Source organism: Rhodococcus baikonurensis, assembly GCF_040489275.1.
Classification (GTDB): Bacteria; Actinomycetota; Actinomycetes; order Mycobacteriales; family Mycobacteriaceae; genus Rhodococcus_F; species Rhodococcus_F baikonurensis.
Genome location: NZ_JBEUOQ010000018.1, coordinates 1 through 115,343, shown reverse-complemented (window position 1 = coordinate 115,343; position 115,343 = coordinate 1). Strand labels below are relative to the sequence as shown.

103 protein-coding genes (1 of these 103 running past the window's edge) are annotated in these 115,343 nt (G+C 62.8%); 49 read left to right on the top strand and 54 right to left on the bottom strand.

The window, feature by feature from the left end; all coding sequences use genetic code 11:
* The 10 genes from ABWI03_RS29045 to ABWI03_RS29000 all read right to left on the bottom strand — a co-directional run.
* On the bottom strand, positions 1-1,482 hold the 5' portion of the coding sequence (locus ABWI03_RS29045; protein ID WP_298775664.1) for an ABC transporter substrate-binding protein/permease. The gene continues 336 nt to the left of window position 1, outside the view; 1,482 of the gene's 1,818 nt are visible here — the first part of the coding sequence; it begins with the start codon at positions 1,480-1,482; its stop codon lies off the left edge, out of view.
* A 151-nt stretch (positions 1,483-1,633) separates the two neighbouring features.
* Entirely contained in the window at positions 1,634-2,548 is a 915-nt protein-coding gene (locus tag ABWI03_RS29040; RefSeq protein ID WP_298775662.1) for an SMP-30/gluconolactonase/LRE family protein, read from the bottom strand.
* A 31-nt stretch (positions 2,549-2,579) separates the two neighbouring features.
* On the bottom strand, positions 2,580-3,779 hold the full coding sequence (locus ABWI03_RS29035) for a GTP-binding protein (RefSeq protein ID WP_298775660.1): 1,200 nt from the start codon (positions 3,777-3,779) through the stop codon (positions 2,580-2,582).
* Between the two features lie 98 nt (positions 3,780-3,877).
* Positions 3,878-4,516: a nitrile hydratase subunit beta gene (gene nthB / locus ABWI03_RS29030; protein WP_298775658.1), complete on the bottom strand. Its 639-nt coding sequence runs from the start codon at positions 4,514-4,516 to the stop codon at positions 3,878-3,880.
* A gap of 26 nt (positions 4,517-4,542) precedes the next feature.
* Positions 4,543-5,166 carry a nitrile hydratase subunit alpha gene (gene nthA, locus ABWI03_RS29025; RefSeq protein WP_298775656.1) on the bottom strand — a complete coding sequence of 208 codons (624 nt, stop codon included), beginning with the start codon at positions 5,164-5,166 and terminating at the stop codon, positions 4,543-4,545.
* A gap of 73 nt (positions 5,167-5,239) precedes the next feature.
* Positions 5,240-6,805 carry an amidase gene (locus tag ABWI03_RS29020; protein ID WP_298775653.1) on the bottom strand — a complete coding sequence of 522 codons (1,566 nt, stop codon included), beginning with the start codon at positions 6,803-6,805 and terminating at the stop codon, positions 5,240-5,242.
* Positions 6,806-6,919: 114 nt separating this feature from the next.
* Positions 6,920-8,326, bottom strand: a complete 1,407-nt coding sequence (locus ABWI03_RS29015) for a substrate-binding protein (RefSeq protein ID WP_298775651.1) — start codon at positions 8,324-8,326, stop codon at positions 6,920-6,922.
* A gap of 45 nt (positions 8,327-8,371) precedes the next feature.
* The gene (locus tag ABWI03_RS29010) at positions 8,372-8,740 is read right to left on the bottom strand and encodes an ArsR/SmtB family transcription factor (protein ID WP_095973572.1); all 369 of its coding nucleotides are present in this window, start codon (positions 8,738-8,740) and stop codon (positions 8,372-8,374) included.
* A gap of 115 nt (positions 8,741-8,855) precedes the next feature.
* Positions 8,856-9,917: an aliphatic aldoxime dehydratase gene (gene oxdA / locus ABWI03_RS29005; RefSeq protein ID WP_166813389.1), complete on the bottom strand. Its 1,062-nt coding sequence runs from the start codon at positions 9,915-9,917 to the stop codon at positions 8,856-8,858.
* 204 nt (positions 9,918-10,121) lie between these two features.
* Positions 10,122-11,099, bottom strand: coding sequence for a helix-turn-helix domain-containing protein (locus tag ABWI03_RS29000; protein WP_298775648.1), 978 nt, complete (start codon positions 11,097-11,099; stop codon positions 10,122-10,124).
* 176 nt (positions 11,100-11,275) lie between these two features.
* On the opposite strand from ABWI03_RS29000, the gene ABWI03_RS28995 reads away from it, so the two are divergent.
* The 3 genes from ABWI03_RS28995 to ABWI03_RS28985 are packed head-to-tail and all read left to right on the top strand — an operon-like array spanning position 11,276 to position 15,170.
* A complete protein-coding gene (locus ABWI03_RS28995) occupies positions 11,276-11,911 on the top strand; it encodes a TetR/AcrR family transcriptional regulator C-terminal domain-containing protein (RefSeq protein WP_298775646.1) in 636 nt (211 codons plus the stop codon).
* Between the two features lie 36 nt (positions 11,912-11,947).
* Positions 11,948-13,453, top strand: coding sequence for a class I adenylate-forming enzyme family protein (locus ABWI03_RS28990; RefSeq protein WP_298775643.1), 1,506 nt, complete (start codon positions 11,948-11,950; stop codon positions 13,451-13,453).
* A gap of 10 nt (positions 13,454-13,463) precedes the next feature.
* The gene (locus tag ABWI03_RS28985; RefSeq protein ID WP_298775641.1) at positions 13,464-15,170 is read left to right on the top strand and encodes an acyl-CoA dehydrogenase family protein; all 1,707 of its coding nucleotides are present in this window, start codon (positions 13,464-13,466) and stop codon (positions 15,168-15,170) included.
* Here the strand turns inward: ABWI03_RS28985 and ABWI03_RS28980 are convergent.
* Positions 15,167-16,045: a LysR family transcriptional regulator gene (locus ABWI03_RS28980; protein ID WP_200313079.1), complete on the bottom strand. Its 879-nt coding sequence runs from the start codon at positions 16,043-16,045 to the stop codon at positions 15,167-15,169. The two genes, ABWI03_RS28985 and ABWI03_RS28980, sit on opposite strands and share 4 nt — an antisense overlap.
* A gap of 145 nt (positions 16,046-16,190) precedes the next feature.
* Here ABWI03_RS28980 and ABWI03_RS28975 point away from each other — a divergent pair, with 145 nt between their 5' ends.
* The 3 genes from ABWI03_RS28975 to ABWI03_RS28965 are packed head-to-tail and all read left to right on the top strand — an operon-like array spanning position 16,191 to position 20,502.
* Positions 16,191-17,561, top strand: a complete 1,371-nt coding sequence (locus ABWI03_RS28975) for an MFS transporter (RefSeq protein ID WP_095973566.1) — start codon at positions 16,191-16,193, stop codon at positions 17,559-17,561.
* On the top strand, positions 17,561-19,276 hold the full coding sequence (locus ABWI03_RS28970; protein ID WP_298775637.1) for an acyl-CoA dehydrogenase family protein: 1,716 nt from the start codon (positions 17,561-17,563) through the stop codon (positions 19,274-19,276). The genes ABWI03_RS28975 and ABWI03_RS28970 overlap by 1 nt, the downstream gene beginning before the upstream one ends.
* Positions 19,273-20,502 carry a CaiB/BaiF CoA transferase family protein gene (locus ABWI03_RS28965; RefSeq protein ID WP_298775635.1) on the top strand — a complete coding sequence of 410 codons (1,230 nt, stop codon included), beginning with the start codon at positions 19,273-19,275 and terminating at the stop codon, positions 20,500-20,502. Before ABWI03_RS28970 ends, ABWI03_RS28965 begins: the two co-directional genes overlap by 4 nt.
* Here ABWI03_RS28965 and ABWI03_RS28960 read toward each other — a convergent pair.
* On the bottom strand, positions 20,424-21,218 hold the full coding sequence (locus ABWI03_RS28960) for an LLM class F420-dependent oxidoreductase (protein WP_095973563.1): 795 nt from the start codon (positions 21,216-21,218) through the stop codon (positions 20,424-20,426). The two genes, ABWI03_RS28965 and ABWI03_RS28960, sit on opposite strands and share 79 nt — an antisense overlap.
* 311 nt (positions 21,219-21,529) lie before the next feature.
* Between ABWI03_RS28960 and ABWI03_RS28955 the strand changes: the two genes are divergently transcribed.
* A complete protein-coding gene (locus ABWI03_RS28955; protein WP_054187251.1) occupies positions 21,530-22,138 on the top strand; it encodes a ClpP family protease in 609 nt (202 codons plus the stop codon).
* Between the two features lie 4 nt (positions 22,139-22,142).
* Positions 22,143-22,730 carry an ATP-dependent Clp protease proteolytic subunit gene (locus ABWI03_RS28950; protein ID WP_003945993.1) on the top strand — a complete coding sequence of 196 codons (588 nt, stop codon included), beginning with the start codon at positions 22,143-22,145 and terminating at the stop codon, positions 22,728-22,730.
* On the opposite strand, the gene ABWI03_RS28945 is transcribed toward ABWI03_RS28950, so the two are convergent.
* The 3 genes from ABWI03_RS28945 to ABWI03_RS28935 form a co-directional block, all read right to left on the bottom strand.
* A complete protein-coding gene (locus tag ABWI03_RS28945) occupies positions 22,731-23,099 on the bottom strand; it encodes a helix-turn-helix domain-containing protein (RefSeq protein ID WP_054187250.1) in 369 nt (122 codons plus the stop codon).
* Positions 23,100-23,160: 61 nt separating this feature from the next.
* Positions 23,161-23,658, bottom strand: a complete 498-nt coding sequence (locus ABWI03_RS28940) for a TIGR04338 family metallohydrolase (protein WP_124568466.1) — start codon at positions 23,656-23,658, stop codon at positions 23,161-23,163.
* Positions 23,655-24,479 (bottom strand): DUF2786 domain-containing protein, encoded by an 825-nt coding sequence (locus ABWI03_RS28935; protein ID WP_095971623.1) that lies wholly within the window; start codon positions 24,477-24,479, stop codon positions 23,655-23,657. Before ABWI03_RS28935 ends, ABWI03_RS28940 begins: the two co-directional genes overlap by 4 nt.
* Before the next feature lie 114 nt (positions 24,480-24,593).
* Between ABWI03_RS28935 and ABWI03_RS28930 the strand changes: the two genes are divergently transcribed.
* From ABWI03_RS28930 to ABWI03_RS28905, 6 genes are all read left to right on the top strand, one after another.
* A complete protein-coding gene (locus tag ABWI03_RS28930) occupies positions 24,594-25,667 on the top strand; it encodes an ABC transporter ATP-binding protein (protein ID WP_298775629.1) in 1,074 nt (357 codons plus the stop codon).
* A 170-nt stretch (positions 25,668-25,837) separates the two neighbouring features.
* Positions 25,838-27,127 carry an ABC transporter substrate-binding protein gene (locus tag ABWI03_RS28925; protein ID WP_003946022.1) on the top strand — a complete coding sequence of 430 codons (1,290 nt, stop codon included), beginning with the start codon at positions 25,838-25,840 and terminating at the stop codon, positions 27,125-27,127.
* 20 nt (positions 27,128-27,147) lie between these two features.
* Positions 27,148-28,323 carry a carbohydrate ABC transporter permease gene (locus tag ABWI03_RS28920; protein WP_185564744.1) on the top strand — a complete coding sequence of 392 codons (1,176 nt, stop codon included), beginning with the start codon at positions 27,148-27,150 and terminating at the stop codon, positions 28,321-28,323.
* Entirely contained in the window at positions 28,320-29,156 is an 837-nt protein-coding gene (locus ABWI03_RS28915) for a carbohydrate ABC transporter permease (RefSeq protein WP_003946046.1), read from the top strand. Before ABWI03_RS28920 ends, ABWI03_RS28915 begins: the two co-directional genes overlap by 4 nt.
* A gap of 19 nt (positions 29,157-29,175) precedes the next feature.
* Positions 29,176-29,385 carry a hypothetical protein gene (locus ABWI03_RS28910; RefSeq protein WP_019746112.1) on the top strand — a complete coding sequence of 70 codons (210 nt, stop codon included), beginning with the start codon at positions 29,176-29,178 and terminating at the stop codon, positions 29,383-29,385.
* A gap of 112 nt (positions 29,386-29,497) precedes the next feature.
* Entirely contained in the window at positions 29,498-31,687 is a 2,190-nt protein-coding gene (locus tag ABWI03_RS28905; protein WP_353799010.1) for a transglycosylase domain-containing protein, read from the top strand.
* Between the two features lie 14 nt (positions 31,688-31,701).
* Here the strand turns inward: ABWI03_RS28905 and ABWI03_RS28900 are convergent, their stop codons facing one another.
* Together ABWI03_RS28900 and ABWI03_RS28895 are read right to left on the bottom strand one after the other, a co-directional pair.
* Positions 31,702-33,000 (bottom strand): T3SS (YopN, CesT) and YbjN peptide-binding chaperone 1, encoded by a 1,299-nt coding sequence (locus ABWI03_RS28900; protein WP_200313073.1) that lies wholly within the window; start codon positions 32,998-33,000, stop codon positions 31,702-31,704.
* 141 nt (positions 33,001-33,141) lie between these two features.
* On the bottom strand, positions 33,142-34,200 hold the full coding sequence (locus tag ABWI03_RS28895; protein ID WP_296555169.1) for an SDR family oxidoreductase: 1,059 nt from the start codon (positions 34,198-34,200) through the stop codon (positions 33,142-33,144).
* Positions 34,201-34,291: 91 nt separating this feature from the next.
* On the opposite strand from ABWI03_RS28895, the gene ABWI03_RS28890 reads away from it, so the two are divergent.
* Together ABWI03_RS28890 and ABWI03_RS28885 are read left to right on the top strand one after the other, a co-directional pair.
* Positions 34,292-34,603, top strand: coding sequence for an ArsR/SmtB family transcription factor (locus ABWI03_RS28890; protein ID WP_214889273.1), 312 nt, complete (start codon positions 34,292-34,294; stop codon positions 34,601-34,603).
* Between the two features lie 150 nt (positions 34,604-34,753).
* A complete protein-coding gene (locus tag ABWI03_RS28885; protein ID WP_298775617.1) occupies positions 34,754-36,145 on the top strand; it encodes an amidase in 1,392 nt (463 codons plus the stop codon).
* Here the strand turns inward: ABWI03_RS28885 and ABWI03_RS28880 are convergent.
* Positions 36,137-36,868: an oxygen-binding di-iron domain-containing protein gene (locus tag ABWI03_RS28880; RefSeq protein WP_095971628.1), complete on the bottom strand. Its 732-nt coding sequence runs from the start codon at positions 36,866-36,868 to the stop codon at positions 36,137-36,139. The genes ABWI03_RS28885 and ABWI03_RS28880 overlap by 9 nt on opposite strands.
* 114 nt (positions 36,869-36,982) lie before the next feature.
* On the opposite strand from ABWI03_RS28880, the gene ABWI03_RS28875 reads away from it, so the two are divergent.
* The gene (locus tag ABWI03_RS28875) at positions 36,983-37,528 is read left to right on the top strand and encodes an AAA family ATPase (RefSeq protein WP_298775615.1); all 546 of its coding nucleotides are present in this window, start codon (positions 36,983-36,985) and stop codon (positions 37,526-37,528) included.
* On the opposite strand, the gene ABWI03_RS28870 is transcribed toward ABWI03_RS28875, so the two are convergent.
* The 3 genes from ABWI03_RS28870 to ABWI03_RS28860 are packed head-to-tail and all read right to left on the bottom strand — an operon-like array spanning position 37,496 to position 40,042.
* Positions 37,496-38,155: an enoyl-CoA hydratase-related protein gene (locus ABWI03_RS28870; protein WP_298775611.1), complete on the bottom strand. Its 660-nt coding sequence runs from the start codon at positions 38,153-38,155 to the stop codon at positions 37,496-37,498. The genes ABWI03_RS28875 and ABWI03_RS28870 overlap by 33 nt on opposite strands.
* Positions 38,152-38,811, bottom strand: coding sequence for a helix-turn-helix domain-containing protein (locus ABWI03_RS28865; protein ID WP_296555176.1), 660 nt, complete (start codon positions 38,809-38,811; stop codon positions 38,152-38,154). The genes ABWI03_RS28870 and ABWI03_RS28865 overlap by 4 nt, the downstream gene beginning before the upstream one ends.
* A gap of 43 nt (positions 38,812-38,854) precedes the next feature.
* Positions 38,855-40,042, bottom strand: a complete 1,188-nt coding sequence (locus tag ABWI03_RS28860) for a CaiB/BaiF CoA transferase family protein (protein ID WP_095971632.1) — start codon at positions 40,040-40,042, stop codon at positions 38,855-38,857.
* A 282-nt stretch (positions 40,043-40,324) separates the two neighbouring features.
* On the opposite strand from ABWI03_RS28860, the gene ABWI03_RS28855 reads away from it, so the two are divergent.
* From ABWI03_RS28855 to ABWI03_RS28845, 3 genes are all read left to right on the top strand, one after another.
* On the top strand, positions 40,325-41,440 hold the full coding sequence (locus ABWI03_RS28855) for an XdhC family protein (protein ID WP_298775608.1): 1,116 nt from the start codon (positions 40,325-40,327) through the stop codon (positions 41,438-41,440).
* Positions 41,441-41,542: 102 nt separating this feature from the next.
* Entirely contained in the window at positions 41,543-43,186 is a 1,644-nt protein-coding gene (locus ABWI03_RS28850; protein WP_124568448.1) for a PucR family transcriptional regulator, read from the top strand.
* A 148-nt stretch (positions 43,187-43,334) separates the two neighbouring features.
* Positions 43,335-44,768, top strand: a complete 1,434-nt coding sequence (locus tag ABWI03_RS28845) for a uracil-xanthine permease family protein (RefSeq protein ID WP_095971634.1) — start codon at positions 43,335-43,337, stop codon at positions 44,766-44,768.
* Positions 44,769-44,860: 92 nt separating this feature from the next.
* Here ABWI03_RS28845 and ABWI03_RS28840 read toward each other — a convergent pair whose 3' ends face one another.
* The 4 genes from ABWI03_RS28840 to upp form a co-directional block, all read right to left on the bottom strand.
* Positions 44,861-46,372 (bottom strand): carboxyl transferase domain-containing protein, encoded by a 1,512-nt coding sequence (locus ABWI03_RS28840; RefSeq protein WP_298775605.1) that lies wholly within the window; start codon positions 46,370-46,372, stop codon positions 44,861-44,863.
* Positions 46,369-47,595: a CaiB/BaiF CoA transferase family protein gene (locus ABWI03_RS28835; RefSeq protein ID WP_200313055.1), complete on the bottom strand. Its 1,227-nt coding sequence runs from the start codon at positions 47,593-47,595 to the stop codon at positions 46,369-46,371. Before ABWI03_RS28835 ends, ABWI03_RS28840 begins: the two co-directional genes overlap by 4 nt.
* Positions 47,596-47,884: 289 nt before the next feature.
* The gene (locus ABWI03_RS28830; RefSeq protein WP_353799009.1) at positions 47,885-49,582 is read right to left on the bottom strand and encodes a PucR family transcriptional regulator; all 1,698 of its coding nucleotides are present in this window, start codon (positions 49,580-49,582) and stop codon (positions 47,885-47,887) included.
* 92 nt (positions 49,583-49,674) lie between these two features.
* Positions 49,675-50,298 (bottom strand): uracil phosphoribosyltransferase, encoded by a 624-nt coding sequence (upp, locus tag ABWI03_RS28825; RefSeq protein WP_095971638.1) that lies wholly within the window; start codon positions 50,296-50,298, stop codon positions 49,675-49,677.
* A gap of 223 nt (positions 50,299-50,521) precedes the next feature.
* On the opposite strand from upp, the gene bar reads away from it, so the two are divergent.
* The 11 genes from bar (at position 50,522) to ABWI03_RS28770 (ending at position 66,226) form a co-directional block, all read left to right on the top strand.
* Complete coding sequence (gene bar, locus ABWI03_RS28820) at positions 50,522-51,631, top strand: barbiturase (protein ID WP_095971639.1); 1,110 nt, start codon at positions 50,522-50,524, stop codon at positions 51,629-51,631.
* A gap of 125 nt (positions 51,632-51,756) precedes the next feature.
* Positions 51,757-53,235, top strand: coding sequence for an amidase (locus tag ABWI03_RS28815; RefSeq protein ID WP_298775597.1), 1,479 nt, complete (start codon positions 51,757-51,759; stop codon positions 53,233-53,235).
* 40 nt (positions 53,236-53,275) lie between these two features.
* Entirely contained in the window at positions 53,276-54,499 is a 1,224-nt protein-coding gene (locus ABWI03_RS28810) for an aminotransferase family protein (protein WP_353799008.1), read from the top strand.
* A gap of 292 nt (positions 54,500-54,791) precedes the next feature.
* Positions 54,792-56,231, top strand: coding sequence for a uracil-xanthine permease family protein (locus ABWI03_RS28805; RefSeq protein WP_298772582.1), 1,440 nt, complete (start codon positions 54,792-54,794; stop codon positions 56,229-56,231).
* Between the two features lie 89 nt (positions 56,232-56,320).
* Positions 56,321-57,223, top strand: coding sequence for an FAD binding domain-containing protein (locus tag ABWI03_RS28800; RefSeq protein ID WP_095971642.1), 903 nt, complete (start codon positions 56,321-56,323; stop codon positions 57,221-57,223).
* A 2-nt stretch (positions 57,224-57,225) separates the two neighbouring features.
* Positions 57,226-57,870: a (2Fe-2S)-binding protein gene (locus ABWI03_RS28795; protein ID WP_029256750.1), complete on the top strand. Its 645-nt coding sequence runs from the start codon at positions 57,226-57,228 to the stop codon at positions 57,868-57,870.
* The gene (cutA, locus tag ABWI03_RS28790) at positions 57,867-60,389 is read left to right on the top strand and encodes an aerobic carbon-monoxide dehydrogenase large subunit (protein ID WP_298772586.1); all 2,523 of its coding nucleotides are present in this window, start codon (positions 57,867-57,869) and stop codon (positions 60,387-60,389) included. Before ABWI03_RS28795 ends, cutA begins: the two co-directional genes overlap by 4 nt.
* A complete protein-coding gene (locus ABWI03_RS28785; RefSeq protein WP_166810048.1) occupies positions 60,386-61,057 on the top strand; it encodes an SRPBCC family protein in 672 nt (223 codons plus the stop codon). Before cutA ends, ABWI03_RS28785 begins: the two co-directional genes overlap by 4 nt.
* 281 nt (positions 61,058-61,338) lie before the next feature.
* Positions 61,339-63,438, top strand: a complete 2,100-nt coding sequence (locus tag ABWI03_RS28780) for a hydantoinase/oxoprolinase family protein (RefSeq protein WP_166810047.1) — start codon at positions 61,339-61,341, stop codon at positions 63,436-63,438.
* Entirely contained in the window at positions 63,438-65,378 is a 1,941-nt protein-coding gene (locus ABWI03_RS28775) for a hydantoinase B/oxoprolinase family protein (RefSeq protein ID WP_124567290.1), read from the top strand. The genes ABWI03_RS28780 and ABWI03_RS28775 overlap by 1 nt, the downstream gene beginning before the upstream one ends.
* Positions 65,379-65,392: 14 nt before the next feature.
* Positions 65,393-66,226 (top strand): NmrA family NAD(P)-binding protein, encoded by an 834-nt coding sequence (locus tag ABWI03_RS28770; protein ID WP_298772592.1) that lies wholly within the window; start codon positions 65,393-65,395, stop codon positions 66,224-66,226.
* 6 nt (positions 66,227-66,232) lie between these two features.
* On the opposite strand, the gene ABWI03_RS28765 is transcribed toward ABWI03_RS28770, so the two are convergent.
* The 5 genes from ABWI03_RS28765 to ABWI03_RS28745 are packed head-to-tail and all read right to left on the bottom strand — an operon-like array spanning position 66,233 to position 70,657.
* Positions 66,233-67,243 (bottom strand): YdcF family protein, encoded by a 1,011-nt coding sequence (locus ABWI03_RS28765; protein WP_095971648.1) that lies wholly within the window; start codon positions 67,241-67,243, stop codon positions 66,233-66,235.
* Positions 67,244-67,268: 25 nt separating this feature from the next.
* The gene (locus ABWI03_RS28760) at positions 67,269-68,075 is read right to left on the bottom strand and encodes an ABC transporter ATP-binding protein (RefSeq protein ID WP_298772594.1); all 807 of its coding nucleotides are present in this window, start codon (positions 68,073-68,075) and stop codon (positions 67,269-67,271) included.
* A complete protein-coding gene (locus ABWI03_RS28755) occupies positions 68,075-68,857 on the bottom strand; it encodes an ABC transporter permease (RefSeq protein ID WP_260395442.1) in 783 nt (260 codons plus the stop codon). The genes ABWI03_RS28760 and ABWI03_RS28755 overlap by 1 nt, the downstream gene beginning before the upstream one ends.
* Positions 68,858-68,859: 2 nt before the next feature.
* Positions 68,860-69,642: an ABC transporter permease gene (locus tag ABWI03_RS28750; RefSeq protein ID WP_200313044.1), complete on the bottom strand. Its 783-nt coding sequence runs from the start codon at positions 69,640-69,642 to the stop codon at positions 68,860-68,862.
* 10 nt (positions 69,643-69,652) lie between these two features.
* Positions 69,653-70,657 (bottom strand): ABC transporter substrate-binding protein, encoded by a 1,005-nt coding sequence (locus ABWI03_RS28745; RefSeq protein ID WP_298772603.1) that lies wholly within the window; start codon positions 70,655-70,657, stop codon positions 69,653-69,655.
* A 195-nt stretch (positions 70,658-70,852) separates the two neighbouring features.
* Between ABWI03_RS28745 and ABWI03_RS28740 the strand changes: the two genes are divergently transcribed.
* From ABWI03_RS28740 to ABWI03_RS28730, 3 genes are read left to right on the top strand one after another with little or no spacing between them, the layout of a single operon-like run.
* Positions 70,853-71,635 (top strand): IclR family transcriptional regulator, encoded by a 783-nt coding sequence (locus ABWI03_RS28740; protein ID WP_095971653.1) that lies wholly within the window; start codon positions 70,853-70,855, stop codon positions 71,633-71,635.
* Positions 71,632-72,444, top strand: coding sequence for an alpha/beta fold hydrolase (locus ABWI03_RS28735; RefSeq protein ID WP_095971654.1), 813 nt, complete (start codon positions 71,632-71,634; stop codon positions 72,442-72,444). Before ABWI03_RS28740 ends, ABWI03_RS28735 begins: the two co-directional genes overlap by 4 nt.
* A 41-nt stretch (positions 72,445-72,485) precedes the next feature.
* Positions 72,486-72,872 carry a RidA family protein gene (locus ABWI03_RS28730; protein ID WP_296555205.1) on the top strand — a complete coding sequence of 129 codons (387 nt, stop codon included), beginning with the start codon at positions 72,486-72,488 and terminating at the stop codon, positions 72,870-72,872.
* Between the two features lie 13 nt (positions 72,873-72,885).
* Here ABWI03_RS28730 and ABWI03_RS28725 read toward each other — a convergent pair whose 3' ends face one another.
* The 9 genes from ABWI03_RS28725 to ABWI03_RS28685 form a co-directional block, all read right to left on the bottom strand.
* Positions 72,886-74,136, bottom strand: coding sequence for a reverse transcriptase family protein (locus ABWI03_RS28725; protein ID WP_298772608.1), 1,251 nt, complete (start codon positions 74,134-74,136; stop codon positions 72,886-72,888).
* A gap of 240 nt (positions 74,137-74,376) precedes the next feature.
* On the bottom strand, positions 74,377-75,318 hold the full coding sequence (locus tag ABWI03_RS28720) for an ABC transporter substrate-binding protein (protein ID WP_124567282.1): 942 nt from the start codon (positions 75,316-75,318) through the stop codon (positions 74,377-74,379).
* Between the two features lie 41 nt (positions 75,319-75,359).
* Entirely contained in the window at positions 75,360-76,067 is a 708-nt protein-coding gene (locus ABWI03_RS28715; RefSeq protein ID WP_095971657.1) for a class II aldolase/adducin family protein, read from the bottom strand.
* Positions 76,064-77,218 (bottom strand): LLM class flavin-dependent oxidoreductase, encoded by a 1,155-nt coding sequence (locus ABWI03_RS28710; RefSeq protein ID WP_003946051.1) that lies wholly within the window; start codon positions 77,216-77,218, stop codon positions 76,064-76,066. The genes ABWI03_RS28715 and ABWI03_RS28710 overlap by 4 nt, the downstream gene beginning before the upstream one ends.
* The gene (locus ABWI03_RS28705; protein WP_298772624.1) at positions 77,215-78,324 is read right to left on the bottom strand and encodes an LLM class flavin-dependent oxidoreductase; all 1,110 of its coding nucleotides are present in this window, start codon (positions 78,322-78,324) and stop codon (positions 77,215-77,217) included. The genes ABWI03_RS28710 and ABWI03_RS28705 overlap by 4 nt, the downstream gene beginning before the upstream one ends.
* Positions 78,321-79,364, bottom strand: coding sequence for an ABC transporter substrate-binding protein (locus ABWI03_RS28700; RefSeq protein ID WP_298772625.1), 1,044 nt, complete (start codon positions 79,362-79,364; stop codon positions 78,321-78,323). The genes ABWI03_RS28705 and ABWI03_RS28700 overlap by 4 nt, the downstream gene beginning before the upstream one ends.
* Positions 79,348-80,190, bottom strand: a complete 843-nt coding sequence (locus ABWI03_RS28695; RefSeq protein ID WP_095971774.1) for an ABC transporter ATP-binding protein — start codon at positions 80,188-80,190, stop codon at positions 79,348-79,350. The genes ABWI03_RS28700 and ABWI03_RS28695 overlap by 17 nt, the downstream gene beginning before the upstream one ends.
* On the bottom strand, positions 80,187-81,044 hold the full coding sequence (locus ABWI03_RS28690; protein ID WP_095971660.1) for an ABC transporter permease: 858 nt from the start codon (positions 81,042-81,044) through the stop codon (positions 80,187-80,189). Before ABWI03_RS28690 ends, ABWI03_RS28695 begins: the two co-directional genes overlap by 4 nt.
* Before the next feature lie 4 nt (positions 81,045-81,048).
* Entirely contained in the window at positions 81,049-82,101 is a 1,053-nt protein-coding gene (locus tag ABWI03_RS28685; RefSeq protein WP_298772628.1) for an NrtA/SsuA/CpmA family ABC transporter substrate-binding protein, read from the bottom strand.
* Positions 82,102-82,348: 247 nt separating this feature from the next.
* On the opposite strand from ABWI03_RS28685, the gene ABWI03_RS28680 reads away from it, so the two are divergent.
* The 4 genes from ABWI03_RS28680 to ABWI03_RS28665 all read left to right on the top strand — a co-directional run bounded on the left by ABWI03_RS28680 (position 82,349) and on the right by ABWI03_RS28665 (position 85,796).
* The gene (locus ABWI03_RS28680; protein ID WP_298772630.1) at positions 82,349-83,098 is read left to right on the top strand and encodes an IclR family transcriptional regulator; all 750 of its coding nucleotides are present in this window, start codon (positions 82,349-82,351) and stop codon (positions 83,096-83,098) included.
* A 117-nt stretch (positions 83,099-83,215) separates the two neighbouring features.
* The gene (locus ABWI03_RS28675) at positions 83,216-83,686 is read left to right on the top strand and encodes an NfeD family protein (protein ID WP_124567276.1); all 471 of its coding nucleotides are present in this window, start codon (positions 83,216-83,218) and stop codon (positions 83,684-83,686) included.
* Complete coding sequence (locus ABWI03_RS28670) at positions 83,683-84,498, top strand: slipin family protein (protein ID WP_298772632.1); 816 nt, start codon at positions 83,683-83,685, stop codon at positions 84,496-84,498. The genes ABWI03_RS28675 and ABWI03_RS28670 overlap by 4 nt, the downstream gene beginning before the upstream one ends.
* Before the next feature lie 59 nt (positions 84,499-84,557).
* Positions 84,558-85,796: an HNH endonuclease signature motif containing protein gene (locus ABWI03_RS28665; protein ID WP_298772634.1), complete on the top strand. Its 1,239-nt coding sequence runs from the start codon at positions 84,558-84,560 to the stop codon at positions 85,794-85,796.
* A 110-nt stretch (positions 85,797-85,906) separates the two neighbouring features.
* On the opposite strand, the gene ABWI03_RS28660 is transcribed toward ABWI03_RS28665, so the two are convergent.
* Positions 85,907-86,614, bottom strand: coding sequence for a pyridoxamine 5'-phosphate oxidase family protein (locus tag ABWI03_RS28660; protein WP_298772636.1), 708 nt, complete (start codon positions 86,612-86,614; stop codon positions 85,907-85,909).
* A 97-nt stretch (positions 86,615-86,711) separates the two neighbouring features.
* On the opposite strand from ABWI03_RS28660, the gene pdxR reads away from it, so the two are divergent.
* Positions 86,712-88,097: a MocR-like pyridoxine biosynthesis transcription factor PdxR gene (gene pdxR / locus ABWI03_RS28655; protein WP_298772638.1), complete on the top strand. Its 1,386-nt coding sequence runs from the start codon at positions 86,712-86,714 to the stop codon at positions 88,095-88,097.
* Positions 88,098-88,156: 59 nt separating this feature from the next.
* The gene (locus tag ABWI03_RS28650; RefSeq protein WP_298772640.1) at positions 88,157-90,274 is read left to right on the top strand and encodes an oxidoreductase; all 2,118 of its coding nucleotides are present in this window, start codon (positions 88,157-88,159) and stop codon (positions 90,272-90,274) included.
* A gap of 7 nt (positions 90,275-90,281) precedes the next feature.
* Here ABWI03_RS28650 and ABWI03_RS28645 read toward each other — a convergent pair whose 3' ends face one another.
* The 6 genes from ABWI03_RS28645 to ABWI03_RS28620 all read right to left on the bottom strand — a co-directional run bounded on the left by ABWI03_RS28645 (position 90,282) and on the right by ABWI03_RS28620 (position 95,736).
* Positions 90,282-91,340, bottom strand: a complete 1,059-nt coding sequence (locus ABWI03_RS28645; RefSeq protein ID WP_298772642.1) for an isopenicillin N synthase family dioxygenase — start codon at positions 91,338-91,340, stop codon at positions 90,282-90,284.
* A gap of 169 nt (positions 91,341-91,509) precedes the next feature.
* A complete protein-coding gene (locus ABWI03_RS28640; RefSeq protein WP_003945979.1) occupies positions 91,510-92,613 on the bottom strand; it encodes an inositol-3-phosphate synthase in 1,104 nt (367 codons plus the stop codon).
* Complete coding sequence (locus ABWI03_RS28635; RefSeq protein WP_003946014.1) at positions 92,606-93,169, bottom strand: PadR family transcriptional regulator; 564 nt, start codon at positions 93,167-93,169, stop codon at positions 92,606-92,608. Before ABWI03_RS28635 ends, ABWI03_RS28640 begins: the two co-directional genes overlap by 8 nt.
* A 116-nt stretch (positions 93,170-93,285) precedes the next feature.
* Complete coding sequence (locus tag ABWI03_RS28630; protein WP_166810029.1) at positions 93,286-94,056, bottom strand: DUF1707 SHOCT-like domain-containing protein; 771 nt, start codon at positions 94,054-94,056, stop codon at positions 93,286-93,288.
* Positions 94,057-94,065: 9 nt separating this feature from the next.
* The gene (locus ABWI03_RS28625) at positions 94,066-94,887 is read right to left on the bottom strand and encodes a DUF1707 SHOCT-like domain-containing protein (protein ID WP_166810028.1); all 822 of its coding nucleotides are present in this window, start codon (positions 94,885-94,887) and stop codon (positions 94,066-94,068) included.
* Between the two features lie 9 nt (positions 94,888-94,896).
* A complete protein-coding gene (locus ABWI03_RS28620) occupies positions 94,897-95,736 on the bottom strand; it encodes a DUF1707 SHOCT-like domain-containing protein (protein ID WP_095971669.1) in 840 nt (279 codons plus the stop codon).
* A gap of 128 nt (positions 95,737-95,864) precedes the next feature.
* Between ABWI03_RS28620 and ABWI03_RS28615 the strand changes: the two genes are divergently transcribed.
* The 3 genes from ABWI03_RS28615 to ABWI03_RS28605 all read left to right on the top strand — a co-directional run bounded on the left by ABWI03_RS28615 (position 95,865) and on the right by ABWI03_RS28605 (position 100,611).
* A complete protein-coding gene (locus ABWI03_RS28615) occupies positions 95,865-96,284 on the top strand; it encodes a DUF5318 family protein (protein ID WP_042448217.1) in 420 nt (139 codons plus the stop codon).
* A 562-nt stretch (positions 96,285-96,846) separates the two neighbouring features.
* Entirely contained in the window at positions 96,847-98,994 is a 2,148-nt protein-coding gene (locus ABWI03_RS28610; RefSeq protein ID WP_298772905.1) for a transglycosylase domain-containing protein, read from the top strand.
* Positions 98,995-99,033: 39 nt separating this feature from the next.
* Positions 99,034-100,611 (top strand): glycosyltransferase family 87 protein, encoded by a 1,578-nt coding sequence (locus tag ABWI03_RS28605; protein ID WP_200313027.1) that lies wholly within the window; start codon positions 99,034-99,036, stop codon positions 100,609-100,611.
* 2 nt (positions 100,612-100,613) lie between these two features.
* Here ABWI03_RS28605 and ABWI03_RS28600 read toward each other — a convergent pair whose 3' ends face one another.
* Complete coding sequence (locus tag ABWI03_RS28600; protein WP_047888681.1) at positions 100,614-100,913, bottom strand: helix-turn-helix transcriptional regulator; 300 nt, start codon at positions 100,911-100,913, stop codon at positions 100,614-100,616.
* A gap of 187 nt (positions 100,914-101,100) precedes the next feature.
* On the opposite strand from ABWI03_RS28600, the gene ABWI03_RS28595 reads away from it, so the two are divergent.
* Positions 101,101-104,943 carry an nSTAND1 domain-containing NTPase gene (locus ABWI03_RS28595; protein WP_298772648.1) on the top strand — a complete coding sequence of 1,281 codons (3,843 nt, stop codon included), beginning with the start codon at positions 101,101-101,103 and terminating at the stop codon, positions 104,941-104,943.
* 6 nt (positions 104,944-104,949) lie between these two features.
* On the opposite strand, the gene ABWI03_RS28590 is transcribed toward ABWI03_RS28595, so the two are convergent.
* The 3 genes from ABWI03_RS28590 to ABWI03_RS28580 are packed head-to-tail and all read right to left on the bottom strand — an operon-like array spanning position 104,950 to position 107,714.
* Positions 104,950-105,729, bottom strand: coding sequence for a DUF4190 domain-containing protein (locus tag ABWI03_RS28590; RefSeq protein ID WP_298772651.1), 780 nt, complete (start codon positions 105,727-105,729; stop codon positions 104,950-104,952).
* A 45-nt stretch (positions 105,730-105,774) separates the two neighbouring features.
* Positions 105,775-106,359: a GNAT family N-acetyltransferase gene (locus ABWI03_RS28585; protein WP_298772653.1), complete on the bottom strand. Its 585-nt coding sequence runs from the start codon at positions 106,357-106,359 to the stop codon at positions 105,775-105,777.
* Entirely contained in the window at positions 106,359-107,714 is a 1,356-nt protein-coding gene (locus ABWI03_RS28580) for a glycosyltransferase family 87 protein (RefSeq protein WP_095971675.1), read from the bottom strand. Before ABWI03_RS28580 ends, ABWI03_RS28585 begins: the two co-directional genes overlap by 1 nt.
* A gap of 210 nt (positions 107,715-107,924) precedes the next feature.
* Between ABWI03_RS28580 and rpsF the strand changes: the two genes are divergently transcribed.
* The 5 genes from rpsF to dnaB all read left to right on the top strand — a co-directional run bounded on the left by rpsF (position 107,925) and on the right by dnaB (position 112,303).
* The gene (gene rpsF / locus ABWI03_RS28575; RefSeq protein ID WP_003941237.1) at positions 107,925-108,212 is read left to right on the top strand and encodes a 30S ribosomal protein S6; all 288 of its coding nucleotides are present in this window, start codon (positions 107,925-107,927) and stop codon (positions 108,210-108,212) included.
* Positions 108,213-108,276: 64 nt separating this feature from the next.
* A complete protein-coding gene (locus ABWI03_RS28570; RefSeq protein ID WP_003941248.1) occupies positions 108,277-108,801 on the top strand; it encodes a single-stranded DNA-binding protein in 525 nt (174 codons plus the stop codon).
* A gap of 39 nt (positions 108,802-108,840) precedes the next feature.
* Positions 108,841-109,083 (top strand): 30S ribosomal protein S18, encoded by a 243-nt coding sequence (rpsR, locus tag ABWI03_RS28565; RefSeq protein ID WP_003941245.1) that lies wholly within the window; start codon positions 108,841-108,843, stop codon positions 109,081-109,083.
* An 18-nt stretch (positions 109,084-109,101) separates the two neighbouring features.
* The gene (gene rplI, locus ABWI03_RS28560) at positions 109,102-109,557 is read left to right on the top strand and encodes a 50S ribosomal protein L9 (RefSeq protein ID WP_007735531.1); all 456 of its coding nucleotides are present in this window, start codon (positions 109,102-109,104) and stop codon (positions 109,555-109,557) included.
* 508 nt (positions 109,558-110,065) lie between these two features.
* The gene (dnaB, locus tag ABWI03_RS28555) at positions 110,066-112,303 is read left to right on the top strand and encodes a replicative DNA helicase (RefSeq protein ID WP_037137090.1); all 2,238 of its coding nucleotides are present in this window, start codon (positions 110,066-110,068) and stop codon (positions 112,301-112,303) included.
* Positions 112,304-112,401: 98 nt separating this feature from the next.
* Here the strand turns inward: dnaB and ABWI03_RS28550 are convergent, their stop codons facing one another.
* The 4 genes from ABWI03_RS28550 to ABWI03_RS28535 all read right to left on the bottom strand — a co-directional run.
* Positions 112,402-112,752: a hypothetical protein gene (locus ABWI03_RS28550; protein WP_095971677.1), complete on the bottom strand. Its 351-nt coding sequence runs from the start codon at positions 112,750-112,752 to the stop codon at positions 112,402-112,404.
* 179 nt (positions 112,753-112,931) lie between these two features.
* Positions 112,932-113,393 (bottom strand): Hsp20/alpha crystallin family protein, encoded by a 462-nt coding sequence (locus ABWI03_RS28545; RefSeq protein ID WP_095971678.1) that lies wholly within the window; start codon positions 113,391-113,393, stop codon positions 112,932-112,934.
* Positions 113,394-114,463: 1,070 nt separating this feature from the next.
* On the bottom strand, positions 114,464-114,904 hold the full coding sequence (locus tag ABWI03_RS28540) for a DUF1931 family protein (protein WP_024487875.1): 441 nt from the start codon (positions 114,902-114,904) through the stop codon (positions 114,464-114,466).
* A 13-nt stretch (positions 114,905-114,917) separates the two neighbouring features.
* Positions 114,918-115,343: NAD(P)/FAD-dependent oxidoreductase (locus ABWI03_RS28535; protein ID WP_353799007.1), on the bottom strand; the 426-nt coding region annotated here is incomplete at its 5' end.

Here is a 115,343-nt window from a genome sequence, read left to right as displayed (position 1 = left end):
GTAGCTGAAGCCGAGGGCACGGGAAGCCTCGAGCTGCCCGGGCTCGACGCTCTGGATACCGGATCTGAAGATCTCACCGATGTACGCCGACGCGAGCAGTGACAGCGCCGCGACACCGAGCCAGTACGGATTGCTGCCGGTGATTCCCTTGACGATCGGGCCGACGCCGAGCCCGATGATCAAGATGATGACGACTGCGGGCAGTCCGCGGAAGATATCGGTGTAGACGCGGGCCGGCCAGCGCAGCCAACGGGTGCGTGAGATACCGGCGACAGCGAGCAGCATGCCGAGGATCGTGCCGATGATGCCCGACGCGAGCGCAAGGATAAGTGTGTTAGGAAGACCGGTCTTGAGGAGATCGGGGAATGCCTTCTTGTACAGATCCCAGTCGAAGAACGTGTCCTTGAGCTGTTCGAGCGTCGACTTCGGCTGGTACGACGCGGTATCTCCACCGTCGCCGTTTGCTGCGTTTTCTGCCGCGATGGCTGCGAAGTCGGGCAGTTCCGGAGTGGCCGCTGCCTTGGATCCGGGCTTCCAGCCTTCAGGGAGTTGGCGCGGTACCCAATCGGAGTACAGCTGAGACCAGGTTCCGTCGTCGATGACTGCGTCGAGGCCGGAGTTGAGGGCGTCGATCAGCGGCTGGTTTTCCTTGTTCACCGCCCAGCCGACGAAGTTGTTGACCGAGAAGGTGTTCTGGATGATCGAGGTCGGATCGCCGGGAGCGATGGCGCCTTCGGCCTGCTGAGACGGAGCTACCCAGGCGTCGATCTGTCCGGACTTGAGGTTCGCGTACGCCGTGGCGTAGTCGGGAAACTTCACGGGATCGAGCTTGAGCGTGTTCACGACGTAGTCGTCCTGCACGGTTCCCTGCACGACGCCGATGCGCTTGGAGGCATCCAGGTCACCGAAGCCGGTGATGGCGCTGCCGTTGGGTACGACGAGGGAGAAGTATCCGAAGTCGTAGCCGTTGGTGAAGCCGACGGTGTTGCGACGGTCGTCGGTGGTGGTGATGGACGACGAGCCGACGTCGAAGCGTCGGCCGGCAACCTGGGCGAGGAGACCGGCGAACTCGGTGCCGACGAACTCGACCTTCAGGCCCAGCTTGTCCGCGACTGCCTTCAGCAGTTCGTTGTCGTATCCGGTGTACTGATTCTCGGAGTTGACGCAGATGCTCGGGGGCGCGTCACCGAGCGTGCCGACCGTGATGACCCCGGGTTTGATCAAGTTCAGCTTCGAGGTGTCGATCTGATCGACCGGGGTGACGGTGGCCGTGGTGTAGCGGTCTTCGGCGCCCGCACCCGCTGCCGCGTCCAGATTGGTGGGTGCCGCGGTTGCGGCTCCCACTCCAGGAGGTGCACACAGGTCTGTGGGGGCTGCCGACGAATCCGAGCCACTCGAGCACGATGACAGAGTCAGCGCCAGGAGGGCAGTGAGGAGCAGTGCCACCACCAGGCGGATCTTCGCTGCGACGGAAGAAAACATGCGTGCAGCGTAAACCTAAGGGTAGCCATTTCTCCGTGTAGAACTGTTGACAGTTTCCGGACAAGCGGCCGTTGCGCTGCGGGCATGCCTTCAAATCAGCGTGATTTTAAATATCGCCAGGTCGGGGAATCTCGTGCCGAAGGGATCGGCGTCAGCGGACGGGTGCGAGTTCGACGCCCGGCGGAGGTACCAGGCGACGCAGCGTCCCGTCGAAGCCGGTGACGTAGAGCGCCGAGCCGTCGCCGTCCTGTCCTATACGCACTGAACTCGGCCCGGTCCACCCATTCGAAAGACCCGAAGCGACGACGCAGGACGCGCCGGTTTCAGGGTTTACGCGATAGATAGAGCCTTCGACGTGAGCTGCGGCATAGAGCATTCCATCCTGCGACATTGTCAGATCGTCGAGGCCGGGGATCAGGCTCGGGACCGTCGTTGCAACGGTCCACGTGTCAGGGGAATCCAAGGGCACTCGAATGATCTGACCGGTGAACAGGTCATCGGTGTACACGGCTCGATGATCCGGACTGAGCGCGAGTCCCTCCGAACGCGGCACTGTCGACCAATTGGGTACGACGGCTCCGGAGTCGTTCAGATAGCGCGACACGCCCTTCGACTGGCCGCCTTCTGTTCCGACCCACGTGGTCAGTAGATCGCCGTCGGGTAGGCGGAGCAGGCCGTTGCCCGCGAAATCGACGGGTGCGGACAGCTGATCCGTCGTGGTGTCCAGGTGCCACAGCTTGCCGTCCTGTCTGGTGAGGAAGGACAGCCTCGAACCGTCGAGTTGCAAACCGCCAGGGGCACCCATGCCGTCGAGGACTGTTCGTACCTGTCCTGCGGCGTCGACGTGATAGACCTTCGACTTGCCGGAGAGGTAGAACCCGCCGTTGTCATCGGGCTCGAGGTTCTCGAGCTGCTCCAACCCCCGCGCTACGGTCTCGACCTGCCAATCGCCGCACATCGGCGCGGCTGTCCAGGTTGCCGCCGCCGGCGTCGCCGCAGCAACGGTCCCGGCTGCGATTGCCGCGACGATCAACAGCGCCCGAGTTCGGTTGCGTGATACCCCCATTGCGCACAACTTACGGCAAACCGGAACAATATCAAACGGTCTGGTCGGTATACCCGGCACCCAGGGGGTCGCTCCAGGTGGTCCACACGTCTGGCCCGAGTTCGATCTCGGCTGTGGTGAGTAGACACGCGTCGAGTTCTCGGTGCAGTAGAGACGGGTCGATGGCTTGGCCGATGAAGACGAGTTCCTGTCGGCAGTCTCCGACAGGTTCTTCCCACTTGTCGAGGATTCCGTCGCGGCGGTAATCGTCGGCCGGCCACTCGTCACGGGGTAGAAACTTCCACCAACGGCCGACGTATCCGTGGCGAATGAGATGACCGGCCTGGGAAATACTCCCGATCTCGGTGAACCGGCCGGCATTCCAGTAGTAGCCCTTGGCCCGGAGTAACTTTCCGTTGGTCCACTCGCTGCTGAGGAAGTCATGCAGACGTTGGGGGTGGAAGGGTGCGCGCTCGCGGTACACCACCGAACTGATTCCGTACTCTTCGGTTTCGGGAGTGTGTTCACCTTGTAGTTCTTGTAACCAACCGGGGGCCTGTGCGGCTTTCTCGAGCGAGAACAAACCTGTGTCGAGAATCGTGTCGAGTGGGATGCGACCGAGCATCATCGGAACAATCGCAGCGGTTGCGTTCAAAGATCGCAGGACCGCGGTCAATTCGACCAGGTGCTGGTGCGAGATCAGATCGGCCTTGCTCACCAGGATGACGTCGGCAAACTCGATCTGGTCGACAAGTAGATCCGCGATGTCTCGTTCATCTTCCGGAGCATCGGCTTCGACGCGACCTCCAGCCGTGTAGTCGCGCAGAAAACTGTTGCCGTCGACCACGGTGACCATGGTGTCGAGTCGGGCGACGTCGGCCAGAGCGTGGCCGTCGGTATCGATGAAGGTGAACGTCTCCGCGACGGGCAGCGGTTCGGAGATGCCCGAAGATTCGATGAGAAGGTAGTCGAATCGGCCAGCAGCGGCCAGGGCGCTGATCTCGGAAAGAAGATCCTCTCGCAGAGTGCAGCAGATGCAGCCGTTGGTCATCTCGACCAGTTTCTCCTCGGAGCGACTGAGCGAGATCTCACGCTCGACTTCTGCACTGTCGATGTTGATTTCGCTCATGTCGTTGACGATCACCGCAACCCGACGGCCCTCCCGATTGCGCAGGATCTCGTTGAGTAGCGTCGTCTTCCCGGCGCCCAGGAAACCTGACAGCACCGTGACCGGAAGTCGTGTGTCGACCATGATTTCCAGTGTCCTTCCGAATGAGTGAATCGTGGTGATCAGGCGGCGGTCGCACGAACCGCTGTGATCGCGTGACCGCCGCCTGGAATGCTGGAAGATCAGGCCGCAGGCTCGAGGTAACCCTCGAAGAGGTCGACAACGACGCTTCCACCGTCGGTGTCGCTACCGAACAATTCCTCGGCGGCGAACTGCACGTGGTAGGTGGGCTCTTCGCCGGCGTCGTTGCGACCGTGACCGATTGCGTCGGGGAACGGCCACTTCTCGGTGGTCCGGTGAGCGATGGTCCCCACGCGTCCTCGGCAGTACGCAGGCATTCGAATATGCCCCGGAACGTACTCGTCGCGCACACGTACTCGCTGCCCGACCTCGAAGGTGGTCGTCTCGACGGGTGCCGGCCGCCCTTCGGATTCGCTGGGCCGTGACAGTGGGAACGGTCCCCCCGCAAGGCTTTCGAGTTCGTCCTGCGTCAGGATTCCCTTTTCGACCATCAGTGTCGCGACGCCGATGACGTACCTCTCGTAGTACGGGGTCATCATGTAGTGGCGCGGCTCCATCCTCTCGACGACGTATCGCACTTCGTCGACGCTGAAGGCCCCGAGTTCGGCGACTCCGGCGAACATCAGGCTGTAGGGCAGGTGTTCCCATTCGGAGTGAAAGGTGGGGCCGATGTCGGCGTTGACGGTATGCGGGACTTTGCCGAAGCCTTGAACTCCGGCAAGATCGTGTACTCCATCCATGGTGTGCTTCCTTCTTGTCGGGGTGATCAGACGGTGGGAACCTGCGGGATTGCAACCCCGATCAGGCAGTCCTTGGTGACGATTTCCTGCAGTTGTTCCTGGCTCCAGCCTTCGGTGCCGGCGGGACGCTGCGGGAGGACCATGTAGCGAGTTTCGGCGGTGGTGTCGTAGACGCGAATCTCGATATCCGACGCGATCTCGGTTCCCATCTCGGAGAGAACCTTCCGTGGTTCGCGGACCACGCGCGCACGGTATTCGAAGCTCTTGTACCAGGTAGGTGGCAGACCGAGGATGGGCCACGCGGTGCATGAACACAGCGAGCACACGATCACGTTCTTGAGTGTCGGTGTGTCTTCGACTGCCACGATGTATTCGCCCTGGGGGCCCAGGTATCCGTACTGGGCAACTGCGGCGGTACCGTCGGTGAGAAGCAACTGCCGGAACTCGGGGTCGGTCCATGCGCGCGCTACCAATTCCGCTCCGCGCCTTGGACTGAAGTCCTCCTCGAAGGTTTTCTTCCATCCCTCGACGTAACCGTCGGGTATTAATCCCTTACCGTCGAGTGCGCGGAACAGTGCCCACGCCCGGTCGGAGACCGGCGCCTGGGCCGGTGCGGCGTTTTCCGTTGTGTGGTCGATCGTTACTGACATCTGGTTCACCTTTTCTTATGTGGGCAGATCATGTGTGAATCGGTGGAATTTGTTGTCTGACAGTGCGTCAGGACTAGGCGGGGCTGAGTTGTGGTGCAGAGTCGGAGGCGCGTTCGGCCGGCGTCGGAAACGCGCCGCGAAGCTTTTCGAGTGCGCGTCCGACACGAAGGACTGTCGCATCGTCGAAGTGTCTGCCGGTGATCATCATTCCGACCGGAAGCCCATTCACCAGGCCGGCCGGAACGGACAGGGACGGATGTCCGGTCACGTCGAATGGTGCCGTGTTGGCGATCATCCCGAGAGCCTTCGTGATGAAGGTTGCACGATCCACGTCCTTCGCCGGCAATTCGGATGCGACGTAGGGCAGCGTTGGCATCACCAGGACGTCGAATTGTCTCAAGGCAGTGTCGTAGGCGGCGCGGGCAAGCGGTACGAGGTTCCGGGCTTTGCCGTAGCTCGCGCCGCCGAGGGTGGTGATGCCGTGGTGGCCGGTCAGGGCCACCAGTTTGACGGTTTCGGACAGAGCGTCGGCGTGCTGAATGCGTCGAGAAGCAAAGTGTGCCATCAGTTCCGGATCGTACAAACCTTCGGCGTTCATGCCGTATCCGTTGCCGTCCAACATCTGGTAGGCACCACCGTCCGTGGCGATCACGTTCCAGATGTGGAAAGCATGCAGATGCCACGGGATGTTTACTTCCTCTACCGTGCAACCGATTTCGGTCAGACTGTGTGCCGCTGCGCGGACTGCGTCGTCGACCTCGGGCTGTGAGACCGCGTGCCCGAATCCCTCTCGAACGATTCCGATTCGCAGGCCGTCCACATCGGAGTCGAGGGTGGACAGATAGTCACCTGCTTCGACGCTGTCGGCTTGGCGTGGGTCGTTACCGTCGCGGCCGGCGATGACCGAGAGCATCAGTGCTGCATCGTGGACCGTGCGTGTGATCGGGCCGAGATGGTCGATTGTTCGCTCGATGGGAAATGCACCGGTATACGGGACGAGCCCGAACGTCGGCTTGTGCCCGACGACGCCGCAGAATGCCGCCGGGATCCGGATCGATCCGCCTTGATCCCCGCCGATGGCAAAATCGACGTCACCGTTTGCGACGAGTGCTGCACTGCCGCCGGATGATCCACCTGCTTCGCGCTGCCGGTCCCATGGATTGCGGACCGGTCCGCTTGCCGGTGTGAAGCTCGAACCGGAGAAACACAGGTCCTCACACACAGCTTTGCCCGCGACGGTTGCACCGGCCGCCAGTAGTCGAGTGACCACAGTCGCGTCGCGTGACGGAGTGAATCCCTCTACCGTCCGAGATCCGTTCATCATCGGAACTCCGGCCACGGTCACGTTGTCCTTGATCGCCACGCGTCGGCCGGTCAGGACGCCGACCGACGTCGGCGGGATGCTGGTGGTCACATACCAAGCGCTCAAAGGGTTTTCGCTCGCAGTTGGCACCGCGTGCTCGCGTGACGTGGTCGGCGGGGTTGCCTCGTCGGCGTACAACTGGTCGACGACGTCGTAGGAGCCCAGTGCTCCGTCGATCAGTGCCGTCCACTCGAGCCGGGCTGTTTGGTCGAGAGTGATGCCGTAATGCCTTGCGGCGGCGTCTATTGCTTGGTCGTCAGGTCGGATTGTCGCCATGAGAAGTGTGCTCCTGATGTGATCGGCTTCACTTGTCTTTCAGACTAGGGCCGGATCCATAATTGCGTCAATAGGTATCGACATATTGACTCGTTAAGTTCGGGTTACGCGCGCTCAGAGAGAGCGGGGGTACAGTCGCCCACGGCGTGATTCAGCGATCAGAATCGGCCGATTCAGTGGAAAACCGGTGTTCGTAGAGCTTTTCGGCGTCGTGGCAAGCTGCCGAAGTACTGTTTCCGGATCGCCCGCCGACGTTCGTTCGACTGCGCGTGCGTAAGCGACGATCGCTTCGTACGTTGTCTCGGACAGGGAACTGAGCGGAGGCAGGAGTTCGTTCGAGCTTGCGCTGTATCGCTTTTCGAGGTCGTGGTCACCGGCCGCGGATTGGAAGTAGCCGAATGCCGCCCAGACTCCGTCGGCATCGGAATTGCCGATGAGCTGCTGAGTGGCCTCGTCGAGGACCAATGCAAACGTCCGCGTGGTGGCCCGCAGTCCGTGCTGGGCGCATTGTCGTTCGAAGAAGACCTCGTCATGGCCCACCAGAGTGGAAAGAATCAGTTCGGCCCCGGAGTCGACTATCGACTCGATGATGCGCGAGAAGTCGGTTGTCCCCAACGGTACGTAGACTTCGCCGGCCACCGAACCTGTGGATTCGGCGATCACACGTCGGGCCGCCCAATGCGCTCCGAACGACCACGAATACTGCTGACCGACCAGGAACCAAGTGCGAGAACCGGTCTCGGACATCATTGCGGGTATGCCCGCTCGTGTCTGGTCGAGTGGCCGCTCACCCAATCGAAGGACTCCCGGACGCGATCGACCTCCTTCGTTGAGAACTGTGTGCACCAACAGCACACCGGTGTTCTGCAACGCAGATGCAGCGGCATTGAAGGTCGAGGACGTCACGCACGCGAAAATGGCGCGGCACCCGCTTTTCACCAATCGCAGCGCGGTCGCCGCTCCGGCCGCCGAGTCGGAAGCGTCATCGCCGATCACCAAGTCGACGAGAACGCCGCCGACACCGCCGTCGGCATTGATCTCTTCCACGGCCAGGGCAGCGAGTGTTTCTGTCGCCTGGGCGAATACAGCTGCCGGGCCGGATTTGCTGACCAGCAATCCGATCCGATGTCGGTCGGAACGCGGAGGCTCGGGTGGCGCGAATCCGCGCTTGTTGGCAAGCCAGGAAATTCCGTCCTGATCGAGGCTGGACTCGAGAACGATCCGGGTTCCGGTGCCGTCGGGAAAGAACCGGATCGTCAGGCGGCCGCGCCACGGTTGGTGGTGCACGATCACTACCGATCGGCCCCGCTTCACGCCGGCGACGTAACCCAACAGCGTGATCGGCATTCCGGCTGGATCCGCACGTACGCCGTCGCCGACGGGAAGGGAGATGGCGACAGCGGCCCCGACCGTCAGTTGCTCACATTCGAGTTCGAGCAGTTGCCCCGTTTCGAGGCGCTCGAAGGCTGACCCTGGTGGGTCGGTCGTCACGATCTGTGCCGTTACGGAGAGACCTGGCACGTTCTACTTCCTGCCTGAAATAGATGCTGGGGCTCAAACAGGGCCTCACGCCCGGCGACGCACCGAAGCCGGTTCGGAATCCTCAGTCGCCGTGGTCGGCGACTCGGACGTGTTCGAACCTGCTTCCAGCGCTCGCCCGAGGACGTCGCGCAGGAACTGGAGTGCATCGTTGGCCGGCCCCGACGGATCGATCGAAAACAGGCGATGACGTCCCTGACGCCGTTCGACGATCACTCCGGACAACCGCAGCGCCTTGAGATGTGTGGATACCGTGGTGCGACCGACCGTCGAAATTTGATCGCTGATGAAACCCGCATTGCACTCGCCGTGGGTAGCCAGAGTGTCGAGAATCTGTCGACGTACCTGGTCGGCCAGCACAGCAAACGCCAACTCTTCGTTTCGTTGAGTAGTCACTGTCTGCTGTCCGCGCTTCCTCGATGGCCTCTACTGCGATATGTCGACACTCGTCAACATATCTCGAGTTGCCTCCGAGGGAAAGAACGTCGCCGAAGATTCCCGGCGGCTTCGGTCAGTGCTCGGCGATGGTCACTGCATCGCGCAGCATGCCGGTGCCGGGATGGCAATTGATGTACTCGTACAGCTGATCGGCGGCATCGAATACCGAGACCTCGTGGTAGAGACGCAATTTCGACAGACCCGCGGCCACCCGGAAAAACGTCGTGAAGATCCGCAGATGGGTGGGGTGGGATTCCGACCACCGTTCGAGTTGGTCGAGTGAGGCCCAGTGACCGATGTTGTAGCTCAGGTCGAGGAAGTTTCCGTCGATGTCGATGTTGCGCACGAATCGGTTGCTGTAGCACCCGACGGCCGGGCCGTTGTCGCGGAGGAAATCCATGCCTGATTGGAGGGTGGGCAGGATTTCGTCCAGGTAGAGGCTGCGCTCGTCTGCTTCCGCGTCGGCCCAGTCCTGTCCGGATCTGATCAGTGCGATGTTGTCGTGCCCCCGCACTACTACGCGTCCACCTACGGCTGGGTCACCGGCGATGACCCGCAGTTCGCCCGAGGCCTGCATCCAGTCGGTTTGGGAGATCGGAAACCGCTCGCGCATCGAACCCCAGTAGCCGTGTTCGTTGATCTCGCCACTGATGCCGTCCATGACCGCTCCGACCCCGGGAAGGTCGTCTTGGAACGCGTAGAGCGTTTCGAACTGTTCGGCTCTCGGTGCCACGATCTCGCGGAAGAACCCCAACCCGTCCGACAGGCGCTCTTCGGACTCCCACCAGGAAGCTATTGGAGTCGATGTGCTCCAACGATGTTGGGAGGAAACATCTTTCCAGTATCCGACCACGATCAGGTTCTCGTAGCCCTGGTTGTCGATGTGATGGGTGAGATCGTGGTGTGCCGGCCCGTCCGGCAAGTCGAAGCCGGCGACGATATCCCGCATCGCCTGCAGTGCAGCCGGGCGCTGATCTTCGTCGCGGAACTGCACGCCGAGATAGCCCATCACGACCTGTTGCAATGCGTCGTCTGCGCGCCCGACCCACATGGGAAATGGTGGCGTATAGGTATCCGGAACGCGCCTGGTCAACGTGCGCGGGCATTGAAGGTGTTCACCGATTGCAGATTCCATGAGTGCTCCCTGTGGTGTGGGTAGTCGAATCGGGTGCCTGGCACTTGGCAACGCCGTGCCGAAAATCTACGCCCGCGAGGCCGATCAAACTTGGCCGTCAACGCCCGATATTTGGCCTACCGCGCCAAGAATTGTGGATAGGCGTCGGCGTCAGAACGTTTTGGACACCATGTTGAATGGGCAAGTGGCTGAAGATGTTACAGATCAGCGGGGATTGCTTGGGGTCGCTGCTTGCGACCGGTACCGCCGCGGGCTGATTCCGAACTCCGCCTTGAATGCGCGACTGAAGGCGGCCAGGTCGGTGAATCCCCAGCGGTGAGAAATCTGGGTCAGCGACCGGTCTGCTGCGTGGCATTGCACGATCTCGCGACGGCAACCGTCGAGTCGACGGCTGCGAATCGAGCGTGACACCGTCGTGCCGTGTTCGGCGAAGGCTCGGTGCAACTGGCGAATGGAGACTTTGACCGATCCCGCGATGTCCACCGGAGACAGGGTCGGGTCAGCGATGCGGGCGTCTATGACCGACAGGGCGGATTCGTAGAGGCTGGTTCGCCGAGAGGTGATCGGACGTGCCGTTGCGTGAAGAACGGACTTGACCAGGCCGCCGATCTCGTTGACGACTTCCTCTTCGTCTCCGCTCGCGTCGGACGTCATGCGGACGGAGGCAAGATCGTGAAGAAAGCGACCCAGCAGGCCACTCAGGCCCGCGTGTCCGTCAAAAGCGATGGCGGTCAGGCTCGTGACCTCCGCGTCGCTGAGCGACAGGTACGACCGTGGCCAGGTGAACACCTCGAGTCCCCAGATGCCGTCGTGTGCGTGTCCCTCGATCTGCCAATCGAAGGGGCGCGTGGTGTCGTACAGGACGTAGTCGCCACGTCGCAGGACGCATTCGCGGTCGTCTTGGCGCACTACCGCGCTACCGCGGCGGATCATGCCGATTTGCAGGTAGTCCGCACCGTCGCTCTTGATCAGGCTGCTGCTACGGACTATTCGTTGTTCCATCGATTGAACTGCGGACACCCGAACGTGAGCGAGTTGGGCCGAGTGCACGGCCCCGCTGAATCCGTCCCCGTCTTCGATGTCGGATACGTCGAGCGCGACAAAATGCTCACGCAACAAATCTGCCCAGTCGCCCGTGAGATTCGTGCGTGTGGGCAGGGAGAAGCCGGATCGCGTGAGCATTGCAGGGCGCCTCCTCGCAGAAAATCCGAAGTTCTCGGGTGCTCGATGTTCAGAGAGTAATCCCGCACATCAGACATGTCGATAGGAGTCGACATGTCATCACGCCGGGAAGAAATTGTTTGTCATACAAACAACGTCGAGTTATTGTTTGTCATACAAACAAGTAGGAGTTCGTGATGGTCACCGAGGCAGTTCCCGCAGCGCGCGCCACGCGTGAGTCGGGCAAGCAGACGCGTATGGCGCTGTTCAATGCCGCAACCGACCTGTTTCTCGAACACGGCGACAGCGTGTCCATCGCGCAGATCTGCACCGCCGCCGGCGCTCATCCCAACCAGGTGACCTACTACTACGGATCCAAAGAGAAGCTCTTCGTCGAGGTGGCGTGTGCGGCCGTTCTGCGCGCGGGCAAGCGCGCCGAGGTCGATGCAGCCGACGCCGACACTGTCGGTGACTACACCGAGAAATTGGTCGGATCCCTCCTGGGCTCGGGCGCTCCCAGCGTCGAACTGTTCGTCGAAGCGATGATGATGACGGGTCGTCGTGGTGAACTCCGTGACCTGATCTCCGAAACGCTTCGCACTCTGCATTCCTCGGGTGAAACTGCCCTCCTTCGCACTTTGGTCCGCACCGGCTGGCAGCTACGCGCGGGCATCGACGTCGAATCCAAGGCCTTCTGGTCTGCGATCTTCGGCCTCGTCATCCAGAAGACTGCCACCGGCGAGAGCTTCGGCTACTCCCTCGAGGAGGCGGTCGCCGTCATCTTCGCCACTCTCCAGATACCCGACGCCGTACTCAACAGCTCGATGGAATGAACTCTCTTCGAGCGTGATTCTCCGACAAGGACTTCGATGGACATCGTTCGCGTATTCGACAGCAACGTCACCAAGACCCCGGACAAACCCTTCCTGATATTCGACGGTCACGATCACACGTACTCCCAGGTTCAGGACGGAAGTCGGCGCGCCGCAGGATATTTACAGTCGCTGGGCGTGCAGCCAGGTGACCGTGTGGCGCTGATGTGTTACAACACTCCAGGATTCGTGTACGCGATGCTCGGTGCCTGGCGCTTGGGTGCCGTCGTGGTTCCCGTCAATCACAAGATGCAGACTCCGGAAGTTGCCTACGTGCTGGGGCACGCGAAGGTGTCGGTGTGCGTCTTCGACGGTGAGTTGGCGCCGGTCGTCGATCGATTGGAGACCACAGCCAAGCTGATCAGCACGGACTCTGTCGCAGACGGTTTCGACTTCTTCGACGACGCCATCACTCGCCAGGAGGGTGTTGACGGTATCGACATCGACGAGAACGATCCTGCCGAGATCCTCTACACCTCGGGGACTACCGGCTCGCCCAAGGGTTGCGTCCACAGCCATCGCAACGTCGTCGGCGTAGCCGTCACCGCGGCCCTTGCCGTGTCGACGACTCGAGACGAGCGACTGCTCATGGCCGTCCCGATCTGGCACGCTTCCCCACTGAACAACTGGTTCATGTCCACGCTCTACATGGGCGGAACCGTCGTGCTGCTGCGCGAGTATCACCCCGTCAAGTTCCTGGAAACAGTTCAGGAACAGCGTATTACCCTCTGCTTCGGGCCACCGGTCATCTACACCACCGCACTCAACCTGGTGCCGAACTTCGCCGACTACAACCTCGGCAGCGTTCGTGCGTGGCTGTACGGCGGCGGACCGATCGGTGCGGATGTTGCTCGGCGACTGGTGGAGTCGTACGGCACCACCGAATTCCGGCAGGTCTACGGCATGACCGAGACCGGGCCCGTCGGGACTGTGCTGTACCCCGAAGAGCAATTGAGCAAAGCGGGCTCGATCGGCCGCGTCGCGCTGGCCGGCGTCGACCTGCGACTGGTTGCCGATGACGGCACCGACGCGGAGCCCGATCAGATCGGTGAGATCTGGCTGCGCGCCGACACCGTCATGCAGGGGTACCTCGACGACCCCGCTGCCACGAAGGCTGCATTTGCCGACGGAGGTTGGTATCGCACCGGCGATCTGGCGCGTAAGGATGCGGACGGCTACCTCTTCATCGTCGATCGCGCGAAGGACATGATCATCACGGGCGGCGAGAACGTCTACTCCAAGGAGGTCGAGGACGTGATCTCCGGCCACCCGGACGTCGTCGACGTCGCCGTTGTCGGAAAACCCAACGAAGAATGGGGCGAGACCGTCGTCGCACACGTCGTCTGGCGTGAACCGGATGTCATCAGCGCCGACGACATCAAGGATTACCTCTCGGACAAGTTGGCGCGCTACAAGATTCCGCGTGAAGTGGTGTTCGCGACCATCCTTCCGCGCACGCCGACCGGCAAGATCCAGAAGCACCTCATCCGCGCCGCGAGCTGAAAGGCCTGTCATGACTGATATTTCCGAGAAGACTGTCTCCGAGAACACCGTCACCCACCCGGCGCCGCATCGCACCCATGCAGTGCTCAACCAGTCGGTACCGCGCACGGACGTCAACGAGTTCCTGCTCGATACGGTCCTGGTCGAAGGCGTCGCGCGCCACGACGCCGATTGGGCCACCAGTGAACTCACCGACATCGGTGAACTGGTCGGCAGTGCCGGGTTCCAGCACGACGCGGAGCTGGCCAACACGGTGATCCCCGAACTGAAGACCTTCGATCGCTGGGGAAACCGCATCGACGAGGTCGAATACCATCCGTCATATCACCGGATCATCTCTGCCGCCGTTGCGCACGGTGCTCACACCTCTGCCTGGGCTGACCCGAAGCCGGGTGCCAACGTGGCTCGGGCCGCGGCATTCATGCTTTTCTCCCAGGTCGAACCGGGTCACGCATGCCCGATCTCCATGACGCACGCCGTGATCCCCTCGCTCGAGCTGCAGCCGGATGTAGCCGCCCTCTGGAACCCGCGCGCCCTTTCTCGGAGCTACACCCCCGAGTTGGACGCTCCCGGAAAGGCATCCGCGATCTTCGGAATGTCGATGACGGAGAAGCAGGGCGGCTCCGACGTGCGAGCCAACACGACCATCGCCAAGCCGGCCGGACGTGGCGGCCCGGGTGCGGACTACCTGCTCACCGGACACAAGTGGTTCTGCTCGGCGCCGATGTCCGACGCCTTCCTGGTTCTCGCCCAGGCCGAAGGTACTGCCGGCGAGGGACTTTCCTGCTTCCTTCTGCCCCGCATCCTGCCTGACGGCACACGCAACGTTTTCCGTATCCAACGTCTGAAGAACAAGCTGGGCAACAAGTCCAACGCATCGTCCGAGATCGAACTCGACGGCACCGTCGGCACCATGATCGGCGAACCGGGCCGTGGTGTGCGGACCATCATCGAAATGGTGTCCCAGACGCGACTCGACTGCATTCTCGGCAGCACTGCGGGTATGCGTCAGTCGGTGGCCGAAGCGGTGTGGCATGCGCGGCACCGCAGCGCTTTCGGTGCCGTCCTGGCAGATCAGCCGGCAATGACGTCGGTACTTGCCGATCTGGCTCTCGAATCCGAAGCCGCGACCATCACCGCACTGCGATTGGCTCGCGCCCAGGACGAGGACGCGGACGAGCAGGAGAAGGCTTTCCGCCGACTCGCGACAGCCGTTGCGAAGTACTGGATCTGCAAGCGCGGTCCGCACCACTCCTACGAAGCCCTCGAATGCCTGGGCGGCAACGGTTACACCGAGGACTTCCCGCTTGCCCGTCGCTACCGTGAGCAGCCCGTCATGGCCGTGTGGGAGGGGTCAGGCAACGTCATCGCGCTCGATGTCCTGCGCGCGATGACCCGTGAACCCGATTCCGTTGCGGCCTTCGACCACGAGATCAACCTCGCTCGCGGGAACAACCCGGACCTCGATCAGCACCTCGATCGGGTGCGACGCCAACTCGGTGAGCTCGCCACGATGGCACCCGCCGACGCCCAGCTCCGCGCTCGGACCGTCGTCGAGGCTATGGCATTGGCACTGCAGGCCTCGCTCATGGTGCGCCACTCCCCGGCCGCTTCGTCCGATGCCTTCATTGCCGCTCGCCTCGGCGCCGACCGCGGTCACGAGTACGGAACTCTTCCTGTAGGAACGGATTTCGCGGGGATTCTCGCGAGAGCCTAAGGCTGCTCCTTCAGCACCCTGGTGACGGTGTGTACTGCCGGCGTCGGATTGTTCGGTCGCCATGCCATCGCGATTTTCAGCGTGGGCGTGGCCCCGGCGATCGGCAGGTACACGACCCCGTCCATGGACAGATGCGCCGTCGACTCCACGACGACGGCGATCCCGACCCCCGCTCCGACCATGGCCAACAGGCTGTACGGATCGGGGGCTTCGTGCGCGACGGTGGGCGTGAAACCTGCTGTGGCGCACACGGACAACGTCGCATCGCGCACCACCGAGCCGTGCTCGGCGGGATACATCACGAATCGTTCGGTTGCCAGGTCTTCCGGTGACACGGAGTCGTGGGTACTGAGGTGATGCCTGGCCGGAACTGCGACCATCAAGGTTTCCTCGCGCACCGTGTGAGTCTCGAATCCGCGCGGAATGGGCAGGCCGACTATGCCCATGTCGAGTGTTCCGCGTCGGAGAGCGTCGAGCACCTCACCCGAGTACATCTGCGGCCGTAGTTCCAGTTCGATTCCCGGATGGGAGTCGGCCAAGGACCGTGTGAGAGCCGACAGCACCGTGTAGCCGCCGGTTCCGCCGAAACCCACCGTGACACGGCCTGTTTCCCCGGTCGAGGCAGCCGATGCGATATCTCTGACGAGGGCAATCTGCGCTTCGATGATCCGTGCAGGCGTGACCAAGGCTTCACCGGCGGCGGTCAACTGCACTGACCTGGTAGTCCGGACGAACAGGTCGGTGCCGAGTTCGCGCTCGAGCGCCCGAATGGTTTGGCTGAGCGGGGATTGCCCGATGTGGAGTCGCTCGGCGGCCCGGCCGAAATGAAGTTCGTCGGCGACTGCGAGAAACGCGCGCAGCTGACGCAGTTCCATGTCGCTCCTTCCGGTTTCATTATGTGGTTGTCCCACATAAATGAGTCGAACTAAGTCTTGGACTCTACATGGATTTCGGACGATAGTGATTCACGCCTCACATTGCATCCCTTGGTGATGCCCGACGCGAGAATCAGGGAGAACCGTGGATCAAAACCCAGGTCACGACACCAGTCCACCCGAATACAGCACCAAACAGGCGCGCAAGGCCGGAATCACGGCGTTTGTCGGAACGACCATCGAATGGTTCGACTTCTACATCTACGGAACCGCATCAGCCTTGGTCCTTGGCCCACTGTTCTTCCCAGATGCGTCGCCGGCCGTGGGAACACTCGCAGCCTTCGCGACCTTTGCCGTGGGATTCGTGGCTCGGCCGGTCGGCGGAGTGGTGTTCGGGCACTTCGGAGACAAATTCGGCCGCAAGAACGCCGTGATCATCACTCTCGCTCTGATGGGGTTGGGAACGGTCGGTGTCGGCCTCCTCCCTACGTACGCACAGATCGGGATCTGGGCGCCGATACTGCTTGTGGCACTTCGTGTTCTCCAGGGCATTGCCATGGGCGGCGAATGGGGTGGCGCCGTATTGATCGCCACCGAGTTCGCTCCCCCGAAGAAGAAGGTGCTCTACGGGGCGTTTGCGCAGCAGGGTTCGCCGGTCGGAAATCTGCTCGCGACACTCGCGTTCCTCGGCCTGACCTTGATGTCGGATTCGGTGTTCGAGTCGTGGGGTTGGCGTCTGCCGTTCCTCGGATCCGCAGCGTTGGTGATCGTCGCTCTCTACATCAGGCTGCACATCTCCGAGACACCCGAAATGAAGAAGGCTGTTGCGGCACAGGAACGTACACGGATGCCGCTGGTTGAAGTGTTGCGTTCGCATCCCGTCGAACTTGCTCTCGGCGTCGGCGCTGTGGTTGCCGGTGTTGCCATCACGTACGTCAAGACCACCTTTGCGCTCTCATGGGCGACAACGGATCTCGGCTTCGAGCGCAGCGACTTTCTTCTTGTCATCACCGTGGCACTGGTAGCCCAGGCGCTCGTACAGCCTTTCGGCGCTGTGCTGGCCACGCGGATCGATCCGTCGAAAGCGGTCCGTTGGATGCTGCTGCCGGAGATCGTGCTCCTGCCACTGATGTTCGTGCTGGTTCAGACGGGCTCCGTGCCCCTGGCGATTTTGGGTATGGTGCTCGCAACGGCCCCTCATGCAATGTATTACGCCGCCTTGGCCGGCATTCTGGCGCAGGTATTCCCCACCAACGTTCGGTACACGGGCATCTCTCTGTCGTACCAACTCTCGACCGCCGTTTTTGCCGGAACGGCCCCGATGGTCAGCCAGTATCTGCTGACACGCACCAACTCGATCTGGCCGGTCGTAGCTCTCGGGCTCGTGTATGTCGTTCTCTCCCTCGTCTGTATGACTGCTTTGTTGCGCAGGAGTGCGCTGCGCGCGCAAGGGTCGGAGTCGACGAGCTCTTCGAACGTGACCGATGTTTCCACCCTGAAAGGCGTTGACCACTGATGAACTTCGCACACACCGACCCCGCTCTGAAAGCGGTAGTGGACAGATGGACCACCGGGGCGGACCGGAAGACGATGAACGGCTTGCTCGACCGACTGGGTCGAGATGCCGCCGGCCGTTTGTCCGAGCTCGCCGACATCGCCGACAGGAATCCACCGGTGTTGCAGCAGTTCGACAAGGCTGGTGATCGCGTCGACCGGATTTCCTATCACCCGGCCTACCTGGAACTGTGCCGGGCGGCGTACAACGAGTACGGCCTGTCCGCCATGTCGCACCGAAAAGGGTTGCACGGATGGGGCTCCGTACCTCCGCCACTCGCGAAGTACCTCGCGTCGTACGTCTTCGTTCAGGCAGAGTTCGGGCTGGCCTGCCCGGTGTCGATGACAGATGCTGCTGCGCGGACGCTGCGTATGTTCGGTGATCCGGCCGTGTTCTCGCCCTGGATCGACGCGTTGACGTCGACCGATCCCGAGCATGCGAAGACGGGTGCGATGTTCATGACCGAGATTCAGGCAGGCACCGATATCGCCTGCACTGAAACGCGTGCCGAGCGCGACGGTGACGGATGGGTCCTGACGGGCAAGAAGTGGTTCGCCTCCAACCCCGATGCCGACGTGATCATCACCCTTGCAAGATTTCCGGGCGGACAGGATGGTTCGACGCGTGGAGTCGGAATGTTCATGGTGCCCAAGACTTTGGATTCCGGCGAGCGCAACAACCTCACGATCGATCGGCTCAAGGACAAGCTGGGTACACGTTCCATGCCGAGTGGCGAGGTGACGCTGGACCGCGCACACGCACTCCAGGTCGGCGAACTCGAACGAGGTTTCCGGCAGATGGCGGAAATGGTCAACACGTCGCGGTTGTCCAACGCGATGCGTTCGAGCGCTCTCATGCGCCGAGCGGTCCGCGAAGCCGTCGAACATTCGAAGAGCCGAGTCGTGTTCGGTAAGAGGCTCTTCGATCAGCCGCTGATGCGGGCGACTCTTCTTCCCCTCGCGCTCGATGTCGAGGCTTCGCTCGCGCTGGTGGCGTACAGCGCGCAGTGTCTTCAGGCTGCAGACGGTGGTGACGATCAAGCGCGAGCACGGATCAGGGTGCTGACGCCGATCGCCAAACACTTCGTGTGCAAACGTGCGCGTGTGGTCACCGGTGAGGCAATGGAGGTGCGCGGCGGAAACGGGTACATCGAGGAATGGGTCGATCCGCGACTCGTGCGGGACGCTCACCTCGGCTCCATCTGGGAGGGCTCGAGCAATGTCATTGCGCTGGACGTACTTCGGTGCCTACGCAAGTTCGATTCGCACCGCACGGTCGCGGGAGCGATGACGGACATCCTGTCCGCCGTCGGACCGGACTGCGAAGCCGGGGCCGGAGTTCTGTTGCGGCGCTGGGAGGAACTGGTCGATGAAGGAGATCGTCTGATCGCCGGAACCGACGATGCCGCGCAGGCTGCGAGTGCAAGGTACTCCGACGAGTTGGCTCGTACCGTCATGGCGACCCTGCTCTTCGACCTTGCGGATCACGGCATCCGAGAAGGTCGCGGGTACCGGTCACTGCTGGTGGCGAACTCCTACCTGGCCGGTCTAGCCGGGAAGGTGCCGTCGGCCGCGCTCGGCAAACTCGACGTGATAACCGACGGCGGCGACGTCGAGCTGGATGATGCACGTGACGTCGTAGCCGAGTTCCTTTCTGTAGCAGGAGGTCACCGGTGAATACTCCAACAGGCCCCGCACCCCTGGCCGGTGTCCGCGTCCTCGATCTGTCGAAGATCCTTGCCGGGCCGTACGCAACCATGTCACTTGCCGATCTCGGAGCCGACGTCACCAAGATCGAACACCCCGAGGGCGGTGACCCCACGCGTTCATGGGGACCTCCCTTCGTCGGGGTAGATGCCGCCTACTACCTCGCGATCAACCGCGGTAAGAAGTCGGTGACGATCGACCTCAAGTCCACCGAAGGGCAGGAGATCATCCACCGCATGCTCGAAGAGACCGATGTGGTGGTGGAGAACTTCAAGCCGGGCAGCGGATTACAGAAGATCTTCGACTACCAGGCACTGTCCGAGCGGTATCCCCACCTGATCACCCTGCACATCTCGGCGTTCGGTGAAGAAGGCCCACTGCGCGACGAGCCGGGTTACGACATGATCGCGCAAGCCGCTGGAGGGCTCATGTCGCTCACCGGTGAACCCGGCGGCGCCCCGATGAAGTCCGGGTTTGCGTTGGGAGATCTGGGCGCGGCGCTGTTCGGACTGGTCGGGGTGCTGGCCGCATTGGTCGAGCGAGGTCGCACCGGACGCGGACAGTACGTGACCACGTCGCTGTACGAGTGCCAACTCGCCATGCACGTGAACTGGGCGACCAGCTACTTCGCCACCGGTGAGCGTCCGACGGCGCTGGGCTCCGGTCACCCGAATCTTGCCCCCTACCAAGCATTTCCTGCCAGCAACGGGTACTTCGTCATCGCCGTCGGCAACGACGCGATGTGGGCGTCGCTGTGCGAGGCCATCGGTCGAGACGAACTGGCCACCGATCCTCGTTTCGTCCACAACCGTGAGCGGGTGGAGAACCGCGAGAGTCTGGAACGGGAACTCACCATCGCCTTCGCGTCGGACACCGTCGAACACTGGTGCACTCTTCTCGCCGAACGAGCGGTCCCGGTTTCACCGATCCGCCACCTCGACGAGATCTACTCCGATCCCCACACCGCCGCACTCGGCATGGTCGGAACCGTCGACCATCCGACGCTCGGTCCGCTCAAGCAAGTGGCCTTTCCGGTCAACTTCTCCGGCCGGAGGCCACGTCTGACGTCGGCGCCGCCCGTTCTCGGCGCCGACAACGACGAGGTGTTGGGGACCACTCAGGCGAGTCCGCTCAATGCCGGTGCCGTGTTGTCATCCCGCCAGCCGATGGCCTCGACGAGCGTTGTCAGGTCGTAGTCAGGTCCGCTGACGCCGACGGTGAAGAGCGAGACACCGTCGGCGACCAGGTCAGCAGCATTCTCGAGCCCAGGCCACGGAACCGAGTGCTCCACTTCGGTCGGGTTCCGGCCCACGTCGGCGCAATGGTCGGAGAGGATGTCCGACTTGCGCAGGTGTGTCTCGCGGTCACCGAAGCTGTGCCAGACGTCGGCGTACTCGGCGACGAGGCGCAGGGTCTTCTTCTCGCCGCCACCCCCGATGAGAACCGGGATATTGCGCGTCGGAGGCGGGTTGCCCTTGGCCAGGCGGCCCGTGATGCGGGGGAGGTATTCGCCCAGCAGTTTCAGCCGTGAACCGGGAGTGCCGAAGTCGTATCCGAACTGGTCGTAGTCCTTCTCGAACCAGCCGGCACCGATGCCGAGGATCAGACGTCCGCCGCTGATGTGGTCGACGGTTCGCGCCATGTCGGCCAGCAGATCCGGATTGCGGTAACCGCCGCCGGTGACCAGCGCGCCGATCTCGACGCGTTCGGTCTGCTCGGCCCAGGCGCCGAGCATGGTCCAGCATTCGAAGTGGGCGCCGTCGGGATCGCCGGTCAACGGGTAGAAGTGGTCCCAGTTGAAGACGATGTCCACCCCGGCGTCCTCGGACCGCAAGACGGCGTCGCGAATCAACCCGTAATCGGGTGCGTGCTGAGGTTGGAGTTGAACACCGATGCGTACCGGACGAGTCATGCCACGCTCCTGACGAGAGGAATGGTTGTCTTCTCCCATCATGGCCGGGTGTGCGCGGTACCGCTACCGCGGTCGGTGACGGGTATGCCCGCTTCTCATTTTCACCCCTTTTCGAGCGAACGGCACGTTCGGCGCCTTAGATCGACTGAACGTGCCGTTCGCTCAAAAAGGGGGCAGGCAGAAAGGGGGGCAGGCACAAAGGGGGGGCAGGCACAAAGGGGGGCAGGCAAAGGCGGCGGGCAAAACAGGGGCGATCTGCCCACAGCAGACAGGCGGGGCCCCGGCATCGCTGCGCCGGTAGGAATGGATTCATGACTACCGAAGCGCCCACAGATACCGGCTACCGTGACCTGTTGACAGACAGGCTCTTCCGACAGCGAACCATTCTGCTCACCGGCGAGGTCAACGACGCCATGGCCGAACGTGTGTGTTCGGAACTGGTACTACTCGCCACCACCGACCCCAAGCGCGACATCGTGCTCTACATCAATTCACCCGGCGGATCGGTGTTTGCCGGTCTGGCCATCTACGACACGATGAAGCTCATCCCCAACGACGTCGTGACGGTCGCGATGGGCTTCGCCGCCAGCATGGGCCAGGTGCTTCTCTGCTCCGGTACCCACGGCAAGCGAATCAGCCTGGCGCACAGCCGCATCATGATGCACCAACCTTCGGCAGGTATCGGTGGCACTGCGGTGGACATTGCGATCCAGGCCGAGAGCCTCGAGCTGATGAAGCGTCAATCGCAGGAAATCCTCGCCACCGAAACGGGCCGGACCGTCGAGGAGATCGAGACCGACAGTGATCGGGATCGTTGGTTCACCGCCGAACAGGCGCGCGAGTACGGGATCGTCGACCGCGTCGTGACGTCCTTCGCCGAGATCGCACCGCAAGCCACCTTCCCCAAGATCGGATTGTGACGTCATGTCCCAGTACACGATTCCCAGTGTCATCGAGCGAACACCAACGGGTGAGCGGTCTTTCGACATCTTCAGCAGGCTGCTCAACGAACGCATCGTTTTTCTCGGCACGGAGATCGATGACGGCGTCGCCAACGTCGTGATGGCTCAGATGCTGCATCTGCAAGCCGACAACCCGGATCGCGAAATCGGTTTGTACATCAACTCTCCCGGCGGTTCCACCACGGCGATGCTCGCGATCTACGACACCATGCAGTTCTTGAAACCGACGATTTCGACGTACTGCATGGGTCAAGCGGCTTCGGCTGCTGCAGTGCTTCTCGCCGCCGGCACTCCGGGCCATCGGCATGTTCTCGCCCATTCGCGGGTGCTGCTGCACCAACCGTCGACGCAAGGTAGCGGCACCATCTCGGACCTCGCGCTTCAAGCAGCCGAGATCCTGAGAATCCGGGAGCAGACCGAGGCGATTCTTAGCAAGCACACCGGTCAGAGCGTCGAGCGGCTCCGTAAGGACACCGATCGCGACAGGATCTTCACTGCCGACGACGCTATCTCCTACGGGCTGGCTGACACCCTCATCGAAGGGAACTGACTACGCTGCCATCAGGACGGGACCGGAGATCGGTGCGGGAGAATGTCCGAAGGTGAGGGAGTTGAGCGCAACGATCCTGTTGCCTGCTCGGAACAGCAGGTGTTCGAGCGGCATCCCGAGCGCTTCGCAGATGGCGCGCAGAATTTCCGACGACGGTTCCTTCTTGCCTCGTTCGATCTCGGAGAGGTACTGCTTCGACATCCCGACCTTTGCGGCTACGTCGTCGAGAGTTCGATCCTGATCGCGTCGGACCTCCCTCAACACTCGTCCGTAGGCTTCACGAATCAGTGGGGGTTTGCGGACGGCGACAGCCGGATCGGGGAGTTCCGACTCACCCTTGACCAGGACTAATCTCCGCGATGCCTCCATAGGCCGAGTATTCCAGCCGACCGGTTCGCGCACCACCCGGTTCACCGAGGGCTGATAACCCTCAACTTGTCTGGACACCGCCGGCAAGGAACATCGCTCGAAGAACGAAGGCCGCCTCGGGCCCGATGATCTCGCCGACCAGGCTCGTGTAGCGGTCGACGAACTCGGGTCCGTGGGAAGCCTCGTCGGAGGCTGGGTCGCCCAGGTGGTGCGCGAGTTCGTGCAGGACGACGAATTCTCGCAGTGCCCACCGGCCGTCACGGTCGTCTGGAACGGCGATGACGTCGTTCGAATAGTGGGCGGCGGCATTACCGGCGCGGGACCGTACGGACACCGAAACGGCTGCGCGAGGCCAGGTCTCCCGAACCCAGTTCAGTCCGAGTAGCTGATCGCAGTACGCCTGGACCGACTCCACGGAACCGAATTTGCGCTCGACCGGCAGGGTGATGGTGGAACCCATGACCTCGACGCTCCGAAGCCCGCGCTCGTCGGCGCGATCGAACATGGTGCGTACCAACGTCTCTGCCTCGTAGACGGCGCTCCGCTGCTTATCCCTCACGAGTCGAGCTGCCCGCGCACCCCGCCGATCTCCGGAAGGTTTCCCAGGCGTGCGGAGCGCGCCGCCCGATCACCCGCTCGTCGAGCATGCGAGGAATGCCCGGCGCTCGCGCGGCCACCGCCCCGCCACGTCCCACGCGCTTTGGAGTTGGACGAGTAGTAGTCCTTCAGCTCGATTTCCTTGTTACGCAGCACGAGTGCAGTTTCCGAAGACGACGTGGCAGATTCTGCGATCGCCGCCTTCTCCGTCTCCTGCTTCGTCTCGGCCAACCGAGCGCCGATGCGGGACGCGTACGCCATCTGGAAGTTCAGGCGCGCCGTCACTCCGGCCACCGGCTTGCGGACCTGCGTGCTGACGCGTCGTCGTCCACGAGTTTCGACGACTGTCCGCACGGACGTTTCGCCGCGGTACGCCCCGGAGCGTACGTAGGCGTCGGAGTCACGCACCATCTGGAAGAGCAGGCTCGAGTACAGGGCTTCGCACACGTCGATGTCACCGGCGAAGCCGTAGGCGTAGATGACGGCCGACGTCTGCGCGATGTCGCACTGCACGTCGTTGGCAGCGGCGATCGCGATGAACAACTGAGCGTACGTTCGCAGCCCGCGCTTGCCAGGTTCGCCGATGGTGATGAGCCGTTGAGTGGGCGTCGCACGTTTTTCAGAGGACGCGGTGTGCGCACGTGCGACCGCCAGGTCGATCGCGGAACCGGTGGCCAACCGCTGCGCGGCGGCCATGAAGGCTTCACCTTCGTGTGGATTGTCGGTGGACTCCGCTTGGCGAAGCAACGCACCGATGCGGGTCAGCATCTTCTCCGAACTCACCGTGAAAGACTACGCTCGCGCGCCGACACGGACGTTTATGCTGCTAGCGCACACGCTCACCCTCAACTTGGATCGTCCGGCACGTTCCTGCCGGTAGAAGGGATCAACCCCGTCATGGCTTCAGTGACTTTCGAGAGCACCACCTGCCTGTTCCCCGGATCGAGCACGCCGGCAGTGGACAACCTCGACCTCGAGATCGAGGACGGCGAGTTCCTCGTCCTCGTCGGACCCTCCGGCTGCGGAAAGTCGACCACCCTGCGCATGCTCGCCGGGCTCGAAGACGTCCACAGCGGACGCATCCTCATCGGCGACCGAGACGTCACCGGTCAGGAACCGAAAGAGCGCGACATCGCGATGGTCTTCCAGAACTACGCTCTGTACCCGCACATGTCGGTGGCCGAGAACATGGGTTTTGCGCTCAAGCTCGCCGGAACCAACAAGACGGAGATCCGCGCCCGCGTCGAAGAGGTCGCGAAGATGCTCGACCTCGAGCCGTACCTCGATCGCAAGCCCAAAGCGCTGTCCGGTGGTCAGCGTCAGCGAGTGGCGATGGGCCGCGCCATCGTCCGCCAGCCGCAGGTCTTCCTCATGGACGAGCCGCTGTCGAACCTCGACGCGAAACTCCGTGTGCAGACGCGTACGCAGATCGCTCAGCTGCAGCGACGCCTCGCGACGACGATGGTCTACGTGACCCACGACCAGGTCGAGGCGATGACGATGGGTGACCGCGTCGCAGTCCTCGAGAAGGGAATCTTGCAGCAGTGCGCCTCGCCGCGCGAGCTGTACAACAAGCCGAAGAACGTCTTCGTCGCCGGCTTCATGGGTTCACCCGCGATGAACCTCTTCACCCTCCCCGTCGTCGACGGCGGCGTCGCATTCGGCGACGGGATCGTTCCGGTTCCGCGCGAGACGATGAACGGCGTCGTCGAAACCGAGGTCGTTCTGGGTATTCGCCCCGAGCACCTCGAGATCGCCGCCGAAGGCCTGCCGATGGAGGTCGACGTCGTCGAAGAACTCGGTTCCGACGCCTACGTCTACGGACGCACCACGGTCGGTGGGCGGTTGCAGCAGATCGTTTCGCGTGGTGACTGGCGCAATCCGCCGCAGAAGGGCGAGCGCGTCAACCTGCGAGTCGACCCCGAGAAGGTGCACATTTTTGCCACCACCGACGGGCGCCGCCTGGGTTAGGTGGACCTGTCAAACGACACATGACCGATTCAGGTTCGGCGTAATACCCACAAGTACGGGTGTCTCGTGCCACAGTAGGGGCCGATGCCGGGAGCCGGCACCCATGGCGCATGCCGTGAGCCGGCTCTCGGTGACCGTCTATTTGTCATACACATACGGGGAGCGAATCCATGGTTCTGAACTCGAAGGCGATGCGCCGCGCTGCAATTGCAGCCACGGCAGCGTCCATGCTGGTACTGGCAGGCTGCTCGTCCGATTCGGACAAGGACAGCGGAACCAGCACGACGGCCGCATCCGGGGGATCGTCCTCGAGCGAAGGCCGCGGACCCATCACGATCGTCGAGGGGCAGGATGCCCTGAACGAGGCGCTCGAAAACATCATCACCGACTGGAACGCCGAGCATCCGGACGAGAAGGTCACGCTCAAGCCGCTGGCCAAGGAAGCCAACGCGCAGGTCGACGACATCACCCAGCGCATGCAGGCCAAGAGCGACGAGTACGACCTCATCGGTGTCGACGTCGTGAACACCGCGCAGTTCGCTGCAAACGGCTGGCTGCTGCCGCTCGAGGGTGACCTCGCGATCGACGAGTCCGGCCTCCTGCCGTCGACCGTCGCTTCGGGCACCTACAACGGCAAGCTCTACGCAGCGCCGAAGAACACCAACGCCGCGTTCCTGTACTACCGCAAGGACCTCGTCGAGAAGGCTCCCACCACGTGGGCCGAGCTCAAGGAAAACTGCCCGAAGGCTGTCGAAGCCGGCATCTCCTGCTACATCGGTCAGTTCAAGAACTACGAGGGCCTGACGGTCAACACCACCGAGATCACCAACGCTTTCGACGGCCCGTGGGTCGGCCCGGACGGACTCACCCCGGCCATCGACGACAAGACGAAGGCAGGCGTCCAGTCGATCGTCGACAACTTCGCCGACAACACCATCCCGCAGGAAGCACTGACCTACTCCGAGGGCGAGTCGCAGACCGCGTTCGGTGACGGCAAGGCACTCTTCATGCGCACGTGGTCCGGCTTCTCGGTCGACGGTGAGAAGACCTCGGTTGCGGGCAAGTACGGCTACACCGTTCTTCCGGGTGTCGACGGACCGGGTGCTTCGACGGTCGGCGGCTACAACGTCGGCATCAGCGCGTACTCGGACGCACCGGCCACGGCTCGTGACTTCCTCGAGTTCATGCAGACCAAGAAGTCGCAGACGTATTTCACCGAGGTCGGCGGCGCCCCCGTCCTCTCGGCTGTCTACGACGACCCGGCAGTGCTCGCTCAGTTCCCGTACTTCGCGACCCTGAAGGAAGCCCTCGCTACCGCTCAGCCGCGCCCCGTCACGCCGTACTACACGCAGGTGTCGAAGTCGATCTCCGACAACACCTACGCTGCTATTCGCGGCGAGAAGACCGTCGAGCAGGCCTTGGCGGACACCAAGGCCGGCATCGAAACCGCCGGTAACTGATCTACCAGGAGCAATAAGCAATGGCAGAACCGCAGGATCCTTCCGCGGCTGTGCCTACCAACCCCACGGTCGGGGCCGGTTCAACCGGTCCCGACCGTTCGGGCGTTGGTGGGAGACACCGTGCACCGGAACCGCTAGAAGAGCCGTCGGCATCCGAGGCAGCAGGGACATCCCTGACCAAGGTTCTGCCTGACCTTGCAGCTACTCCACCCCCACCGACCTCGCCCCCGCCTGCGTCGGCCGACAAGCCGAAGAAGCGTCGACGAGTTCCGGTGTGGGCGTTCGTCGCACCGTCGCTGATCGTTCTCGCCGTCATCATTCTGTATCCGCTCGGACGAGCGATCTGGATGTCGATGCACAGCGACGGCAAGAAACTCGATCCCGAGACCGGCATGTTCGTCACCGGACAGTTCACGTGGTTCGACAACTACAAGAACTGGATCACCGAGTCCTGCAACACCGCCAACGGTTCGATTCCCTGCCCGCCCGGCACACTCGGATCGCAGTTCTGGCAGTCGATCGGAAACACGTTCGGCTTCACCGTCGTCACCGTCCTGCTCGAGACGGTGATCGGTCTGTCGATGGCGCTGATCATGGCCAAGACGTTCCGCGGACGCGGTTTGCTCCGCGCTTCCGTGCTGATTCCCTGGGCCATCCCCACGGCGGTCACCGCGAAGCTGTGGTTCTTCATCTTCGCCAACGACGGCATTGCCAACAAGATCCTCGGCACCAACATCCTGTGGACGGCCGATCCCTGGCCGGCGCGATTCGCGATCGTCGTCGCCGACGTCTGGAAGACGGCGCCGTTCATGGCGTTGCTGATTCTCGCGGGTCTGCAGATGATTCCCGCCGACGTCTACGAGGCCGCCAAGGTCGACGGTGCGACGGCGTGGCAGCGGTTCCGCATGATCACGCTTCCACTGGTCAAGCCCGCACTCATGGTGGCGGTGCTCTTCCGCACGATGGACGCGCTGCGCATGTACGACCTGCCCGCGATCATGATGGGATCCAATCCGGCCACCTCCACCATCTCGGTTCTGGTGGTCGATCAGATGCGCGTCGGCGCCAATTCGGCGTCGGCACTGTCCACCATCACGTTCCTCATCATCTTCGCTGTGGCCTTCATCCTGGTCCGATTCCTCGGAGCCAATGCGGTCAGCACGCAGGAAAAGCAGCGGAAGGGGGAGCCGGTATGAACAAGGCACTACGCGGCAAGATCGGCACCTACATCGGCGTCGTACTGATCATCGTGTGGGGACTCGCTCCTTGCTACTGGATGATCGTGACGGCGCTGCGCGACCCGGCGGACACGTTCTCGACGTCGCTGTGGCCCACCAATCTCACGCTGTCCAACTTCACGGCGGCGCTCGATCCCGATGCCAAGGTGAACTTCACCCGGGCACTGATGAACAGCCTCATCATCGCGGGTGCGACCACGCTGATCGCCTTGGTCATCGGTGTGTTCACGGCGTACGCGCTCTCAAGGTTCGACTTCCGTGGCAAATACTTCGTCACCGGAATCATCCTCGGCGCGTCCATGTTTCCGGTCGTCGCCCTCGTGACTCCTCTGTTCCAGTTGTTCACCGACATCGGCTGGATCGGCAGCTACAAAGCGCTGATCATCCCGAACATCTCGTTCGTGCTGCCGCTGACGGTCTACACGCTGACGTCGTTCTTCTCCGAACTTCCGTGGGAGCTCGAAGAAGCGGCGCGTATCGACGGCGCCACCCGTGGCCAGGCCTTCCGTCTGATCATGCTGCCGCTCGCCGCGCCGGCGCTGTTCACCACCGCGATCCTGGCCTTCATCGCGACGGTCAACGAGTACCTGCTCTCGCTGCAACTCTCGAGTGACAAGACCGCGCCCGTCACGGTGGCGATGGCCAAGTTCTCCGGAACCGACCCATTCGTCACGCCGTACACCTCGATCATGGCCGGCGGAACCCTGGTGATGGTCCCGTTGGTCATCATGGTTCTCATCTTCCAGCGACGCATCATCGCCGGTCTGACCGCAGGCGGCGTCAAGTCGTGATGCGGGCCGCACGGTTTCGATGAGGCGGGCTTCGCGCGCCCAGCGCATGGAGCTGATTGCCGGCTTCATCTCGGTCTTCGCCCTCATGGCGTTGATCGGCGCTGTGGTTGCGATAGTCAAGGGTGACCCCGGCGTTATGCCGTCTTTGGTGCTGCTCGGTTGCGTCGTCGCTCTCGGGCTGGCGTTCCGCGGATATCGGAACGCGGTCCGAGCAGAACGTCGCGAGTAGCCAGCCCGGTAGGGTGACATTTCGGTATCGCAGTTGCCGGGAGTTATCTGATCGAGATATCACCCTGGTGGAATGGTGCCGGTAAGTCCGGATCCACGACCGGGAGTGTTGAGTGAGTCCATCGAACAGATCGAGTGCGACGGGTGGCGATCAGTCGTCGGCTCGATCGGGCAAGTCGGCTAATTCGCCTCGGTCGAGCAAGTCGGCCAAGCCGGCGAAGAAGCAGCGCTCCAAGTGGCGGTACGTCCGGCGGACCATCTACGTTCTCGTGCTCCTGATGATCATCGTGCCTGCGTCGGTTTTTGCTGTCGCGTACAGCCGGACCGACGTCCCGCGCCCCTCGGACATGCAGACCAATCAGGTGTCCACCATCTACATGGCCGACGGTACGACCGTGCTCGGGAAAGTGGTGCCGCCAGAGGGAAACCGGACCGAGGTCGCGTTGTCGGCCATCCCGATTCACGTCCGCGATTCGGTGCTCTCGGCGGAGGATCGTAACTTCTACACCAACCCCGGATTCTCGATCTCCGGATTTGCTCGCGCTGCCCGCGACAACGTGATGGGCAAGGAAAGCGCCGGCGGTGGCTCGACGATCACTCAGCAATACGTGAAGAACGTCTTGGTCGGCGACAAGCGCAGTATCGACCGGAAGCTGCGTGAGCTTGTCATCTCCGCGAAGATGGCGCGCGAGTGGTCCAAGGACGACATTCTTGCCGCGTATCTCAACACCATCTACTTCGGTCGCGGTGCGTACGGCATCGCCGCCGCGTCGAACGCGTACTTCGACAAGCCGGTCAGTGAGCTGAGCGTCGAGGAAGGCGCAGTTCTCGCGTCCGTCATCCAGAGCCCGTCGTTCCTGGACCCCGAGACCAATCTGTCCGCGCTGCAAGCGCGCTGGGATTACGTTCTCAACGGCATGGTGGATCTGGGCAGCCTGACCAAGACGGATCGCGACGCCATGCAGTTCCCGGCTGTCGCCCCCGCCAATCGGCCGACCGATCTGAACCAGGCGCCCGGACCCGAAGGCCACATCAAGGCCCAGGTACTCAAGGAACTGGCCGAGGCCGGGATCAGCGATCAGACGTTGAACACCGCTGGTCTGCAGATCACGACGACCATCGACCCGGTCGCGCAGGAAGCTGCGCTGAACGCCGTCAAGCGGAATCTCGAGGGCGAGCCGGAAGACCTGCGGACCGCAGTAGTGTCCATCGACCCCAAGACCGGTGGGGTCGACGCCTATTACGGCGGTGACGACGGAGCCGGCTTCGACTATGCCCAGGCACCGCTGCAGACCGGTTCAGCGTTCAAGGTCTTCGGTCTGGTCGCAGCATTGATGGAAGATATTCCGCTGTCCGCGCGGTTCGACAGTTCACCGCTCACGATCAACGGTGTGACGATCGGAAACGTCGGCGGCGAATCCTGTGGTCGATGCACCATCGCCGAGGCACTCAAGCGCTCGCTGAACACCAGCTTCTACCGGTTGATGCTCTCGATGGAGAACGGTCCCCAGAAGATCGCCGACGCCGCCCACCTGGCCGGAATCCCCGAACACATTCCAGGGCTCGACTACCCGACGCTCACCCAGGAGGGTGGCCCGCCGGAGAACGGAATCGTGCTCGGCCAGTATCAGTCTCGCGTTATCGACATGGCCTCCGCGTACGCGACGCTCGCTAACTCCGGCGTGTACCAGCAGCCGCACTTCATCCAGAAGGTCGTGACGGCCGAAGGTGAAGTCCTGCTCGATCGTCCGGTCTCGCCTGGTGAGCGTCGTCTTGATGCGGCCGTCGCGGACAACGTCACGCAGGCGATGCTGCCGATCGCGTCGTACTCGAACGGTCACGCGCTTGCCGGTGGACGCCCGTCCGCTGCCAAGACCGGCACCGCGCAGCTGGGTGACACCGGGCAGAACAAGGATGCATGGATGGTCGGTTACACGCCGTCGCTGTCCACCGCGGTCTGGATCGGTACTTCCGACGCGCAGGCCATCACCAACTCCTACGGCGGCTTGATCTACGGCTCCGGAGTGCCTGCCGACATCTGGAAGAGCACGATGGACGGCGCGCTGAAGGGATCCGACTGGGAGAGCTTCCCGTGGCCGGATCCCATCGGCGGGCAGGCCGGCGTTCCCGCGAACTCCGGCGTGACCTCGGGCGACGGGACGGGTACGCCCACAACGGGCGCGGCCGCTCCCCCAGCGCCCATCGAGGTGCCTGGCTTGCCGCCGATCGAAGTGCCGCCGCTCCCCCAGTTGCCGCGTCAGATCGAGATCCTGCCTGGCATCGTCATCCCACTACCGGGCTGACAGGCAGCGCCCGATTAGGCCTGATCGTCGAAGAGACCGAGCTGGGTCGGCGCTGCATCCTTGGCGGGCAGTACGACGACGCGCAGCCCGCGCCTGAGGTTGCGGATCGCGTGCGTCCACGCGCGCTTCTCGCCCGCACACAGGTCGGTGTCGTCGTCCTTGCGACGGATGGACTCGGTCAACGCCTCGTGCCAGGCCGTCTCCTGCTCCTGGCTGATCCGCAGGTAGTCGAGAATGGTGTCGCGGTCGTGCTCACAGATCACGGCAACCTCTTCGGCGCTGAGCTCACCCGTTCCGTCGGCGTCGAGTTCGAGGAGCGCCATGAGTGCCGGAGGAAATTCGTGGCACTCGTGTGACTCGTATTCGGCACCGGGATCTTCGTGCTCGGAGGCCATCCCGTCGTTGAAGGCGGTGTCTCCGGTAGCGCGAATGGGTTGCCCGCCCAGTTCTTCGGCGAGTTCGTCCGATGCTTCGGCCAATTCGGCGAACGAGCGCAGAGCCCGCAGCAGATGCTCGGCGACGAAGGGTGCACCGTCCACGCGGACCACGCCCAGCACACTCTGCTCGACGAGAATGAGTTTGATGGTCGGCCACTGCCGATTGAGCTGGGCAAGAACAACAGCAGCGTTCTCGAGGTTCTCCACCGAATGCACGACCCGCGAGAACACCTCCACGTACTCGTCGTCCTCGAGGACCCGAACGTAAGTGACCTGCTCACCGCGGACCAGTGGGATGTCGCCGTCGTCGTCACGCTTGGGCGGATGACCGAGAAGGCGTTCGACGGCTCCGTCGACCAGGATCCGCAGCATGTCTCCCGAACCCGAGGGAGCGTGCGACGGCGTCGTGGCGAACGCCGGCGTCGACTCGCGTCCACTGGTGCTGGCACGCAGGAACGACGGGTGCGCAATGCTCCACATCTCGCGAAAGACGCGGAGCACCTTTGTCACCAGTTCCTCGGGACGAGCGCGGTCGACGTCGATGTAGAAGGACATGGACCCGTTGCCCTCGGGCTCGTGCTCGCACAGATCGGGAGCGTTGAACCCCATGTCGAGCAGTGCCGAATGGTCTTCCGGTTCGAGCATCCGCAATGGATGCAGAAACCTGTTCGACGGAACTTCACAGCGCACGGAGGTCTGGTTCCATGCGAAGAACTGGATGCACGCGGGTGCGTCCGCCAGTTCGTCCATGCTGTCGTAATGCGACTCCACCACGAGGGTGTCGTCGTCCTCCATCACGGAGATGTAACGAGCGAGATGAGTCTCGAAAGTAGTCCAGGCACTCAGGATTTCCAGATCGAAAGTATTGTCCGACATCGCCGCTCCTCTGGTCCGGGGGCGCATGGGGCCCTACCGACGACTCGCCGAAACCCCTGCTTTTCAAACCCCGCCTACGACGGTAGTCCCGGGGTCCGACAGTGACAGTGTTCGCAGGATCCGAAGCGACCGTGTTTCCAGTCAGGGGATGATCTTCCGAGCCCGCAGATTGGCGAAGATGTCGAGGAACATCGCTTCGGTGTCGACGTGGCGGTGAAATCCGAACCGCCGAGCTTTCGATCCGTCAGCGAAAAAGTCGTAGTCCCATCCGAATACGAAGTCACCGAACCCCCAGGACGAGACATCGGCATACGGGGTTCGAGCAAGTTGGTGTTCCTCGACGAGTTCATCCCACACCGACTCCTTGTCCGCCATTGCGACATCGAGGGACATCGGGAGAGGAGGTGCGACGTCCATGTCGAAGAAGGCTGCGATCTTCGGCCACATTTCCTGCCAGCGAAACAGGTCGCCGTTGTTGATGTTGAACGCCTGATTCGCGCACTCGGGATTGGTCGCGGCCCAGACCGTTGCTTCGGCCAGGAGTCCGGCGTCGGTCATTTCGATCAAGCTGGTGTACGCGCCGGGTTTGCCGGGGAATCGGAGTGGGACACCCAGTTTCTTCGAGATGGTTGCGTAGACGGCGATGACCATCGCGAGGTTCATCGGGTTGCCCAATCCGAATCCGGAGACAACTGAGGGTCTGATCGCCGACCACGTCCACGATTTGCCGAGCTGCCTGCGTTCGAGGAACTGCTGTTGGTCGACGTTGAACTCGGGTGGCATGTGCGGTGGATCGCTCTCGCGGGCGGGAGTTTTGAACGGTCCGAGATGTGCCCCGTAAACCTTGTAGCCCTGCATCAGGCTGACGTGCTCGAGTTCGCCGGCAACGGGCTCGATGGCGTTGAGAGTGTTGACCAACATCGCCAAGTTGGGCGGAACCAGCTCGGCCCATGTCGGGCGGTCTTGATAGGCGGCGTAGAAGACGTGGGTGACGCCGTGCAGTCCGCTCAGTGCCTCCGCAGTCTGGGAAGGATCGAGCAGATCGACTGCGATGTGTTCGACCCGGTCGGTGTCCGTGCCGCCTCGGCGCGAGAGTCCGATGATCTTCCATTCGCCGGTTGATTCGAGGTGATCGATCAAGTTCCCACCGATCACACCACGGGCTCCGACCACGAGTGCGACTTTGTCGTGCTGCATCATTCCAACCTCCCATTGGTATATCGCGATGTTGCGATATAGGGAGTGAACCATACATATCGGCATTTCGCGATCTAGCGGTATGCTGACGAATATGAAAGACACGGCAACCGAGTGGGAAACGGCGTTCAAGGCGCTGGCCAACCCGATGCGTGTACAAATCCTGCAGTGGTTGAAAGACCCAGGAAGCTTTCCCCCTCAGCTCGAGCCTGCCGAGGAGGTCGGAGTGTGCCTCAAGCACATTCAAGCGAGGGCGAAGGTGTCGCAATCGACTGCGTCTCAGTACATGGCCGCACTCCAGGCCGCGGATCTGGTCACCACCACACGAATCGGCCAGTGGCGGCATTACAAACGAAACGAGCAACAGATCGAGAAGCTTGCTGCATTCATCAGGCAGGGTTTGTAGGTACCAGCGCCTGACCGATTCCTCCGGGGCTGCAGACGTTGTGGCAAAACCTCACATCGCCGGAGCCGTCGGTATGTGCAATGTGGTCGTTTCTCGCGTTGCTTGCTGTCTTTACGCTCGGCAGAGGAGTCGGGCGAGGAGAGGCATGCGATGAGTCGTGAGAGCTGGGTGGGCCGTGATGCCCGATCCATCGCCGAAGCCGTGCGGTCGGGTCAGGCGTCGGCGCGGACGGTCGTCGAAGGCCATCTCGCACGGGTCGACGAATGCAATGGCGAACTCAACGCGCTGGTCACCGTGTGCGCCGAAGAGGCTCTGGCGACCGCCGACAGCCTGGACGAACGTCGCCTTCTCGGCGAGACACTCGGTCCCCTTGCCGGGGTTCCGTTCACGGTCAAGGACCTGATCGCTACTGCCGGCGTGCGTACCACCGCCGGTTCTCGCACTCTGGCGGACAACGTCCCGGCCGTCGATGCACCGGCCGTTGCGGCGTTCAAGGCTGCCGGCGCAATTCTGATCGGCAAGACCAACACCCCGGAATTCGGCGCGTGCGGGCTGACTCGAAACGAACTGTTCGGCACCACGGCCAGCCCGGTGCGACCGGACGGCGTCGTCCGGTCCCCCGGCGGATCGAGTGGCGGTGAGTCCGCGTCGGTTGCTGCCGGAATGAGCGTGCTCGGACTCGGCACGGATTTTGGCGGCTCGGTGCGTTGGCCCGCCCACTGCACCGGCCTCACTTCGGTTCGTCCGACGCTCGGCCGTGTGGAATCCGAAGGGCAATACCCCGGCGTGCTTTCGGATGGACGGGTACTCGCCAATCCCGCGACGATGCACGGCACGATCCAGACCATCGGCCCACTGGCCCGCAACCTCGGTGATGCGACGCTTGCGCTGCGCGTCCTGTCGAAGCCGCATCTCGCGTGGACCGAGCCGGACTCGGTCGACGTCGAACACCTCGACATCCGCTGGGCACCCGGCGAGGGAACCATGCCCGTCGACGCCGAAATCCTGTCGGCGGTTCGCTCGGTGGCGAACAGTCTGGACGCGAGCGAGTACGACGGTTTGGCCCTGCCACGTGCGAACGGACTTTTCGGTGCGTTGCGATCGGTCGAGACCCACGCGGACATCCACTCTCTCGCTGCAGGCTCAGCGCACTCTTTCGGCGCGGACATCACCGCCATGCTTGCGGCAGGCCGTGATCGGAGTTCAGCCGAGGTGGAAGCGCTGTGGGCGGATCGCGCGGTGTTGATCGCCGGCTTCCTCGACGAGATGGGCGACGTTCTGATTCTGCCGGTTGCGTCGGTGCTCGCTCCGCCGCTCGGTGTGGAGAGCTTCGAGGTGGGCGGTCGCGAACTCACGTGGATGGACGCGCTCGCGAGTTGCCGGGCGATCAGTGTGCTCGGCCTTCCGTCGGTCGTGGTTCCGGTAGGACTCTCCCGCAACGGTTTACCGATCGGAGTGCAGGTGGTGGCGCGGCCGTTCCACGAGCATGTTGCGCTGTCCGTGGCGGCGCGAATCGCGTCGAACGCGCAGGCTTTAGTCTGACTTCCATCTTTCGGTTTCGGCTGCGAAACGTGTTGCGTACGAGTCGGCCAGGTCGTGAAGCGTGGTGACGCAATCGCCGTAGTACGTCGGTGCATGCATGGTCGCCAGAATCCGCGGCTCGAGATCGGCCAGGGCACGGATCGTGGGTTCGAGATCCGGGGTGAGGCAGGTGGCGTGGCCCAAGTCCTCGGCTTCCAAAGCGGGACCGACGATTTCGTGCTCGGTGGTCGCGGGGTGGTGCCCGAACGCGGTGAAGAGATCTCCGCAGAACAAAGTGGACGTCGTCTCCTCGAACATCAGGCCCGCGTCCCACCCGTGTGGGACGTGCGGGGTGTCGATGTGCCGAACCCGGCGGCTGCCGGTTTCGAGTACGTCGCCGTCCTGCAAGGGAAGTGGCGCCCGATCGGCCAGATCGTTGACCTGGACGAAGCACCCCATCGCGCCGTGGGCCACTTGTGCTTCGGGGGCTGCCGCAAGCCAGGAGTTCATTGATCCGCACTCGTCGGCCTCGACGTGACCGAACGTGATCCATTTCAGTCGGCCGATGTCGATCAACGTGGAGAGTGCGTCGGAAGCCGAGGTGAACAACGCGCGCTGCCCGGTGTGGAAGAGCAGGGGTTCCTCGCCGTCGACGAGAAACTGGTTCATCGTGAGGTTGGCTTCGTCCACGAAGGTCGACAGTCGGTAGATGTCCGGCGCGATTTCGGTGATCGTGGTGGTCATCGCTGTGCTCCGATCAGGGCTGCTGTACACGTCAAGCTGTCTTCTCCAGCCTTCTCGCCGCCCCGCGCCTGCACAAGGCTCTGGACATGCTCACGGCTCTGGAATAGTGGAGGCGTGTTCGTACTGCTGCTGACAGGCCCGCCGGGCGCGGGGAAGAGTTCCGTGCTGACCGCGCTTCACGATCGACTCGGCGAGGTCGGGGTGAGCAACGCGATGATCGAGGTGGACGAACTCGAGCGGTGCTACCCGCCGCTGGGGACCGAACGGGCAATCGCACACGTCGGGATGCTGTGCGCGTCGTACCGGGAAGCGGGGTATGAACTCCTCTTCCTCACGGCGACTGTCGAAGACGACGACTACGGGCGTGCCCTGCTGGCCGCGACCGGCGCCGAGGGGCACCTGTTGGCGCGCCTCGAGGCCGATCCGGATACGTTGCGCACCAGAATCATCGAACGTGAACCGGCCGGCTGGGCCGGGTTGGACGATCTTGTGGAAGCGTCACAACTGCTGGCCGGTTCGATACCGACGCTCAGTGGAGTCGACGTGGTTCTGAGCACCGAAGGTCGCGATGCCGAAAGTGTCGCCGATGATCTGGAAGCGGCTCTGCGAGAACGTAGTCCATCGCTTCTAGCCGTCGGTATTCAGGGCGGTGACCACTGACGCGAACATAGTCGACTTGATCGCGCCCAGCGTGCCCGGATTCTTCGGCCCGATCGGTGCAACCATTTCGATGGCCTTGGCGGTCAAAGCATCGACGGATGCGGTGAAGTCCACCAAACCGGCTGCAAATGCGTCACTTCCGCCGTATCGCCGCCCCGTGGTCATGGCGACGATTGCCGACGCCGGGCTGAGTTTGGCTTGGATGAGAGCTGCCATTCCTTCGGTGAACGGGATGTTGATGTCCACCTCCGGGAAGCAGTAGTAACCGCGATCATCGCGCATGACGCGGTAATCGTGCGCGATGCCGAGCATTGCGCCGGCCCCGAAGGCGTGGCCGTTGATCGCAGCGACGGTAGGCATCGGGAACGTCAACATCCGAGCGAACAGCGACTGCACCTGCTGCACATACCACTTCGCCTTGTTGCCGTTCGCGCCAAGCCAGTCGAGGTCGAGTCCGTTGGAGTAGAACTTGCCCGTCGCCGTGGTGACCAGAGCGTGTGCGCCTTCGCTCAGAGCCTGATCGAGCAGCTTGTCGACGGAGTCGAGCCAATCCGGCGAGAAACGATTCTCGTCCTCGCCGAGATCGAGAACGGCGATCTTGTCTTCGAAGCGCAGAGTTGTGGTCATGACGGGCCTTTCCTGTTGCGGGACTGTGGGAGTGGTGGATCCAAACTCAGAACGGCGCGAACCGCCGCATCCAACCGCGCGCGTGCTGCGGCGTCGGGGACTCGCCAACCGTCGGCGCGTGTGGCGGGATGAATGAGTAGCCCGGTAGGCAGGCCGACAACACAGGCCTCGATTGCCTCGACGGCTCTGCCGTCTGTGCGACCCCAGAGCGCGGTCGACAATCGGATGAACAAGTCGACCAGAGACCGGTCGAGTTGTGTGAGTTTCTCGGCGATGTCGGCGGGGACGTCGGTGCCGAGCAGTTCGTCGCGCTGGATCGTCAGCAGCAGCAACGCGGATTGTGGGTAGTCGAGCGCGAAGACGGCCGGAACTTCGGCAGCTGCGACGACGGCGGAAACCGCGGAGGTCGGCGAGGGGTCCGCGAGAGCGTCGTCCACTCTCGATTGCTGAAGCGCGAGAAATCGTTGCGCGGCACGCAGCCACGCGCTTCCGACCAATCCACTGCGAGAGCCGAATGCGTGATAGATCGCCCCGTTGGACACACCGGTGGCGTCGGAGACCGCCCGCACCGTGACCGCGCTCGGCCCGGCAGTGGCGGCAAGCTTTTCGGCAGCGTCGAGCAGTGTGTCGAGGTCGTGGACGCGGGGCCGAGGCATGAACGCACAGTAACAGAGCGTCTGCTCTGTTACTAGTGTGCGGTCAGATCACCGAATTCGCGCGAAGGTCCTCGATCTCCTCCGGGCGAAGGCCGAAGTCGGCGAGTACCCCGTCGGCGTCACCGCCGAGAGTCATGGGTGGCGCATTTCTGACGGGAAGAGTCTTGCCGTCCACCCAGAACGGTCCGCGGACAACGGGAATCGACGTCCCGTCGGCGCTGTGCGTCTGCTCGACCATCTGCAGAGCCTCGACCTGCGGGTCGGAGAACACCTGATCGATCGAATGGATCGGGCCGCAGGGAATTCCGGCACCGCGGATCTCGGCGATCCACTGCGCCGCCCCTTTTGCGGTCAGTAGCTCCTCGAGTTCTTTGGTCAGTTGGTCACGGTGTGCCAAACGCTCTTTACCCGTGGCATATTCGGCACGGAAGGCGAGGTCGGGGTCGCCGATAACCGAGCACAGCGCGATCCAGTGCTTGTCCGACCCGGTGGCGATGTTGATCGGGAAGTCCGCGGTGTCGAAAGCGCCGTACGGCGTGATGGTCGGGTGCGTATTGCCGTTCGGCGTCGAAACCCGCCCGGTGCTCAGGTAGTCCTGCGCCTGGAAAGTCATGATCGAGATCGCGGATTCCAGCAACGAGGTCTGCACGCGGTGCCCACGACCGTCGCGACCGCGAGAGGCAAGTGCCGCCGTGATTCCCAGCGCCGCGTAGATGCCCGAGACCGTGTCGATGATGGGGATTCCGACCCGCATCGGGGTCTGTTCACCGGCACCGGTGACCGACATCAACCCGGACATGCCCTGGGCCACCTGATCGAGTCCGGGCGCGAACTGGTCGGGGCCCACCGGGCCGAAACCACTGATGCTCATCACGACGAGCCCTGGATTCTCCTGCTCGAGCGAATCGGGATCGAGCCCCATGTCGGCCAGTACTCCCGGACGGAAATTCTCGACCAGCACATCCGCGTCGAGGGCCAGGCTGCGAAGCAGTTTCCGTCCGCGGTCACTGCGCATGTCGATGGCGATCGACCTCTTGCCGCGGTTCACGGACGCGAAGTAGAGGCTTCGATCGCCGTCGAACGGCGGCCACTGACGCGAACTGTCGCCGGAGCCACGGGTTTCGACCTTGACCACGTCGGCGCCGAAGTCCGACAGCAGCGACGTGCACAAAGGCCCCGCGAGAGCGCGGGTGAGGTCGAGAACTTTGATACCGCTGAGCAATTGGTCCATCGTAGAAACCTCGGTTCTGTGGTGTGCAACGTCGCCCACTCGATCCGTCGCACCATCTGCGTGAATTACCGCTGCAGTGATCGTCGGAGAGGGGAAGAATGAAGGTCAGGCCTGCTTTCGGCTGGGCTCGGTGACAACACTGGTCGAGAGCGCAAGGTGATGCGACGGCGACATTGCACAACTGCAGGGGCCGGATTTAGGCGCATTGTGTGACAGGCAGGATTGCGGTGGGCCGATACCGTGAACTCTCTACGTACGGCGATGCAAGCGGGAGGCGAGGCGATGCGCGACATTTCCACTCAGCTGGCGCAGTGGCACGCCCGTGGCGAGGATTTTGCACTGGCGACGGTTGTCCGTACCTGGCGATCCTCACCACGCATGCCCGGTGCTTCCATGGCCGTCTCACGCTCCGGCGAGGTGGTCGGCAGCGTCTCGGGCGGGTGCATCGAGAGTGCGCTGTACGAGATCGCCCAGGAGGTTCTCGCCGACGGCACCAGCCGCGTCGAGGTCTTCAGCGTCTCCGACGACGACGCCATCGGAGTAGGTCTGACCTGCGGCGGAACCATCGAAGTGTTTGTCCAGGCCGTCGGAGCCGATTTCACCGAGTTCGGTCAGGTTTGTGACCGGATCGAGGCCGATACGCCCGTCGTCGTGGTCACCGAAGTGCGTCCGGGCGCGCCGGCACGGCACCTCGTCGTCGAGCACGGCCGACGCAGCGGGGATCTGGATGCCACGGAGGACGAGGTCGCCATCCTGCTGCGCACGATGGAGACCGGTGAGTCCGTAGCTTTTGTCGCACCCGCGGGAACTCTCATCGATTCGCAGCACGACCTGCTGGTCGAGATCTTCGCGCCACTACCGCGGATGTACGTCTTCGGAGCCATCGACTTCGCCGCCTCGATGTGTACGTTGGGCGCCTTTGCTGGTTACCGCGTGACCGTCGTGGACGCACGGCCGGTCTTCGCGACTCGAGCGCGTTTCCCCGATGCCCATGATCTGGTCGTCATGTGGCCACACAAGTTCCTCGAAACCGCACCGATCGACAACAAAACCGTCCTGGCCGTGCTCACCCACGACGAGAAGTTCGACATCCCGTTGCTCGAGATCGCGCTGCGTTCGTCGGCTGCATACGTGGGTGCGATGGGAAGTCGTGCGACGCATGAGCGTCGGGTGGCGCTGTTGAAGGAGCGAGGCGTCACCGACGCCGAGCTGGGGCGCCTGCACTCACCGATCGGGTTGGATCTCGGCGCCAGGACGCCAGAAGAAACTGCAGTGTCGATCCTCGCCGAGATGACCAAGACCCTGCGCAATGCCTCCGGTTTGGAACTGCGGGATCTGCAGGGGCCGATCCACCCGCCACCTCAGGAGAATCCGACCGCCCTGCATCGAACGGCCTGAGTCGACTGCGCTGAATTCGGACATCTTGTGTTCGGTGGGGATAGGATCGTTTCTTTCGTGAACCATCTTCCGTGATCCGAATGAAATCGAGGTGCCTGCCAAGTGGCGAACCCGGCCGTACCGGCATCCGAGGTGAATGCTGTTCTCTCCGAACTTCTTCGAACCTCGCTCCTTCCTGGTGTTCGAAAGGTTGCCGGCGGCTCCGACGACCCGACGGTGGCCCGGGTGGGATTCATGGCGGTTCCGGACATCGGACCGTGGCTGCGACACGGACAGTTGCTGATCACCACGCCGGAAACCCTCGCCAGGGTCACCGAAACCTTCAAAGCATTTGTCGGACGGTTGTCGACGCGTGGAGTTGCGGCACTTGCCGTCCAATTCGGCGCAGACGGTGACACTCTCGCGCCGGAACTGGTCGACGCGGCCGAAAGCGCCGGCTTCCCGCTCCTGGTTTTTCACGGTGCATGCGATCACCCTGCGGCCAGAGGCCGGGAGCAGACGGAGTCGGCCCAGATCGACGCCATGTTCGGGGCCGAGCGGTTGCGACGGTTGCTGGTCGACGTCGTGATGGGCGGCGGCGGTCTCCCGCAATTGACCGAAGTCATTGCACGGGAGATGAAGGGCGCCGCCCTGATCACCACTTCGGACGGACGCGAGATCTGCCGGGCTGGGGACGCCGCGGAGCGCAAGAATCTGTCGGCCTGTCCGGCTGTCGATTCCACCGGTCGTCTGCGGACCGACACCGTCGAGGGCGGGTTGGGTCTGCACGAGTTCGACGGTCAATTCATCGCGGTGTCCGCGATTTCCGCCAATCACATCGACCACGGGCGTCTCGCGTTGTTCACCGGTGAGCGCGTGATGACGAGTTACGACCAGTACCTGGTCGAGCGGGCCGCGTCGGTGTGCGCGTTGGTGATCACCCGTGAACAAGCCGTGGCATCGGTGGAAGAGCGCCATCGTGCGAACTTCGTTCACGACCTGCTCCTCGGCCGTGCCGGGGATCACGATCACGTTGTCTCCCACGCCAAGACGTTCGGGTGGGACTTCGATCGCCCGCTGGTGATCGTCTCGATCGAACCGGACCCGGTCGACGAACCGGCCTCGGCGGCGCCCGCTCGGCTGCCCGTCGTCGACCGTCAGGCGATGGCGTTCTCCGGCGCGATCGCCCACCGTGATCCCGGTGCGGCGGTGACCGCGCTGACGGGTGAGACGGTGATCGTGATGGGCGTCGGCACCGACACGATGGCCTTGGTGCGGGATCTCGTCACAGTCGTTCGCGGTGAAGGTGGCGGCGGGAGAAGGCCGTTCAGTGTCGGGGTGTCCCGGCCGGCAGCGGCGATCGACGCCGTCCCCGCGCTCTACAGCCAGGCGCGCACCGCATTGACTGTCGGCCGCCGGATCTCAGGTCCGTGGACGGTGACTCAGTTCGACGATCTCGGCGTGTACAGACTGCTCAGTCTGGTCGAGGACGAAAACGAGTTGGAGACGTTCGCCCGTGAGACATTGCGGGAACTGACGGAGGAAACTGCCGAAGCGCAGGACATGCGCAAGACCTTGGAAGTCCTGCTCGCGACCAACATCAACATCGCCGAGACCGCGCGCAAGCTCCACTTCCATTACAACACACTGCGTTACAGGGTCGTTAAGCTGGAGAAAATGCTGGGACCCTTCACGGCGCAACCCGAACTCCGGTTGGATCTGTCTCTAGCACTGAAGATAACCGCGATGCGCGGCATCAATCACTAATATTGCCAATCCGGGTCGGCGGGTTCTGGCAGATTGTCATCACGTCGATACCTCCGCGCTGTAATAGCGTTTCACTCCAGTCACGGTGTTTTGTGAGCTGGAGCACACTCAGCGTTCGGACACCTTCCTCTGCACGAAAGGTCCCATCATGCCGATTTGGACGTTGCACGGAGATGGAAAGAACATCAAACCGGGTGAAGTGGTTGCTCCCGGCGAGCGGCTCAGCTGGGGAAGAACCATCGGGCTGGGCAGCCAGCACGTGGTGTCGATGTTCGGCGCGACGTTCGTGTTCCCGATCATCATGGGCCTCAATCCTCAACTTGCCGTGATGATGTCGGGCTTTTGTACGCTCTTCTTCCTGTTGGTGGTCAAGGGACGCATTCCCAGCTACCTCGGTACGTCGGCGGCTTTCGTCGGTGGTATCGCCGCTATTCGTGCCCAAGGCGGAACCTCTGCGGAGGTGACCGGTGCGATCCTGGTGTCCGGACTGGTCCTCGCAGCCATCGGTATCGCGATCCACTTCCTCGGTGGCCGGGTCGTATTCAAGGTTCTTCCCCCGGTGGTGACCGGGGCAGTGGTGATGCTGATCGGATTCAACCTGGCACCCGTCGTCGCGGGGCTGTACTGGCCGCAGGACCAGTGGGTGGCTCTGATCGTCATGGTGGCCCTGATCGTCATGAGTATCGCGTTACGCGGCTTCATGGCGCGCATCGCAATCTTCCTCGCGCTGATCTTCGGCTACGTCCTCTCCTGGATCCTCGACCGGGTCTCGGGCACGATCACCTCGTACGACGCAGGCACCGGTCAGATCACCGAGCACTTCCGCGTCAACTGGGATTCGGTGCAGTCGGCGTCGTGGTTCGGCCTGCCCCCGTTCTCGGACGAGGCCAACGGAATCGTCGGCATCCACGCCCCGTCGTTCAGCCTGACGTTCATCATCCTGGTTCTTCCCGGTGTCATCGCGTTGATCGCGGAGAACGCCGGCCACGTCAAGGCCGTGGCCGAGATGACCGGGGACGACCTCGACCCGTACATGGGACGCGCGCTTGCCGGTGACGGTTTCGCCACCGCTATCGCCAGCAGCGTCGGCGGTTCGCCCACCACGACGTACGCCGAGAACATCGGTGTCATGGCAGCGACCCGTGTGTACTCCACCGCCGCCTACGCGGTCGCGGGCATCGTCGCGATGATGCTCGGCTTCTCCCCCAAGTTCGGTGCCGTCATCTCGGCGACGCCCGGCGGCGTTCTCGGCGGAATCACCGTGGTGCTCTACGGCATGATCGGGCTTCTCGGCGCCAAGATCTGGAAGGAGAACGGCGTCGACTTCGGCAATCCGCTCAACCTGATGCCGATCGCGGCCGGCCTGATCATCGGTATCGGCGACACGGCCCTGAAGTTCAGTGACACGTTCTCGCTCAGCGGCATCGCGCTCGGCACCATTGTCGTGATCGGGATGTACCACCTGTGCCAGTACATAGGTTCGAAGAACCCGGAGCTGAATGCGAAGAACCCGGAACCGAACAAGCCGGATTCGAAGGCTCCCGGCGGAGAACGGGAAGAACCCGCCCCGCAGCTCACGTGACGCTTGGCTGAGTGTGCTCGATTGTCGAAGGCCGGACATCCTCCTTGGAGGATGTCCGGCCTTTCGCGGTGTGTGTTCTGTGTACTGATCGATCAGACGGCGGTGCTGGCTTCGACCAGGCCGATACGGTCGATGCGTTCGGTGCGGGTGATGAGCCGTTCGGTCGCATCGGTAGCAGTGAGCACGCTCAGCTCGTAGTGCAGTACCGCTCCGACACGAGTGCAGAATGCGGCGGATTCGTCCGCAGCATCGGGACATTCGGGGATGACCCGATCGACGATGCCGCCTGCGAGCAGATCGAAGGACCGTATCCCTTGACTGGCCGCCATCTCCGGAGCGTGCGTGATGTCGTGGAACATGATCGCGCTCGCACCCTCGGGAGGTAAGGGCGACAGCCAACCATGGCGGGCCGCCAGCACTCGATCGGCCGGAATCAGTGCCAGGGCTCCGCCGCCGGTGCCCTGCCCGAGCAGGAGGGAAATGGTGGGGACCTCGAGTGAAATCATGTCGGCTATGCACCGAGCGATCTCGCCGGCCAATCCACCTTCTTCGGCTTCCTTCGACAGTGCCGCGCCTGCCGTGTCGATGATCGTCACCAATGGCAGATCGAGTTCTGCGGCAAGCCGCATTCCTCGCCGAGCTTCCCGCAGAGCGCCGGGGCCGAGTGGGGAGTGCGCAGTCTGTCCGCGTCGGTCCTGTCCGAGAAGGACGCAGGGCATGTCGCCGAAGCGAACGAGCGCGAGCATGATGCCGGGATCGTTCTCGCCTTGGCCGGTTCCGTTGAGCGGGAGCATGTCCGAGGCAGAATTAAGCAACACTTCCCGGATCCCCGGTCGATCTTCGCGCCGGGATGCGACGACGGATTCCCAGGCTGACGTATCGGGTGGGCAGTCGTACGAGCACGGGTCACTCGGCAACGAGCACCCACGGCGTCTCGAGGTGATGATGCGCAACGCGCGGTCGACGATTTCGGCGAGCTGGTCTGGCGGCCTCACCGCATCGATGAGTCCGTGCTCGTGAAGGTTCTCCGCTGTCTGGACACCGACGGGGAAAGGTGAGTTGTACAAAGCCTCGAACACCCGGGGGCCGAGGAATCCGACCAGGGCTCCCGGCTCCGCGATCGTCACGTGACCGAGCGACCCCCAGGACGCGAATACGCCTCCGGTGGTGGGGTTTCGGAGGTAGACGATGTAGGGCAGATGCGCTTCTTTGTGCTTGATGAGCGCCGCGGTGATCTTGACCATCTGCAGAAATGCCGTTGTCCCCTCCTGCATACGCGTTCCTCCGGAGGTGGGAAGCGCAAGAAGGGGCAGCTGCTCGTGCGTCGCTCGACGGATGGCGACGACGAGGCGTTCGCCCGCTGCCACGCCGATCGATCCACCGAGAAAACCGAACTCGCAGACGATGATTGCCACGCGGCGGCCTCTGATGGAGGCGCTTCCGGTCAGGACGGACTCGTCGAGTCCGGTCTTCTCCTGGGCACGAAGAAGCGCTTCGGTGTAGTCGGAGTCGGTCGCCACCGGTATCGGAGGGGTATCCCACGACTCCCAGGTGCCGGCATCGATCACCAGGTCGAGCATGTCGCGAGCCGACAGGCGGTTCATCGGGTGAATCCTTGTAGCCACGACATGACTTCGTCAGTGTCTTCACCGAGAACCGGAGGTGCAGTGTGGCGGGTCTCCGTCACCTCGGTTCCGTCCGGATCGAAAAATCGTAGCGGCGGGCCGGGCAGGGTGATGTTTCCGAGCGTGCTGTGGTCGACGTCGACGAGCAACCCCTGTGATCGGGTCTGTTCCCATTCGTACACTTCGGAGATCGTCCGGACCCGTCCTGCCGGAATTCCGATGCGGTCCAGTTCGGTCAGAAGCTCGTCACGCGAGTACGGTTTGAAGGTACGTTCGATCAATTCGACTACCTGGAAATGATTCTCGACGCGTTCGGCGTTTGTTGCCATACCCGGTGCGTCTGGATCGAGTTCGAACCCTTCGCAGAATCTTCTCCACAGGCTTTCGCTGCCGACCGAGATCTGTACTGCGCCATCGCCGGTACGAAAGAGTCCGTACGGTGCGATGGAGGGATGGTGGTTGCCCTGCGCTGTGCCTACCTCGCCGGCGACGGTCCACTTCGTTCCCTGAAACGCATGAACACCGACCACGCTGGCCAAGAGCGATGTTCGAACGACACGGCCTCTCCCCGTCTGTTCACGTTCCTTCAAAGCCGCGACGACGCCGAACGCCCCGTACATCCCGGCGAGAAGATCGGCGATCGGAACTCCGACTCGTTGAACGTCGTCCGGACTCGAGCCGGTCAGCGACATGAGTCCGGCCTCCCCCTGGGCGATCTGGTCGTAGCCGGCGCGGCCACCTTCCGGGCCGTCGTGGCCGAAACCGCTGATGGACAGGACGATCAGGCGAGGATTGAGTTCGGCCAGCCGCTCGGTCGAGAATCCGAGTCGATCGAGAACTCCGGTACGGAAGTTCTCCATGAGAACGTCGGCGCGGCAGACGAGATCTTCGAGGGTTGCGCGCCCGCTGTCGGATTTGAGGTCGAGCGTGATCGACTTCTTGTTCCGGTTCGTGGACAGAAAGTACGTCGATTCCCGTTGCGCGTTCGGTGGTTCCAGCGGTGGCTTCACAAATGGCGGCCCCCACCCACGGGTGTCGTCGCCGCCGTGAGGTGATTCGACCTTGATCACGTCGGCGCCCAGATCGCCGAGCATCATTGCCGCGTGAGGACCCGCGAGTGCGCGCGTGAGGTCGACGACAATCACGTCGTGTAACGGACCACTACGAGCACTTGTGTTGTGAGGCTTCGAAGTCGAGTTCATGTCGCACCGCCGTGTTCTGGTGTAATTGGCTGAGCCAGTTGGTGGTTGAGGCCTCCGTAGTTCGGTCGACTCCGGTCCGCTGGACCGAGAAATCGGCCAGGGCCACTGAAGGAGGTATGTGCGGCCCGTCTTTCGAACCGTAAGCGCGCACCGGTCAACGGCACATGGGTAACCTTGCCGATGACGGGTATCAGTGGTGGGTAAGAAGTGACGAACGCTCACCGCACGGCTGGATTGCGGTTGTATCGAACCGCTATCGGGACGTTCTGTCAGCTCATATCGTGCGAAGTCATGACATTTCGTGCATCTTCATGACCTGCAGGGCGAGTGAGACGTTCAATCGAAGGACGGGGTCGTCGGTGAACGATCCGACGACGCTCTCCAGCTTTCCGATTCTGTAACGCAAAGTGTTGTAGTGCATGTGCAGCGCCCGGGAGGCCTCGGCGACATTGCAATTGCAGTCGAGCAGGGTCTGGAGTGTCAGACGCAGGTCAGCGGCTTCGGCGTTGTCCGCCGACAAGGACTTCAGAACGTCATCGGTGAACGAACGCAGTTCGCTCTTGTCCGTCTGGAGCGAGAGGAGTCGGTGTACACCGAGTTCGTCGAAGTGTGCGATCTGCCCCGGCCCGTTGATACGTCGGCCGACGACCACGGCTGTACAGGCTTGGTCGTAGGCCGCGGGTAGATCGGCCAGGGAGTAGATCACCCGGCTCACTCCCGTGCTGAAGGATCGGCGGCCGCTGGTGCGATCGCCGGCAACCTTGCGCACCAACCCTTCGATGTCCCGAACCGCACGGTCGGTGCTGGTCGGGAAAAGCGTGACCACCTCGTGTCGAAACCCGACGGACGGCGCCGTCCGCTCGTGTGTTCGGACCACTTGTTGCCAGCCGTCGCTGAGTCGATCTTGGTCCGTGCGAGTGGAATTCGCGTGCTGGGATTCCGGGTGATCGACGTCGAGTTCTGCAACCACAACGGCAAGTGGACGAGTGACATCCCACCCCAACTGGGTGAAGTGCGCGCTCACTTCCGCCGGCGAGCCGGCTTCGCCTATCAGTGCGTCGCGGAGGAAGTCGCCGCGGAACTTGGATTCCACTGCCGCAACTGCCAGCTGTTTGGTGACGGCCAGCGCGGCAACGGTGGCCGCTCGCTCCAGCGCTTGAACGACAACTGCGCCGAGTTCGTGGGTGCCGGCGTACGCCACCATCCGGCCGTGGTCGGTGCCGCCGGCCACCACTCGGGTGAGCGCCAACTGACCAGGAAATCCCTTGGGCGCGTTCTGTAAACCGACAGCGACCCGTTCGGTCAGGAACCGACCGGTGCTCTCGAACAACGGAAGCGCGTTCAGTGCAGCTGAATCCCCGGCCTCGGTCAACACCCTTCCGTCCGGCGAGCAGATCAGAACGCTGACGTCGAAAAGCGCGGCGAATTCTGCTGCAATCTGGGGTAGATCGCCACCTTCCAAGACGATCGAAGTCAACGAGCGGTGAAGACGGTCGGCAATGTCGAGTGCCGCAGACTGCTTCGCCACCAACTTGGTGAAGACCTCCGAGATCACCTCGTCGAACCCTGCGGTGACGGGAAGAACCAACAACGGCAGCCCTCGCTGCTCTGCCATGTGCAGCATGGCTTCCGGCAGTTCGTCGAGATAGCGGCCGGTTTTCACGGCAAGTGCCGCGACCCCTCGGCGTGCGAGACCGTCGACGAGGTCGCTGAGATCGGTATCGTCGAGAAGCTCTCCGGTTCGCCCGTAGCGCAGCGGGAACCCGGTAGTCACCAACAGTTCGTTCGGCTTCACCCAAGCGAGGATGTCCGGTACTTCCATCACGTTCACCGATTGGACGAGGTGGCGCAACCCCCCGTGCCCGGCAAGGACTTCGGCTCCATGCAGACTGGGCAGCTCGAGGACATCCCGAACCGTCAACCTGTAGTCGCCACCTTCTGGCAAATGTTGAAGCTCTTCGCTCGAATATTTGGCAGATCTATCCATGTCGCGAGACTACGCGCGATCACGCTGCGAACATTGTCAACAGTTGACGAAAATGTCCTCTCGAAATGAGTAGATCTCCCGATGTCTGCCAACTATCGAGGTCCGAATTGGCGATCGCCCGCGTCTCCGAGTCCAGGTACCAGGAAAGCATTTTCGTTCAGGCCGTCGTCGATGCTCGCAGTGAGGAGCCTGACTGGATGTCCGGACTTCCTCAGCGCTTCGATCCCTTCCGGAGCCACGACGACACATATTGCAGTCACATCGGTGGCTCCGCGTGCGATGAGCAGATCGATTGTGCGGATGATGGATCCACCGGTCGCCAACATCGGATCGAGGACGTAGACGGGGGTGTCCGACAGATCGGCAGGCAGGGACTCGAGATACGGAACCGGTTGGTGTGTCTTCTCGTCTCGCGCCATTCCCACGAAACCTACGCCTGCCTGCGGAATGAGGGCACTCGCCTGTTCGACCATGCCGAGGCCCGCTCGCAAGACCGGTACCAGGAGCGGTGGATTTGCCAGCCGCACTCCCAGCGTCGGAGCAACTGGCGTCTCGATGTCGAACTGTTCCACTTCTGCGCCGCGCATGGCCTCGTAGACCAACATATGGGTCAGTCTGCGCAGGGCGGACCGGAACGTTGCGTTGTCGCTGCGAGCGTCGCGCATGGTCGTGAGCAGCGACGCCGCCAGCGGATGGTCGACAACAGTGGTGTCCATGGACGAATCGTAAGTGAGAACCGATGGGGCGGCGCACAACCGGTGAATCGGAGTCGAAATAACCAATCACGGTTTTCGTTTGGGCAAGTATTGACGATGCCGAAGGGTTCGAGTCGTCATAGCGTGGTCGGCATGGCAGTTCCGAACCGCTCGGCTGGACTGGGCGCCGGGAGCTGTCAAGGCCCAATTTTGCCTCCACGATTCCCTATACAAGGAGATGCCAATGCCCGAAGCAATCGAGGTCCGTAAGGTTCCGCTACACAGCGTCTCCGACGCCAGTGAGCTCGCCAAGCTGATCGACGACGGTGTCCTCGAGGCCGACCGCGTCATTGCAGTCATCGGCAAAACCGAGGGTAACGGCGGCGTCAACGACTACACGCGCATCATCGCGGACCGCGCGTTTCGAGAGGTTCTCTCCGCCAAGGGTAATCGCAGCCCCGAAGAGGTGGCAGAGGTGCCGATCGTCTGGTCCGGCGGCACGGACGGTGTGATCAGCCCGCACGCGACGATCTTCGCGACGGTACCGGCAGACAAGGTCACCAAGACCGACGAGCCGCGCCTGACCGTGGGTGTCGCGATGAGTGAGCAGTTGCTGCCCGAGGACATCGGTCGTACGGCGATGATCACCAAAGTGGCTGCGGCAGTGAAAGATGCGATGGCCAATGCCGGCATCACCGATCCCGCCGACGTGCACTACGTACAGACCAAGACTCCGTTGCTGACAATCCACACCATCCGTGACGCCAAGAGTCGCGGCAAGACGGTGTGGACCGAACAAACTCACGAGTCGATGGACCTGTCCAACGGCGGTACGGCCCTCGGGATCGCGGTTGCGCTCGGCGAAATCGACATGCCGTCCGACGAGGATGTCATGCACAGCCGCGAACTCTTCTCTTCTGTCGCATCCTGCTCGTCCGGCGTCGAGTTGGACCGGGCTCAGATCGTCGTCGTCGGTAATGCACGTGGCGTCGGCGGACGCTACCGGATCGGCCACAGCGTGATGAAGGATCCGCTCGACCAGGACGGAATCTGGGCGGCGATCCGTGACGCCGGGCTCGAACTTCCGGAGCGGCCGCACTCGAGCGACCTGGACGGTCAACTCGTCAACGTGTTCTTGAAGTGCGAGGCCAGTCAGGACGGAACGGTCCGTGGCCGTCGTAATGCGATGCTCGACGATTCCGACGTGCACTGGCACCGCCAGATCAAGTCGTGTGTCGGTGGAGTCACTGCCGCTGTCACCGGTGATCCGGCTGTGTTCGTGTCGGTCTCGGCAGCGCATCAGGGCCCCGAGGGTGGCGGCCCTGTCGCCGCGATCGTCGACCTCGGTCAGTAACAGGCAAGAACCTCGCTGGAAACCTCGACAGTCGCGCCGCCACCGGTAATTCGTCCTCGAATCAGTTGCCGGTGGCGGCGAGTCCGCTCCGGCGCACCCCACTTCACTGCTTGAAAGGATTCACGATGGTTCATGCTGCTGACCCTGTCGACGAGAGCGTTTCCGGTGCGCCCGAAAATCGCGAGCTCGTCATGGCCGATGCGGTCACGCTCAGTGGTCTGATACGCAGGCGTGAAGTGTCGTGTGTCGAGGTGATGGACAGCTTCCTCGACCAGATCGAAGCACATAACCCGGCGGTGAACGCGATAGTTGCCTTGCGGGATCGGGAAGCGTTGACGGCGGAGGCGCGCGAGCGTGATTCGCAGTTGGCGAGTGGGCAGTATCTCGGTTGGATGCACGGGTTTCCGCATGCAGTGAAGGATCTTTCGGCAGCCAAGGGTCTGCCGTTCACCTCCGGGTCGCCGATGTTCGCGGACCGAATCGCCGAAGAGGACGACCTGTTCGTCAAGCGGATCAAGTCTGCCGGTGCCATTGTGATCGGCAAGACGAACACCCCGGAGTTCGGGCTCGGATCCCAGACGTACAACCCGGTGTGGGGTACTACGGTGTCTCCGTACGACAATTCGCGCACTGCCGGCGGTAGCAGCGGAGGCGCCGCAGCGTCGCTGGCGCTTCGCATGCTGCCGGTGGCAGACGGAAGCGATTACATGGGTTCGCTCCGAAACCCGTCGGCGTTCAACAACGTCGTGGGGTTTCGACCATCGTGGGGTCGGATACCGGAGACGGGATTCATCGCGCAGGGCGCGGTTGTAGGCCCGATGGGCCGAACCGTCACCGATGTAGCTCACCTGCTCTCCACGATGGCAGGGCCGGATGCTTATGCACCGCTGGGGATTCGTGAGGATCCCGCTGTGTTCACCGAAAGCCTCGCACGTGATCTGAAAGGCTCTCGGATCGCATGGGTCGGTGACTGGAACGGTTACCTGGCAACCGAACCTGGAGTTCTCGAGTTGTGTGAATCCTCGTTCGAGGTCTTCGAACAGTTGGGGTGCCGCGTCGAGGCGGCGCTTCCCGACTTCAAACCCGAGGACATCTGGCAACTGTTCTTGCGATGGCGTTGGTGGGCGCAGCTCGGCTTGATCGATCAGTACAACGACCCGAGTATGCGTGAGTTGATGAAGCCCGAACTGTTGTGGGAACTCGAGCATGCCGTCACCCTCTCGGCACTCGACGTGACCAAGGCTGCGGAGGCCCGCAACGGCTGGCTGTCGGCCGTTACCAAGATGTTCGAAACGTACGACTACATTCTCGCGCCGAGTGCTCAGGTGTTTCCTTTCGACAAGAACACTCACTGGCCCGAGACCGTCGACGGGCGGTCGATGGACACGTATCACCGGTGGATGGAGACGGTTGTTCCCTGGACGATGGCCGGAGTTCCGGTTGCGGGGATGCCGGTCGGCTTCGACGATCGTTCGCTTCCCATGGGTATCCAGATCATCGGTCGGCACGGCGCCGACGTGGACGTACTCCAACTCGCCTACGCATTCGAGCAGGCAACCCAGTGGGTCGAGCGGGTTCTTCCGCCCGCACTCCACGTGAACTGACTCATCTATTTCGAACGTATCCAGTTGGGAGAGAACGACGATGGCTTCGGCATTGTGGCACGGGTTCGCGGACATGGGCGCTGTGGAGAAGAACGGCGCGTTTGTCGTCTCTCGCGGTGAGGGGGCGTACATCTGGGACCGCGAGGGCACTCGGTATCTGGATGCGACGGCGGGCCTGTGGTTCACCAATGTCGGGCACGGGCGCACGGAGATCGCGGACGCGGTGGCGGCTCAGTTGTCGAAGATCGCTCATTTCTCCAACTTCGGTGATTTTGTTCCCGAGACCACGCAGGTGTTGGCGGAGCGGTTGGCGACGATCGCGCCGGTTGCCGGGAGCAAGATCTTCTTCACCTCGGGTGGTTCGGATTCGGTGGACACTGCGGCGAAGCTCGCTCGCCGGTATTGGCATGAGGTGGGGCAGCCGGATAAGGCCATCATTGTCGGTCGTCAGAAGGCGTATCACGGAATGCATGTTGCGGGAACGGCTCTGGCGGGTATTCCGGTGAACCGTGAGGGTTACGGCGAGCTGATGGCGGATGCGGCGACGGTCGGTTGGGATGATGCGAAGAGTCTGCTCGAGTTGATCGAGAGGATCGGTGCGAACAAGATCGCCGCGTTCTTCGCGGAGCCGATCATCGGTGCGGGTGGGGTGTATCTTCCGCCGGAGGGGTATCTGGCGGAGGTGCGTGACATCTGCCGTGAGCACGACATTCTGTTTGTCGTCGACGAGGTGGTGACCGGTTTCGGTCGTATCGGCGGCGAGTGGTTCGCATCCACTCGTTTCGATTTGCAGCCTGACATGATGACCACGGCGAAGGGTTTGACGTCGGGTTATCTTCCGATGGGTGCGGTGTTCATCGCGCCGCGGGTGGCGGAGCCGTTTTATGCGGGTTCGTGGTGGCGTCATGGTTACACGTACGGCGGGCATGCCGGTGCTGCTGCTGCGGCGATGGCGAACCTCGACATTGTCGAGCGTGAGAATTTGCTCGGGGAGTCGAAGCGTTTGGAGGCGTCGTTGCATACGCATCTGCAGCCGTTGGCGGAGCATCCGCGGGTGGCGGAGGTTCGTAGTGGGCTCGGTGCGGTCGCTGCGGTGCAGTTGGTTGATCCGGCGGAGGCTTTGCCGTTCGTGAAGACGTTGCGTGAGCACGGTATTTCGGGTCGCGCTGCGGGTCAGGGTGCGATGCAGATTTCGCCGACGTTCGTGATGACCGATGATCAGGTCGCGGAGATGGCAGCAGGGATCCTCGCAGCCCTCGGTTAGGTACCTCGTTTTCCGTTGACAGACATCGTGTTACGGAATCATTAAGCCGACGAAAATGTTGGGGCCCGTCCTATCGTGGTCCCAATTTTCGTCGAAACTGTCTCCAGCACTGACGATGACCCCTGCCCGCATCATCTGTCACCATTGTTGCCAATCTCGGTGAGCGGGTTCTGGCAGATTGTCATCACGTCCAAATCTTGGTGCTGTATTAGCGTTTCACTCCAGACACGGTGTTTGTGAGCTGGGGCACAAAGCATTTCGAACACCTTCCTCCTTCGCGAAAGGTCTCGTCATGCCGATCTGGACGTTGCACGGAGATGGAAAGAACATCGGGCCCGGTGAAGTGGTTGCTCCCGGCGAGCGACTCAGTTGGGCGAGAACCATCGGGTTGGGTGGTCAACATGTCGTGTCGATGTTCGGCGCGACGTTCGTGTTCCCGATCATCATGGGCCTCAATCCTCAACTTGCCGTGATGATGTCGGGATTTTGTACGCTCTTCTTCCTCCTGGTGGTCAAGGGGCACGTCCCCAGTTACCTCGGCACGTCCGCGGCCTTTGTCGGCGGTGTCGCCGCTATTCGTGCCCAGGGCGGAACGACGGCGGAAGTGACCGGTGCGATTCTGGTGTCCGGACTGGTTCTGGGATTCGTCGGTATCGCCATCCACTTTCTCGGCGGTGGCGTTATCAGTAAAGCGCTACCGCCGGTGGTGACCGGCGCAGTGGTGATGTTGATCGGTTTCAACCTGGCGCCGGTTGTCGCGGGGCTGTACTGGCCGCAGGACCAGTGGGTGGCACTGATCGTGATGGTGGCACTGATCGTGATGAGCGTTGCGCTACGCGGTTTCCTGGGACGTATCGCCATTCTCGTCGCGCTGGTTTTCGGTTACATCTTCTCGTGGGTCCTGGACCGGGTCTCCGGTCCGATCACGTCCGCCAGTGGTAGTGGCGCACCCACCGAGCACTTTCGTGTCAACTGGGATTCGGTGCACTCGGCGTCCTGGTTCGGGTTGCCGCCGTTCTCGGACGAAGCCAACGGAATCGTCGGCATCCACGCTCCCTCGTTCAGCCTCACGTTCATCGTCCTGGTCCTTCCCGGTGTCATCGCACTGGTCGCGGAAAACGCCGGCCACGTCAAGGCAGTCGCAGAGATCACGGGCGACGATCTCGACCCGTACATCGGACGCGCAATTGCCGGTGACGGTTTTGCCACCGCCATCGCCAGCGCAGTAGGCGGCTCCCCCACGACGACACACGCCGAGAACATCGGTGTCATGGCAGCGACCCGGGTGTACTCGACCGCCGCGTACGTGATTGCCGGTTTCATCGCGATCCTGCTCGGCTTCTCGCCCAAGTTCGGAGCAGTCATGGCAGCGACGCCCGGCGGCGTTCTCGGCGGAATTCTTGTGGTTCTGTTCGGCATGATCGGTCTGCTCGGCGCCAAGATCTGGAAAGAGAACGGTGTCGACTTCGGGAATCCGCTGAATCTGATGCCGATCGCCGCCGGCCTGATCATCGGTATCGGCGATACGGCTCTGAAGTTCAGTGACACCTTCTCGCTCGGAGGCATCGCGCTCGGCACCGTCGTCGTGATCGTGATGTACCACTTCTGCCAGCTCGTAGGGTCCTGGAACCCCGAACTGAACAGGCCTACGTCCGGCCGACGGCCGAGCACGACCCCGGGGGCGAATGCGTCAGATGACGAACGGGAAGAGCCCGTGGCGCAGCTCACGTGATGCCAAGTTGAATGTATGCCAGGTATGACCCGTGACCGTTGTCACATCTGCACAAAACGTGAAGTGACTCATAGAGGCAGGATTGAGTAATGAAACCGTCGCCGCTGACTTATCACCGACCGTCCTCGGTCGAGGACGCGTGCCGAATCCTCTCCGAGGTCTCTCACGAGGGGAAGGTGCTCGCCGGCGGGCAGTCGCTTGTGCCGCTGCTGTCCATGCGCCTCGCCGCCCCCGCCCACATCGTCGACATCGGATCGATCCCGAACCTCGCTTCGGTGACCTCGTCCGAAGACACAGGAGTGCGGTTCCAAGCCTTGGCCACGCACTCGGTGCTGGCAGCTGACGAAGGTGCTCGTCGAGTTCAGCCGCTACTGAACCGTGCTCTGCAGTTGGTAGCGCACCCCACGATCCGTAACCGCGGGACGAGCGTCGGCTCCATCGTCCACGCCGACCCGTCGGCGGAGATGCCGGCAGTCCTGACACTGCTCGGGGGCAGCGTGACCGTCCAGTCGGTGCGTGGCACCCGCGAGATCGCGTCGACGGATCTCTTCGCCGGTCCTCTCGAGTCGAGCCTGGAATCGGACGAGATCGCGGTGTCGGTGTCGGTGCCGGCCGCCGAGCCCGGCGTGGGAACCGCCATCGACGAGATCGCGCGTCGTCACGGTGACTACGCACTGGTCGGCGTCGTCGCCCGGATTCGCGTGGTCGACGGACTGGTGGCCGAAGCACACATGACGTACGTGTCCGCCGGAGAGTTGGGTCAGGTCGTGGACTACACGGACGTGCTGGCGGGGGCGTCGGCGACGGATCAGCGAGACCCGCGATGGCGCACTCTCGGAGAATGCGCCCGCGCGCAGATAGATACCGAGGCAGACATTCACGGGACGGCGGCGTACCGCTCGCAGTTGGTGTCCGCGCTCACGGCGCGGGTCGGCTTCGCGGCAGCAACGGACGCTCTCAGTGAGAACGCAGTACTGGCAGGAAAGTGGTGACTATGTCCAAAAACGATCGCTCCATCGATGATCAACTTGCCGAGTTGGCAGCAGATACCGGTGAACACCATGTGGCCGTGACGTTCACGCTCAACGAGGTGACGAGCACCGTCGTTCTTCCCTCCCGCACTTTGGCTTCGGATGCCATTCGTCACCACCTCCGTAAGACGGGCACGCACGTCGGTTGTGAACACGGCGTGTGTGGTGCGTGCACCGTGCTGCTCGACGGAAAGCCGGTTCGGTCCTGCCTCGTCCTCGCTGCCAGCCTCGAAGGTCGATCGATCACGACCGTCGAAGGCCTCGTCGAGCCGGACGGTACTTTGCATCCGGTTCAGCAGGCCTTCAAGGATTGTCACGGCTTGCAATGCGGATTCTGCACACCGGGATTCGTGACGACCATCGCGGCCTTTCTCGAGGAGAACCCGAATCCCACGCGTGAGGAAGCAACGGACGCGATAGCCGGAAACCTCTGCCGTTGTACGGGATACCAGAACATCAGGGCGTCGGTTCTGCGCGCAGCCGAGATCAAGCGTGAACGAGCCGGGCAGTTCCCGCTCGGAATCGACGACGCGTCCACTCGGGAGGCGTTGGATCGCAAGGTGCGGGGAACGACGAATCCCGTCGGAGGACGGGCGGGTAAAGCATGAGTACTCCGGTCAAACCAGCAAAGCGCAACGGGGCGAAGCACCCCGCTACCGATCATTCGACGGCCGATCATTCGGTTGCCGACGACGGCAAGTTCTTCGGCAAACCGATTCCGCGTGAAGAAGATACGCGCCTGCTCAGCGGTCAGGGGCGGTATCTGGACGATCTGGGCCACAACGCACTGATCGCGGCATTCGTCAGGTCGCCGCATGCACATGCGCGAATCATCGACATCGACATCGATCAGGCGCTGGAAGTGCCTGGCGTACATGCCATCTACACCTACGAAGATCTCCTGGCCGACACTCCGGAAATGGCAGAAAACCTGCCACTGCTCATTCCGCATCCGGGAATCATCGCTCCGCGCAACGGGTATCCCCTCGCCAAGGACGAGGTGAAGCACGTCGGAGAAGCTATCGCGATGGTCGTCGCCGACAACCGGTACATCGCCGAGGATGCGTGCGCGAAGATCGACGTCGCCTACGAGGCGTTGAAGCCGGTAGTGGGGATCGACGTCGCTCGCACCGCCGACAACGCCGTCCACGCCGACGTTCCGGACAACGTCGCCGCTCACCTGCAGCACGGGTTCGGAGATCTCGATGCCGAACTGGCCGCCGCGCCACACCGACTGACGTTGGATCTCGAAATCGAGCGTTCGGCTTCCATGCCGATGGAGGGCAAGGGTGTCTACGCACGCTGGGACGGCGACGAGAACACCCTCACGTTCTGGACCTCCACCCAGACGTCCACCTCCGCCCGCGCCGCCATTGCCGCGCGACTGGGTATGGCACTGAACAAGGTTCACTGCATCGCTCCCGACGTCGGCGGTGGATTCGGTGTCAAGATCGTTCACCCGTGGCCCGAAGAAGTGATGATCACGTGGGCCGCTCGACGCCTCGGCCAGGCCGGCATCTCCTGTGAGGTGAAGTGGGTCGAGGATCGCCGAGAGCACTTCATCTCCAGTGCGCACGAGCGTGGGCAGATCCAGAAGGTCGACATCGGATTCGACGACGACGGCCGTCTGTTGGCCTTCGACTTCACGTTCTGGCACGACAACGGCGCCTACCTGCCGTACGGGATCATCGTCATGATCAACACCGCGACGCAGGTTCTCGGGCCGTACAAGCCGAAGTCGTTCCGGGTCAACGCCTATTCGCTGTACACCAACACGGTCATCGTGACCCCGTACCGCGGTGCCGGACGTCCGCAGGCCGTGTTCGCGATGGAGCGATCCATGGACGCCATCGCCAAGTACTTGAACAAGGACAAGATCGCGGTGCGGGAGGCGAACTTCATTCGCCCCGAGGACATGCCGTACGACTTCGGCCTGATGTTCCAGGACGGACGCCCGTTGATCTACGACACGGGTGACTACCAGGCAGGCATCGACAAGCTCAAGAAGCTCATCGACTGGGACGGATTTCCCGAGTACCAGAGGAAGGCTCGCGCCGAAGGTCGGTCGGTCGGCATCGGTATCGGTGCGTACGTCGAGGGAACCGGACCCGGACCCTACGAAGGCGCGCACGTAGTGGTCGAGACGTCCGGAAAGGTCAAGGCCGCAACAGGCTTGACGACGCAGGGCCAAGGCCACCAGACCGCGTTCGCCCAGATCGTTGCGGACGACCTCGGAGTCAAGGTCTCCGACGTCGAGATCGTCACCGGTGACACCCGCCGGTTCGGTTATGCCGTCGGCACTTTCGCCTCGCGTGGTGCAGTCATGTCTGGTTCGGCCTTCCACGTCGCGGCGCAGATGGTCGCGGAGAAGGCGAAGAAGATCGCGTCCGGAATCCTGGATCTGCCGGAAACCGACCTGGAACTCCGGGAAGGCCACGTGTGCAAGATCGGCACCGAGGCCGGCGTGGAGGGTACGTCCGTACCGCTGAGTGTTGTTGCCGTGCTGTCGAACCCGCTACGATATGCATTCGACCGTGAGTCGAAGCTGGCTACCGGTTTCGCCAAGACCGACACGGACATGTCGAAGCCGCCGATTCCCGAGGGTGAGCAGCCCGGCCTGGAAGCCACCGGCTACTACTCGCCGCCCAGCTCCACCTTCGCTTCGGGAGTGCACGCGGCGATCGTCGAAACCGATCCCGTGACGGCCGAGATCACTGTCCGTCGTTACGTCGTCATCCACGACTGCGGAAACGTGATCAACCCCCGCATCGTCGAAGGCCAGGTCATGGGCGCCGTCGCGCAGGGTATCGGCGGCGCACTCTACGAGCGGATCGTCTACGACGAGCACGGCCAGATGCTCAACGCGTCGTACATGGACTTCCTGATGCCGTTCGTCACCGAGATGCCGGATTCGCTCGAGATGGATCACACCGTCACGCCGTCGGGACTCAACCCACTCGGAATGAAGGGCGCCGGTGAAGCCGGTGTGATCCCGACCAGCGCCGTCATCGCGGCCGCCATCGAGGACGCCGAAGGAATCTCGATCACGTCCATGCCCATTTCACCGTCCGAACTGTTCGAACTTCGACTCGCACATGCGGGTTCGTCATCAGAGGAGAATGCATGAGAATCGCCGGCACCGCGCAGCTGACGGCACCTCGCGAAGAGGTCTACGACAAGCTCCAGGACGGTCGTGTACTGGCCGCGACCATTCCCGGTGTGCAGTCGCTCGAGCAGCTCACGGACAATCACTACAAGCTCTCCATCATGGCGGGAGTCGCGTCGATCAAGGGCGTGTACGACGGCGAGGTTGTTCTGTCGCAACAGAATCGGCCGAATTCGTTTGTCATGACGGCTTCGGGGGCTGGTGCTCCCGGCACGGTGAAGGCGGACGTCACGGTCACGTTGACGGAGAACGAGGGTGGCACGCTGCTTTCGTACGACGCCGACGCCGTGGTCGGCGGGATGGTCGGCGGCGTCGGGCAGCGCATGATCACCGGTGTCGCCAAGAAAATGGCCGGGGTGTTCTTCAAGAGCATCGACGGCGTCATTGCCAACGGAATCCCCGAGAAGGTCACTGCCGCCGTGGCGGCGGCCGTACCGGCAGTGGCGGTCGAGGGGGCGCCGGTAGTTTCCGGCGCCGTCACGGCGCCAGCGGTTCTTCCGGCCGGTGTGCCGGCAGCGGGCGGCACCGATGCTCGCACGGTGATGGTCAGCGCCGTCGTCGGTGCGGCGATTGCTTTGTCAGGTGTTGCTATAGGCGGATTCCTGGCCCGTTCTGGGTGTCGCGAGTAGTTCACCGGAGTGTCAGCAGCTGTTTCACGATGAGGGAAACGCCCCGAACCGACCAGGTTCGGGGCGTTTTTCACGTCCGCGTAACCCACATGGGCGCCGGCGAAGATCCGCTCGTGATCGTGCGCCGAACCTTGGTCCCCCGATTCGGCGAATTGTGACAAAGAATCCGCTCTTCCGAACCTGTGGAATAGCACTACACGTCAGGTACGAGCCACTTACCGGCTAGGCCACAACCGTCGATCGGTACCAGACGAGACGAGCCAAAGATCCCAGGAGGAAGCGTGGAACCCAGGAAGATTCGGGTCGGTATCGATACCGGCGGAACGTTCACCGACATCGTGGCAGTGGACGACGAAACCGGCGCCATCGTCACCACCAAGACCCCGTCCACCCCGGCGGACCCCGCCGAGGGCTTTCTCGCCGGTATCGAGAAGGTACTCGCCAAGCTCGGTGAGAGTGGCGACTCGATCGGCGCGGTCAGCCATGGCACGACGGTTGCGACCAACAAGCTGCTCGAAGGCAAGGTCGAGAATCTCGGCTTCATCACCACCGAGGGCTACGAGCACGTTCTCGAAATCGCTCGTCAGTCGGTGCCGGACGGTTACGGCAACTCGTACTTCTGGGTCAAGCCCGAACGCATCGTCCCTGCCGATCGTGTACGCACCGTCGGTGGACGCCTTTCCTTCGACGGCAGCGAGATTCGTCCGCTCGACGAAGAGAGTGTCCGCAGCGCAGCGCAGTTCTTCAAGGACCGCGGTATTCGCACTATCGGCGTCTGCCTCATGCACTCGTACGCAGATCCGACGCACGAGGAGCGCGTACGCGACATCCTCTTCGAAGTCTTCCCCGATGCGACGGTGAGCATCTCGAGCCAGGTGCTGCGTGAGTACCGCGAGTACGAGCGGTCCATCACCACTCTCGTGGACGCCGCGGTCAAGCCGAACATCCGCAACTATGTGAACAACATCGCGAATCGCTTGCGTGAGTTCTCGACCACCGACGGCGAACCCCGCGACATTCCGTTCTACGTCATGAAGTCCAACGGCGGTGTTCTCTCGGCCAAAGAGGTTGTTCACCAGCCTATTACGACAGTACTTTCGGGACCGGCTGCCGGTGCTCTCGGTGCCGCGCTGATCGCCGATGCGGCCGGCGTCGAGCAGGTGTTGACCTGTGACGGCGGCGGAACATCGACGGACGTCACCGTCGTGGTTCGGGGCGAGCCCGCGCTGACCACCGAAGGGCGAGTGGGCAACTACCCGTCGAAGATCCCGATGATCGACGTCGTGACCGTCGGCGCCGGCGGTGGCTCGATCGCGTGGATGACGCCGGAACACACCCTCCGAGTCGGCCCTCAGTCGGCAGGCGCCGATCCCGGCCCGTTGTGCTACGGCAAGGGCGGCAGCGAACCGACCATCACCGACGCGCACGTACTGCTCGGACGCATCCCACCCCACCTGCTCGGTGGCGAGATCCCTCTCGACACAGAACTGGCACGCAAGGGCCTCGAAGAGCTTGCAACACAGCTCAGTCTGGGCTTCGAGGAGTGTGCAGTCGGCGTCCTCGAGGTCTCGGCGTGGAACCAGGCCAACGCCCTGCGTCAGATCACGGTCAAGCGTGGCCTCGACGTTCGTGACTTCACCCTCGTGACGTTCGGCGGCTCCGGCTCCCTGCTCGCCTGCCGTCTCGTCGACATTCTGGGACTGAAAGACGTTCTTGTCCCGCTCAATCCGGGTAACGTCTCCGCGTTCGGTCTGCTGACGGTCGATGTCCGCAACGACTACGTCCAGACGCATGTGAGTCGTCACGACCGGTTGAAGGCAGAAGACCTGCAGAGCCAGTTCGACGCGCTGGCCGGCGAAGCCGAGATCGCGCTCGCCGAAGAAGGATTCGACGAGACGCAGCGCAAGTACTCCCGTACTGCGGATCTACGTTACCTCGGTCAGGCCTTCGAGGTTCGCGTCCCGGTGGCGGAAGGTACCGTCACGGCGCAGATCATGGACGACGCGGCCGAGGCGTTCCACCAGGCGCACCGCGAACTGTACGGCTACGACTTCCGGGGAGACCCGTCGCAGCACGTCGAGTGGGTCAACCTGCGCGTGAGTGGCATCGGCCCGATCAAGCGTCCGACGCTCAAGGAGATCCCCGCCGGCACCGGCGCCGACTCGGCTCTAACCGGTTCGCGTCAATCGTATTTCGACAGCTGGGTCGAAACGGCTACCTACGACCGCACGCTGCTCGGTGCGGGTGACGTCATCGAAGGACCGGCCGTGATCGAGGAGTTCAGCTCGACTGTCCCGATCCATCCCGGATTCTCGGCACGTATCGACACCTTCGGGAACATCCGTATCTCGAAGTCTTCCGACTCGAACGGAGTGAAGTGATGACCGCCATTCTCGATGCTGCTGCTGCCACCGCGGCCAAGCCGTACCGACTCACCGCTACCGACGGCGCGTCACCTGATCCGATTCTGGTCGAGATCGTCGCCGGTTACCTCGCCAGCGTGGAAATGGAGGTCGAGACCTCCATTTCGCGCACCTCGCGCTCACCGATGATCCGTGACGCTCACGACTTCCGCGCGGGTATTCACGACCGGAACCTCCGCAAGCTCACGGGCCGTTCGTATTCCGCGCTGGTCCATCCGATCGCCCGGGACTTCCCGCTCGAGACGATGAAGCCGGGAGACGTGTACTTCCACAACGACGTCTACCTGTCCGAAGGTGGCATCGGCCACCTCCCCGACCTGTGCGTCACGGTGCCTGTCTTCGCCCGCGTCACTCCCGATGCCGAGCCGAAAGTTGTTGCGTTCGTTCAGGCATTCGGTCACCACGACGACATCGGCGGTTGCTGCCCTGGCTCCATGCCGTCCGGTGCCACCACGGTGTACGAAGAGGGACTGATGGTTCCGCCGATCAAACTGTGGGACCAGGGAGTTCCCAACGAGGCCGCGCTGCGCATCATGACGCGTAACTCCCGCATGCCGGATGCACTCGCCGCTGACCTCGACGCCGAGTGCTCGGCGTGCCTGATGGGTGCGCGTCGACTCACCGAACTCTTCGAGCGATACGGAGTCGACACCGTCGAGTCGTGCTTCGACGCGATGATGGACGCGACCACCGAGACGTACCGCCGCGAAATCCTCAGTAAGATCCCGGTCGGTGAGTACACATGGGAGGACTACGCCGAGCACGACGGCGTCGACGAGCCGATGCTCCACATCCAGCGCATCACGCTCACGAAGACGCGGCCGGAGGACGAGGGCGGCGAGCGACTCATCCTGGACTTCAACGGAACCGGACCGCAGGCGAAGGGTCCGATCAACCACTGCGGTGACTACGCGGACGGAAACTTCCTCATCAAGTGGTTGGCCCCGATTCTGCGTAACCTCGCGGACACCCCGGAGCGCATGGCCGAACTGGATGTCAACGAGGGCGTCGTACCGCTGATCGAGATGAAGTTCCCCGAGAAGGGAACATTGATCACCCCGATCTTCCCTGCCCCCACCAACGCTCGCACGTTTGTCATCCTCCGTCTGCTCGGAGTGCTGGCCGGCGTCGTCGCCAAGGCTGTGGACGGAAACATGCCCGCCGATCAGGAGACCATCAGGTACACCGGTGTGTACGGCGAGGACTTCGAGGGTCACTCGTACCTCATGCGTGAGGTGCTCGGTGGCGGTTCCGGCGGACGCTACTACGCCGACGGTGAGGACACGATTCACGTCGTTCCCGACTCACGGAACCTGCCGACCGAATTCACCGAGAGCCGTTTCCCCTTCATCGTCGAGAAGCTCGGTCTGGCCATGGATTCCGGCGGAGCCGGACGCTACCGCGGCGGCCTGGGATACGAGAAGCACATCCGCATGCTCAAGGATGCGCACTTCATGTCCATCGCGGACCGTTCGATCCTCGCCTGCTGGGGAGTCAAGGGCGGCAAGGCCGGTCGGCCGTTCTCCGTCGTCCTGGATCCGGGTGGACCGAACGAGCGTGAGTTCGACGCACTGACCGATGCCGAGCCGATCAAGGCCGGCGAGGTCGTACGGATTCGTACCACCGGTGGCGGCGGTTGGGGAGATCCACTGGAGCGCCCGATCGAAGAGGTCTTGCGAGACATTCAGTGGCGCAAGGTTTCCGTCGAAGGTGCACGCGACGACTACGGTGTAGTCGTGATCGACGGTGACGAGCCGTCCGTCGACGAGGCTGCTACCACGGAGCTGCGAGATCAGTTGCGCTCGGAGCGCGGCGAGAACGAACCCTTCTTCGATCGGGGTCCGGGCTACGCGCAGCTTTCCGGTGGCGCCACCTCAGCGGTCTACGACTACGTCTAGGACGGAAAACTCTCATGGAGAACGGAATTGCTCGCGGCGCCGACATCGCGGTGATCGGCGCCGCGGGTAAGACCGGTGAGGCCCTCGTCGCTGCACTGCCGCCGAGCGTGACGGTGCGGCGACTGGTGCGAAAGGCACGAGTCGAGGGCGACTACGAGGTAGAACTCGAAACGGGTAGTGGGTTGCGCAAGGCACTTGCGGGGTGCAGAGGGGTGTACTTCATCGCCCCGAACGTCCATCCCGACGAGCCCGCACTGCTTCGCAATGCGCTGACGGCAGCGGCGTCGGCGGGAGTGGAACACTTTGTCTATCATTCCGTGGCGTGGCCGTTCAGCCCGTCCATGCCGCATCACCTGGACAAAGCCAGGTGCGAGGACGAACTGCATCGTTCGCCCTTGAAATGGACTGTGCTGCAGCCGTGTGCGTACGCGCAGAATTTCGAAGCGGTACTCACGGGTCGATCCGACACCATCGTCCTGCCGTACAGCGCGGAAACGAAGTTCTCGTTCGTGAGTTTGTCAGATGTGGCGGCCGTGGCCGCGGTTGTTCTGAGCGAGGGTCCGGGCGAGCATCACGGAGCGACGTACGAAGTGGGCGGCCCGGAATCGCTCAGTGTCATGGAGGTGGCACAGATGGTGGAAAAGCAGACGTCACGTACCGTCGCGATAGATCAGATCAGCGTGGATCGGTGGCGCGAACAGATCGGCACTGGTCTGGATGTCAACGCCAGTTCACGATTGGCTGCGATGTTCGAGTTCTACAACCACCACGACTTCCTTGCGGGCAGTGCTGCTGTCGAACTGCTTTTGGGTCGCCGACCGATGGGCGTCGAGAGCCTGATTCGGTGATGCTTGCTACGCAATACCTCCTGCCGCCCAGACCACCAGCGGTGGCAGGGCGGCCAGGATCAGGCAGACCGTTCCGTTGAGCCACTTGTGCTCCACCGTGACGGCGGCGAACTCGCGCAAGGTCGCGCTCGGCAGGTAGTACCGGGCGGTGTGGGAACCGATGACTTCCGCGTCCAGATCGAGGCTCCGGGCAAACGTCGCGGTTCGCAGTATGTGGAAGTTGCTGGTGACCAGAACCATTCGAGGCTTCGTGGTGTTGGCACGGAGAAGGTCCCTGGTGTACTCGAGGTTCTCGAGCGTGGTGGTCGAGCGGTCCTCGAGCATCACGTTCTCACGCGGTATCCCGTGATCGACGAGGTAGACGCACATTGCCTCGGCCTCGCTGACCACCTCGTCCGATCCCTTCCCGCCGCTGACGACCAACAACGGCGAACGTCCTTCGGCCACCTCGGCGCGAAAGACGTCCGCCGCCTTGTCCAGACGGCTGGCCAGCAGGGGCGTCACGTCGGCACCCGAAAGTCCGGCGCCGTGCACCACTATCGCGTCCATCCCGGGCTGGTACTTCTGGCGTCCGTAGACGTAGGAGTAGAGCAGAAAGCTCGTGAACAGAAACCCCAGGTACGACGCGACCAGACTGAACGATCCGAGAACGACTGCGAGCCAGTACCTCTGCGTCAGCAACGCAGATGCGAGCAACACGTAGGGAACGAGCAGTCCGAGACCCGCGACGAGTGAGAGCAGATTCGCGACGCTGAATCCCTCGCGTCGCAGCATCGTGACCCCGTTGACGATCAGGAATCCCGCGAGCAGGAGCACCAGCAACGGTGAGAGCAGAGCGATCGTCGCGATGACAAACGACGGAACCTCGGTTCCCGGCGCACCCGACTGCAGCATCCACAGACCGGTGAAGATCAGTCCGAGAAGTAGATAGACGCCGTTGCTCAGCCTCCGCCGATCCTGCCTGAACCGGTAGCCGCAGAATCCGAGCAGCGCGAGGCCGATGAGGAGAAGGATCACGGAGCCAGCCTAAGCGAGGCGCCCACTACACGGGCGCCACCACCTTCGACTGCTGGATCGCGGACAGAACCCTGGTACGACACTCGATGAACAGTGGGTCCGCCTTGGTGGTCAGTTGGTCCCGAGCACCGATCAACGGAACGTCGACGATGTCCTGCATCAACGCCGGCGTTCCGCCGAGGACGACCACTCGATCGGACAGGTACACCGATTCGTCGACGTCGTGGGTGACGAGGAGGACGGTGATGCCAAGATCACGTTGAAGCGTCAGCAGCAGGTCCTCGAGTTCCGCGCGGGTCTGGGCGTCGACCGATGCAAAGGGTTCGTCCATGAGTAGAACCTGCGGCCGATAGGCGAGGGCGCGGGCGATCGCTACCCGCTGCTGCATTCCGCCGGACAACTGCCAGGGGTAGGAACGCGCAGCTCCTTCCAGACCGACGACGGCGAGCGCCTCGGTTACCCTCTCGTTCTGAACCCTGCGTGCCAGGCCGTTGCCCCGCAGCGGCAGGCGAACGTTCTCGCCCACTCGAAGCCAGGGCATCAGTGTGCGTCCGTAATCCTGTGACACGAGCGCAAGAGTGGCGGGCGGAGCGTCGATCGCGATCCCGGCGATGCGGACCTCACCCGTGGTCGGCTTCTGCAAACCGGCGATGCACCGAATCAGGGTGCTTTTGCCGATACCGGAATGTCCGACGATGCAGACGATTTCTCCGGGTGCAACCGAGAGATCGATCCCGCGAAGCACTTCGCGGCCGGTAGGTCCGCCGTAGGTCACCCCGAGGCCGTTCAGTTCGACTGCGGGGGTGGATGCCGCAGATTCTGTGGATGACATCAGTTTCCTTTCACTGCGAGTGCGCCGTGGGTCCGAGGCTGCCATCTGAGCAACCATCGTTCGATCACGCCATAGCCGACGTTGAGCACGTACCCGATGATTCCGAGCAGGAGGATTCCGGACCACATGTCTGCGATGGCAAAGGTCTGTTGCGCGACGATCACGAAGTGGCCGATTCCTGCAGTGGAGACGTACATTTCGCTGCCGACCATGATGACGACGCCGATCGCGAGACTGGTACGGATGCCGACCGTTATCTGAGGCATCGCTCCGGGGAGGAGTACCTGCGTGACCAGCAGGGGTGTACGGATGCGATAGCTGCGCGCCACCAAGCGGATACTCGGGTCGATGGAGCGAATGCCGTCGAGGGTGTTGAGGAGTATCGGCCAGACCGCGCCGAAAGCGATGGCGGCGACGTTGCCCGAGGAACCAGTACCGAAGACGATGAACAGGGCCGGCAGGACAGCGAGTGCGGGTATGGCGCGGAAGAACTGGAGGAACGGATCAGCGATCTCGGCAGCCAGTGGGAACAGAGCAAGAAGCAGACCCGCCCCGATGCCGAGCACCAGCGCCACGGTGAGGCCGAAGGCAAGATTGGTCAGGCTGGGTACGACATCTCGAGTAAAGCCTGCACCGAACCAGTTGTCCACAAATGCTTTCCAGATTCGTGACAACGGCGGAAAGTACGGCGACTTACTCGACGCGGATCCGAAGTACCACACGACGACGATCAAGATCGGCAGCCACAACTCCCACGCGAGGAGTCGAATCCCGGACATCATCTTCACGTCGTCATCCTCCTCGGGATGTAATGCCAAGCAAGTAAACGATTCTCGATTGCCATCACAGCGAACGCGAGTAGCATGCCGAGCACTCCGGCGACGACGATGAGTGCAAACATTCGGTCGGGGACGGATTGGCTCAGCAGGATTTCCTTGCCGAGTCCGGGAACCCCGGCGATCAGTTCGGCACCGATGGTCAGTAGCAAACTCAGTGTTGCCGAGATACGAATTCCCGTGAAGATGTAGGGCATCGACGCGGGCGCGACGACGAGAGCGAGTCTGCGCCACAGTGGAAGTCGGAAGGATCGTGCGGTGGCCAGTAGTTCCGGATCGACATTGCGTACTCCGTGGATGGTCTGGAGCAGAATCGGCCACACGCTCACCGCCACGATCAGCGCAACCGCCATACGTTGCGTCGGGCCCATGATCAACAGAAAGAGGGGAATGATCGCGAGCGGCGGAACGGTCCGGCAGAAGTCGATGACGAAGCGCGAAGAGACTGTCAGGAACGGGTGCGCGGCGAGCAGCAGTCCTGCCGGGATTCCGATCACCAGACACAGCGCCAAGCCGATGGCGGTTGTGGTCAACGTCTGTCCCAATGACGTCCACAGCGAAGAGGTACCGAGTTCGTCGACGAACGCCACTGCCACGTCACTGAACTTCGGAACACCCTTGACATTCTCGTCGCCCAGCATTCCGAAGACCTGCCAGGCGGCTGCCAGCGCGAAGAGCGTCAGCAGCCGTCCGAGCAGTACCTGCCTGCGGCGTGTTTTCGGGGTTGTCAAGGCGGACAACTCAGTTGGCCGGGGTCTGCAAGGATTCGGTATCGACCGACTCCGTCAGAACCCCGTACTTGACCAACAGTTCGATCTCCGCCCCGAGAGTGCCCGGTTCCACTACTGCGACGAACTGAGGATTCTTGCTGTTGGCCAGCATTTCGAGCGGAATCTTGGCTTGTGTCGAGAGTGCAGCCTTGACCGCGCCCGGATTCTGATTGGCGTAGTCGACCGATTTGGCAAGCGCCGTACGGAATTTAGCGAGAGAGTCGGGGTTCGCATTGACAAACGATTCCGAAGCGACCAGCGAGGTTCCTGGCACGCCGGGTGCGGCCAGGGGGAAGGGGTGGCCGAGGATCTTCAGCCCGGAGTCGGTTGCCTTGCTCAGGAACGGATCGATGAGGAATGCTGCATCGGCTCCGCCAGTGGAAACGAGGTCACCGAGGTTGGGCATGGGCGCTTGGATGAACGAGACCTTGTCGGCTGCTCCGCCGGATTTCTCCACCGCGGCAGAGATGACCGCCTCGCTGACAGACTTCAAACCGCTGATCGCAACGGTTTTGCCTTCGAGGTCACGGAATCCACTGATGGAACTGTCCTTGGCGACAACGAGACCGGATTGGTCGACATCGTCATTCGCGGCAAAATTCGTGAGCCCTCCGACGATGGTGACGGGCATGTTCTGGCTGCGTGCCTGAATTGCGGCAGCGGCAGTCGTGGCTGCCATATCTGCATTTCCACTGAGCAGCAACGGAATCTGAGCCGAGGAGCTGGCCCCGCCCTCGACGAGCTGAATGTCGAGTCCCTCAGCGGTGAAGAATCCTTGCTCCATACCCAGCCAGATCGGTGCGAAGTCCGCGATCGGTTGAGGTGCGATACGAATCGTGGTGGTCTGGGTGCCCCCGTCGTCGGAGGCCGTGGCGTCGCTCGAACAGCCGGTCAGTGCCAAAGCAGCCGTCGCGACCGCTGCCAGGGCAACAACTCTGAACCGTGGTGTCGACCGAAGGGTATGTCCAACCGTCATGTCCGAAAGCCTCTCGCTGGGAAAGATAGGACTTCCTTGCCGGTAATCCGGTGGGAAGGTGAAGACGCTCAAAGAATTCCGTACGCCGGAACGATTGTTGTGACTATAGTAATTTCCTAGGCGAATGCCAAGGGTTTTCCAAGAACACGAGATTTCGGATCGCCGGGTACTCACACGGCACCGGGAGGGGATCGGATGACGAAGGGTTCTGCGTCCGCCGTCGACAAAGCGCTGGATCTACTCGAGGCCATCGCGCGCTCGACCACGCCGATGAAGCTCAGTGAGCTGGCAGAAGAAGTCGGGATGCTCCGCCCGACTGCGCACCGAGTACTTGGCGAACTCGCGAACCGTGGTTGGGTCTTCCGCTACGACGGTCGCTATCTCCCCGGCCCGGCTGCACTGCAGGTTTCTCACGAAGCGGCAGCGCATTCGTTGGCGGCCTTGTGCGATCCGACCATGCGGGTGCTGTCCGAGAGCACGGACATGATGGTGAATCTGCAGGTTCTCGAGAGTGGCGGGACTCGGATCATCGCGGCGCTGCGTCCCGAGCGACTCAAGATGATCACTCGGATGCTCGGGGATCTACTTCCGCCGCACCGGTTCGCGGGACCGCTCGCGTTGGTGGCGGCACTCGAGGACAATACCCGGGCGCCTTACCTGGCAATGGTGGAAAAGAGTGGCTATCCACTCGAAGGCCCCACCGGGTTCCTCGCCGACATCGCCGAGACGCAGAAAACCGGATTCGCGGTCGTCCACAAACGATCTCAGGACATCATCGGTTCGGTCTCGCGGGCAGTGTCCTCTCGCAAGGGCTCTCCCCTCTGCGCGTTGACGGTGATCGGTTTCGACACCGACTTCGACGCGAAAACGACACGGATGGTCGAAGAACACCTGCTGCGGGCGACCGATGAAGTGCAGCAACTCCTTACTGACCACACTTCGGGCAAGCGCCCGTCCGACGCAGGAGAAGAAGGATGATTCCACGGACCGAGGGCTTCATCACCGTCGCAGACGGCGAACGGGTCTGGTACGAGACTGCCGGCGAGGGCCCGGATCTGATTCTCACGCACGGTCTCGGCGGCAATGCCGCGGTCTGGTACCAACAGGTACCGTACTTCGCTCAGCATTATCGGGTAATCAGCTGGGATCAGCGAGGATTCGGCCGGTCTACCAACGAGAACGGCAACCACGGCCCGGTAGCCGCTGTCTCGGATCTGATCGAAATCATGGACCTGCTGGACGTCGATCGAGCGCATGTGGTCGGCCAGTCGATGGGCGGTTGGGCCGCGTTGGGAACCGCGATCGCTGTTCCGGACAGAGTGGAGTCGGTAGTCCTGGCCTGCACGACCGGCGGCATTCCCGTCGGCTTCGGTCCGGACAGTGCACCGCCCCTCACCGCGGCGCCCGTCACCGCGCGGCCCCTGGGGGAACATCCCGCTGTGGGCGGACGGTTGCCGAGCTTGGACATGGCGAGGGCATACCTGTACCAAGCCCTCGGCACCTTCGGTCATCGGCCACCGGACACCGAGTTCTTCCGAATTCTCAAGGCCCACAACTACTCGCCGGAAGAGCTTGCCGCGGTGGCGGCACCGGTTCTGTTGATCGCGGGCGAGCTGGACGATCTGATGACACCCGATCGGATTCGCAGCGCCGCCGAATTCCTGCCTCACGCAGAAGTCGTCGAACTTGCCGACCGCGGCCACTCCCCCTACTTCGAGGACCCACACGCGTGGAACGAGTTGGTGGCGCACTTCCTGGCCGATGTGCGCGCCCGTCCAGTGCTCTGAAGCGCTACTCGTCACGCATATTCCACTTCCGAGGAGATCTAATGGATTCATCTCAGATCGTCGAGTTCATCCCACCCGCTTTCGATACACCGTTCTCCACCGGAGTTCGCGTCGGAGACGTCCTGTATCTGTCGGGTCAGATCGGCATGCTTCCCGACGGAACCTTGGCCGACGGCTTCGAAGCGCAAGCCCGCCAGACCATGGAGAACATCGTGGCTTCGCTGATCGCCTACGGTTCCGGTGTCGAAGCGATCTTCAAATGCACTGTCATGCTTGACGACATGTCACGCTGGCAGGAGTTCAACAAGGTCTATCTCGAGTACTTCCCGGCGTCGAGACTGCCGGCCCGCAGTGCGTTCGGAACAGACGGACTGGCGCTGGGTGCGCACATGGAAGTCGAATGCATGGCGTACACCCCGAGGGTCTGACTGCTCGCGGGCACTAGTCGTCCCAGTCCACACGTTCAGCCAGGCGCAGCAATGTGCGTCGGCGCGTAGTGCTGGTTTCGCCGATGTGCGCGATCCGGCCGTAGATATGGGCGCGGAAGTGCTCGATTCCCGCTCGATTCTGTTCCTGCGCAGAAGTATTGGCGGCATTGTGCAGCAGAGCGCGCAGGCGATCGTAGTCGTCACGCGGATACGACGGTTGGTCGTTGATCACCAGCCCGGTGAGGTGTTGGCGTCGATGAGGGCGCATCACCTTGGTCTTTCGCGGATGTACGGCAAACCCTTCGTCCTGGGCGATCTGCTTGATCGTCCAGAGGAGGGTGCTGACGTCGGCTATTTCGATTCCGGAGAAGGCGAGGTCGTCGGCGTATCGGGTGTAGGTGAGCCAGTTCGCCTGTGCGAGTGCGCTCGAGCGGATGTCGAATGTGCGCGCGACGAGATTCGCCAGTGCCGGCGAAGTGGGCGCGCCTTGTGGCAGATGCGCGGTGCGTAGCTGTGATGCCTGTGCATAAGGTAGACCGCGCAGAGTATCGGCAGGTGTTGCAACAGTGCACAATCCGGTGAGCACTCCTGCCACGGCGGGTGGGTAACCGAGAGCGGCGAAGACCGCGTGAACACGGTTTCCGGTGATCGACGGGAAGAATTGCATGAGATCCACGCCGATCACGATTTCCGACTGTGCATGCGGCGCTGCAAAAGTCAGTGGACTTCGTCCGCGAACAAACCCATGAGCTGCGTCGTGCGCGGGCACCTGGTCGAGGATGCGGCGCAGAATTTTGCGTTGGATTTCCCGCAACCGGGGTTTGGGTATCTCGAGGAGGCGAGCCCCGGCCTTCTTGCTGATCTGCATCGGCCGGTAGTGGCGCAGTTGCAATGGTTTCGTGCGCAGCCACTCCCCACGGTCGGAGAACCACTCGAGTTCGGAGATCGTCAGATCCAGTGAACGCGCCAGGTCCGCACTGGTGTTGTAGCGCGGGACGTCGAACCGCCACACCGAGGATTCGTTGGTGTCCATCGAGACCGGGACGGGTCGAAGCCGCGGCAGTTCGCGTAGCAATCGGTACAGAGTCTGAGGTTCGAACGGTGGAGCGGGCATGAGATCGAGCACCCGGACGGCCAGCGATGTCGCCGACACACCGTGGACTGTTCCGAACGCCTCCTCGAGTCCACCGAGTGTCCATGGAGCGTCAGCGGCCGCAACTGCCAGACGCCGCGCCAACTCGGGATCGAGCTCGAAGTCACGCATGGATCGAGCCCGAGATGCGGCGGCGTGGGGTGACCAAATCCTTTGTCCGGAGCGGCGGCAAGCACGCGGAGCGTGCCGAGCGCCGGTGGACGCAGTATCCAATTCTTCTGGCCGACCCAGGGGTTACCCCTGAGACTGGTCGCGTGGACCAACTCTCACCCACGCGCCGCCGCATCTCTTCACAATGGCAGACCGTCCGGTATCTGTCACGTGTGAAGCTGATCTGTCAGCTGTGGGTCATCAGATCGACGAACGATCCGAACCGACGAACTCGCTGATCCACGGCACGACTGCTTCGCGGACGGTGACCGCCTTCGGCAGTAGTCCGTTGCTCAGCAGGAGATCGGCCGCCCGCTGCTGCTCGTCGAGGAACTCGTCGGTGACCGGGTTGACGCCGAAAGGACGTCCGCGCAGTGCAGCTTCCCAGGCATCGAGGCTTGCGGACCCACCACGCTTCTCGACGTCGTCGACGAAGATCTGCGCGGCTTCGCGGGGATTGGCTTCGATCCACGCATCGGATTCCTGCAGAGCCTCGATGATCGCCTGAAGGGCCTCCGGATTGGTCTCCGCGAAATCGCGCCGGGTGAACCACAGTGAGGGGTGGCTGAAGAGCCCGTCGGTGGCGATCAGCGTGCGCAGCTCGTGGTTCGCTTCGATGTCCGTCAGCCCCGGGTACGCACCTACCCAGGCATCGATGGTGCCGTCGACGAGATCCGCTCCACCACCGCGCACGTCGGTATCGACGGGGACGATGTCGGACCAGGTCAGCCCCGCCTGATCCAAGGCGAACAACAGAAGTGTGGTCTGCCACGATCCGTGCGCGATGCCGACTCGCTTGCCGCGCAGGTCCTCTACCGTGTTGATCTCGGACTCTGCTTTGACTACCAGGCGCCCGTTCTCCACGCGGGGGCCGGAAATTCCGATGTAGACGAGATCGCGGCCCTGAGCCAATCCGGTGACGGGCGGCGTGAATCCGGTTCCGATCACGTCGTATCCGCCCTCCTCGAACAGCCAGTCCGAGTGCAGGGTCGGCAAGGCGTTCTCCGGGTTGACTGCGGGCTTGGCGGGAAGCTCGCGCAGGTCCACCCACTCGACATCCGGGAGACGACGTTCGAGGATTCCGGTGTGGCGCAGAACGAACAGTGAATTGTTGTGTGGGAAGTATCCGACGCGAACGGTCATGAGATCTACGGTTTCCTGTTCTGAATCAGTGATGGAGGTGGCTAGATGAGGCCGCGTCGGCGCGCCTCGTCGGCGAGCCCGCTACGGCCCCACTGGACGGCGAGGTTGGACGGATCGAATTCGACCGAACCGCCGAGGGATTCGGCGATCGCCTGGAACTGTGCGCCTTCCTCGAGGAGGACGACGAACTTCGCGAGGTCGAGCAACCCGCTGCGGCCGATGACGTTGACCCCGCCGTTGGCTTCGAAGATCGCCACCAGATCGGGATCGTGTTCGAGACGCTCGAGAATGAAATCGCCGGCAGAACGGGACCGATCGATGTGCGGCGGAATCTCTCGGGAGAGCGTCAGCCTCTGCGAAGCCGCATAGCGGATGGGGAGCGTCCGATGAGTCTGTGCCCAACCGCCGAGCCACGGAGTGTGGATGTGGACAACGCTGGTGATTTCCGGATGCTGACGGAAGACGGACGCGTAGCCGGTGACGAAACCGGCCGATCCGTTGCCGGACAGCACTTCTCCGTCGAAGGTGGCGACCACCGGTGACACCGACGGATCGTCCGCCCACGGTCCCGGATCGTTCAGGGCGACTGCGATTTCGGTACCGGGCACGCGTTCGACGAAGTTGACGGTCCCGTTGGCTGCAACCGTTCCGGTCTTACGGAAGACGTCGAATGCCTTGTCTGCTACTTTGCGCGCTTCCTCGACGAATGCTGCAGTATCGGCGTCGAGTCGAGTTTCGGTGGTGGTCATCGAGTCTCCAGTCCAGAAGGTGTGATCGGGGTGCGCTGCAGGAGGGGAAGAACTTCTTCGCCGACGCGGTATGCCTCTTCGAGATGCGGGTTGCCGGCGAGGATGAAGGCGTCGACGCCCAGCTCGCGCAGCTCGTCGAGTCTTTCGGCGACCTGCTCGTAGCTGCCGACCAGTCCGAACGCCGGGCCTCCGCGGATCAGGCTGAAACCGCACCACACGTTGGGCTGCACCTCCAGATCCCGGTAGCCGGTGATGTGTTCGGGTACCCAGCCTTTGATGCGGGCGGCTCCTACCGAATCGCCCTGCGCTGCTCGGTCGGCGGCGCCCTTGTCGACGAAAGCCCACCCCTTCTCGATCTCGGCCCACGCAGCTTCTTCGGTGTGCCGGGCTACGACGTCGATGCGTACGGCGAATTTCGGCGTGCGTCCCAGTTTGGCCGAGTTCTCCCGCACGCCGTCGATCTTGGCTCTGAGATCGGCGTACGGCTCCAGCCAGGAAAGGTAGTAATCGGAGTGCAGTCCGGCGGCGGCGACGGCTGCGGCCGAAGATCCGGAGAAGTACACCTCGGGAAACGGTTGGCCGGCCAGTCCGGGTGGCAGTGCGGCGCCGTGGGTCTGGAAGAAGCGACCGTCGAAGTCGAAAGGTTCACCGTCCCACACACCCTTGAGGACATCGAGGAACTCGGATGTCCTGGTGTAGCGATCGTCGTGGTCGACCTTGTCGCCCCACCACAGCTGAGGCGCTCCACCTCCGCCGCTGATGATGTTGTAGACCAGACGTCCACCGGTTGCGCGCTGCAGACTGGCCGACATCCGCGCGGCCTGGACCGGGTGAAGGAACCCCGGTTGGAACGCAACCATGAAACGGTACGTGGTGGTCTCGGCGGCCAACGCTGCGGCGGTCGCCCACGGATCCTCGGTCATCGGGAAGGACGGCAGCAGCCCACCGAGGAAGCCGGCGGATTCGGAAGCCTTTGCCACCGCGGCCATGTGGTCGATGTAGCTGTATCCGTCCAACTCGCCGCCCCGGATCGCGGGAGCGATGTTGCCCGGCCCGTATCCACCGGCGTCACCGCGGTTGTAGCGACGCGGTGTACGAAGCGACGCGTGGTCGCCCTCCATTCCGATCCGCCAGTAGAAATCTATGCTCATGCGGTGGCCTTCTCTTCTGTGGTGGCCTTCTCTTCCTTGCGGATCCGACCCTCGGGATCGACCAGGTGCAGGAGATGCTCGCCCGCCCGGTGCAGCTCTTCGATGTGTGGCCGACCCGACAGGACGAAACCGTCCACGCCGAGATCTCGATACGACGAGAGTCGCTGTGCCACTTCCTCGTAGCTTCCGACAAGACCGATGCTGTGCTCGTAGCCGATGCGGTCGAATCCGGACCAGAGGATGCCGCCCCGATCGATCTCGAACGCAGTGGAATCGGATTCTCTCAGTTGCCGTTCGACGCGAGCCCAGGCTTCGTCGGCTGTCTCCCTCGCGATGATCGGGATGCGCAGCACCTTCTCGACAGTCCTGCCGAGTTCGGACGCTCGGTCGTCGAGGGCCGTGATCCGCGTCGAGAGCTCGTCACCGGCGAGCGTGAACTGATGGACGTCGCCGTGGTGAGCGGACAGTTCCAGAGCTTCCGGAGAATCGCCGGTCAGATGCACTCGGGGAAAAGGGAGTCCCGACAAGATGCCTCGGAATCCGCCGCCGAGCACGTCGTAGTATTCGCCGTCGAAGTCGTAACCCGTGCCACCGAATCCGCCTGGCAGAATTTGTTCCTCGTTCCATACGCCACGGGCGACGGTCAGGAACTCCGCGGCGCGCGCGTAGCGGTCGGCTCCTCGAACCACGTCTCCGCGAGCGGTGGCATCTTCGGCGTCAGTATCGACCTTCACTCGCCACTCGAGACGACCTGCCGACAGACGCTGAAGTGTCGCGGACATTTTGGCGGCGTAGACAGGAGTGCCGAAAGTGGGATGAAATTCCACGACCACTCGCGAATGACGCGTCTGACGTAGTGCGGCGGCGGCAACGATCCAGGATTCTTCCCCATTCGGATCGTACGGTGCGACAACGCCGTCGACGCCAGACAGTTCGGCGGCGAGAACGATCTGCGCCAGTTCGTCGAAGGGCCCGAAGTTTCCGGGGCGAACATCGGTCGCGATTGTGGTGGGGCGTTGTGCGCCGAATCCGCCTCGACTGTTCAGTGCGGCCACTGCCCGGCGTCCGTCGCCGCGCGAGGGTAGCTCCCAGTAGACCTCGGTCATTTGAGTGTGTCTTTCTGAGCGGCGACAAGTGCGCGTGCCTGTTCGAGGGGTTCGGGCGCCACCCAGGACTGCAGGTCGAAGTCGGCGGCGAGGAAGCCGTGCGCATAGAGGAACTGCTTCTGCACGCCGAGCAGATCGACACGCTCGTCCGACAGGCTCAAATGCAGTCCGGTGTGGAAATTCTCGCCGTACGCTGCCACGACACCCTCGGGCCCCGACTGCGTTTCGGTCTGCAGAACGGCTCGAACCTCGTCTATGTTGGCCGCCGCCCAGTCTGCCGCCCGCAGACTCTCGGCGAGGAAGCCCACGACGACGTCCGGGCGTTGTTCGAGGAGATCTGCATGAACCGTGATCGGACGCGGTGTGCCGTTGTTGACGCGATCACGAAGGGATGCAGTGGAATCGAGGTCGACAGCTACGGCGAGGCCGTGTTCGCGGGCAACTTCCTGGGCGCGGGCGCCCTTGACGTAGATGGCGTCGACGTCGCCGCGCAGCAAGGATTCGACACCCCACGTCGTGTTGCGGGTCGAGGAGGCGGTGCTGACCTCAGGTGCTGCCGTCGTTGCAACCTCGACGAGGGTGACGTCGGCAAAACTCAACTCGCCCAGTCGAAGCGCGGAGGCGAACCCGTGCAAGGACATGGCGCGGGGGAAGCTCCTGGCTTGATCGGCTGCCCACGCCGGGATTCCGATCCGGGCGCCGGCCAGCAGGCCTGCTTCTCGGATGTCGGAGTCTCCACGCACCAGGATCGCCTGGGCCTCGTCGATCCAGGTGAGCCCGATGAGCCTCGTCGGAGAACCACTGGCACGCGCGGCCAGTGCCGGGACATTGCCACCTTCGCGAATGAGTCCGGAGAGATGGTGGTCGAAATGGCGTACTGCCAATTCCGGTCCGGCATCTTGTAGTACGCCGAATCGCACTCCGGATTCGGTTGCCGTCCGGTCGAGCCATCCGAGGCTGTTCGCGAGGCCGCTGGCGGTGGGAACGGGGCAGCGGGTGTACCAGAGTGTGTCGATTGCGGAATCAGCGATCAATGTCATGACTGTCCTGTCCGTCGGGGAAGGTGCGTCCGACGCCGAGTTCCTTCAGGAAGCTCGCTCGGTAGCGCAAAGATTCGGGATCGTTCCGGTCGCGGGGGCGTGGCAGATCAATGTCGACGTCCACGGCAAACCCACCCTTGTCGAGAATGAGTACCCGGTCGGCAAGTCGTACGGCTTCGTCGACGTCGTGCGTGACCAGCAATACCGCGGGACGGTGGCGGGCGACCAGATCGCCTACCAAGTCCTGCATTTGGAGTCGCGTGAGGGCGTCGAGTGCGGCGAAGGGTTCGTCGAGTAGCAGCAGTTCAGGTTCGCGAACGAGGGCGCGAGCCAATGCGACGCGTTGGGCCTCACCACCGGAGAGCGTGGCCGGCCAGGCACGGTGCTTGTCCGCGAGGTTGACCTCGGAGAGTGCGTTGCGTGCGTTGTCGGTCACCTGCCGTGAGCGCTTCTGTCCGACTGTGACATTGGCGAGAACTCGCTTGGACGGTATCAATCGTGGTTCTTGATAGACGACTGTGCGGTCGCGCGGGACCAGCACCTCACCGCTGTCCGGTGCTTCCAGTCCGGAGAGCACGCGCAGCAGTGTCGTCTTGCCCGTTCCGCTGGGGCCGAGGAGGACGACGAACTCGCCACGAGTGATCTCGAGGTCGATGCCACCCAGAACGGTCTTGTCGCCGAACGACTTACGCACCCCGGTCAGTGAGACCGCTACTGGTGAACCGGCCCGTCGCTCGGCCGCAGTGGTGCCGGTCCGCTCACGGGTCGCCAACGGCGGCAGAGGTGCTTCGGTGGATGGCAGCGAGCCGATGGCTGTGTTCGTCATCGTGCCACCGACAATCTCCGCCACGGCATGGAGTACCGCTCGATCAACCTGACCACGGCGTCGAAAATCAGGCCCAGCGCCGCATACATGACGATGCACAGAACCATGTAGTCGGTGCGGTTGTATTCCTGCGCCAGGGTCACCAGATATCCGATGCCCTCGCGGGTGCCGACCTGCTCGGCTGCGATCAATCCCGTGATGCTCAGCGAGAGGCAGATCCGAAGCCCCATCAGAACGCCGGGGAGGGCGGTCGGAAGAATTGCTCCGAACACCAGTCGCCAACCCGTCAGGCCGAAACCTTGTGCCGCTTCGACCATCTTGCGATCGACCCCGCGCACTCCCAGGTAGGTGTACGCGTACATCGGGGCGACGGTAGCGACCGCGATCAGCACTACCTTGAAGGTTTCGTCGATACCGAACCAGGCGATGAACAGCGGAACGAGCGCGAGGAACGGAACCGCGCGGTTGATCTGCATGGCCCCGTCGATCAGTTCTTCGCCGAGCGAGGAGAGGCCGGAGAGTACCCCGAGCACCAATCCGACGATCACGCCGACCGAAACACCGAGTGCAGCACGTTGAAGCGACGCGAGACCGAAGTCGACCAACTGGCCCGACTGGTACAGCTCGGCGAAGGCCGTCCACACGGCGGGAGGTCCGGCCAGGATCTCCTCTCGAATCAGTCCGGTAGCCGACCCGATCCACCATCCCGCGACCAACAGAGCCGGAACCAGGAAGCGGAGGGGGATCGAAATCCACTTAGGTCGGGTGCGATTGCGCCGGTAGCGCGGCGTTTCGAGTTGTGGATGCTCCACTGACTGCGGCGCCGTTCGAGCGGGGCGGGTCAGCGTCACCATCGGGTCACTTCCCCTCGGTGGTGGGCGCTGCCGCTGCTGAACCTGCCACAGCGCCCTGGAGGTCGAAGATCACGTCACTACCCTTGAGCGGCTGCTGGATCACCTTGTTCTCGGCAAACAGCGTGGAGATGGATTCGAGGTCGGTAGCGTCGGCTGCAGTCGGGTAGCGGAAGTTGGTGATCTGGCCGCCCAGGGTGATCGCGTCGTCGAGTCGCTGTCCGGAGAGAGCGCGCGGACCGGTCTGTTCGAAGACGTTCTCGAACGCTGCCGGGTCGGCCTGCTGCTTCGCGGTGAGTTCCTGGGTGACCTCGAGGAACTTCTGGACCACCTCGGGATGCTCTTCGAGAATCGCGGTGCGGCCGGCGATGATGGTGCTGTCCACGGAGTCGATGCTCGCCTCGGTTGCGATCTCGACCGCACCCTTGGCCTTGGCCTCCTGGTACGGAATCAGGAACGATGCCCACGCGTCGACCTGTCCGGTGGAGAACGCCGACGCGGCGTCTGCCTGTTGCAGCGGAACGCGTTCGACGGAATCGATCGGCACTCCGGCCTGTGTCAGGGCCTTCAGCGTGATGTACTCGCCCTTACCTGCCGGGTTGACGGCGATGCGCTTGCCGGCCAGATCGGCGACGGTCTTGATGCCGGATTCCGGAGTGGCGATGATGCCGGCCTGGTCCTTGTTGTAGGGGTCCGACGTGGCGAAGATGCGGACACCCACGTCCTTGGACAGTGCGCCGACGACGGGACTGTATGCGCCGGTTTGGATGTCGAGCTCACCGCTGTTGAACAGTTTGAGGTTGGAGCTGAATCCCGGCGTGGTCTTGACCCATTCGATCTTTGCGCCCAGCGGTGCCAGCGCCTCGTCGTAGGTTCCGTCGCGCTTGCCGACGGCGATGGCACCGGAGTTTCCGGGATCGAAGACCTTGAGCGTGAAGTCGGCGCTGGAATTGCCTGCGGCGCTGTCGGAATCGGAAGAGCCACACGCCACCGCCAACCCGGCCAGCGGGATCAGGGCGAGCGCAGCGGCAGCTCGTGGCAGTCGGCGGAAGCGGGACATGTATGTGGCTCCTTCAGGCGTTGATTCGTCAGAACTGACGACGATGACGCTATTGGGTGCGTGTCCGTTTTACCCCCGTTTGTTTTCTGGAGATTGGAAATCTTGACAACATCGGAAGTCTGTTCATCTGGGCTTTTGTAGGTCCTCGCCTAGTTCCTTTCCGCCTGATGGAAAGGATGGCCGGACTGCTGGGTCCGTGTTAGCGTCCGATTCTCAGGTCGATCAGGCCACAGCGAAAGGATCGTTCGTGACGGACGCACGCGGCGCGGGAGTTCAGACGGTAACCCGTGCCCTGACCCTGCTCACATGTTTTCGCAGTGGCGAAGAACTGGGAGTCTCGGAAGTTGCGCGGCGACAGGAGCTTGCGGTCAGCACCACGCATCGATTGCTGCAGTCGCTCGTCGACGCGGGGTTCCTCGAGAAGGACGACGCAACCAGTCGGTATCGCATCGGCGCGGCGCTGGCGGCTTACGGACAGGTCTCCTACCGGCAGCATCGGATCTATCTGTCCGAGCCCTATTTGGAGCAATTGGCCGCGACGACAGGAGCATCCGCCTCCCTGGCAGTGCGAAGCGGAAGTGAGGTGGTGTTGCTCGGGTTCAGTCGGTGGCGCGAGGCCGACGGACATGTGCTACAGGGTGTTCGACTTCCCTTGCACGCGAGCGCCCTGGGGAAAGCCTTTCTGGCTTGGTCCGATGTCGACGATTCCGAGCTCGCCGCGCTGCCACGTGAAGCGACTACCCAGCGCGCGATCACCGATGTTGCCGGTATCCGCCGGGAACTGGAGTTGACCCGCGAGCGAGGATACGGATTCAACGACGAAGAGTTGACCCCGGATTTCCGAACGATCGGAATTCCGATCATCGATGGATCAGGCTCTGTGCGTTACGCTCTCGGGCTTCGTGGTCCGGTCGAGCTGATGATCAACGAACGGATTCCGTTCCTCGCCGACCTTGCCAAGGTGACTGCGCGACAGATCGGTGAAGTGCTTCTCTGAACTGGCGTGAAGCGTTTGTGGCAGATCCGGCCGAACGTGATTACCGTTGAAGTCGAGGGCGCGATCGCACAATGGCTACGCGACGTGACCGCGTCCTCGTGAGCGTGGAGACGAGTGATGACGACGATCGGTGTCGTTGCCCTGCTGCTGGGCGTCCTGTTGATCGTGGTCGAGGCGCATGCCCCAACCGCGGGGGTGCTCGGTGCGCTCGGAGCACTCATGATCGGTGCGGGCGTCTGGATGCTCTTCACGTCCGACGGTATCGGCCAATCGATCGCGATCCCGGTGACGGCGGGGGTCGCGGTGGTCGGCCTGGGCGTGGTGGCGGTTGCGAGCCGAAAAGCGCTCACCGCGCGCCGCGCGCCCGTGCGTACCGGGACGGAATCTCTTGTCGGCTCCGACGCGACCGTTCGCAGCTGGGCTGGTGCGCAGGGTCAGGTCGAGCTTGACGGCGGATTATGGCGTGCACGAATGGAATTCGGGTACGACGATTCTGTTCCCGCCGTGGGTGAATCCGTCGTCGTAGAGCAGGTTCGAGGCCTGACTCTGAAAGTGCGCCGTCGTGAACCGTGGGAGCTGCCGCTATGACCACCGTGCTTGTCGTCTTGTCCGTGTTTGTCGTGCTGATTGCAGTCCTTGTGGGTATGTCGGTGAGAGTCCTGCGTGAGTACGAGCGCGCGGTGGTGTTCCGCCTCGGTCGACTGATCACCTTGAAGGGTCCTGGCCTGGTCATTCTGGTGCCGGCGATCGATCGCATGGAGCGGGTCAGTCTGCGAACCGTCACGCTGAAAATACCGGTCCAGGAAGTGATCACCCGCGACAACGTTCCGGTGAAGGTTACCGCCGTCACATACTTTCGGGTCGTCGACGCCGACCGTTCGATAGTCGAGGTCGAGGACTTTCTGGCCGCCACCTCGCAGATCGCCCAGACCACACTGCGCTCCATTCTCGGTAAGGCCGAGTTGGACTCGCTGCTGTCCGAACGTGAACGCCTCAACGAGGACTTGCAGAAGGTCATCGACCAGCAGACCGAGCCGTGGGGAGTCAAAGTCACCACCGTGGAGATCAAGGACGTCGAGATCCCAGCCAACATGCAGCGCGCCATCGCCCGGCAGGCTGAGGCCGAACGTGAACGGCGAGCCAAGATCATCAACGCCGACGCCGAATTTCAGGCTTCGGCCAAGCTCGCCGAGGCGGCCGAGGTGATCAGTCGCAATCCGACCACCCTGCAATTGCGTTATCTGCAGACGCTTCACGAGATCGGTAGTGAGAACAACTCCACTGTTGTCTTCCCCTTGCCGCTGGATCTTGTCCGGCCCTTTATCGGTGGCCGAGTCGAGGCTACCTCCGCGGCCCAAGAACCTGCCCGTTTCGCCTGGAATGCGAAAGTTGTTGATTAGCAGCTAGTTTCGTTTCCCTATCCCTTGTATTCGAAACTGTGTTCGAATATGATTGCTGCATGGACAGTCGGGATGCGTGGCAGCTGGATGGTGAGGGCCTCAAGGGTGAGGTTCTGGATCTGGTGCGTGTCCGGCATGAGTTGCAGTCGCGGATGGTGTTGTTGATCGTGGAGATGTTTTCCCGTGAGGTTCTCGGCGGGAAGGGTTTTCGGGCGATCGCGCAGTGGTTGCATGGTTCGACGAATCTGGAGATCGGTGAGTGCAGTCTGCTGGTCGGGTTGGCGCGGTTGTTGATGCTCGAACCCGTTGTGGGCGACGCGTTTCATCGTGGTGACGTTGATGCGTTGAAAGCCCGTCAGGTGGCGTCGTTCTGTCAGCATCCGCCCAAGAACATGACGCCGGCGGATGTGGACAAGGCCCGCGGAATCCTGCTTGGCCTGGCGTCGAAGAACGTTGCCGATTGTGATGCGGTGCGGGCGGCGATCCGCCGAATCGAGAAGCAGTACGGAAAACGTGAGGACGGGGTCCCGGTCGGGGAGGATTCGGAGCGTAACGAGTTCTACGCGTCGAAAGGTTTGTACGGGCGCGTGTCGGTGAAGGGTGATCTGGATGCTGTGAACGGGGCGCGTCTGATCACGTTGTTGTCGAGCCTGTCCGCTCCAACGCCGGAGAAGGACGGTGTCAAGGACACCCGCACGCCGGCATTACGCCGGGCCGACGGGTTCTGCGAACTACTGCGCCGGTACGAGCGGGCGGGATTGGGTCCGATCGAAGGCGGGGTGAAACCGCACATCACGATCACCGCCAGTGCGAAAGACATGACCGACCTGAAAGCTCTGAAAGACCTCCTGCCATCAACTCAGGAACTCGGGTTCGCGTGGACGGATTGGGTGGGCCCGATCAGTATCGACACCGCCCGGATGCTGGCCTGCGACTGCACGATCACCCGGATCTTGTTGGATGAGAATGGTGTTCCGCTCGACTGCGGTAAGGAAGCGAGAACAGCGACGGTTCCGCAGCGGCGGGCGTTGGCGGTGCGTGATGGTGGGTGCGCGTTTCCGGGGTGTGGAACACCCCCGGGGTGGTGCGATGCTCACCATATTGTTCATTGGAATGATGGTGGCCCAACGGATCTCGATAATCTGATCTTGTTGTGCGGTCATCATCATCGGACGCTGCACCACACCGAGTGGAGGGTGGAGATTGGCCCGGATCGGAAGTCGGTGTTCTATCCGCCGATGTCGATCGACCCGTATCAGCACCCGATCGGCGGGAACAGCCCACCCACAGCAGCCTGAACCGCGACAACTGGATACGCACGCGCCGGGGAATCACCATGCCCCGGTGCGTGCGGTGCGTGCGGTGCGTGCGGTGCGTGCGGTGCGTGCGGTGCGTGCGGTGCGTGCAGTCAGAGCATCGTCGAGATATGTTCCGGTATTTCGATACCGGAGTCGAGATCGTCAGACGGAATCGGTTGACTGAACTGGCTCGACACGGGAACTACTCCGGCCCAAATAGTTTCGACGCCGATGTCAGCGGCATCGTCACCGGGCCCGCCGGTGCGGGCCTTGACGGAAGCCTCGTACAACGGCAGTGCAAGAACGACGGTTGCCGCCATTTCCTTGCGCGTGTGATCCCGCAAGTGTTGGGAACGTCCGGGGGCCACCTGGTCGACGATCAGATTCAAAGCCTTCACCCGCTCGTCGTTGTCGGTCACGACTCGAGGTGATCCGACAATGACGCCACTGCGGTAGTTCATCGAGTGATGGAACCCCGACCGAGCCAGCACGAGCCCGTCGAGGATCGTGATGGTGATGCAGATTTCGCTGTCGGGCGCCAAGCTCCGCGAGGCCACCGAACCATGGACGTAGATGGACCCGTCACGGTCAGGGCCGTCGAGGTCGAACCCGTACGCGGTGGGAAACACCATGGGAACTCCGCCGACGGTCACGCCCATGTGGCACAGCTTCGCGGACTGCAAGACGTCGACGAGTGCCGCGCGTTCTGCGACGCCGTGGTGGCGGGCGCGCTTGTGCGTCGTGCGTGCTGTCGGGGACAGCGGAGTAGGTGCGGTGGGGGCAGGAGCTGGGGCAGCAAGGACAACGGAATCTGTCATGCAGACAATGCTGCTGGCAAAGTGGCTTCAAGTCATGGTCCAATCAAGGGAGACTTCGATAGGCCACTTCGATTGGTCACTTCCGAGAGGGTTCTGAATGTTTCTTCCTTCGGCGGTAGCTGTAGTCCTCGACCGGACGGATCGGCGGGCGCTTCCGGTCCAGGTCGCCGACCACCTCAGAGCCGACATTCGCAGTGGCCAGGCTGCGGTGGGTCTGCGGTTACCCAGCTCGCGGAAGCTGGCGGCGGAACTCTCGGTGGCGCGGGGCGTCGTGGAACGGGCGTATGAGCAGTTGATCGCCGAGGGTTGGCTTGTCGCTGTGCACGGCTCGGGCACCTTCGTTGCCGAGGCGCCCTCTCCCGTGGTTACTCCCGCGACGACACCTGCGAAGCCCGCTGACAAGCTGTCGCCCAGGGTGCAGCTCCGGCCGGGCGTGCCGTGGACGCCGCCGCGTGCATCGGCAGCGTGGCGGCGGGCGTGGCGTGACGTCGGGGCCAAACCGCCACCATTCGAGGATCCCGATCCTGCGGGCGACTACGAATTGCGTTCGGCACTATCGGAATTGCTGGCAAGGGCTCGCGGAATGTCGGTTGAACCCGAGAGAATCCTGATCACCTCGGGTGCGACCCACGGCCTCGGACTGGCCTTGTCGGCGCTGCGTACCAGTGGCGCAGTCCTGGCGATGGAGGACCCCGGGTACCGGTATGCGTCCTCGGCTGCAACAGCGTGTGGATGGTCTCTGCTGGACGTACCGGTCGATGCGCACGGTCTCCGTGTAGACCAACTCGGATCGGCGCCGGAGAATGTTCGCGGCGTGTACGTGACACCGTCCCATCAGTATCCGACGGGTGGGCTGCTTCCAGTAGGTCGGCGCAACCAGTTGATCGAGTTCGCACGCGCCCGCGACGTCGTCCTGTTCGAGGACGATTACGACTCCGAATTCCGTTACGACGTAGCGCCTTTGCCTGCGCTTGCCCAGCTGGCTCCTGACCGGGTGGTGTATCTCGGAACGGTTGCCAAGACGCTCGGCGCCGGAATTCGATTGGGCTGGTTGGTGGCTCCTCTCGACCTGGTCGACCGCATAGCAGTACACCGCAAGCGAATCGGCGACTTCCCGTCGGTTCCGCTACAGCAAGCACTCCTGTCCCTGCTCCGTGACGGCGAATGGGATCGGGCGGTACGTACCGCGCGGCGCCGGTACCGCGAGCGCGATCGGGCGGTCGAGGAAGCGCTGTCACCGTTCGGTGAACTGCGGGGTCTCGGCGCCGGCATGCACACGACGCTCATGCTCGACGCGGATCTGGCAGCCACCGTCGCTCGCGAGGCACTCCAGCACGGCGTCGAAGTGCCCACCCTGGTCGAGTCCACCCGAACGCACGGAGACCCCGGCGGATTGGTCATCGGCTATGGGCGAGTGGATTCCGCAGACCTCGAATATGCGCTCGAGGTGGTAGCCGAGTGCCTCGCACGTCACAGCGCGTGAAGTCTCGTTGATCGGGAGTGCGGCAACGGATGGGCGTCGTCCAGTTCTAGCGTCCACTCGTGACGATCCGAAGCCAGACCTATCCGCACCTGCTCGCACCAGGCACCATCGGCCCGATGACCGTGCCCAATCGCGTCGTTCTCCCTGCCATGGACATGAATCTGTGTGAAGACGGGGAAATCGAAAAGGGCGACATCGACCACTTCGTGGCGCGCGCGGCCGGTGGAACGGGTCTGATCATCACCGGTTGCTGCGCTGTTGCATATCCGCTGGGCTGCACCAGCCGCAAGGAACCGGGACTCTCGGAAGACCGGTTCATCCCCGGACTGAAAGCGTTGGCCGACGCGGTGCACGACGCAGGCAGCAAGCTCTGTGTGCAGATGACACACCACGGCAAGGTGGCGCGCATCGATACCCTCGACGGCCGACCGCAGCTGGTGCCGTCCATGCCGAAGCCGCCGGGTGACATGAGTGCGATGGCCGATTGCACACCCGAAGAACTGGGCAAGATGGCTGCCATCAACGAGGGCAAGAAGGCGACCTACCACGAGGCCGACCAGGAAGATCTCGATTGGCTCGTCCGCATGTTCGCCGAGGCTGCCGGACGGGTGAAGGCGGCGGGCGGTGACGCCGTCGAGATTCACTGCGCCCACAACTACGTCCTCGGAGCGTTCCTGAGTCGGTACACCAATCAGCGCAGCGACGAGTACGGCGGTTCCATGGAGAATCGTGCTCGCCTGGCTTGTGAGGTCATTCGCGCAGTCAAGGCGGAGGTTGGCGGTTCGCTTGCCGTCATCGTGCGTCTGGCCGGTCAAGAGTATGGCGAAACCGACGGGCTGACCGTCGACGAGGCTGCTGCGGCCGCCACGATGTTCGAAGGGGCCGGCGCTGACGCCATCCACGTCACCGGTACCGCACTGAATGCTTTTGCCAACTTCACCGACGGACCTCTGCCCGACAAGGTCGGCTACTACACCGACAATGCAACGCGAATCAAGCAAGCGATATCGATCCCCGTGATCACGGTCGGACGCATGCTCCCCGAGGTCGGCGAGAAGATGATCGCGGAAGGTCGCACGGACTTCGCCGCAATGGGCCGTCAGCTCCTGGCCGACCCACAGCTGGTGAACAAACTCAAAGACGGTGCACCCGAGCGGGTTCGGCCATGCATCAATTGCTACGTCTGTGTGCAGGAGAACTTCTGGGACGAGACCCCGCTGTGCGCGGTGAACCCTGCTCTGGGCAACGAAGCGCTTCTCCCCTTCGTTCGGACGAGCACTCCGAAACATGTTGTTGTGGTCGGGGCGGGCCCCGGCGGTCTCGAGACGGCTCGTGTGGCAGCTGAACGTGGGCACCGAGTCACGGTGTTGGACAAGTCCGATCGACTCGGTGGCACCCTGTGGTTCTCGAGCCTCACTACCCCGGACAACGGGCGTCTGCTCAACTGGTTGAAAGTGGAAATCGAGCGTCTCGGTGTCGATGTTCGACTGAAGACCGAAGCCTCGGTTGCGTCGATCCGGGCACTGAACCCTGACTCCGTAGTAGTGGCTACCGGTGCAGTCCGCGAGCGGCCGAGCGTTCCGGGCGGCGATCTCCCGCACGTACATACCGGTGACTCGTTGCGCGCCTTGATGACCGGAGTCGGCGACGTCTCCCAAGTGCCGCCGTTTCTTCGTACGATGGCCAAGTTGGGCAAGCTGTCCGGTATCACCAAGAGTCCCGCCGCGATCCGAGCGGTGACCCGCAAGTTTCTGCCCATGGGCAAGAACGTCGTCGTGATCGGTGGTTCGCTTGTCGGACTCGAGCTTGCGGAGTTCCTGGCCGAGCGCGGTCGCACTGTGACGCTGATCGAAGAAGGCCAGCAGTTGGGCATTCCGATGGCGATGCCGCGCCGCTGGACGGCTGTGCGCCACGCCAAGCATGTCGGTGTGAACATTCACCGCAATTCAACGGTGCAGCGAATCACCAAGGAGCACGTCGAATTCCGTTCCGGAGACAAGACACTGACAGCTCCGGCCGACATGGTTGTCGTCGCGTCGGGAGTGTCGGCACAAGCGCCTCTGGCCGACGCACTGATCGGCGTCGTCTCGGACGTGCACGTGGTCGGTGACGCGGTGAACGTCGACTACATCGAGGGTGCGATGCACACGGCGTGGAAAGTTGCGATGGACCTGTAGTTCAGCTTCAGGTAGCGCTTTGTGCCGCAACGATGTCCGGCCACCATCGGGCCGCGACATCGGGGTGCGCGCGTAGTCGACTCTTGAGGGCGTTCGCCCCGTAGGAATCGTGGATCGGGTTGTTCGCGTCCACGGTGACGCCGGTGGCGCGCGCCGCCAGCTCGGGCGGTAGGTCGAACTCCGGGATCTGCGCTGCGTAGTTCGGGTTGAAGAAGAACGGCACCGAAATACGTTCGCCGTCGCCCTCGGGTGAAACTACCCGGTGCACAGTCGCTTTCAAGTAACCGCCGGTAGCGACCTCGAGCAGTTCGCCGATGTTGACCACCAGCGCCCCGTCGATCGGCGGTGCGTCGATCCAGTCGCCGTCGTGCTCGACCTGCAGACCGCCCTTGCCCGGTTCGACATAGAGCAGAGTCAGCACACCCGCGTCCTTGTGCCCGCCGACGCCCTGGGAGCCGGCACCTTTCGGGCGGCCAGGGTAACGCACGACCTTGATGAGGATCGACGGATCGTGAGCGAACGCGTCGTCGAAGATGTTCGCATCCTGGCCCAGCGCTACCGCCCATTCGCGCAGGAGGCTCAATGCGATCGAGGTGAGCGTGTCGTTCCACTCGGTGATGACGTCGCGGAGTTCGGGAAGGGCATCGGGCCACTGGTTGGGGCCCTGCAGGATCTCCCAGGCCGGTGAGGTGTCGGTGCGCTCGGCCGCGGGCTGTTCGGCGCCGATGTCGATCTGCTCGCGCCAGTCCTGTTTGCCTTCGGTCAGTTCGCCGCCGAGCCTGGTGTACCCACGGAAGTGCGGGCTGCGGACGTTCTCGATCGCGAGCTTCTCGGCAGTCGGAAGCGCGAAGAACTCGCGTGCGACGGAGAGGAGGCGTCGCTGCAGGTCGTCAGGAATTCCGTGGCCCACCAGATAGAAGAATCCGACCTCGTGGGTGGCCTCGCGGAGCTGAGTGCGGAACTGCTCGGCGGTGTCGGGGTTCTGCGCCAGCGACAGATCGAGCACTGGCAGCGACGTAATCGACATGGGTTCCTCGATCCGTGTGATGGTTCTGATGTCCATCATTCCACGCTGATCGGCACCCGGACCCGCACGGCGATTCGGCAGCCGCAGGCGTGACTACCCGCGCGGATGCGGAAACACCCTGCGGATAACAGAATCGGGGCCTTGCGCCGTTGGCGCAAGACCCCGAATCAGCGTGAGTCGAATTATGCTTCGTCTGCGCGGCGTAGACCTACGCCTCATCGGCTCCGATGATGAACGCTTCGAGCTCGATGCGAGCCTTGTCGTCGGCCATCTGGACCGGCGGGGACTTCATCAGGTAAGCGGAAGCCGGGTAAACCGGTCCACCGATGCCGCGGTCCTTGGCGATCTTGGCGGCGCGGACGGCGTCGATGATGATGCCGGCAGAGTTGGGCGAATCCCAGACCTCGAGCTTGTACTCCAGGTTCAGGGGAGCGTCACCGAAGGCGCGGCCTTCGAGGCGGACGTATGCCCACTTGCGGTCGTCGAGCCACTCCACGTAGTCCGAGGGGCCGATGTGGACGTTGCGGTCGTGAACCTTGCCGGCAAGTGCGCCGGTCAGGTTGGACGTCACGGCCTGAGTCTTGGAAACCTTCTTGGACTCCAGGCGATCACGCTCGAGCATGTTCTTGAAGTCCATGTTTCCACCGACGTTGAGCTGGTACGTGCGGTCCAGCACGACGCCGCGGTCTTCGAACAGCTTCGCCATCACGCGGTGGGTGATGGTGGCGCCGACCTGGCTCTTGATGTCGTCACCGACGATCGGGACGCCGGCGTCCTTGAACTTGGCAGCCCACTCCGGGTCGGAAGCGATGAAGACGGGCAGAGCGTTGACGAACGCAACGCCTGCGTCGATCGCGCACTGTGCGTAGAACTTGTCAGCGTCGTCGGAACCGACAGGCAGGTAGGAAACGAGGACGTCGACCTGAGCGTCCTTGAGTGCCTTGACGACGTCGACGGGCTCGGCGTCGGACAGCTCGATGGTCTCGGCGTAGTACTTGCCGATGCCGTCGAGGGTCGGGCCACGCTGAACGGGAACGTCCAGGGGCGGAACGTCGGCGATCTTGATGGTGTTGTTCTCGCTCGCGAGGATCGCCTCGGAGAGGTCGAAGCCGACCTTCTTCGCGTCGACGTCGAACGCAGCGACGAACTGCACGTCGCGGACGTGGTACTTACCGAACTTGACGTGCATGAGGCCGGGGACCGTCTGGGTCTCGTCGGCATCCTTGTAGTAGTGGACGCCCTGAACCAGGGACGAGGCGCAGTTACCCACGCCCACAATGGCTACGCGCACCGCGGTGCTGTTCTCACCCATGGTCGGGTTCTCCTTCTTTCCGGGATGTTCCTGTTGTCGATTGCTCGGCTGCGATCAATTCGTTGAGCCAACGCACTTCGCGCTCACTCGATTCGAGTCCGAGCTGATGGAGCTGACGGGTATAGCGGTCCAGCGATCCGCTGGCCCGACCGACGGCCTCGCGGAGCCCCTCGCGGCGCTCCTCGACCTGGCGTCGCCTGCCTTCGAGGATCCGCATCCGCGCTTCTGCGGGGGTGCGGCTGAAGAAGGCGAGGTGAACGCCGAAACCGTCGTCGGTGTAGTTCTGCGGCCCGGTGTCGGCGACCAGTTCGGTGAACCGTTGCCGACCTTCCGGAGTGAGCTGGTAGACGCGACGCGCCCGACGCTTGAGAGTGCCGGTGGCAGTGTCGACGTCTTCCGAGATCAATCCGTCGGCTTGCATGCGCCGCAGTGCCGGGTACAGCGATCCGTACGAGAACGCGCGGAATGCGCCGAGCAGACCAGTGAGCCGCTTACGCAGCTCGTATCCGTGCATCGGTGACTCGAGGAGCAGCCCGAGGATTGCGAGTTCGAGCAACTGACAAACCTCCCGAGTCGTTGAACCTAACCGCCTGATGCGATAACCAACTATATCGCGCCGATATATAAAACCACACTGCGGCCCGATACGTGTACCAAGGTGTCACGGCTAGATCAGGGGGTGAACGGGTAGATCGACATGATTTCCCCGTCGAGGCCGGCTGTCAGGTACCCGCTCTCTTCGAGGTCGTTGCCGACGTGAATCTCGATGGTCGGCACGGTGTCGGTGCTTTCGACAGAGACGTATCGTGTGGTCGGATTCTGCACCGACGTCGTGGTTCCGGCGCCGTCGAGCAGGGCGATCACGATGCGAGGATCGAGCTGTGTGACGTCGATCTGTGCCACGTCCAGTTCGCGCGATCCTCCCGAAGTCGTGTCCTCGAGGTCGCCTCGGTAGTAGCTGTCGAGGGCCTTGCGCGGTGCGGCAGGATCGGCGCGCGTTATGCGTGCATAAGTGGGATAGATGGTCATCTCGTCGACCAGTCCGCTGCCGTACTCCGTTTCGATGGCACGGAACATCGCCCCCAGGCCGTCGACGGTGTGCAGCTGTGGCTCTGGGCTCGAGAAGATCGTGACGTCCGACGCCACATATTTGATTCCGAAGCCGATTGCCGACACCAGTGACAGAGCGATGATCGCAAGGGCGATCCAACGCGTGTCGAGCGAAGGTTCCTTCCGCAGGATGGGCAGAGACGCCTCGGTCTGCAGATCCGACGTCAAGTCTTCGAGATCGCCGAGAGTGACTGCCACCGAGGCGAGTTCGGTCAATTCGTCGTGCTCGGTCGCCGTGAGTTGCCCGTCGGCGAAGGCGGAGTCCAGCACGGCGCAGGTGGCCTCGCGATCGGCATTGCGAGCGCGAGTGGTCCTGGTCAGATCGTTCGGCATGTCCGGGGCCTATCGAGGAGTGAAGGGAGACAAGCGGATCGGGCGGCCATCCGGGCTCAACTCCATCGAGCCGCTCGCGCCGAGGTCGTTGCTCACGTAGATGGAAACGCGTGGATCCTGACCCGATGAGCTCATGCTGATGTGTGTGACCTTGGCTTCGGGGACGTTGAGATTTGCGGACGCTCCCGCCAGATACCCGGCGAGTTTGTCGATGTCGACGGCAGCGAGGTCGAAGGTGACAGTGCTGGCTGCTCGAGTCGAGGTGCTGTCGCGTGGTGTGAAGCCGCCTCGAAAGTCGATGTCTTCCTCCAGATTCGGCGAGATAGTGGCGGCGCGAGTAACGCTTGCATAGCCGTCGTAGAAGTTGACGGAATCGATTGTCGTCGTGCCGTACTTGGCGCTGTATCTGGTGATGAATTCCCCGATCCCGCTTGCGGTGAGCGTGTTCAGCGTCGAACTCACAATGGGGGCAAGCGGTCCGACCGGTTCGGCTGCCGCCGGTGGAGGCGGTGAGGGTGAATCGTCGGCGGACAAGGTGAGGAACCCGATCAGGGTTGCGAAGACAGCCGATGCGGCCGCGAGGTACCAGATCTTGTCGATACGACGAACTTTCGCGACGGCGTTCCGCAGCGTCGCTTTCTGCAGATCGCGGACCAGTAGATCGAGCTGGCCGAGGGTGGTCGCGGTCATGGCCGCAGCCGTCCGGTTCGCGTGCTCGTCGACCGTGATCTGTCCGTCGGACAGAGCCGTATCGAGAACGGCGCAGGTATCGGAACGGTCGACGTCGCGCGCACGGGTGCGCGTAGAGGTAGTAGTCGGGGACCCACTCACCGGCTCACCCTAGCTCCCGTACGGGTAGGAACGAGAGATCTCGCCCCACGGCGTGACCTCGATACGGCCACCCTCGCTGCGGTCGTTCTCGGCATAGATCGCGATCTCCGGGACGCCGTAGTTCGCGTCCACGATCAAGTGCGTGATCGTGGCGTCCGGCACCTTGACGTATTCGGCGATGTTTTCCATGAACGGCGCGAGTTTGTCGATCTGGATGGAACCGAGATCGAAGGTCGGCTGGCCCGTTCGCCGCGGAATGGACGTTACTTTCCGCTCGAAACCGTCGCGAAAACTGATGGACTCGGTGAGAGCAGGAGTGTCGGAGGCCGCCCGGCTCACCAGGGAGTAGTCGCCGTGGAAGCTGGCGTCATCGATGAACATGTCGCCGAACTCGTCGCGATACCTCTCGATAAATGCGCCGATACCCTCGGGAGTCAAAGTGTCGATGTGTGCGATCAGGATCGGTTCGACGGTCGGTTCCGGCACCGGGGTGGTGGTCGCCAACGGTGGGGCGAGGGAGGTGCTGCTGGCATAACTGGCGGTGATGTCTTCCGAGGGCGTCAACGGTGAGCGACTCCACGCCACAGCGGCGACCGCGCCGACGACGATCAGAGCAGCGCCGCCGATGAACACGGCCTTTCGTGCCGTCGACGTCCGAGGCACCGTTTTGGTCGCGATCTTCGGCACCTGCAGATCGTTGACCAGGCGTGCGAGTGCGAGCAGGGTCTTCGCGGACCTCGCCTTCTCGGTCCGTTCGAAGTAGTCGTCCGCGCTCAACTGCCCTTCGGCGTACGCGGCGTCCAACACATTGCACGTTTCGACGCGATCAAGATCACGAGCGCGCGTCATCGGAGAACGGGAAGACTTCACAGGAAGTGATCGTAATGGCTGGTCGCCATGCCTCCAGCCCCCGAAATGTGTTCATCGTGACCCTCCCGAACCGTCCGTCGCGGAGCGGACGCACGTACGCTGGTCAGGTGCGGATACAGCGGCAAGTTGTGGACTACGCGCTCGCGCGTCGGTCTGTGCTGGCCGAAGTGTCTGCGGGTAGGACCGACGTCAAGCAAGTGTGTGACGCCGATCCGTACCTACTCAGAGCCGCGAAGTTCCACGGCCGGGGCAGCGACGTCGTCTGCCCTATTTGCCGCAAGGAACAGTTGACGCTCGTGTCCTGGGTGTTCGGCGACAAGCTCGGTCAGGTTTCGGGATCAGCCCGAACCTCGGACGAGCTCGCTCGGCTTGCGGAAACAGCAGAGGAGTTCACGGTGCACGTTGTAGAGGTGTGCCGTACCTGCAGTTGGAACCACTTGGTGCAGTCCTATGTGCTCGGCGCAGTACCTGCGCCGCCGCGACCGCGGCGAGCACGCCCACCAAGCCGGCGCACCGCCAGCGAGTAACGCCACACCCGAAGAAGGGCCCGATCGAAGTCTGCACGTGATCGGTCCGTGACCACTGGAGATTTGATTCGTGAGTTCCCCCAGCAACAACAACCCGGGCGGCAACAACCCGGGTGGCCGTCCCGTCGGTCCCAACCGTCCCGCCGGACCTCCTCAGGGTCGTCCGCCGCAGGGACGTCCCATGGGTCCACCACCGCAGGGACGCCCTCCGATGGGTCCGCCCCCTCAGGGTCGTCCGCCGCAAGGACGTCCGATGGGCCCCCCGCCTCAGGGCCGTCCCACGCAAGCCCGACCTTCGGGGCCGCCTCCTCAGGGCCGCCCCGCCGGTCCCCCGCCGCAGGGTCGTCCGCCGCAAGGCCGACCTGCCGGCCCGCCGCCTCGAGATCGTGCCGCAGGCGCTCAGGCCAACGAACCGACCCAGCGCGTCGCGGCAGCAGCAGCGACCACCCGAACCAATGCGGGCACCCGCCCGCCGGTCGGTCCTCCGCCGACGAAGCCGCCGACAGGCGGCTCCGGTGGCGGTGGCAACGACGGACAACCCACGAAGGGAAGAAAGAGCACCGTGAAGAAGAAGTCCAAGTGGCGCACAGTTCGCCGCTCGGCCTACGTCTTGGTGGCGCTCGGTCTTGTTCTGCCCGTCCTTGCCTTCATGGCCGCGTACATCGTGCAGGACGTCCCCAAGCCCGGTGACCTCAAGACCAATCAGGTTGCAACAGTCTTCGCCGCCGACGGCACCACGGTGATCAGCACTGTCGTCCCGCCGGACGGCAACCGCGTCGAGGTCTCGCTCGATCAGGTGCCGCCGCACGTTCGCAATGCGGTTCTCGCCGCGGAGGACCGCGATTTCTACTCGAACCCGGGCTTCTCGATCTCCGGTTTCGCACGTGCAGCCCGGGACAACGTCCTCGGTCGCGACAGCGCCGGTGGTGGCTCGACCATCACGCAGCAGTACGTCAAGAAGGCGCTCGTCGGCTCGGAGCGTTCGCTGACGCGAAAGATGAAAGAGCTCGTCATCTCCTCGAAGATGGCCAACGAGTGGTCCAAGGACGACATCCTTGCCGCATACCTGAACACCATCTACTTCGGTCGTGGTGCGTACGGCATCGGCGCCGCATCCAAGGCTTACTTCGGTAAGCCCGTCGACCAGCTGTCCATCGAAGAAGGCGCCGTCCTGGCGTCGTCGATCCAGCTTCCATCGCTCCTCGATCCCGAGACCAACCCGACCGGTGCCAAGTCCCGTTGGGATTACGTGCTCGACGGCATGGTGTCCGCCGGCACGCTGGATCAGGCCGCGCGCACGCCGATGCAGTACCCCGCCTACATCCCGCTCGCTCAGGTCGACAACAGCAGTCAAGGTTCGACCGGACCCGAAGGACTGATCAAGCGTCAGGTGCTCAAGGAGATCGGCGACGCCGGAATCAGCGAGCAGTTGCTCAACACCGAGGGCTTGAATATCACCACGACCATCGACCCGCAGGCTCAGGCCGCAGCAGTCGAGGCCGCGCGTTCCAACATGGAAGGTGAACCGGAGAACCTGCGCACCGCAGTTGTCTCGGTCGATCCGAAGACCGGAGCCGTCAAGGCGTACTACGGCGGTGAAGACGGCGCGGGATACGACTTCGCGAATGCCGGACTTCAGACCGGTTCCTCGTTCAAGGTGTTCGGCCTCGCGGCTGCCCTGGATCAGGGAATCCCGCTCTCGCAGATGTACGACAGCTCGCCGCTGACCGTCAACGGCATCTCCATCGGCAACGTCGAAGGTGAAAGCTGCGGCACCTGCACCATCGCCGAAGCGCTCAAGCGTTCGCTGAACACCAGCTTCTACCGTCAGATGCTCAGCCTCGACGGCAACGGCCCGCAGGAAATCGCGGACATCGCTCACAAGGCAGGCATCCCGAAGGACATCCCGGGCGTCGGCCCGTCGCTCACCGAGGCTGACGGTTCCGGCCCCAACAACGGCATCGTGCTCGGCCAGTACCAGGCCCGCGTGCTCGACATGGCGTCGTCGTACGCGACGCTCGCCGCATCCGGCACTTATCACGCACCGCACTTCGTGCAGAAGGTCGTTGCCGCCGACGGCACCGTGCTGCTGGACCGTGGCGCACCCGCGGGTGAGGATCGCATCGACGCTGCCGTGGCGGACAACGTGACGGCCGCGATGCAGCCGATCGCGGCGTATTCGCGCGGTCACAACCTGGCCGGCGGACGTCTGTCGGCGTCGAAGACGGGTACCGCGCAGCTCGGTGACACCGGAGCCAACAAGGACGCGTGGATGGTCGGCTACACGCCGTCACTCTCGACTGCGGTCTGGGTCGGAACTCCCGACGGTGAGGCGATCACCAACTCGGGCGGCGCGATGATCTACGGCTCGGGTCTGCCTTCGGACATCTGGAAGGACACGATGGACGGCGCCCTCGAGGGCACCGACAACGAGAAGTTCCCGACGCCCGGCAAGATCAACGGTCAAGCCGGTGGCGTTCCGGAGTACACGGCACCTGCACCGCCCAAGACGTCGGCGCCGCCGACCACCACACCGACGACGACGGAAACCACTCCGCCGCCCGTGGTGACGACGACGCAGGTCGAGGTTCTTCCGGGCATCACGATCCCGATTCCTGGCATCTCCCGGCCGACGACAACCGCGCCGCAGGTACCGGGGGCAGGCGAGACCACCGAGGAAGAACCGGCAGGTGTGAGCCCCGGCCAGTAGTTGGAGGGTGGTCGGTTCGAAAGACGGTAACCTCGCGGAGTGGCCGCGAATGCTGATGATGCCGAACCGACCTCCCCCGCTCCGCTGGCCGAAGATCTTCGTTCGGCGGATTGGCGGGACGTTCCCAGTCGCAACGACGCGATGGTGTCTGCGCTGTCGGGAACCGTCGGCGGTCCGGTCGGTCGTCACGCACTGATCGGACGCACTCGCTTCTTCACCCCGATGCGAGTGATTCTTCTGCTCGCCGTGGTGTTCTTGGCTTTCGGCTGGTTCGCGAAGGCCGGTTGTATTCAGCAGGCTCCGGTCGGCGAGAGCGGGCAGGTCGGCCTCGACTGGAGTGGCAGCCGTCAGTACGTGGCGATGTGTTATTCCGACACAGTTCCGCTGTACGGAGCCGAACGCCTCGATCAGGGCGCTTTTCCGTACAAGACGTCGTGGGAAGAAGTACGCGGCGACGGTTCGATCCAGATGCGGTACATGGAGTATCCGGTCATCTCGGGGCTCTATCAATACGGGGCGATGAAGGTCGCCAAGGCGTGGGATTCGATCACCTGGCTGCCGGGCGCGATCCAGGTGGCGCTCTATTTCAACGTCGTCGCGTTCGGGTTGGCGTTGGCGTGGCTGGTCACCGTGTGGGCGAGCACCCTGCTGGCCGGACGACGGGTGTGGGACGGCGCGCTGATCGCCTGTTCGCCCCTGGTGATCGTGCACGTGTTCACGAACTTCGATCCTCTGGCGACGGCGTTCGCGGCCGGCGGGTTGTTGGCGTGGGCACGCAAGCGGCCCGTGCTCGCGGGAATTCTGCTCGGCCTGGGCGGAGCCGCGAAGCTCTACCCGCTGCTCCTACTCGGACCGCTATTCGTCCTGTGTCTGCGCGCGGGCAAGACGAGGGACTGGCTGGTGACCGCACTCAGCGCCGTCGCGGCATGGCTTGCGGTGAACCTCCCGATCGCCGCGCTGTACCCCCACGGTTGGTACGAGTTCTTCCGGCTCAACTCCGAACGCGGGGCCGATCCCGATTCCCTCTACAACGTGATCGCGTCGTTCACGTCGTGGAAGGGCCTCGACGGTCCTCTCGCACAGGGTGAGTCGCCGTCGAATCTCAACGCCGTGTCTCTGCTGCTGTTCGTGGCAGTCTGCATTGGTGTCGGTTACGTCGCCCTGACGGCGCAGCGTCGTCCGCGGGTTGCGCAGCTGTGCTTCCTGTTGGTGGCGGGCTTCCTGATCACCAACAAGGTGTGGAGCCCGCAGTATTCGTTGTGGCTGGTGCCGCTGGCCGTGTTGGCCTTGCCGCACCGCCGACTTCTGCTCGCGTGGATGACCATCGACGCCCTGGTCTGGGTTCCTCGAATGATGTACTACCTCGGGGTGTCCAACAAGGGGCTGCCCGAGCAGTGGTTCACCGGCACCGTCGTGATTCGCGACATCGCGGTACTCGTTCTGTGCGCGCTGGTGCTCCGGCAGATCTACCGGCCGTCGGAGGATCTCGTGCGGTACGGGTTCATCGACGATCCCGCGGGCGGTGTTCTCGATCAGGCGCCGGACAAACAACCCTCCTGGCTACCGGGTTGGCTGAAGCCGACCAAGGCGAAGGAACCGGAACCCGTCACGGTCTGAGGTCACCATTCGTCGAGGGTGGTGTACCCGTCCTGGACCGCGCGGGCGAACAACGCCGCCTTCGTGGGAGCCGGCCGCCCGACGTCGCTGTACTTCGTGCGGATCCGAGTGATGTGTGTGTTGACGGTGCAGACGCGGAGGTCGAGTGTCTCGGCGACCTCGGACTTGGAATCCGAACGAAGCCAGGCGAGAAGTACTTCGATCTCGCGGACGCTCAGCTTCGGCTTGTGCTTGCCGTGCTTGGGGTTGCCGACTCGGGACACGTTTGCCTCGATCTTCGAAGAAATGCCGATTGAAGACATGCGAGTAGCGCCTTTCGACGGAGGGGATGGGCGTCGACTGCCGTATTTGCAGAAGGGCTGCTGACATCGGGAGCGACTGAGAACGAGTATTTCGATCGAGGCGTCTCAGTGGAACGGGCGCAACGCTCTCGATACAGAGTCCATACAACGGACAAATCCCCTACCTGCTCCGATAGAGTGCGTCGCTATGAACTCGAAGGCGGAAGCCGGTAGGCACAATCAGGTCAATCCGGGCCAGATCGAGTCGCGTGGACAGTTTGCTGAGGCGCTCACGGCGTTGCGGAAGGCATCCGGACTGACGGTTCGCGAAGCGGTCGAGCGTTCGGGTGGTTTGCACGGAACCGTCAGCGGATGGTTTGCCGGCCAACACCTGCCGACGCCTGCGAGTACCCCGATGTTTTTCGCGCTCCTCGAGGCGTGCGGCGTCGATTCCGAGGATGAGCGGCAGCGCTGGATCAGTGCGGTGCAACGAGTGAGGCAGTTGACGGCCAGACGACGCGGCGACGCCACCGTTCCGTATCGAGGTCTCGAATCGTTCCGGCAGGAGGACGCCGAGTGGTTCTTCGGTCGAGACGAACTCACTGCCAACTTGGCCGAACGGGTGGCGTCGGCGATACGAGGTGAAGGTCGCCGTCAGTTCATGGTGATCGGCGCTTCCGGATCGGGTAAGTCGTCGTTGCTGCGGGCCGGGCTCGCCCCGAAGATCGCCGGCGACGATCCACGGTTCGACGGCTGGCAGGTGCAAATCCTGCAGCCGGGTACGGGAGGAATTCCGTCGTCGATCGGCGCCGAATCAACCGTCCTGATCCTCGACCAGTTCGAGGAACTGTGGACGCAGTGTGACGGCGATCGACGCGAGGAAATGTTGCAGACTCTCGCGGAACTCGGTGAGAACACCATTGCCGTCATCGGCATGCGTGCCGACTTCTACGGGCTCGCAGCGGAGGAACCGCTCTTGGTGCCGCTGCTCGACGACTCGCCGATGGTGGTCGGGCCGCTGACCGAGGAGCAGTTGCGTGAGGTGATCGTCGAGCCGGCGGTCAAGGCCGGGATGACCGTGCAGAGCGAATTGGTTCAGGTTCTGATCTCCGAGCTGACACCACGCGGTTCGCGCGCGGCGAGCGACCCCGGCGCTTTGCCCTTGCTCTCACACGCGTTGTTGGGGACCTGGCAACGGTCGACGCGTAAGACGCTGACGGTCTCGGATTACTACGCCACCGACGGGATTGCCGGAGCAGTCCAGCAAAGCGCGGAGGAAGTGTACGGCGAGCTCACAGAGAGGCAGCAGCAGTTGGCGCGCAGGATCTTCCTGCGATTGGTCAACGTCGACGAAGTGACGCAGACGCGACGGCGCGCACCGCGCACCGAACTCTTCCTCGGTGACGACGTCGACGACGTGAATACCGTCATCGACCGGTTCGCCTTACGCCGCCTTCTCACCGTCGACGAGGAGACCGTCGAGGTTTCGCACGAAGTCTTGCTGTCCGCGTGGAGTCGGCTTCGCGATTGGATCGACTCGGACCGGGCCGGCCTGGCGGTGCATCGCCGGTTCACCTACGCGGCGCAGGTGTGGGAAGACAGTGGACGCGACCCTGGCGCGCTGCTCGGACCCGCGCGTCTTCACCTGACGGAAGAATGGCTGAACTCGGGCGAACTCGGTCTCCCGTTGGAGCCGAGCCAGACCCGCTCCGCCGACCTCAACGCCACCGAACGGGAGTACCTCGCCGCGAGCATCGAGCATCGTGATCAGCAGGAATTCGCCGATCGACGACGTACACGCGTGCTACGACGGCTCGTGACTGCGTTGGCGGCAGCGTCGGTGATCGCTCTTGTGTTGGCGGTGGTTGCCACCGTCGCCGGCATCGGCGCGAACCGTCAACGTGTCCAGGCGGATACCGCGCGTGACGAGGCGATGTCGCGGCAGGTTGCCACCGAGTCGATCAGGATGCGTGAGCGGGATCCGTCGCTGGCGTCGCAGCTCGCTCTGGCGGCATTTGCGGTCAACGAAACGACCGAAGCCCGCTCGGCATTGCTGGATGCATCCGGCGTTCATTCGGCTACCCGCATCATCGGACCGCCCGGCGCGATGAAGGCGCGGATAAACCCAGCCGGAACTGTTGTGGCGGTGGGTGGTTCGGACGGGAAGGTCAGACTCTATCCGATGGTGGACGGTGTGGCCTCAGCTGTTCCGCAGGCGGAGTTCCTCGGAGTCTCGGAGGGCGCGGCCCTCTTTGCCGTCGCCTACAGCCCGGACGGACGGTTGCTTGCCACCGGTGGTGCGGGCGGTGCTGCACTGTGGGACGTGTCGGATCCGAGGAACCCGGTGCGTGGAATTCTTCCGGTCGACGGTGAACGAGTCGTGCAGGACATGGAGTTCAGCCCCGACGGAACCAAGCTGGTCGCCGGTACCTCGACGCCCGACGTCCTGCGATGGAACATCGACAGCTCCACGAATGCCGTTGCCTTGCCTGCTCTTCCGCATCCAGCTGACGGCATCGTCACCGCGACGTTCAGCCCCGACGGACGCTTCCTCGTGGCGGGCGGGCGTCAAGCGACAATGCGCGTGTGGGACGTCGCGAAGTGGGGTGAGGAATCGGCGCCGATCTTCGCGACCGAGCCCAACGGCACCACGGTCCATTATCTCGGCGTCGCCTTCAGCCCGGACGGGCGTGAGCTTGCTGCGGGAACGACTGGCAGGGAGGTGGTTCGGTGGGACATGAGCGACCCGGCGCGCCCGACTCCCCTTCCTGCACTGACGGGATTCTCCAGTTACGTCAACGAACTCAACTACGGCAAAGACGGAACACGCCTTGCTGCCGGAAGTTCCGACAACTCCGTGCGCGTATGGGACCCACGAACCGGGGCGTTGATCGAAACACTTCCGGACAGTGGGGCGGTGACCACGGTCGACTACAGCGACGACGGCCGCAACCTGATCACCGGAGGTCTGAACGGCGTCACTCGCGTGTGGGCTCTGCCGGGTCCGGTCTGGGCGGGACCTCGGGACACGATCTTCACCGGTCCCTTCGCCGCGGACGGCTCGCGTCTGGTGGCCGGCGTCGGCGCCAGGGGCGGCGCGATGTTGGCGTGGAACACCGAGGATCTCGATCGCCCCGCGATGATGCCGGAGCTGAAACCGCAAGGGGCCGACTCCTACACCGGAGCATCGGCGGTCTCGGCAGACGGGAACCTGGCTGTGAGCGGCACCGGCGGCGGCGGTGCCTATCTTTGGGACCTGAGTGATCCGGCGTCGCCACGGATCTACAGCGAACCTGCGGTGTACGTGAAGGGCATCGTGGCGGTTGTCGCACTGAATCCCGCCGGAGATCTGCTGGCGGTGTCCTCGCAGGACGACAACAGCATTGCGTTGGTCGACGTTTCCGACCCGTCGGCTCCGAAGCTGCTGTCGTCGACCGATGTCGGCTCTTACCCGCAGATGATGGCATTTCAACCGGGCGCCGACATCTTGGCGATCGCGAACGCCAAGAACGAAGTGGATCTGTGGGACGTGTCGAACGCAGCGTCGCCCCGCGTGGCAGCGACGGTCGGCGGATTCGAAAGTTACGCACTAGCAGTGTCTTTCAGTGCCGACGGAACCCTGTTGGCCGCCGGAAGTGCTGATCACAGTGTCGCCGTGTGGGACGTTCGCACACCGTCGGCACCCGAGGAGCTCGCTCGTCTTGTCGGCCCCGAGGGCGCAATCTATTCGATCTCGTTCAACCGCGCCGGTGATCGGCTCGCTGCGGGTGTCGGCGACGGAACCGTGTGGCTCTGGGACATCGAGACTCCCTCGCGGTCAACACGATTTGCGACGCTGTCCGCCTACCCGGGCCGCGTCAACGATGCGCAGTTCGCCGGCGAGAGTGACATGATCGCGGGCAGTGGGTCGGACAAGACGGTTCGCTTGTGGGGAATCGACCCCGACAGCGTCGTTGATCGATTGTGTCGCACCGCAGGATCTCCCATCACGGAAGCCGAGTGGGAGCGTTACCTGCCCGGTGTTCCCTACCAGGATCCGTGCGCCGGCTGACGCAGGTCAGTTCATCCAGAACTCGAGCGCCGCTTCCCGACCCAGCTCGCCTCCGCTGCCGGTGATGACCAGTCCGGCGGAGGTGAGCTTGTATGTCACGTCCTTGTTGGTGACGGTGAATCCGTTGCCGGTGGGGGTTGGATCGTCGAGTTCGATGGTGGCGCCGTCGCTCAGCCGCTGACCCTTGTAGTAGTAACGGCCGACTCCGGTTTCGCAGATCACGATTCGTGATCCGGTCGTGACGGCGATGGCGACGGCAGGATTGGTCGAGTTGCAACTGGGGCCGCCGGAGACGAAGCCCTGACGGTCGGTGCCCGAGACGGTCGGCGCCGGACCGATCGAGGTTGTGACGCGTGGGGGTGTCGTCGTTCTCGGCGCTGTGGTGGGTGCGCTCGGCGCCCGAGTCGTGGTCGTGGAGTGCGAGTACGGCGTCGTGTAGGTGAAACTCCGCGAACTCGCTTCATCGGCGGCGTTGCCGAAAGCGGCCGCGAGCAGCCCGAAGAACGCGATCCACACGATCACGGCCAGGATGCCGAGTGCGGTGAAGATGTAGCCGATGATCAGACCGGCAAGGGCGAGTCCGTCGCCTTCCTCGCCCGTCCGTTTGATCTGTCCGCGTGCGATGTGCCCGAAGACGATCCCCAACGGCGCGATGAGGAACGCGAAGACGAGAGCGAGTACCGCGAGTGTGTTGGTCGGGCGCCTGCCGTACGGATCGGGCTGCCCGTACGGAGCCGGTTGCCAATTCTGATTGCCCTGGTACCCGTACCCACCCTGATCGCTCATGAGGTGAATCTTGGCATGGACTTCGCCGAAGAGTGCAGGTGATGGCTAGTTTCGGGTACGTGTCTCCAGCTGAGGCGCGATGGCCGGCCAATCGTCGTCGGTCATCGCGAACAGCGCTGTTGTCCGCCAACTGCCGTCGGCGCGGCGTCGGTGCTTGCGCAGCAGGCCCTCGAACTGAGCGCCGAGCTTTGCGATCGCTGCCCTGGACTGTTCGTTGAACTCGTCCGTGTGCCACTCGACGCGTACGGCTTCGAGTTGGTCGAAGGCGTGACGAAGCAGGAGCAGTTTCGATTCGGGATTGATCCCGGTTCCCTGAACCGATCGCGACAACCACGTGTATCCGATTGCAAGACTGCGGTTTACCGGGTCGATCTGGTACATGGACGTAGTGCCGACCACGGCGTTCGTCGCGATGTTCACCTGCGCGAAGGCGATCCGATTCGGGTCGTCGGTTGCTGCAGCGATGTACTTCCGTGCCTGTTCCCGATCGGTGATGGGCGATGCGGTCCAACGAAAGATCGCCGGGTCGTCGGCAGCAGCGAGCAGAGCGTCGGTGTGCGCGACGCCCAGGGGTTCGAGTCGGACACGATCACCGGTCAGCGTCGGTGATTCGAACCATGAGGCAGTCATCAGGCGTGCTCCCGTGAGTGTGTCGGAAGGTTGTTGTCGGAGTTGGCAATCTGATCGGTCCCGCCGGCAAGCGGATACCGCAGCGGGACTCGCAGGAACAGGAAGAAGAACACGGCGAGCAGGATGACGTGGCCCCACACGCTCGCCTGGACGACGGCTTCGTACTTGCTCGGATCGAGATTCATGTCCAGTTGGTAGAAGTACCGGAAGATGCCGATGCCCAACGCCGCGTCGACGATCAGATAGGCGACGATCCAGAACCACCGGATCTTGAACAGGACGAGGAACGGCAGGATCCACAGCGTGTACTGCGGTGAATTGACCTTGTGCAGCAACACGAATCCGCACAGCATCGCGGCACTGACCGCAATCCACGGAAAGTAGCCGTCGCGGACGTAGCGTCGCCAACCCAGATACATCGCGAGCGCGAACGACGCCAGGATCATCACCGGAGACAGAATGCTCACCAGTGCGTCGTAGTCGGCGTTGAGTTCGCGAACCCCGAAACCGTAGAACGGGCGCAGCCCCCAGAACCACAGTGAGTTGGTGGTGATGTCTGCGCTTCGCTTCTCCTGGAAGCTGAACGACGCGCGCCAGCCTTCGTACGAGATGAGGGCGAACGGGAGGTTGACGAGGACGACGGTGACGATCGCCGCTCCCGCCGTCATCAGCGCTCCACGAACGTCGTAACGCTTGCCTTCGGTGCCGCGTAGGAGCACGTAGGCCATGAGCGGCAGGACGAACATTCCCGGGTACAGCTTCAAACAGAAACCGATCGCCAGGATGACGGCCGCCAGAACCGCGCGAGTTCGCAGTGGGATCCGCTCGAACGTCATCAGGAAGATCGCGCCGACGCTGGTGGCCACCACCGGGAGCTCCCAGTTGTGGAATGCGTACAGAACCAGGGGCGGAGTCGCCGACCACACGAGCGCGTACGCGCCGCTCATCTTGCCGAGCATCCACGCCGTGAGCAGTCCGAAAGGAGCCAGGATCAGTGCCGAGTGCAGAAGGAAATCAGTGTCGGTGTGTGAGCCGATACCGCCCAGCCACATCAGAATTCCGCTGAGCACCGGGTATTCGACGGTTCCGCCGGTCAGGAATCCTTCGGGCGTTATGCCGCCGGTGACGAAGGGGAACAGATGCTGATCGATGCCTCGTCCGAGCCAGAGCAGTTGAATGTCGGAGTAGCAGACGTCGATGTTCTTGTTGACGTCGAAGTTCAGGCTTCGGCCGTCGGGCGCGAACGGTGCACCGCCGCATCTGGCCTTGTTGAAATAGCCCAGCGCCATCGTCAGCCCGCACAATCCGACGACCAACGCCAGGATCGACGCCGGGGTCTTGCGGTCTGTTCGCATGATTCTCACCCTAGGGGGCGCAGTGCCTCGCGGGGTGACACGTCTGCGCCACGCGTCGCGTATCGACCTGGCGGTCTTCGCGGATGGGCGGGACGATTTCCCTGGTCAAGGCCCCTCGTGTAACCTACGAGGGTTGCTGACGCAACGACCCTCCTGCCACGGATAGTCCGTGGCCGTTTTCACTTAGTCCACAGGAGGTGATGAGGTCTTATGCGTCATTACGAATTGATGGTCATCCTTGACCCCAGCCTGGACGAGCGCACTGTCGCTCCTTCACTGGATACGTTCCTCAATGTTGTGCGCCAGCACGGCGGCACGATCGACAAGGTCGATGTCTGGGGTAAGCGTCGTCTCGCCTACGAGATCCTGAAGCATGCTGAAGGTATCTACGCGGTGATCGACATCAACGCCACTCCCGCCACCGTCGCTGAGCTCGATCGTCAGCTCGGTCTGAACGAGTCGGTTCTGCGCACGAAGGTTCTGCGCCACAACAAGTAATTACTGTCGGTAGCGAGCTCTACTCTCGCGCCCAACGGTCTTACATCAATGCAGGAGGAACCACATGGCTGGCGACACCATCATCACCGTCATCGGAAACCTGACGGCTGATCCTGAACTTCGTTTCACCCCGGCGGGTGCCGCGGTTGCAAACTTCACGGTTGCTTCCACGCCCCGCACCTTCGACCGTAATTCCAATGAATGGAAAGACGGCGATGCACTGTTCATGCGTTGCAACATCTGGCGCGAAGCAGCCGAGAACGTCGCGGAGAGCTTGACCCGTGGCTCACGAGTAATCGTGAGCGGCCGGCTCAAGCAGCGTTCGTACGAAACTCGCGAGGGCGAAAAGCGAACTGTCGTCGAGCTCGAAGTCGATGAAATCGGTCCTTCACTGAAGTACGCCACGGCAAAGGTCAACAAGGCCAACCGTGGTGGCGGCGGTGGAGGCGGCAACTTCGGCGGTTCCTCCGGCGGATCGGGTGGCGGACGTCCGAGTGCTGCACCTTCGGGTGGAGACGATCCTTGGGGCAGTGCGCCTCAGGCTTCGGGCTCCTTCGGTGGTGCGGGCAGCGACGAACCGCCCTTCTGATCCGTACCTGATCAGGAACATCCAGAAAAGAGCAAAGACATGCCGAAGCCGCCCTTGCGCGACAAGGTTATGAAGAAGAAGGTCTGCACCTTCTGCAAAGAGAAGAACACGCAGATCAACTACAAGGACACGACGTTGCTTCGTAAGTACGTCAGCGATCGCGGAAAGATCCGTGCTCGCCGTGTCACCGGCAATTGCGTCCAGCACCAGCGCGACGTTGCCATTGCCGTCAAGAACTCACGTGAGGTAGCACTGCTGCCTTACGCCACCGTGGCTCGCTAAGGAAAGGGAGGAAAGAACATGAAGCTCATCCTCACCGCTGACGTGGACAACCTCGGTGCGCCTGGCGACACCGTGGAGGTCAAGGACGGCTACGGCCGTAACTACCTGCTCCCCCGCGGACTGGCAATCGTCGCCACCCGTGGCGCCGAGAAGCAGGTCGAGGGCATCCGTCGTGCACAGGAAGCGCGCGCTGTGCGCGGCCTGGATCACGCCAAGGAGCTCAAGGCAGCTATCGAGGGCCTCGAGTCCGTGACACTGACGGTCAAGACCGCCGGTGGCTCGGGCAAGCTCTTCGGTTCGGTTACCGTCGCTGACGTCGCTGCTGCGATCAAGGCTGCCGGTGGACCGGTTGTCGACAAGCGCTCCATCGTGTTGCCGAAGGCTCACATCAAGAACACGGGCAAGCACGCCGTGGTCGTGAACCTGCACCCCGATGTGGTTGCCAAGTTCAACCTGAACGTCGTCGGCGCATAGTCGACTGTTCGTCTCGTCGGGCCCCGCACACTTCGGTGTGCGGGGCCCGACGTTTTGTTTCGGATGCGGTGTGCCGCCTGTCAGCGTCCCGAATCGGACCTGGGGATAACTCTCACACTGTGATGTTCGCCTTCGGGAATCAGTGACGAATCGGGCGAGGCAACACGCCCGACACGCCGACGCGCCGACTGTGGAAAAACTATTTTCATCAACAGGCCTGTGAAATTGTGGATAGCCATCTACCTGGTCTTTTGTAGTTTCTTGGCAAAGTAGTCCCCAAATGCTCCACAGGCGGTGCACACCGTGGGGCGGGAGTTTCCACAAAGCATCCACAGCTTTATCCACAGTCCGGTTTGTATGCGGACCTACTAGTCCCTAACGTCATCTCGGCGTCTATCTACAGCCCGGCCGAATGCGGCTAGGGGATGTCGGTGGGGGCAGGTACAAATGATGAGGGCGCTGCGGTTTCTGGCAGTGTCGTCGAGTGTTTTACGGGAAGGTCTCGCTTGTGGCTGTTGTAGATGATCGAGGACCTTCCGACTTCTCGGGGCCGGATTACCCAGGCCCTCCCGAGGCCGAGCCCGACCAGGAGTTCGGACGCCAGCCACCTCAGGACATGACTGCCGAGCAGTCGGTGCTCGGCGGCATGCTGCTGAGCAAGGACGCCATCGCCGACGTTCTCGAGGTACTGCGTCCGGGTGACTTCTACCGGCCCGCCCATCAGTCCGTCTACGACGTGATCCTGGACCTCTACAGCCGCGGCGAGCCCGCCGACCCGGTGACGGTCTCCGCCGAGCTCGACCGTCGAGGTGAGCTCCGCCGTATCGGCGGTGCCGCCTACCTGGTGACGTTGACCCAGACAGTGCCCACAGCGGCCAACGCCGCCTTCTATGCCGAGATCGTGGCGGAGAAGTCCGTGCTGCGTCGTCTCGTCGATGCCGGTACGCGCATCGTCCAGTACGGCTACGCCGGCACCGAGGGTCAGGACGTGGCCGAGGTTGTCGACCGCGCGCAGGCCGAGATTTTCGAGGTCACCGAGCGTCGGACCACCGAAGACTTCGTACCCCTCACCGAACTCCTCCAGCCCACGATGGACGAGATCGACTCCATCGCCAGCCGCGGCGGAATTTCCCTCGGTGTGCCCACCGGATTCAAGGATCTCGACGAGATCACCAACGGCCTTCACGCAGGTCAGATGATCATCGTCGCGGCTAGACCTGGTGTGGGCAAGGCGCTTGCCCTCGATACTCCCCTCGCGACCCCCAGTGGCTGGACCACGATGGGTGACGTTGCTGTCGGTGATCTGTTGATCGACAACCACGGCAAGCCGACGCGGGTTGTTGCCGCTACCGATGTGATGGTCGACCGCCCTTGCTACGAGGTCGAGTTCTCCGACGGAACTGTGTTGGTTGCCGACGAGCAGCATCAGTGGTTGACGGAGACCTCCAGTGTTTCGGTCCGCACTACCGCCGATATTTACGCCCATCTGGATTCCGGGCATCGAGTTGCCAACACTGCTGCCTTGGATTTTGCGGCCCAGGAACTCGTGACTCCCGCTTACACCTTCGGTGTGTGGTTGGGCACCGACGGTGCTCTCGATTCGGTTGACCCCGAGATTGCCATGTTCCTCGAGGGCGATGGTTGCGCCCAGGTGTCCTTGGAAGACAAGCGCATTCCGGCCGAGTACCTCCGTGGCCCCATCGGGCAGCGACGCGACCTGCTGGCAGGCATCCTCGATGTTGCGGGTGTTGTCGGCGACGACGGTTCGATTGCCTTGGCGATTGCACATCAAGGTCTGTCAGGCGATATCGCGGAGTTGGTTGTTGGCCTCGGTTTTGGAGTAACAATTGCAGGCGAATCAGTTCTGTCGATTGTTGCAAACGCAGATGTGTTCCGCGTTTCTCGAAAGATGTTGTTCCACAAGGAACTGCGCGCCGAGGATCACGGATCGCGCTTCATTGTCGACGTTCGGCCAATTGCGAGTGTTCCGGTTCGCTGCGTCGAGGTCGACAACGCCGACCACATGTACCTGGCCGGTCATTCGATGGTCCCGACGCACAACTCCACGCTCGGAATGGATTTCCTGCGTTCCTGCTCAATTACCCATGGCATGGCCAGCGTCATGTTCTCGCTGGAAATGAGCAAAACCGAGATCGTCATGCGTCTGCTGTCCGCAGAGGCAAAGATCAAGCTCGGCGACATGCGCTCCGGAAAGATGACCGACGACGACTGGACCAAGCTCGCGCGTCGCATGAGTGAGATCAGTGAGGCGCCGCTATTCATCGACGACTCCCCCAACCTCACCATGATGGAAATCCGCGCAAAAGCGCGGCGGCTCAAGCAGAAACACGACATTCGCCTGATCGTCATCGACTACCTCCAGCTGATGAGCTCGGGTAAAAAGGTCGAGTCCCGTCAGCAGGAAGTCTCCGAATTCTCCCGTAGCCTAAAGCTTTTGGCGAAGGAGCTTGAAGTTCCGGTTGTCGCGATCTGTCAGCTCAACCGTGGTCCTGAGCAGCGAACCGACAAGCGTCCCCAGGTCGCCGACCTTCGTGAGTCCGGATCGCTCGAGCAGGACGCCGACATGGTGATCCTGCTGTATCGCCCTGACGCGACCGAGCGAGACGATCCCCGTGGCGGTGAAGCCGACCTGATTCTGGGTAAGCACCGTAACGGCCCGACCGCGACAATCACTGTGGCGCACCAACTTCACCTCTCGAAATTCGTCGATATGGCGCGGGGATAGCTGCTGCCGCCATCGCCTGAAGGTGGGACGGATTTCAGATCTTGTGAGATCCTGCTACAAGCACCAATTCGATTCCACTAGTGCAAAATTCGGTTTGTCTACAGGTGGGGTAGTGCTGCGGTGAGGAAGACGGCGCCGAAGGCGATTCCGGCAATGCCGGTGAGGATCCCGACCACGCCGGCGGTGTTGTCGCCCAGATCGCGTCCGGGGGTGTCGGGTCGGCGCGCTGCCAGGGCGATTCCGATGGCGGCGGCACCGAGGAGGATGCTGAGGCCGAACATCCAGAACGTCAGGATCGAGAGGGCACCGAGCATCAACGCCATGTCGCTGTATTCGTCGCTGGTGATCGGGCGGTGGTGATCCCACCAATTGGGCGAGGTGTGCGGGCGGGATTCGGTGTTGCCTGTGTTGTTGGATTGCTCGTGCGGGGGGAAGGTTGATGCAGTCATGACGGCTAAAGGGTTCTCGTGCTGATTCTTTCGTGTGGTGGATGGGCCGATCGGCCATACGGGTGCAGAGAGGACCGAACGGCGGTGGGGATCGAAAGGGCGGTGGGGTGGGTCCCGAGCACGCATCGCGTGTCTTCGGAACTCACCCCACCGTGGAACGCTTGTCCGGGCCGGTAGGATCAGACTTCGACCTGGACCTGTGTTGTCGCTTCGATGGTTTCGGTTCGGGAGGGCGGTCCGGAGGAGACCTCGATCCGCCGCGGTTTCGCCTTCTCCGCGATCGGCAAGGTCACCGTCAACACGCCGTTGTCGTATGAGGCGACGATCTGTTCGGCGTCGATGTCGTCGCTGATGGACAGTTGCCGTCTGTATGTTCCAGCGAAACGCTCACTCGCCAGCCAGCTCACACCCTCTTCGGAAAGAGCGGTGCGATGCGCGGTCAACGTCAGAGTCGAGCCGTCGATGTGGACGTCCACTGATCCTGGGTCGACGCCGGGAAGATCGGCGTGCAGGACGTACTGGTCTTCGACCTTGTAGAGGTCCATCGGCATGAACCGTGGACTGCGTCCGTTGCCGGTTCCCGCGGCGAGTACGGACTTGGTGATCGCGTCGATGTCGGTGAAAGGATCGAAACGAAGCACAGCAACACACCTCCCATATTGTGAAAAGAAAGGTCACCGCCACTGTGGCGGTTGACCGAACTTACTGTGCGAGAACATGATAACCACACGAATTAGCACTCTGCAACCGAGAGTGCCAGAAGCTTTGGGGAAGTGTTCCGGTCCCTGAAGATCGCTGCGTTGCCTGGTCCCGACAAAAGCGGTGGCCGCCTTCGGCCTCGAATCGACTCGGGCGGCGCGGTACGGCACTTCGTCAGTAGCGGCGGTGCGGTAATGGAGCCGCCGGCTCTGTCGCCTTCGATGCCAAGAAGTGGTCACGCTAGCTGCGCAGTAGCCGCGGTGCCTGGAAAGGTGGCCCGTGCCTGGTATTTGGTTTGCAGACGTCTGTTCCGAATGCTTTCGCAAAATAGGTCTTTTCCCGATGTTTGCGGGTGGATCGGGCATCGAACATCGCGGGTGCTCGTTCGTCGGAGTCGCTGCGAACGATGTCGGTGTTCGTGCACACACCGAACCGGCTGTAAGGGAGAACACTTCAGCCACCGTCAAAGCTTGCTCATCACAATGGAACTGGGACTTTCGACCCTGTCGTCTACAAGCAGTGCGCAATAACCTTCGTCGGGTCGGGGGCACCCGTTCCGTTCGAGGGGGCAAACATTCGGGCGGGTGTTCGTCAAGGCAAGGCCATATCACCCTCACTGGTCTCCTTGCCGGGCCTTGAGCTGTGCGCGCCCAGAAGTGCTCAGGGCCCGCCCGATGCGGGGATCGAGAAAGTGAAGACGAAAGGTTCTCAGATGAGCCGAAGGAGCGATCGGCGATCGACGAGTTCTGCTCGTCGCCTGGCCACGCGGACTACCGGTGTCAGAGGTTCGGCGTGTAAGCCGAACCCGCTCACGGCAGAAGATCTGAGGGCTGTAATCGAGTCCCTCACTGGAGTTCTCGCTGCTCGAGAATCGAGCGCGGAAACCGCACCTCTCGCCGGAAATCCTCCGTCGTCGACGCCAACTGACAGGCAGTTCTGAATCGCACCGGCATTTTCGCAGCCGGACAGCATATTCGAACTCAGACGCGCTGTCAGCCGGGACGGGTGGTAATCACAGAAGGAGGTGGAAGATGTCGAAGGCGACTGTCCATTGGGCTGTGCCGGGGTTCTTGCGGTCCGGCTCGACCGTGGCGAAAGTTTGCGCCAGCGCTACGCTCAACCCTCCTGCGATCAGCGGCAGTCGTTGCTCTGTCTCCTCTGAGAGGGCCACGTCCAAGGGCGGGCGGGCCGTGAGCTGATCGAGCAGCGGTTGAAGTTCGATCTCCTCGTCGAGTTTTTCGAACCGGTGGATGCTCTCCTGTAATCCCTTGGTGATCGGCAGGTCCCACGGTTCGATCACGTCGCGCAAGTTTGCTTTCGCGGAGGCTTTCCCGATCAGGATCACGTCGTAGATCTTGTCGTCGATGAAATCGGTATAGCGCTTGAGATCGTTCCGGTCGACCTGCAGTCCGGCCGCTGCCCTGAAGAACCGTTGGAATTTCACGGTGCCCATTACTGGCATGTCGTCAGCTCCTTTCGAAGTATTCATGGATTTGGCGTACGGCCATCGCTCCTTCGCCGACGGCGGATGCCACTCGTTTCACCGAACCTCGGCGGATGTCGCCCGCCGCGAACAGGCCGGGCAGGCTGGTTTCGAGCGTCCTGGACAGGCCGCCGTTGATTGGCAGGCTGCCGTCTGCTCGTGCGTGGATCGCGTCCTCACCGGTGAGGACGAAGCCGTGGTCGTCGAGTGCGATCGCGTCGGCAAGCCACCCGGTGTGCGGTACCGCCCCGATGAAGACGAACAGGGCGCGCACCCGAATCGTGTCCTGGTCGCCGGTATGATTGTCCTCGACCGCAATTGCTTCGAGGTATTTCTCGCCGTGGACCGCACGAATCTCGGTGTGCCGGTGCACGGTGACCCGCGGATGGTGTTCGATCTGGTCGACCAG

Coding starts and splice junctions, on each gene's coding strand:
- ABWI03_RS29040 (WP_298775662.1), bottom strand. CDS start 2,548: ATGGGGGTATCACGCAACCGAACTCGGGCGCTGTTGATCGTCGCGGCA.
- ABWI03_RS29035 (WP_298775660.1), bottom strand. CDS start 3,779: ATGGTCGACACACGACTTCCGGTCACGGTGCTGTCAGGTTTCCTGGGC.
- nthB (WP_298775658.1), bottom strand. CDS start 4,516: ATGGATGGAGTACACGATCTTGCCGGAGTTCAAGGCTTCGGCAAAGTC.
- nthA (WP_298775656.1), bottom strand. CDS start 5,166: ATGTCAGTAACGATCGACCACACAACGGAAAACGCCGCACCGGCCCAG.
- ABWI03_RS29020 (WP_298775653.1), bottom strand. CDS start 6,805: ATGGCGACAATCCGACCTGACGACCAAGCAATAGACGCCGCCGCAAGG.
- oxdA (WP_166813389.1), bottom strand. CDS start 9,917: ATGGAATCTGCAATCGGTGAACACCTTCAATGCCCGCGCACGTTGACC.
- ABWI03_RS29000 (WP_298775648.1), bottom strand. CDS start 11,099: ATGCTCACGCGATCCGGCTTCTCCCTGCCCACACGCACGAATCTCACG.
- ABWI03_RS28995 (WP_298775646.1), top strand. CDS start 11,276: ATGGTCACCGAGGCAGTTCCCGCAGCGCGCGCCACGCGTGAGTCGGGC.
- ABWI03_RS28990 (WP_298775643.1), top strand. CDS start 11,948: ATGGACATCGTTCGCGTATTCGACAGCAACGTCACCAAGACCCCGGAC.
- ABWI03_RS28985 (WP_298775641.1), top strand. CDS start 13,464: ATGACTGATATTTCCGAGAAGACTGTCTCCGAGAACACCGTCACCCAC.
- ABWI03_RS28980 (WP_200313079.1), bottom strand. CDS start 16,045: ATGGAACTGCGTCAGCTGCGCGCGTTTCTCGCAGTCGCCGACGAACTT.
- ABWI03_RS28970 (WP_298775637.1), top strand. CDS start 17,561: ATGAACTTCGCACACACCGACCCCGCTCTGAAAGCGGTAGTGGACAGA.
- ABWI03_RS28960 (WP_095973563.1), bottom strand. CDS start 21,218: ATGACTCGTCCGGTACGCATCGGTGTTCAACTCCAACCTCAGCACGCA.
- ABWI03_RS28955 (WP_054187251.1), top strand. CDS start 21,530: ATGACTACCGAAGCGCCCACAGATACCGGCTACCGTGACCTGTTGACA.
- ABWI03_RS28950 (WP_003945993.1), top strand. CDS start 22,143: ATGTCCCAGTACACGATTCCCAGTGTCATCGAGCGAACACCAACGGGT.
- ABWI03_RS28945 (WP_054187250.1), bottom strand. CDS start 23,099: ATGGAGGCATCGCGGAGATTAGTCCTGGTCAAGGGTGAGTCGGAACTC.
- ABWI03_RS28930 (WP_298775629.1), top strand. CDS start 24,594: ATGGCTTCAGTGACTTTCGAGAGCACCACCTGCCTGTTCCCCGGATCG.
- ABWI03_RS28925 (WP_003946022.1), top strand. CDS start 25,838: ATGGTTCTGAACTCGAAGGCGATGCGCCGCGCTGCAATTGCAGCCACG.
- ABWI03_RS28920 (WP_185564744.1), top strand. CDS start 27,148: ATGGCAGAACCGCAGGATCCTTCCGCGGCTGTGCCTACCAACCCCACG.
- ABWI03_RS28915 (WP_003946046.1), top strand. CDS start 28,320: ATGAACAAGGCACTACGCGGCAAGATCGGCACCTACATCGGCGTCGTA.
- ABWI03_RS28910 (WP_019746112.1), top strand. CDS start 29,176: ATGAGGCGGGCTTCGCGCGCCCAGCGCATGGAGCTGATTGCCGGCTTC.
- ABWI03_RS28900 (WP_200313073.1), bottom strand. CDS start 33,000: ATGTCGGACAATACTTTCGATCTGGAAATCCTGAGTGCCTGGACTACT.
- ABWI03_RS28895 (WP_296555169.1), bottom strand. CDS start 34,200: ATGATGCAGCACGACAAAGTCGCACTCGTGGTCGGAGCCCGTGGTGTG.
- ABWI03_RS28890 (WP_214889273.1), top strand. CDS start 34,292: ATGAAAGACACGGCAACCGAGTGGGAAACGGCGTTCAAGGCGCTGGCC.
- ABWI03_RS28885 (WP_298775617.1), top strand. CDS start 34,754: ATGAGTCGTGAGAGCTGGGTGGGCCGTGATGCCCGATCCATCGCCGAA.
- ABWI03_RS28880 (WP_095971628.1), bottom strand. CDS start 36,868: ATGACCACCACGATCACCGAAATCGCGCCGGACATCTACCGACTGTCG.
- ABWI03_RS28870 (WP_298775611.1), bottom strand. CDS start 38,155: ATGACCACAACTCTGCGCTTCGAAGACAAGATCGCCGTTCTCGATCTC.
- ABWI03_RS28865 (WP_296555176.1), bottom strand. CDS start 38,811: ATGCCTCGGCCCCGCGTCCACGACCTCGACACACTGCTCGACGCTGCC.
- ABWI03_RS28860 (WP_095971632.1), bottom strand. CDS start 40,042: ATGGACCAATTGCTCAGCGGTATCAAAGTTCTCGACCTCACCCGCGCT.
- ABWI03_RS28855 (WP_298775608.1), top strand. CDS start 40,325: ATGCGCGACATTTCCACTCAGCTGGCGCAGTGGCACGCCCGTGGCGAG.
- ABWI03_RS28845 (WP_095971634.1), top strand. CDS start 43,335: ATGCCGATTTGGACGTTGCACGGAGATGGAAAGAACATCAAACCGGGT.
- ABWI03_RS28840 (WP_298775605.1), bottom strand. CDS start 46,372: ATGAACCGCCTGTCGGCTCGCGACATGCTCGACCTGGTGATCGATGCC.
- ABWI03_RS28835 (WP_200313055.1), bottom strand. CDS start 47,595: ATGAACTCGACTTCGAAGCCTCACAACACAAGTGCTCGTAGTGGTCCG.
- ABWI03_RS28830 (WP_353799009.1), bottom strand. CDS start 49,582: ATGGATAGATCTGCCAAATATTCGAGCGAAGAGCTTCAACATTTGCCA.
- upp (WP_095971638.1), bottom strand. CDS start 50,298: ATGGACACCACTGTTGTCGACCATCCGCTGGCGGCGTCGCTGCTCACG.
- bar (WP_095971639.1), top strand. CDS start 50,522: ATGCCCGAAGCAATCGAGGTCCGTAAGGTTCCGCTACACAGCGTCTCC.
- ABWI03_RS28815 (WP_298775597.1), top strand. CDS start 51,757: ATGGTTCATGCTGCTGACCCTGTCGACGAGAGCGTTTCCGGTGCGCCC.
- ABWI03_RS28810 (WP_353799008.1), top strand. CDS start 53,276: ATGGCTTCGGCATTGTGGCACGGGTTCGCGGACATGGGCGCTGTGGAG.
- ABWI03_RS28805 (WP_298772582.1), top strand. CDS start 54,792: ATGCCGATCTGGACGTTGCACGGAGATGGAAAGAACATCGGGCCCGGT.
- ABWI03_RS28800 (WP_095971642.1), top strand. CDS start 56,321: ATGAAACCGTCGCCGCTGACTTATCACCGACCGTCCTCGGTCGAGGAC.
- ABWI03_RS28795 (WP_029256750.1), top strand. CDS start 57,226: ATGTCCAAAAACGATCGCTCCATCGATGATCAACTTGCCGAGTTGGCA.
- cutA (WP_298772586.1), top strand. CDS start 57,867: ATGAGTACTCCGGTCAAACCAGCAAAGCGCAACGGGGCGAAGCACCCC.
- ABWI03_RS28785 (WP_166810048.1), top strand. CDS start 60,386: ATGAGAATCGCCGGCACCGCGCAGCTGACGGCACCTCGCGAAGAGGTC.
- ABWI03_RS28775 (WP_124567290.1), top strand. CDS start 63,438: ATGACCGCCATTCTCGATGCTGCTGCTGCCACCGCGGCCAAGCCGTAC.
- ABWI03_RS28770 (WP_298772592.1), top strand. CDS start 65,393: ATGGAGAACGGAATTGCTCGCGGCGCCGACATCGCGGTGATCGGCGCC.
- ABWI03_RS28760 (WP_298772594.1), bottom strand. CDS start 68,075: ATGTCATCCACAGAATCTGCGGCATCCACCCCCGCAGTCGAACTGAAC.
- ABWI03_RS28755 (WP_260395442.1), bottom strand. CDS start 68,857: ATGATGTCCGGGATTCGACTCCTCGCGTGGGAGTTGTGGCTGCCGATC.
- ABWI03_RS28745 (WP_298772603.1), bottom strand. CDS start 70,657: ATGACGGTTGGACATACCCTTCGGTCGACACCACGGTTCAGAGTTGTT.
- ABWI03_RS28740 (WP_095971653.1), top strand. CDS start 70,853: ATGACGAAGGGTTCTGCGTCCGCCGTCGACAAAGCGCTGGATCTACTC.
- ABWI03_RS28735 (WP_095971654.1), top strand. CDS start 71,632: ATGATTCCACGGACCGAGGGCTTCATCACCGTCGCAGACGGCGAACGG.
- ABWI03_RS28730 (WP_296555205.1), top strand. CDS start 72,486: ATGGATTCATCTCAGATCGTCGAGTTCATCCCACCCGCTTTCGATACA.
- ABWI03_RS28725 (WP_298772608.1), bottom strand. CDS start 74,136: ATGCGTGACTTCGAGCTCGATCCCGAGTTGGCGCGGCGTCTGGCAGTT.
- ABWI03_RS28720 (WP_124567282.1), bottom strand. CDS start 75,318: ATGACCGTTCGCGTCGGATACTTCCCACACAACAATTCACTGTTCGTT.
- ABWI03_RS28715 (WP_095971657.1), bottom strand. CDS start 76,067: ATGACCACCACCGAAACTCGACTCGACGCCGATACTGCAGCATTCGTC.
- ABWI03_RS28710 (WP_003946051.1), bottom strand. CDS start 77,218: ATGAGCATAGATTTCTACTGGCGGATCGGAATGGAGGGCGACCACGCG.
- ABWI03_RS28705 (WP_298772624.1), bottom strand. CDS start 78,324: ATGACCGAGGTCTACTGGGAGCTACCCTCGCGCGGCGACGGACGCCGG.
- ABWI03_RS28700 (WP_298772625.1), bottom strand. CDS start 79,364: ATGACATTGATCGCTGATTCCGCAATCGACACACTCTGGTACACCCGC.
- ABWI03_RS28695 (WP_095971774.1), bottom strand. CDS start 80,190: ATGACGAACACAGCCATCGGCTCGCTGCCATCCACCGAAGCACCTCTG.
- ABWI03_RS28690 (WP_095971660.1), bottom strand. CDS start 81,044: ATGGTGACGCTGACCCGCCCCGCTCGAACGGCGCCGCAGTCAGTGGAG.
- ABWI03_RS28685 (WP_298772628.1), bottom strand. CDS start 82,101: ATGTCCCGCTTCCGCCGACTGCCACGAGCTGCCGCTGCGCTCGCCCTG.
- ABWI03_RS28675 (WP_124567276.1), top strand. CDS start 83,216: ATGACGACGATCGGTGTCGTTGCCCTGCTGCTGGGCGTCCTGTTGATC.
- ABWI03_RS28670 (WP_298772632.1), top strand. CDS start 83,683: ATGACCACCGTGCTTGTCGTCTTGTCCGTGTTTGTCGTGCTGATTGCA.
- ABWI03_RS28665 (WP_298772634.1), top strand. CDS start 84,558: ATGGACAGTCGGGATGCGTGGCAGCTGGATGGTGAGGGCCTCAAGGGT.
- ABWI03_RS28660 (WP_298772636.1), bottom strand. CDS start 86,614: ATGACAGATTCCGTTGTCCTTGCTGCCCCAGCTCCTGCCCCCACCGCA.
- pdxR (WP_298772638.1), top strand. CDS start 86,712: ATGTTTCTTCCTTCGGCGGTAGCTGTAGTCCTCGACCGGACGGATCGG.
- ABWI03_RS28645 (WP_298772642.1), bottom strand. CDS start 91,340: ATGATGGACATCAGAACCATCACACGGATCGAGGAACCCATGTCGATT.
- ABWI03_RS28640 (WP_003945979.1), bottom strand. CDS start 92,613: ATGGGTGAGAACAGCACCGCGGTGCGCGTAGCCATTGTGGGCGTGGGT.
- ABWI03_RS28630 (WP_166810029.1), bottom strand. CDS start 94,056: ATGCCGAACGATCTGACCAGGACCACTCGCGCTCGCAATGCCGATCGC.
- ABWI03_RS28620 (WP_095971669.1), bottom strand. CDS start 95,736: ATGACGCGCGCTCGTGATCTTGATCGCGTCGAAACGTGCAATGTGTTG.
- ABWI03_RS28600 (WP_047888681.1), bottom strand. CDS start 100,913: ATGTCTTCAATCGGCATTTCTTCGAAGATCGAGGCAAACGTGTCCCGA.
- ABWI03_RS28595 (WP_298772648.1), top strand. CDS start 101,101: ATGAACTCGAAGGCGGAAGCCGGTAGGCACAATCAGGTCAATCCGGGC.
- ABWI03_RS28590 (WP_298772651.1), bottom strand. CDS start 105,729: ATGAGCGATCAGGGTGGGTACGGGTACCAGGGCAATCAGAATTGGCAA.
- ABWI03_RS28585 (WP_298772653.1), bottom strand. CDS start 106,359: ATGACTGCCTCATGGTTCGAATCACCGACGCTGACCGGTGATCGTGTC.
- ABWI03_RS28580 (WP_095971675.1), bottom strand. CDS start 107,714: ATGCGAACAGACCGCAAGACCCCGGCGTCGATCCTGGCGTTGGTCGTC.
- rpsF (WP_003941237.1), top strand. CDS start 107,925: ATGCGTCATTACGAATTGATGGTCATCCTTGACCCCAGCCTGGACGAG.
- ABWI03_RS28570 (WP_003941248.1), top strand. CDS start 108,277: ATGGCTGGCGACACCATCATCACCGTCATCGGAAACCTGACGGCTGAT.
- rpsR (WP_003941245.1), top strand. CDS start 108,841: ATGCCGAAGCCGCCCTTGCGCGACAAGGTTATGAAGAAGAAGGTCTGC.
- rplI (WP_007735531.1), top strand. CDS start 109,102: ATGAAGCTCATCCTCACCGCTGACGTGGACAACCTCGGTGCGCCTGGC.
- ABWI03_RS28550 (WP_095971677.1), bottom strand. CDS start 112,752: ATGACTGCATCAACCTTCCCCCCGCACGAGCAATCCAACAACACAGGC.
- ABWI03_RS28540 (WP_024487875.1), bottom strand. CDS start 114,904: ATGGGCACCGTGAAATTCCAACGGTTCTTCAGGGCAGCGGCCGGACTG.